This window comes from Streptomyces sp. NPDC085944, from assembly GCF_040686295.1.
In the GTDB taxonomy this organism is placed as follows: Bacteria; Actinomycetota; Actinomycetes; order Streptomycetales; family Streptomycetaceae; genus Streptomyces; species Streptomyces salinarius.
In genome coordinates, this window is sequence record NZ_JBFBJX010000001.1 from 621,218 (window position 1) to 734,786 (window position 113,569).

Annotated in this window: 105 protein-coding genes (1 of these 105 only partly in view); 60 read left to right on the forward strand and 45 right to left on the reverse strand. The window is 71.7% G+C overall.

Going from position 1 to position 113,569, the window contains the following annotated elements:
- Positions 1-1,017, forward strand: partial view of an AI-2E family transporter gene (locus AB0P07_RS03060; protein WP_365544224.1) — the 3' portion only. Its footprint begins 414 nt before the window's first position; 1,017 of the gene's 1,431 nt are visible here — the last part of the coding sequence; its start codon lies off the left edge, out of view; its stop codon occupies positions 1,015-1,017.
- Between the two features lie 100 nt (positions 1,018-1,117).
- On the opposite strand, the gene AB0P07_RS03065 is transcribed toward AB0P07_RS03060, so the two are convergent.
- Positions 1,118-1,654, reverse strand: coding sequence for an alkyl hydroperoxide reductase (locus tag AB0P07_RS03065; protein ID WP_365544227.1), 537 nt, complete (start codon positions 1,652-1,654; stop codon positions 1,118-1,120).
- A gap of 6 nt (positions 1,655-1,660) precedes the next feature.
- Complete coding sequence (locus tag AB0P07_RS03070; RefSeq protein ID WP_030145756.1) at positions 1,661-2,215, reverse strand: peroxiredoxin; 555 nt, start codon at positions 2,213-2,215, stop codon at positions 1,661-1,663.
- 137 nt (positions 2,216-2,352) lie between these two features.
- Here AB0P07_RS03070 and AB0P07_RS03075 point away from each other — a divergent pair, with 137 nt between their 5' ends.
- A complete protein-coding gene (locus AB0P07_RS03075; RefSeq protein ID WP_365544230.1) occupies positions 2,353-3,291 on the forward strand; it encodes a LysR substrate-binding domain-containing protein in 939 nt (312 codons plus the stop codon).
- A gap of 81 nt (positions 3,292-3,372) precedes the next feature.
- On the opposite strand, the gene AB0P07_RS03080 is transcribed toward AB0P07_RS03075, so the two are convergent.
- The 5 genes from AB0P07_RS03080 to AB0P07_RS03100 all read right to left on the reverse strand — a co-directional run bounded on the left by AB0P07_RS03080 (position 3,373) and on the right by AB0P07_RS03100 (position 8,361).
- On the reverse strand, positions 3,373-5,715 hold the full coding sequence (locus tag AB0P07_RS03080) for an ABC transporter permease (protein ID WP_365544233.1): 2,343 nt from the start codon (positions 5,713-5,715) through the stop codon (positions 3,373-3,375).
- The gene (locus AB0P07_RS03085) at positions 5,712-6,401 is read right to left on the reverse strand and encodes an ABC transporter ATP-binding protein (protein ID WP_365544236.1); all 690 of its coding nucleotides are present in this window, start codon (positions 6,399-6,401) and stop codon (positions 5,712-5,714) included. Before AB0P07_RS03085 ends, AB0P07_RS03080 begins: the two co-directional genes overlap by 4 nt.
- The gene (locus AB0P07_RS03090; RefSeq protein ID WP_333751838.1) at positions 6,398-6,922 is read right to left on the reverse strand and encodes a PadR family transcriptional regulator; all 525 of its coding nucleotides are present in this window, start codon (positions 6,920-6,922) and stop codon (positions 6,398-6,400) included. Before AB0P07_RS03090 ends, AB0P07_RS03085 begins: the two co-directional genes overlap by 4 nt.
- A 225-nt stretch (positions 6,923-7,147) precedes the next feature.
- Positions 7,148-7,426, reverse strand: coding sequence for a hypothetical protein (locus AB0P07_RS03095; protein ID WP_365544240.1), 279 nt, complete (start codon positions 7,424-7,426; stop codon positions 7,148-7,150).
- Positions 7,423-8,361: an SPFH domain-containing protein gene (locus tag AB0P07_RS03100; protein WP_365544243.1), complete on the reverse strand. Its 939-nt coding sequence runs from the start codon at positions 8,359-8,361 to the stop codon at positions 7,423-7,425. The genes AB0P07_RS03095 and AB0P07_RS03100 overlap by 4 nt, the downstream gene beginning before the upstream one ends.
- A gap of 259 nt (positions 8,362-8,620) precedes the next feature.
- Here AB0P07_RS03100 and AB0P07_RS03105 point away from each other — a divergent pair, with 259 nt between their 5' ends.
- On the forward strand, positions 8,621-10,945 hold the full coding sequence (locus AB0P07_RS03105; RefSeq protein WP_365544245.1) for a transglycosylase domain-containing protein: 2,325 nt from the start codon (positions 8,621-8,623) through the stop codon (positions 10,943-10,945).
- A 75-nt stretch (positions 10,946-11,020) separates the two neighbouring features.
- Here the strand turns inward: AB0P07_RS03105 and AB0P07_RS03110 are convergent, their stop codons facing one another.
- From AB0P07_RS03110 to AB0P07_RS03130, 5 genes are all read right to left on the reverse strand, one after another.
- A complete protein-coding gene (locus tag AB0P07_RS03110) occupies positions 11,021-13,279 on the reverse strand; it encodes a SpoIIE family protein phosphatase (RefSeq protein WP_365544247.1) in 2,259 nt (752 codons plus the stop codon).
- 297 nt (positions 13,280-13,576) lie between these two features.
- Entirely contained in the window at positions 13,577-14,290 is a 714-nt protein-coding gene (locus AB0P07_RS03115) for a DUF402 domain-containing protein (RefSeq protein ID WP_365544250.1), read from the reverse strand.
- Positions 14,291-14,378: 88 nt separating this feature from the next.
- Positions 14,379-15,764: a class II fumarate hydratase gene (locus AB0P07_RS03120; protein ID WP_365544253.1), complete on the reverse strand. Its 1,386-nt coding sequence runs from the start codon at positions 15,762-15,764 to the stop codon at positions 14,379-14,381.
- Between the two features lie 146 nt (positions 15,765-15,910).
- A complete protein-coding gene (locus AB0P07_RS03125) occupies positions 15,911-17,317 on the reverse strand; it encodes a M28 family peptidase (protein WP_365544256.1) in 1,407 nt (468 codons plus the stop codon).
- A 262-nt stretch (positions 17,318-17,579) separates the two neighbouring features.
- Positions 17,580-19,247 (reverse strand): fumarate hydratase, encoded by a 1,668-nt coding sequence (locus AB0P07_RS03130; RefSeq protein WP_365544259.1) that lies wholly within the window; start codon positions 19,245-19,247, stop codon positions 17,580-17,582.
- A 245-nt stretch (positions 19,248-19,492) separates the two neighbouring features.
- Between AB0P07_RS03130 and AB0P07_RS03135 the strand changes: the two genes are divergently transcribed.
- Positions 19,493-20,173 carry a DUF1707 domain-containing protein gene (locus tag AB0P07_RS03135; RefSeq protein WP_365544262.1) on the forward strand — a complete coding sequence of 227 codons (681 nt, stop codon included), beginning with the start codon at positions 19,493-19,495 and terminating at the stop codon, positions 20,171-20,173.
- A 105-nt stretch (positions 20,174-20,278) separates the two neighbouring features.
- Positions 20,279-20,656 (forward strand): WhiB family transcriptional regulator, encoded by a 378-nt coding sequence (locus tag AB0P07_RS03140; protein WP_365544265.1) that lies wholly within the window; start codon positions 20,279-20,281, stop codon positions 20,654-20,656.
- Between the two features lie 422 nt (positions 20,657-21,078).
- Here AB0P07_RS03140 and glpX read toward each other — a convergent pair whose 3' ends face one another.
- Positions 21,079-22,110 (reverse strand): class II fructose-bisphosphatase, encoded by a 1,032-nt coding sequence (gene glpX / locus AB0P07_RS03145; protein WP_102932289.1) that lies wholly within the window; start codon positions 22,108-22,110, stop codon positions 21,079-21,081.
- A 126-nt stretch (positions 22,111-22,236) separates the two neighbouring features.
- Between glpX and AB0P07_RS03150 the strand changes: the two genes are divergently transcribed.
- Positions 22,237-22,773 (forward strand): DUF4245 domain-containing protein, encoded by a 537-nt coding sequence (locus tag AB0P07_RS03150; protein ID WP_365544268.1) that lies wholly within the window; start codon positions 22,237-22,239, stop codon positions 22,771-22,773.
- Between the two features lie 98 nt (positions 22,774-22,871).
- Here the strand turns inward: AB0P07_RS03150 and AB0P07_RS03155 are convergent, their stop codons facing one another.
- Entirely contained in the window at positions 22,872-23,462 is a 591-nt protein-coding gene (locus tag AB0P07_RS03155; protein ID WP_061442745.1) for a malonic semialdehyde reductase, read from the reverse strand.
- A 214-nt stretch (positions 23,463-23,676) separates the two neighbouring features.
- On the opposite strand from AB0P07_RS03155, the gene AB0P07_RS03160 reads away from it, so the two are divergent.
- The 4 genes from AB0P07_RS03160 to AB0P07_RS03175 all read left to right on the forward strand — a co-directional run bounded on the left by AB0P07_RS03160 (position 23,677) and on the right by AB0P07_RS03175 (position 28,437).
- On the forward strand, positions 23,677-25,008 hold the full coding sequence (locus AB0P07_RS03160; protein WP_365544271.1) for a nucleotide sugar dehydrogenase: 1,332 nt from the start codon (positions 23,677-23,679) through the stop codon (positions 25,006-25,008).
- Between the two features lie 5 nt (positions 25,009-25,013).
- Positions 25,014-26,468: a glycosyltransferase family 2 protein gene (locus AB0P07_RS03165; RefSeq protein WP_365544543.1), complete on the forward strand. Its 1,455-nt coding sequence runs from the start codon at positions 25,014-25,016 to the stop codon at positions 26,466-26,468.
- A 100-nt stretch (positions 26,469-26,568) separates the two neighbouring features.
- Positions 26,569-28,110: a polysaccharide deacetylase family protein gene (locus AB0P07_RS03170; RefSeq protein ID WP_365544274.1), complete on the forward strand. Its 1,542-nt coding sequence runs from the start codon at positions 26,569-26,571 to the stop codon at positions 28,108-28,110.
- Positions 28,111-28,218: 108 nt separating this feature from the next.
- Complete coding sequence (locus tag AB0P07_RS03175; RefSeq protein WP_256109761.1) at positions 28,219-28,437, forward strand: DUF4287 domain-containing protein; 219 nt, start codon at positions 28,219-28,221, stop codon at positions 28,435-28,437.
- A gap of 91 nt (positions 28,438-28,528) precedes the next feature.
- On the opposite strand, the gene AB0P07_RS03180 is transcribed toward AB0P07_RS03175, so the two are convergent.
- From AB0P07_RS03180 to AB0P07_RS03190, 3 genes are all read right to left on the reverse strand, one after another.
- On the reverse strand, positions 28,529-28,783 hold the full coding sequence (locus AB0P07_RS03180) for an exodeoxyribonuclease VII small subunit (RefSeq protein ID WP_365544278.1): 255 nt from the start codon (positions 28,781-28,783) through the stop codon (positions 28,529-28,531).
- Between the two features lie 9 nt (positions 28,784-28,792).
- The gene (gene xseA, locus AB0P07_RS03185; RefSeq protein WP_134653614.1) at positions 28,793-30,001 is read right to left on the reverse strand and encodes an exodeoxyribonuclease VII large subunit; all 1,209 of its coding nucleotides are present in this window, start codon (positions 29,999-30,001) and stop codon (positions 28,793-28,795) included.
- 94 nt (positions 30,002-30,095) lie between these two features.
- Positions 30,096-31,493, reverse strand: coding sequence for an APC family permease (locus tag AB0P07_RS03190; protein ID WP_365544280.1), 1,398 nt, complete (start codon positions 31,491-31,493; stop codon positions 30,096-30,098).
- 104 nt (positions 31,494-31,597) lie between these two features.
- Here AB0P07_RS03190 and AB0P07_RS03195 point away from each other — a divergent pair, with 104 nt between their 5' ends.
- Both AB0P07_RS03195 and ppgK read left to right on the forward strand, forming a co-directional pair.
- Positions 31,598-32,623, forward strand: a complete 1,026-nt coding sequence (locus AB0P07_RS03195) for a 4-hydroxy-3-methylbut-2-enyl diphosphate reductase (protein ID WP_365544283.1) — start codon at positions 31,598-31,600, stop codon at positions 32,621-32,623.
- A gap of 29 nt (positions 32,624-32,652) precedes the next feature.
- Entirely contained in the window at positions 32,653-33,393 is a 741-nt protein-coding gene (gene ppgK, locus AB0P07_RS03200) for a polyphosphate--glucose phosphotransferase (RefSeq protein ID WP_365544286.1), read from the forward strand.
- A 36-nt stretch (positions 33,394-33,429) separates the two neighbouring features.
- On the opposite strand, the gene AB0P07_RS03205 is transcribed toward ppgK, so the two are convergent.
- Positions 33,430-34,032 (reverse strand): DUF6542 domain-containing protein, encoded by a 603-nt coding sequence (locus AB0P07_RS03205; RefSeq protein WP_365544289.1) that lies wholly within the window; start codon positions 34,030-34,032, stop codon positions 33,430-33,432.
- 176 nt (positions 34,033-34,208) lie between these two features.
- Between AB0P07_RS03205 and ychF the strand changes: the two genes are divergently transcribed.
- Positions 34,209-35,297 (forward strand): redox-regulated ATPase YchF, encoded by a 1,089-nt coding sequence (gene ychF / locus AB0P07_RS03210; RefSeq protein WP_365544292.1) that lies wholly within the window; start codon positions 34,209-34,211, stop codon positions 35,295-35,297.
- Positions 35,298-35,380: 83 nt separating this feature from the next.
- Here ychF and AB0P07_RS03215 read toward each other — a convergent pair whose 3' ends face one another.
- From AB0P07_RS03215 to AB0P07_RS03225, 3 genes are read right to left on the reverse strand one after another with little or no spacing between them, the layout of a single operon-like run.
- Positions 35,381-35,773: a twitching motility protein PilT gene (locus tag AB0P07_RS03215; RefSeq protein ID WP_365544295.1), complete on the reverse strand. Its 393-nt coding sequence runs from the start codon at positions 35,771-35,773 to the stop codon at positions 35,381-35,383.
- Positions 35,770-36,036 (reverse strand): hypothetical protein, encoded by a 267-nt coding sequence (locus tag AB0P07_RS03220; RefSeq protein ID WP_365544298.1) that lies wholly within the window; start codon positions 36,034-36,036, stop codon positions 35,770-35,772. The genes AB0P07_RS03215 and AB0P07_RS03220 overlap by 4 nt, the downstream gene beginning before the upstream one ends.
- A 2-nt stretch (positions 36,037-36,038) precedes the next feature.
- Complete coding sequence (locus AB0P07_RS03225) at positions 36,039-36,428, reverse strand: AAA family ATPase (protein WP_365544301.1); 390 nt, start codon at positions 36,426-36,428, stop codon at positions 36,039-36,041.
- 213 nt (positions 36,429-36,641) lie between these two features.
- Here AB0P07_RS03225 and AB0P07_RS03230 point away from each other — a divergent pair, with 213 nt between their 5' ends.
- Together AB0P07_RS03230 and AB0P07_RS03235 are read left to right on the forward strand one after the other, a co-directional pair.
- Positions 36,642-37,562, forward strand: a complete 921-nt coding sequence (locus tag AB0P07_RS03230; protein WP_365544303.1) for an MBL fold metallo-hydrolase — start codon at positions 36,642-36,644, stop codon at positions 37,560-37,562.
- A 100-nt stretch (positions 37,563-37,662) separates the two neighbouring features.
- Positions 37,663-39,162, forward strand: coding sequence for a carboxylesterase family protein (locus tag AB0P07_RS03235; RefSeq protein ID WP_365544306.1), 1,500 nt, complete (start codon positions 37,663-37,665; stop codon positions 39,160-39,162).
- A gap of 7 nt (positions 39,163-39,169) precedes the next feature.
- Here AB0P07_RS03235 and AB0P07_RS03240 read toward each other — a convergent pair whose 3' ends face one another.
- Positions 39,170-39,769, reverse strand: coding sequence for a TetR/AcrR family transcriptional regulator (locus AB0P07_RS03240; RefSeq protein ID WP_365544309.1), 600 nt, complete (start codon positions 39,767-39,769; stop codon positions 39,170-39,172).
- Between the two features lie 154 nt (positions 39,770-39,923).
- Between AB0P07_RS03240 and AB0P07_RS03245 the strand changes: the two genes are divergently transcribed.
- The 3 genes from AB0P07_RS03245 (at position 39,924) to AB0P07_RS03255 (ending at position 42,175) form a co-directional block, all read left to right on the forward strand.
- Positions 39,924-40,880: an NAD(P)-dependent alcohol dehydrogenase gene (locus tag AB0P07_RS03245; RefSeq protein ID WP_365544312.1), complete on the forward strand. Its 957-nt coding sequence runs from the start codon at positions 39,924-39,926 to the stop codon at positions 40,878-40,880.
- A 448-nt stretch (positions 40,881-41,328) separates the two neighbouring features.
- Complete coding sequence (locus tag AB0P07_RS03250; protein WP_365544315.1) at positions 41,329-41,952, forward strand: methyltransferase domain-containing protein; 624 nt, start codon at positions 41,329-41,331, stop codon at positions 41,950-41,952.
- A 40-nt stretch (positions 41,953-41,992) separates the two neighbouring features.
- Complete coding sequence (locus AB0P07_RS03255; protein WP_365544318.1) at positions 41,993-42,175, forward strand: hypothetical protein; 183 nt, start codon at positions 41,993-41,995, stop codon at positions 42,173-42,175.
- Between the two features lie 113 nt (positions 42,176-42,288).
- Here the strand turns inward: AB0P07_RS03255 and AB0P07_RS03260 are convergent, their stop codons facing one another.
- Positions 42,289-43,584 (reverse strand): M14 family zinc carboxypeptidase, encoded by a 1,296-nt coding sequence (locus AB0P07_RS03260; protein ID WP_365544321.1) that lies wholly within the window; start codon positions 43,582-43,584, stop codon positions 42,289-42,291.
- Positions 43,585-43,858: 274 nt separating this feature from the next.
- Between AB0P07_RS03260 and AB0P07_RS03265 the strand changes: the two genes are divergently transcribed.
- Together AB0P07_RS03265 and AB0P07_RS03270 are read left to right on the forward strand one after the other, a co-directional pair.
- Positions 43,859-45,112 (forward strand): ThiF family adenylyltransferase, encoded by a 1,254-nt coding sequence (locus AB0P07_RS03265; RefSeq protein ID WP_365544323.1) that lies wholly within the window; start codon positions 43,859-43,861, stop codon positions 45,110-45,112.
- A gap of 35 nt (positions 45,113-45,147) precedes the next feature.
- Positions 45,148-46,398 carry a hypothetical protein gene (locus tag AB0P07_RS03270; RefSeq protein ID WP_365544546.1) on the forward strand — a complete coding sequence of 417 codons (1,251 nt, stop codon included), beginning with the start codon at positions 45,148-45,150 and terminating at the stop codon, positions 46,396-46,398.
- A 31-nt stretch (positions 46,399-46,429) separates the two neighbouring features.
- Here AB0P07_RS03270 and AB0P07_RS03275 read toward each other — a convergent pair whose 3' ends face one another.
- Positions 46,430-46,918, reverse strand: a complete 489-nt coding sequence (locus tag AB0P07_RS03275; protein ID WP_365544326.1) for a DinB family protein — start codon at positions 46,916-46,918, stop codon at positions 46,430-46,432.
- 26 nt (positions 46,919-46,944) lie between these two features.
- The gene (locus tag AB0P07_RS03280) at positions 46,945-47,571 is read right to left on the reverse strand and encodes a class I SAM-dependent methyltransferase (RefSeq protein ID WP_365544329.1); all 627 of its coding nucleotides are present in this window, start codon (positions 47,569-47,571) and stop codon (positions 46,945-46,947) included.
- A gap of 113 nt (positions 47,572-47,684) precedes the next feature.
- Between AB0P07_RS03280 and AB0P07_RS03285 the strand changes: the two genes are divergently transcribed.
- The 8 genes from AB0P07_RS03285 (at position 47,685) to AB0P07_RS03320 (ending at position 56,479) form a co-directional block, all read left to right on the forward strand.
- The gene (locus tag AB0P07_RS03285; RefSeq protein ID WP_365544331.1) at positions 47,685-48,272 is read left to right on the forward strand and encodes an XRE family transcriptional regulator; all 588 of its coding nucleotides are present in this window, start codon (positions 47,685-47,687) and stop codon (positions 48,270-48,272) included.
- 381 nt (positions 48,273-48,653) lie between these two features.
- Positions 48,654-49,688, forward strand: a complete 1,035-nt coding sequence (locus AB0P07_RS03290) for a DUF4190 domain-containing protein (protein ID WP_365544333.1) — start codon at positions 48,654-48,656, stop codon at positions 49,686-49,688.
- Between the two features lie 147 nt (positions 49,689-49,835).
- Entirely contained in the window at positions 49,836-50,588 is a 753-nt protein-coding gene (locus AB0P07_RS03295; RefSeq protein ID WP_007444326.1) for a GntR family transcriptional regulator, read from the forward strand.
- A gap of 403 nt (positions 50,589-50,991) precedes the next feature.
- A complete protein-coding gene (locus tag AB0P07_RS03300; RefSeq protein WP_125628989.1) occupies positions 50,992-51,183 on the forward strand; it encodes an SPOR domain-containing protein in 192 nt (63 codons plus the stop codon).
- Positions 51,184-51,225: 42 nt separating this feature from the next.
- The gene (locus tag AB0P07_RS03305; RefSeq protein ID WP_365544337.1) at positions 51,226-51,660 is read left to right on the forward strand and encodes a (deoxy)nucleoside triphosphate pyrophosphohydrolase; all 435 of its coding nucleotides are present in this window, start codon (positions 51,226-51,228) and stop codon (positions 51,658-51,660) included.
- Between the two features lie 38 nt (positions 51,661-51,698).
- Positions 51,699-52,130 (forward strand): ATP-binding protein, encoded by a 432-nt coding sequence (locus AB0P07_RS03310; protein WP_365544340.1) that lies wholly within the window; start codon positions 51,699-51,701, stop codon positions 52,128-52,130.
- Between the two features lie 299 nt (positions 52,131-52,429).
- A complete protein-coding gene (locus AB0P07_RS03315) occupies positions 52,430-55,078 on the forward strand; it encodes a SpoIIE family protein phosphatase (RefSeq protein WP_365544343.1) in 2,649 nt (882 codons plus the stop codon).
- Positions 55,079-55,291: 213 nt separating this feature from the next.
- Entirely contained in the window at positions 55,292-56,479 is a 1,188-nt protein-coding gene (locus AB0P07_RS03320) for a glycoside hydrolase family 18 protein (protein WP_365544346.1), read from the forward strand.
- On the opposite strand, the gene AB0P07_RS03325 is transcribed toward AB0P07_RS03320, so the two are convergent.
- The 4 genes from AB0P07_RS03325 to AB0P07_RS03340 are packed head-to-tail and all read right to left on the reverse strand — an operon-like array spanning position 56,476 to position 60,353.
- The gene (locus AB0P07_RS03325) at positions 56,476-57,255 is read right to left on the reverse strand and encodes a succinate dehydrogenase/fumarate reductase iron-sulfur subunit (RefSeq protein ID WP_365544349.1); all 780 of its coding nucleotides are present in this window, start codon (positions 57,253-57,255) and stop codon (positions 56,476-56,478) included. The two genes, AB0P07_RS03320 and AB0P07_RS03325, sit on opposite strands and share 4 nt — an antisense overlap.
- Complete coding sequence (locus AB0P07_RS03330; protein ID WP_365544351.1) at positions 57,252-59,201, reverse strand: fumarate reductase/succinate dehydrogenase flavoprotein subunit; 1,950 nt, start codon at positions 59,199-59,201, stop codon at positions 57,252-57,254. The genes AB0P07_RS03325 and AB0P07_RS03330 overlap by 4 nt, the downstream gene beginning before the upstream one ends.
- On the reverse strand, positions 59,201-60,034 hold the full coding sequence (locus tag AB0P07_RS03335; protein ID WP_365544354.1) for a hypothetical protein: 834 nt from the start codon (positions 60,032-60,034) through the stop codon (positions 59,201-59,203). Before AB0P07_RS03335 ends, AB0P07_RS03330 begins: the two co-directional genes overlap by 1 nt.
- A 28-nt stretch (positions 60,035-60,062) precedes the next feature.
- A complete protein-coding gene (locus AB0P07_RS03340) occupies positions 60,063-60,353 on the reverse strand; it encodes a hypothetical protein (protein ID WP_061442720.1) in 291 nt (96 codons plus the stop codon).
- 326 nt (positions 60,354-60,679) lie between these two features.
- Between AB0P07_RS03340 and AB0P07_RS03345 the strand changes: the two genes are divergently transcribed.
- From AB0P07_RS03345 to AB0P07_RS03400, 12 genes are all read left to right on the forward strand, one after another.
- Positions 60,680-62,929, forward strand: a complete 2,250-nt coding sequence (locus AB0P07_RS03345; protein WP_365544358.1) for an ABC transporter family substrate-binding protein — start codon at positions 60,680-60,682, stop codon at positions 62,927-62,929.
- Between the two features lie 132 nt (positions 62,930-63,061).
- Complete coding sequence (gene typA / locus AB0P07_RS03350; protein ID WP_362350025.1) at positions 63,062-64,978, forward strand: translational GTPase TypA; 1,917 nt, start codon at positions 63,062-63,064, stop codon at positions 64,976-64,978.
- Between the two features lie 908 nt (positions 64,979-65,886).
- Positions 65,887-66,918, forward strand: a complete 1,032-nt coding sequence (locus tag AB0P07_RS03355) for an ABC transporter permease (RefSeq protein WP_365544362.1) — start codon at positions 65,887-65,889, stop codon at positions 66,916-66,918.
- 109 nt (positions 66,919-67,027) lie between these two features.
- The gene (locus AB0P07_RS03360; RefSeq protein ID WP_365544365.1) at positions 67,028-68,830 is read left to right on the forward strand and encodes an ABC transporter substrate-binding protein; all 1,803 of its coding nucleotides are present in this window, start codon (positions 67,028-67,030) and stop codon (positions 68,828-68,830) included.
- A 113-nt stretch (positions 68,831-68,943) separates the two neighbouring features.
- Positions 68,944-69,921, forward strand: coding sequence for an ABC transporter permease (locus AB0P07_RS03365; protein ID WP_365544368.1), 978 nt, complete (start codon positions 68,944-68,946; stop codon positions 69,919-69,921).
- Positions 69,922-69,932: 11 nt separating this feature from the next.
- Positions 69,933-70,994, forward strand: a complete 1,062-nt coding sequence (locus AB0P07_RS03370; RefSeq protein WP_365544371.1) for an ABC transporter ATP-binding protein — start codon at positions 69,933-69,935, stop codon at positions 70,992-70,994.
- 27 nt (positions 70,995-71,021) lie between these two features.
- Positions 71,022-72,167: a dipeptide ABC transporter ATP-binding protein gene (locus tag AB0P07_RS03375; protein WP_365544374.1), complete on the forward strand. Its 1,146-nt coding sequence runs from the start codon at positions 71,022-71,024 to the stop codon at positions 72,165-72,167.
- A gap of 200 nt (positions 72,168-72,367) precedes the next feature.
- Complete coding sequence (locus AB0P07_RS03380) at positions 72,368-74,002, forward strand: ABC transporter substrate-binding protein (RefSeq protein WP_365544376.1); 1,635 nt, start codon at positions 72,368-72,370, stop codon at positions 74,000-74,002.
- 13 nt (positions 74,003-74,015) lie between these two features.
- Entirely contained in the window at positions 74,016-74,939 is a 924-nt protein-coding gene (locus AB0P07_RS03385) for an ABC transporter permease (protein ID WP_087789635.1), read from the forward strand.
- Positions 74,932-75,912, forward strand: coding sequence for an ABC transporter permease (locus tag AB0P07_RS03390; RefSeq protein ID WP_365544380.1), 981 nt, complete (start codon positions 74,932-74,934; stop codon positions 75,910-75,912). Before AB0P07_RS03385 ends, AB0P07_RS03390 begins: the two co-directional genes overlap by 8 nt.
- An 8-nt stretch (positions 75,913-75,920) precedes the next feature.
- Positions 75,921-76,904 (forward strand): ABC transporter ATP-binding protein, encoded by a 984-nt coding sequence (locus AB0P07_RS03395; RefSeq protein ID WP_164414774.1) that lies wholly within the window; start codon positions 75,921-75,923, stop codon positions 76,902-76,904.
- Positions 76,897-78,105 carry a dipeptide ABC transporter ATP-binding protein gene (locus AB0P07_RS03400; protein ID WP_365544383.1) on the forward strand — a complete coding sequence of 403 codons (1,209 nt, stop codon included), beginning with the start codon at positions 76,897-76,899 and terminating at the stop codon, positions 78,103-78,105. Before AB0P07_RS03395 ends, AB0P07_RS03400 begins: the two co-directional genes overlap by 8 nt.
- A gap of 155 nt (positions 78,106-78,260) precedes the next feature.
- Here the strand turns inward: AB0P07_RS03400 and AB0P07_RS03405 are convergent, their stop codons facing one another.
- Complete coding sequence (locus AB0P07_RS03405; protein WP_365544386.1) at positions 78,261-80,384, reverse strand: prolyl oligopeptidase family serine peptidase; 2,124 nt, start codon at positions 80,382-80,384, stop codon at positions 78,261-78,263.
- Positions 80,385-80,571: 187 nt separating this feature from the next.
- On the opposite strand from AB0P07_RS03405, the gene AB0P07_RS03410 reads away from it, so the two are divergent.
- The gene (locus AB0P07_RS03410; protein ID WP_362280333.1) at positions 80,572-80,766 is read left to right on the forward strand and encodes a hypothetical protein; all 195 of its coding nucleotides are present in this window, start codon (positions 80,572-80,574) and stop codon (positions 80,764-80,766) included.
- Here AB0P07_RS03410 and AB0P07_RS03415 read toward each other — a convergent pair.
- Together AB0P07_RS03415 and AB0P07_RS03420 are read right to left on the reverse strand one after the other, a co-directional pair.
- Positions 80,756-80,953, reverse strand: a complete 198-nt coding sequence (locus AB0P07_RS03415; RefSeq protein WP_365544389.1) for a DUF397 domain-containing protein — start codon at positions 80,951-80,953, stop codon at positions 80,756-80,758. The genes AB0P07_RS03410 and AB0P07_RS03415 overlap by 11 nt on opposite strands.
- Complete coding sequence (locus AB0P07_RS03420; protein WP_365544392.1) at positions 80,950-81,813, reverse strand: helix-turn-helix transcriptional regulator; 864 nt, start codon at positions 81,811-81,813, stop codon at positions 80,950-80,952. The genes AB0P07_RS03415 and AB0P07_RS03420 overlap by 4 nt, the downstream gene beginning before the upstream one ends.
- Before the next feature lie 150 nt (positions 81,814-81,963).
- On the opposite strand from AB0P07_RS03420, the gene mshB reads away from it, so the two are divergent.
- From mshB to AB0P07_RS03435, 3 genes are all read left to right on the forward strand, one after another.
- Positions 81,964-82,851, forward strand: a complete 888-nt coding sequence (mshB, locus tag AB0P07_RS03425) for an N-acetyl-1-D-myo-inositol-2-amino-2-deoxy-alpha-D-glucopyranoside deacetylase (protein ID WP_365544395.1) — start codon at positions 81,964-81,966, stop codon at positions 82,849-82,851.
- Positions 82,848-83,270: a DUF6113 family protein gene (locus AB0P07_RS03430; RefSeq protein ID WP_365544397.1), complete on the forward strand. Its 423-nt coding sequence runs from the start codon at positions 82,848-82,850 to the stop codon at positions 83,268-83,270. The genes mshB and AB0P07_RS03430 overlap by 4 nt, the downstream gene beginning before the upstream one ends.
- Before the next feature lie 154 nt (positions 83,271-83,424).
- Positions 83,425-85,704 carry a hypothetical protein gene (locus AB0P07_RS03435; protein ID WP_365544400.1) on the forward strand — a complete coding sequence of 760 codons (2,280 nt, stop codon included), beginning with the start codon at positions 83,425-83,427 and terminating at the stop codon, positions 85,702-85,704.
- Between the two features lie 189 nt (positions 85,705-85,893).
- Here the strand turns inward: AB0P07_RS03435 and AB0P07_RS03440 are convergent, their stop codons facing one another.
- Positions 85,894-86,763 carry a transglutaminase-like domain-containing protein gene (locus AB0P07_RS03440; RefSeq protein ID WP_365544402.1) on the reverse strand — a complete coding sequence of 290 codons (870 nt, stop codon included), beginning with the start codon at positions 86,761-86,763 and terminating at the stop codon, positions 85,894-85,896.
- 66 nt (positions 86,764-86,829) lie between these two features.
- Entirely contained in the window at positions 86,830-87,846 is a 1,017-nt protein-coding gene (locus AB0P07_RS03445; RefSeq protein ID WP_365544405.1) for a GNAT family N-acetyltransferase, read from the reverse strand.
- Between the two features lie 140 nt (positions 87,847-87,986).
- Here AB0P07_RS03445 and fdxA point away from each other — a divergent pair, with 140 nt between their 5' ends.
- A complete protein-coding gene (gene fdxA / locus AB0P07_RS03450; protein ID WP_003973842.1) occupies positions 87,987-88,307 on the forward strand; it encodes a ferredoxin in 321 nt (106 codons plus the stop codon).
- A 119-nt stretch (positions 88,308-88,426) separates the two neighbouring features.
- Complete coding sequence (locus tag AB0P07_RS03455; protein ID WP_365544408.1) at positions 88,427-89,524, forward strand: bifunctional succinyldiaminopimelate transaminase/glutamate-prephenate aminotransferase; 1,098 nt, start codon at positions 88,427-88,429, stop codon at positions 89,522-89,524.
- A gap of 245 nt (positions 89,525-89,769) precedes the next feature.
- Here the strand turns inward: AB0P07_RS03455 and AB0P07_RS03460 are convergent, their stop codons facing one another.
- The gene (locus AB0P07_RS03460; RefSeq protein ID WP_102931443.1) at positions 89,770-90,201 is read right to left on the reverse strand and encodes an ATP-binding protein; all 432 of its coding nucleotides are present in this window, start codon (positions 90,199-90,201) and stop codon (positions 89,770-89,772) included.
- 330 nt (positions 90,202-90,531) lie between these two features.
- A complete protein-coding gene (locus tag AB0P07_RS03465) occupies positions 90,532-91,512 on the reverse strand; it encodes a heavy metal transporter (RefSeq protein ID WP_365544410.1) in 981 nt (326 codons plus the stop codon).
- An 83-nt stretch (positions 91,513-91,595) separates the two neighbouring features.
- On the opposite strand from AB0P07_RS03465, the gene dapE reads away from it, so the two are divergent.
- Positions 91,596-92,675: a succinyl-diaminopimelate desuccinylase gene (dapE, locus tag AB0P07_RS03470; RefSeq protein ID WP_365544413.1), complete on the forward strand. Its 1,080-nt coding sequence runs from the start codon at positions 91,596-91,598 to the stop codon at positions 92,673-92,675.
- A 117-nt stretch (positions 92,676-92,792) separates the two neighbouring features.
- Positions 92,793-93,551, forward strand: a complete 759-nt coding sequence (locus tag AB0P07_RS03475; RefSeq protein ID WP_365544416.1) for a TIGR00730 family Rossman fold protein — start codon at positions 92,793-92,795, stop codon at positions 93,549-93,551.
- Between the two features lie 38 nt (positions 93,552-93,589).
- Here the strand turns inward: AB0P07_RS03475 and folP are convergent, their stop codons facing one another.
- Positions 93,590-94,462 carry a dihydropteroate synthase gene (gene folP / locus AB0P07_RS03480; protein ID WP_365544549.1) on the reverse strand — a complete coding sequence of 291 codons (873 nt, stop codon included), beginning with the start codon at positions 94,460-94,462 and terminating at the stop codon, positions 93,590-93,592.
- 191 nt (positions 94,463-94,653) lie between these two features.
- Between folP and AB0P07_RS03485 the strand changes: the two genes are divergently transcribed.
- Positions 94,654-95,013, forward strand: a complete 360-nt coding sequence (locus AB0P07_RS03485; protein WP_108989523.1) for a DivIVA domain-containing protein — start codon at positions 94,654-94,656, stop codon at positions 95,011-95,013.
- Entirely contained in the window at positions 95,010-95,594 is a 585-nt protein-coding gene (locus AB0P07_RS03490) for a DNA-3-methyladenine glycosylase I (RefSeq protein ID WP_365544418.1), read from the forward strand. The genes AB0P07_RS03485 and AB0P07_RS03490 overlap by 4 nt, the downstream gene beginning before the upstream one ends.
- A 564-nt stretch (positions 95,595-96,158) precedes the next feature.
- On the opposite strand, the gene AB0P07_RS03495 is transcribed toward AB0P07_RS03490, so the two are convergent.
- Positions 96,159-96,962 carry an enoyl-CoA hydratase-related protein gene (locus AB0P07_RS03495; RefSeq protein ID WP_365544421.1) on the reverse strand — a complete coding sequence of 268 codons (804 nt, stop codon included), beginning with the start codon at positions 96,960-96,962 and terminating at the stop codon, positions 96,159-96,161.
- A gap of 61 nt (positions 96,963-97,023) precedes the next feature.
- On the opposite strand from AB0P07_RS03495, the gene AB0P07_RS03500 reads away from it, so the two are divergent.
- Together AB0P07_RS03500 and AB0P07_RS03505 are read left to right on the forward strand one after the other, a co-directional pair.
- On the forward strand, positions 97,024-97,188 hold the full coding sequence (locus AB0P07_RS03500; protein ID WP_365544424.1) for a hypothetical protein: 165 nt from the start codon (positions 97,024-97,026) through the stop codon (positions 97,186-97,188).
- 144 nt (positions 97,189-97,332) lie between these two features.
- Positions 97,333-97,500: a DUF3117 domain-containing protein gene (locus tag AB0P07_RS03505; protein WP_003966491.1), complete on the forward strand. Its 168-nt coding sequence runs from the start codon at positions 97,333-97,335 to the stop codon at positions 97,498-97,500.
- A gap of 116 nt (positions 97,501-97,616) precedes the next feature.
- On the opposite strand, the gene AB0P07_RS03510 is transcribed toward AB0P07_RS03505, so the two are convergent.
- Positions 97,617-98,315 (reverse strand): O-methyltransferase, encoded by a 699-nt coding sequence (locus AB0P07_RS03510; RefSeq protein ID WP_078884611.1) that lies wholly within the window; start codon positions 98,313-98,315, stop codon positions 97,617-97,619.
- Positions 98,316-98,616: 301 nt separating this feature from the next.
- Here AB0P07_RS03510 and sigE point away from each other — a divergent pair, with 301 nt between their 5' ends.
- From sigE to AB0P07_RS03535, 5 genes are all read left to right on the forward strand, one after another.
- On the forward strand, positions 98,617-99,285 hold the full coding sequence (sigE, locus tag AB0P07_RS03515; RefSeq protein WP_102931435.1) for an RNA polymerase sigma factor SigE: 669 nt from the start codon (positions 98,617-98,619) through the stop codon (positions 99,283-99,285).
- Positions 99,282-100,274 carry a zf-HC2 domain-containing protein gene (locus tag AB0P07_RS03520; RefSeq protein ID WP_365544427.1) on the forward strand — a complete coding sequence of 331 codons (993 nt, stop codon included), beginning with the start codon at positions 99,282-99,284 and terminating at the stop codon, positions 100,272-100,274. The genes sigE and AB0P07_RS03520 overlap by 4 nt, the downstream gene beginning before the upstream one ends.
- A 101-nt stretch (positions 100,275-100,375) precedes the next feature.
- Positions 100,376-102,583, forward strand: coding sequence for a trypsin-like peptidase domain-containing protein (locus AB0P07_RS03525; RefSeq protein ID WP_365544430.1), 2,208 nt, complete (start codon positions 100,376-100,378; stop codon positions 102,581-102,583).
- A gap of 147 nt (positions 102,584-102,730) precedes the next feature.
- A complete protein-coding gene (locus AB0P07_RS03530; RefSeq protein WP_365544433.1) occupies positions 102,731-103,192 on the forward strand; it encodes a sec-independent translocase in 462 nt (153 codons plus the stop codon).
- Between the two features lie 254 nt (positions 103,193-103,446).
- On the forward strand, positions 103,447-104,118 hold the full coding sequence (locus tag AB0P07_RS03535; RefSeq protein ID WP_365544436.1) for a hypothetical protein: 672 nt from the start codon (positions 103,447-103,449) through the stop codon (positions 104,116-104,118).
- A gap of 84 nt (positions 104,119-104,202) precedes the next feature.
- On the opposite strand, the gene AB0P07_RS03540 is transcribed toward AB0P07_RS03535, so the two are convergent.
- From AB0P07_RS03540 to AB0P07_RS03550, 3 genes are read right to left on the reverse strand one after another with little or no spacing between them, the layout of a single operon-like run.
- On the reverse strand, positions 104,203-105,336 hold the full coding sequence (locus AB0P07_RS03540; protein ID WP_031050039.1) for an Mrp/NBP35 family ATP-binding protein: 1,134 nt from the start codon (positions 105,334-105,336) through the stop codon (positions 104,203-104,205).
- A 44-nt stretch (positions 105,337-105,380) separates the two neighbouring features.
- On the reverse strand, positions 105,381-105,980 hold the full coding sequence (locus tag AB0P07_RS03545; RefSeq protein ID WP_365544440.1) for a DUF1003 domain-containing protein: 600 nt from the start codon (positions 105,978-105,980) through the stop codon (positions 105,381-105,383).
- Positions 105,970-107,271 carry a CBS domain-containing protein gene (locus AB0P07_RS03550; RefSeq protein WP_365544443.1) on the reverse strand — a complete coding sequence of 434 codons (1,302 nt, stop codon included), beginning with the start codon at positions 107,269-107,271 and terminating at the stop codon, positions 105,970-105,972. The genes AB0P07_RS03545 and AB0P07_RS03550 overlap by 11 nt, the downstream gene beginning before the upstream one ends.
- Before the next feature lie 321 nt (positions 107,272-107,592).
- Here AB0P07_RS03550 and AB0P07_RS03555 point away from each other — a divergent pair, with 321 nt between their 5' ends.
- Entirely contained in the window at positions 107,593-108,330 is a 738-nt protein-coding gene (locus tag AB0P07_RS03555) for a hypothetical protein (protein WP_167751856.1), read from the forward strand.
- A 28-nt stretch (positions 108,331-108,358) separates the two neighbouring features.
- Here the strand turns inward: AB0P07_RS03555 and AB0P07_RS03560 are convergent, their stop codons facing one another.
- Together AB0P07_RS03560 and AB0P07_RS03565 are read right to left on the reverse strand one after the other, a co-directional pair.
- Positions 108,359-108,871 carry a hypothetical protein gene (locus AB0P07_RS03560; RefSeq protein WP_365544446.1) on the reverse strand — a complete coding sequence of 171 codons (513 nt, stop codon included), beginning with the start codon at positions 108,869-108,871 and terminating at the stop codon, positions 108,359-108,361.
- Between the two features lie 33 nt (positions 108,872-108,904).
- Entirely contained in the window at positions 108,905-110,020 is a 1,116-nt protein-coding gene (locus AB0P07_RS03565) for a magnesium and cobalt transport protein CorA (protein WP_365544449.1), read from the reverse strand.
- Positions 110,021-110,542: 522 nt separating this feature from the next.
- On the opposite strand from AB0P07_RS03565, the gene AB0P07_RS03570 reads away from it, so the two are divergent.
- Positions 110,543-111,139, forward strand: coding sequence for a suppressor of fused domain protein (locus AB0P07_RS03570; RefSeq protein ID WP_365544451.1), 597 nt, complete (start codon positions 110,543-110,545; stop codon positions 111,137-111,139).
- Positions 111,140-111,362: 223 nt separating this feature from the next.
- On the opposite strand, the gene AB0P07_RS03575 is transcribed toward AB0P07_RS03570, so the two are convergent.
- Positions 111,363-112,586 carry an MFS transporter gene (locus AB0P07_RS03575; protein WP_365544454.1) on the reverse strand — a complete coding sequence of 408 codons (1,224 nt, stop codon included), beginning with the start codon at positions 112,584-112,586 and terminating at the stop codon, positions 111,363-111,365.
- A 152-nt stretch (positions 112,587-112,738) separates the two neighbouring features.
- Between AB0P07_RS03575 and AB0P07_RS03580 the strand changes: the two genes are divergently transcribed.
- Entirely contained in the window at positions 112,739-113,389 is a 651-nt protein-coding gene (locus AB0P07_RS03580; protein WP_102931374.1) for a DUF6758 family protein, read from the forward strand.
- Positions 113,390-113,569: the final 180 nt, after the last annotated feature.

Here is a 113,569-nt window from a genome sequence, read left to right on the forward strand (position 1 = left end):
GTTCCCAGGGGACCGGCCACCGCCCTGACGGCGGTGCTGGGCTTCGTGGTGATGGGACTGATCGGCTGGTTCGTCACCTGGCAGGTCATGGAGAACATCGACAACCTCTCCGACCAGGTCCAGGACGGCATCGACGAGCTGCGCAACTGGCTGCTGAACAGCCCCTTCCACGTCACCGACAAGCAGATCAACGAAATCGCCAAGAACCTGCGGGAAGCGGTCGGCGCCAACACCGACCAGATAACGTCGGCGGGACTCGAGGGTGTCACGGTCGTCGTCGAGGCGCTCACCGGCATCCTGCTGGCCGCCTTCTCCACGCTCTTCCTGCTCTACGACGGCAAGCGCATCTGGCAGTGGTCGCTGAAGCTGGTGCCCGCGGCCGCCCGGCCGGGCGTGGCCGGGGCCGGTCCGCGCGCCTGGCGCACGCTGACCGCCTACGTGCGCGGCACGGTGATCGTCGCGCTGATCGACGCCATCTTCATCGGCCTCGGCATCTACTTCCTGGACGTGCCGATGGCCGTCCCGCTGGCCGTGTTCATCTTCCTGTTCGCCTTCATCCCGCTCGTCGGCGCCGTGGTGTCGGGCGCCCTCGCGGTCGTCGTGGCGCTGGTGACCCAGGGCGTCTTCGCGGCGGTCATGACGCTCGTCGTGGTGCTGGCGGTGCAGCAGATCGAGGGGCACATCCTGCAGCCGTTCATCCTCGGGCGCGCGGTGCGGGTCCATCCGCTGGCGGTGGTCCTGTCGGTGGCCGCCGGCGGCATGGTGGCCGGCATCGGCGGCGCCGTGGTCGCCGTACCCCTGGTGGCGGTGACCAACACCGTCGTGGGCTATCTGCGGGCGTACTCCCGTGGGGCCGCCCTGCGGCAGAAACCGAAGCCGCACGGTGCCACGTCGAGTGACGCCGCCCCGGCGATCGGCCGGGCGCAGGATGCAGCGGAACCCCAGGGGCCTCAGGGGGCTCAGCGCTCCCAGGAGCCCCCGGAGAGCGGCCCGCCGGCGGGCACCTCCCCGGCGTAGCGCGGCGAAGCCCCCGGGGCGGCAACGCAACGGCACGCGAACGGGTCCCGCCCACCTCTCGGTGAGCGGGACCCGTTCGCATGCGGGTCGCGCGGGGCGACTACTGGTCGGCCAGGACCGCCTCGGCGTCCAGGGTGGCGCCGACGGCCTCGACCACGGCGGCGATCTTGAACGCCTCCTGGATCGTCTCGCGGTCCACGCCGGCCTTGCGGAGCACCTGCTCGTGCGAGTCCAGGCACATGCCGCAGCCGTTGATGGCGGACACCGCGAAGGACCACAGCTCGAAGTCGACCTTGTCGACGCCCGGGTTGCCGATGACGTTCATCCGCAGACCGGCGCGCAGGGTGCCGTACTCGTGGTCCGACAGCAGGTGCCGGGTGCGGTAGAAGACGTTGTTCATCGCCATGACGGCGGCGGCCGACTTGGCGGCCGAGTACGCCTCGGGCGTGAGGTTCGCCTTCGCCTCCGGCTCCAGCTCGCGCAGGACGATGGGGGAGCGCGAGGTGATGGCGGTCGCCAGCACGGTGCCCCACAGCTGCTGCGCCGGGAGGTCGGAGTTGCCGATGACCGAACCCAGGTTGAGCTTCAGGTCCTTGGCGTAGTCCGGTATGGCGGACTTCAGGGAGTCGAGGGACATGTCAGCTCACTCTCCCGACAGCAGCGCGACCGGGTCCAGGGTCTCGTCGCCCTTGCTCCAGTTGCACGGGCAGAGCTCGTCGGTCTGCAGGGCGTCGAGGACCCGCAGGACCTCCTTGGGGTTACGGCCGACGGAGCCGGCGGTGACCATCGTGAACTGGATCTCGTTGTTCTGGTCCACGATGAAGACCGCGCGCTGCGCGAAGCCGTCCTCGCCCTCGATGCCGAGGTCGCGCATGAGCTCGTGCTTCGAGTCGGCCATCATCGGGAACGGCAGGTCGGTCAGGTCCGGGTGGTCCTTGCGCCAGGCGTGGTGCACGAACTCGGAGTCGCCGGAGAAGCCGAGGATCTGGGCGTCACGGTCGGCGAACTCGTCGTTCAGCTTGCCGAAGGCGGCGATCTCGGTCGGGCACACGAAGGTGAAGTCCTTGGGCCACGCGAAGACGACCTTCCACTGACCCTCGTAGGTCTTGTGGTTGATCTGCTGGAACTCCTTGCCCTTCTCCAGCGAGACGCAGGCGGTCAGATCGAACTCGGGGAACTTGTCACCGACAGTGAGCACGCGCTCTCCAATAGTGCAGCGAAGAAACACCCATATTGCGAGTGTTTCCCATGGGTTGGACGGTGTTGATGCTGGCACAGGGTGCATTGATTAGGGAAATAGCTACACTCGGTCGGGTTGATCGGAGGTAGCTATTAGTGTCCGGTAAGAAGAGGCAGCCCAGCCTCGCCCAGCTGCGGGCTTTCGATGCGGTCGCCGAGCACCTGCATTTCCGCGACGCCGCCGCCGCGATCGGCATGAGCCAGCCGGCGCTCTCCGGAGCCGTCTCCGCCCTGGAGGAGGCACTGGGTGTCACTCTGTTGGAGCGTACGACGCGCAAGGTGCTGCTCTCGCCCGCGGGTGAACGGCTCGCGGTGCGGACCAAGGCGGTACTGGCGGAGGTCGGCGCACTCCTGGAGGAGGCGGAGGCGGTACGGGCGCCCTTCACCGGCGCGCTGCGGCTCGGCGTCATCCCGACCGTGGCGCCGTACCTGCTGCCCACGGTGCTGCGCCTGGTCCACGAGCGCTACCCCGACCTCGACCTCCAGGTCCACGAGGAACAGACGGCGAGCCTCCTGGAGGGCCTGACGACCGGGCGGCTCGACCTGCTGCTGCTCGCGGTGCCGCTCGGCGTCCCCGGCGTCACCGAACTGCCCCTCTTCGACGAGGACTTCGTCCTGGTCACGCCGCTCGACCACCGGCTCGGCGGCCGGGAGGGCCTCGATCGTTCGGTGCTGCGCGAGCTGAAGCTGCTGCTGCTCGACGAGGGGCACTGCCTGCGCGACCAGGCGCTCGACATCTGCCGGGAGGCGGGACGCGCGGGCGTCCCGGCCACGACCACGGCCGCCGGTCTGTCGACGCTGGTGCAGTTGGTGGCGGGCGGCCTCGGGGTGACGCTGCTGCCGCGCACCGCCGTCCGCGTGGAGACCTCCCGCTCCAGCCAGCTCCTCACCGCCTCCTTCACCGACCCGGCCCCCACCCGCCGCGTCGCCCTCGCCATGCGCACGGGCGCGGCCCGCTCGGCGGAGTACGAGGAACTGGCGGCGGCCCTGCGCGAGGCGATGGCCGACCTGCCGGTGCGGACGGTGCACGGCTGAGCGGCGGGACCGGGATGCGCGACTGAGCGGCCGCCCGGGGGCGGCCGCTCAGTCGCGTACGTCAGTCGCGCGCCGGCGCGGCTACTCCGTGCGCAGCCCTTCCGGCCGCATCAGCCGCAGCAGCGGCGGCAGGCTGCACAGCGTCACCACCAGGACGACCGCCGCGCCGATGCCGGTCATGGACAGGACGCCGGTCCAGTCGACGCGGACCGGGGTGCCCGTCATCTTCAGCAGCACCGTGCCCAGCGTCAGGCCCACGATCATGGAGAGCAGCAGCCCGAGCACGATGGGGATCGCCGTCTGCCACAGCACCGAGAGGCTGAGCGTACGGCGCCGGGTGCCGAAGGCGACCAGGGCCGACAGCAGCTTCTTCCGCTCGCGCAACTGCTCCAGCTGCGAGACGAGCAGACTGGCGCCGATCAGCGCCAGCACGCACGCCGCCCCCACGAACAGGCCGGTGCGGATGGCGTCGAAGCGGTCGGTGCGCTCCGTCGCCGTCCAGGTCCATGCGTTCGCCAGCGGGTCGATGGCCGCCGTGGTGTTCCGTACCAGGTCGTGCACGTCCGGCACCGACTCGTCCAGCTGGAGGTAGGCGTGCCCGTCCAGGGCCGGCGTGAAGGCGTCCGGCATCGCCGTCCGCGTCAGCAGGAAGCCGCCCCGGTCGGTGCCGGCCAGCAGACCGGTGCGCGGCTTCGCGGCCTTGACGTCCTCCGGCACCGTCCAGGGGATTTCGCGGCTCTTCGGACCGCCCTCGTAGGACGGGTCCACGTAGAGCTTCCGGCCCGGCGCGGCCAGCTTCGTCACGTCCTGCTCGCCGTCCCACTCGGCGCCGTGGACGACGAACACGTCCCCCTCGGAGCACGAGGACAGGGTGGCGATCTCCCGCAGTGCGGCGCAGTCGCCCACGGTCAGCATCGTGCCGTTGTCGGGGTCCTGGGGGCGGTCGCCCAGCCAGCCCTCGGAGTAGCCGAAGACCGCCTTCACGCCCTTCGTGTCACGGAACTTCTCGGCCGCCGGGTCCATGGGGACGCCGCTCGGCAGAACCGCCTCCATCTGTGCCCGTGACACGTCCTGCCCGGTCGACTTGGTGTAGTCGTCGTCCACGCCGGCGAACAGCATCTGCAGCGCGATCGCCCCGGCCACGGCCACCGCGATGCCGTTGACCATGCGGGCCGCCGTGCCGCTGCTCAACTGCAGCCTGCGCACGGCCAGTTGCCAAGCGACGCCGCCGGAGCCGAGCCGGGCGACGACGCTCTCGACGATCCACGGCAGCAGCGCGGTCACGCCCACCAGGAGCAGGACGACACCGCCGGTCACCAGGTACTGGTTGAAGTCGCCGTTGTCCCGGCCGTTGCCGATCATCGGGTAGAGCATCGCCAGTCCGGCCAGCGGCAGCAGCAGCCGCCACCACAGCCGGCGCCGGGCCGGGCGCCCGGCCCGCACCACGCCGAGCGGCTCGATGACCACCCCGCGCAGCGCGAACAGCGTCACCAGCACCGCCGCGGCCGGTACCGCCACCGCGACCAGCAGGGCCAGCAGCGGCGAGGGATTGAGATAGCTGGGGAACACGCTGATGCGGAACACCTCCGCATTGCCCGCGAGTTGCCGTCCGACCAGGAAGAAACCGGCGCCGAAGAGCAGCCCGAGGAACGCGCCGGCCATGGCCTCGCCCGCGGCGATGCGCCGGGTCATGCGGCTGTCGGAGCCCACCAGGCGCAGCGCCGCGAGCCGCCGGTCCCGCCGCTCGCCGCCGAACCGCACGGCCGCGGCGATGAACACCGCGACCGGCATCAGCAGCACCACGAAGACGACGAGGATCAGCAGGAGCAGCACCGGGTCGGACCGCTCCTCCCCGGGCTCCGGGTCGCCGAACCGGTCGATGCGTTCGATCCGGCCCGGAGTGATCTGTTCGGCGAGACCTTCCGCTCCCCGGTAGTAGGCGAGTTCGGCCGAGCCGATCAGCCCCTCCTCGGCGATCGTGCCGACGATCCGGTCCGGCAGCCGCTCGCGCAGCAGCGCGCCGGAATCCGACTCCAGCAGCTCCTTCAGGGCGGGGGAGACCACCATCTCGCCCACCGCCGGGAACTCCTCCACCCCGGGCGGCAGCGGTGCCCGCGGTCCCTCGGGCTCCAGGGCGCGGCCCCGGACGTCCTGGTCGCGGTAGGTGTCGTCGGCGCGGGCGGCCACGAGCGTGTCGTTCGCCTTCGGCATCGGCTCCAGGGCGAACGTGATGTCGGAACGCGCCGCCTCCCGTTCGTGCCGGACCGTGAGCGCGTTCGGGATCGCCGTCGTCAGCAGCAGCAGCGCCACGCCGAGCCCGACGCCGACGGCCGTCAGCACGGCCCGCGTCCAGCCCTCCCGGCCCCCGGTGAAGGCGAAGCGGACGCCCAGCATCAGGTCCGCGGCCCACTGACGCACGCTCATACGACCCGCTCCATGTCCCGGGACTTGCCGTCCCGTACGACGATCTCGCGGTCGGAGTAGGCGGCCACCCGTGCCTCGTGCGTGACCAGGACGACCGCGGCGTTGGTGGAGCGGGCGGCGTCCGTGAGCAGCTCCATCACGCGCTCCCCGTTCAGGGAGTCCAGCGCGCCGGTCGGCTCGTCCGCGAAGAGCACCCGCGGGTCGGTGACCAGCGAGCGCGCCACCGCGACCCGCTGCCCCTGGCCGCCGGAGACCTCGCCGGGCCGTTTCTTCCTGAGGTCGTCGACCTCCAGCCGCTCCATCCAGGTCAGCGCGGCCCGCTCGGCCTCCTTGCGGGACGTGCCGTTCAGGCGCAGCGGCAGGGCGACGTTCTCGACGCAGGTCAGCTCCGGCACCAGCTGGCCGAACTGGAACACGAACCCGAAGTCCGAGCGGCGCAGCGCACTGCGCTGGGCGTCGGACATGGCGGACAGCTCGCGCCCGTTGTACGTGATCGTCCCCGAGTCGGGCGTCACGATGCCGGCGAGGCAGTGCAGCAGCGTGGACTTGCCGGACCCGGAGGGGCCCATGACGGCGACGACCTCGCCGGGGTGGATGGAGAACTCGGCGCCGTCGAGCGCGAGGGTGGGGCCGTAGGCCTTGCGGAGCTGGTCCGCCGAGAGCAGGGAGCCTGCGGGGGGAGTCATCGGGTTACCGCCTCACGGAGCTTGTCGAGGCGCGCGGCGGTCAGTTCCAGCCAGCGCAGGTCGGCCTCGAGGTGGAAGAGGGCGTGGTCGCAGATGAGCTGGTCCGCGAGGTCGCCCTTGCGCTTGCGGTCCGTCAGGATGCGCATGCTGCGCAGGTGCTCGGAGCGCTGGGTGTCGAGGACGTCGGCGGCGTCGCGATGGGTGAGCAGCGCGAGGACGACCTTGGTGTACAGCGTCGACTGGAGGTACGGCTCGGGCTTCTCGGGCGTGGCGAGCCACCGCTGTACGTCGGTGATCCCCTCGTCGGTGATCGCGTACCGCTTGCGCTCGGGACCGCCGCCCGCCTCGATCCCGTCGACGACGACGAGGCCGTTCTTCAGCAGGCGGGACATGGTCGAGTAGACCTGGCCGTAGTGGAGCGGCCGGTCGTGACCGAACTTCTCGTCGAAGGCGCGCTTGAGGTCGTAACCGTGACGCGGCCCGGACTCCAGGAGCCCCAGGAGGGTGTGACCGATGGACATGCAGAGCACTCTACACACGGTGTATACGCACTATGTATACGCACGGTGCAGAGGTCGTGGCGGCGGGTGCGGGCGGGGTGCGGGAGTGCAGGTCGGGGCCGATTGTCACGGTTCCGCTACGGCGGGGGCCGCGCCCGGGACCGCACGGTGTTCGGCCACGAGGGCGGCCGCGCCCGGCGCCGACGACGTTCCGCTACGTCGCAGACCGGGTCCCGCGCCGTACGGTCAGGACGGTGGCGTGGTCCCCGGGCCGCCGCTCTTCGGCGGGCGGCCCCGGCGCGGCAGCGGTCCGGTGTCGCCGGGCAGCCGGCCGGCCTCCGCCAGTGCCCTGCGGAGCAGGAACTCGATCTGGGCGTTGGCCGAGCGCAGTTCGTCGCCCGCCCACCGGGCCAGCGCCTCGTACACCTGCGGGTCCAGCCGCAGCAGCACCTGCTTGCGCTGCTGCGGCCGGCGCTTCGGAGCCGGGCTCCGGGGCGCCTCGGAATCCTCGGACGGGGTCGTCACTGGTAGAGCGTCCCCGTGTTGAGGACCGGCTGGGCGGCGCGGTCCCCGCAGAGCACGACCATCAGGTTGGAGACCATCGCCGCCTTGCGTTCGTCGTCCAGCTCCACGATGTCCTGCTCGCTGATCCGGGCGAGCGCCGCCTCGACCATGCCGACCGCGCCGTCCACGATCTGGCGCCGCGCCGCGACCACCGCACCGGCCTGCTGTCGCTGGAGCATCGCCGAGGCGATCTCAGGCGCGTACGCGAGGTGCGTGAAGCGGGACTCGATGATCTGCACGCCGGCCGCCTCCACGCGCGCGTGCAGCTCGACGGCGAGCTTCTCGGTGATCTCCTCGGCGTTGCCGCGCAGCGACAGGCCGTCCTCGTCGTGGGCGTCGTACGGGTACTCGATGGCGATGTGCCGCACGGCCGCCTCGGTCTGGGTGGAGACGAACTCGACGTAGTCGTCCACCTCGAAGGTGGCCTGCGCGGTGTCCTCCACCCGCCACACCACGACCGCCGCCAGCTCGATGGGGTTGCCGTAGGCGTCGTTGACCTTCAGGACCGCCGTCTCGTGGTTGCGCACGCGCGTCGAGATCTTGGTGCGGGAGGTGAAGGGGTTGACCCAGCGCAGTCCGTCCTGCCGGATCGTCCCCCGGTACCGCCCGAAGAGCTGGACCACGCGGGCCTCGCCCGGCGCCACCATGTTCAGTCCGCACATCGCGAGGAAGGCCGCCAGGGCGATCAGGATGCCCCCGACGATCAGCACGGCCTTCCCGCCGGTCGCGTCGACCGCCGTGGCGGTGGCGATCAGAGAGACTCCGGCGAACAGTCCGACCAGCCCGAGCAGCAGCGCGAAGCCGCCGCCGATGCTGTGGGCCTGGGTCTCGCGGACGCGTGGTGCCGGCATCTCGGGCACATCGGCGGTGACCTGCGGGACATCGTGCGTGGACATGGGTGGTCCCCCGTTCTTTCGTGGCGTTCACTCTGCTTACCAAGTGATATCACTTTAATCGCACATCGCAACCCAGGACCCCTCTCGTACGTCGGTTCCTGTGGAGCGGGTGCTGATTCTCACGTCCGTACAAGGCTGGATCGGTTGCCCTTTGTCATATCTCCCGGTGTTAGCTTTCTGAGCTGACCTGAGCGACGAACCTGTGTGACACGTGAGCGAAGCGTGCCCACAGATGACCGAAGCGGAGCGGATCGGACCCATGGGGCGAGCGGAAGAGAGAAGAGCGCGACAGCGCGGTGGACGCCGCGCGGCGCCGAAACGCCGCCGTTCGTCGGGCGCGGGCGGTGCTGCGGGCGGCAAGAGCCGCATACGCCGGCTGTTCACCTGGAAGAAGATCCTCGGCACCTTCTTCGGCCTCTGCCTGCTCGGCATGGGCGCCTTCATCGTGCTGTACATGATGATCGACATCCCCGAGGGCAATCCCGAGGCGGAGCTGCAGAGCAACGTCTACAAGTACAGCGACGGCAGCATCATGGCCCGCACCGGCGAGCGCAACCGTGAGATCGTCGACCTCGCCAAGATCCCCAAGGACGTCCAGCGCACCTTCGTCGCCGCCGAGAACAAGACCTTCTACAACGACGCCGGCGTCGACCTCAAGGGCACCGCGCGCGGCGTGTTCAACACCCTCTCCGGCAAGGGCGCGCAGGGCGGTTCGACGATCACCCAGCAGTACGTCAAGAACTACTACCTGTCCCAGGAACAGACGGTCTCGCGCAAGCTCAAGGAGCTGGTCATCTCCCTGAAGCTGGACCGGGAGAAGTCCAAGGACTACATCCTGGCCGGCTACATCAACACCAGCTACTACGGCCGCGGCGCCTACGGCATCCAGGCCGCCGCCCAGGCCTACTACCGCGTCGACGCCGAGGACCTCACGGTCGAACAGGGCGCCTACCTCGCGGCCCTGCTCCAGGCGCCGAACCAGTACGACTGGGCGATCGCGAGCGAGACGGGCAGGAAGCTCGTCCAGGAGCGCTGGAACTACGTCCTGGACAACATGGTCGAGCAGAAGTGGCTGAACGCGGGCGACCGCAAGGGCATGACGTTCCCGAAGCCCGAGGAGCCCAAGGCCGCAGCCGGGATGGACGGCCAGACCGGATACCTGGTGGACGCGGCCAACTCGGCCCTCAAGGAGCAGCTCGTCGCCCAGGGTGCCGCCGAGGACATGGAGCAGGCCAAGGCCCTGGTGGACCTCGGCGGCTACACCGTCACCCTCAACATCGACAAGAAGAAGCAGGCCGCGCTGGAGAAGGCCGTCAAGGAGAAGCTCACCAGCAAGCTGGACCCCGACAAGCGCAAGGTCGACGCCAACGTGCAGGCCGGAGCCGTCTCGGTGGACCCGAAGACGGGTTCCGTCGTGGCGATGTACGGCGGCGTGGACTACCTGAAGCACTTCACGAACAACGCCACCCGAGTCGACTTCCAGCCCGCATCCACCTTCAAGCCGGTGATCCTCGCCGCCGCCGTGGACCAGGACGCCGAGACCCAGGACGGCGTGCCGATCACGGCCAACACCCTCTACGACGGTGACAGCAAGCGCCCCGTGATGGACGGCGACAAGGAGGTCGGCTTCGCCCCGCCCAACGAGGACGACGCGAACTACGGCGAGATCGACGTCCAGGAGGCGATGAACAAGTCCGTCAACTCGGTCTTCGCCCAGATGGGCACCGACGTCGGCATGACCGAGGTCATGAAGGTCGCGGGCGAACTCGGCATGCCGAAGGACCTGGAGCCCTACCCCGCGCAGACCCTGGGCAGTATGAGCGCCAGTCCCCTCCAGATGGCGGGCGTCTACGCCACGTTCGACCACCACGGCAAGAAGGTCACCCCGGCGGTCGTCAAGTCGGTCGAGCACAAGGACCGCACGGTCGAGATGCCCGACCCCATCGGCGAGCAGATCATCAGCCGGGAGGCCGCGGACACGGTGACCTCCGTCCTCACGGGCGTGGTCGACGACGGTACGGCCAAGAAGTCCGTGCGGAACAACCCGCTGCGCGACGGCCAGCAGGTGGCCGGCAAGACCGGTACGTCCGACAACAACAGGTCGGCCTGGTTCACCGGCTTCACCCCCAACCTGGTCACCTCCGTCGGCCTGTTCGGCGAGGACCCGAAGACCCACGACCACGTGCCCATGTACAGGGCGGCCGGGGTCGACTACCGCGTCAACGGCGGTGGCCCCCCGGCGGAGATCTGGGCCGCGTACACCTTCGGCGTCATGGAGAAGGTCACCAAGTTCGACCTGGAGACCAAGCAGGGCGCCGCGGTGAAGCCCAGCAAGTCGCCGACGACCTCCGAGTCGCCGAGCGAGTCGCCGTCCGAGGAGGAGACGACCCAGGCGCCGCCCCCGTCCGACGACCCGACGACCGAGGCACCTCCGTCGGACGACCCGACGACCGAGGAGCCGCCCGAGTCGCCGACGCAGTCGCCGTCGAACAGCGCGTCCAGCGGCGAGACACCGCCGGACGGTGGTGGTGGGTCCACCGAGTCGGGAGGTCCGCAGTCGCCGGGTGCGGACTGGTTGCCGTAGACCGTCGGCACTGCCACGGACAGGCGAAGGGGCGCCCGGTGCTCACCGGGCGCCCCTTCGCCTGTCCGTGGCACCTCAGCCGCGGTTCAGCTCGAACCACACCACCTTGCCGGTGCTCAGCCGGGTCGCCCCCCAGCGGCGGGCCAGCCGGTTCACCAGGTACAGCCCGCGTCCGCCCTCGTCGGTCGCCCGCGCCTGCCGCAGCCGGGGCAGCTGCGGCACGTCGTCGCCGACCTCGCAGCGCAGCACGTCCGTACGCAACAGCCGCAGGGTGACCGGCTTCGAGGCGTACCGCACCGCGTTGGTCACGACCTCGCTGACGAGCAGCTCCACGGCGTCCGTCAGGTCCTCCATCCCCCAGCGGGCGAGCGCTCGCCGGGCCAGGCGGCGGGCCTTGCCGGGGGCCGCGTCCTCCGGGTCCAGGAACCAGTACGACACGTCGCTGGGCGCGATGCCGTCGAAGCGGGCGGCGAGCAGCGCGATGTCGTCGTCCCGGTCGCCCGGGCCGAGCATGTCCAGCACCTCGTCGCACAGGGCTTCCAGGGGCGGCGGATGGTCGGGACCGGTCAGCTGCGCGGTCGCCGCCAGCCGTTCCCTCAGCTGCTCTATGCCGGTCCACACATCCCGCAACCGGGACTCGACCAGCCCGTCGGTGTACAGGAGCAGGGTCGCGCCGGCCGGGGCGTCCAGCTCCACGGCCTCGAAGTCCACGCCGCCCACGCCGATCGGGGCGCCGGCCGGGACGCGCAGCACCTCGGCCTCGCCGCCCAGGTGCAGCAGGACGGGCGGCGGGTGGCCGGCGTTGGCGACGGTGATGCGGTGCGCGACCGGGTCGTACACGGCGTACAGGCAGGTCGCCATGCGGTCGGTGCCCAGGCGCTGGGCCTGCTCGTCCAGGTGGTGCAGCACCTCCTGCGGAGGCAGGTCGAGCCCGGCCAGGGTCTGCGCGGTGGTCCGCAGCTGGCCCATGATGGCCGCCGACGTCATGGAGTGGCCCATCACGTCCCCGACGACCAGCGCGACCCGGCTGCCGGGCAGCGGGATGGCGTCGTACCAGTCGCCGCCCACCCGCGCGGTCTCGGCCGCCGGGAGGTAGCGGGAGGCCAGCCGGACGCCGGTGCAGCGCGGCAGGTTCTCCGGGAGCATCGTGCGCTGCAGCTCGTCGGCGATGTACGCCTCACGCCCGTACAGCACCGCCTTGTCGATGCCCAGCGCGCTGTGCGTGGCGAGTTGCGCGGCCACCAGCAGGTCGTCGGCCTCGAAGGCGATGCGCTCCGGGCCGCGCAGGAACAGCGCGGCGCCGATCACCCGGCGTCGGCCGCGCAACGGCGCGAGGATGGCCCGGCGGCCGTCGGGCAGGGCGAAGTCGCGCTCCTCTCCGAGCAGTTCGGGCAGTGCGGCGCAGGCGGACGGGGTGTCCGTGAAGACCGGGCGCACCCCGCGCAGCACCTCGGCCAGCGCGCTGCCCGGCCGTACCTCGCACAGCTCGGCACCGACCGTCTCCAGCTCCGAGGGCTCCGGCTGGGCCGCCGGCGGGAAACCGCCCTCGGTGTCCCGCTCGGCCGGTATGCGGTCGGTGCGCCGCAGCCGCAGCACCAGGGGACCGGTGGGGCGCTCGTCGCCGACCGGCAGCGGCTCGCGCAGATAGACGAGGATGGCGTCCGCGAACGTGGGCACGGTGGCCCGGCACAGCCCCATCACGATCTCGTCGAGGTCCATGCCCCGGGCGATCCGCCGGGTCGCGGCGCCCACGAACCGCAGCCGGTCCCCGTCCCGCCGCATGGGCGTGGGCTGCCCGGGCGCGGTGGGCTGCCCGGTCCGCCGGTCCGGCTCGGGCGCCCCGCCGCGCCGGCCCGCGGTGCCGGACGGCACCCCGGACGCCGACCGCACCGGACCGGCCTGCCGACCGCCGTCCGAGGCCGCCGCACCCGGGGCCACGTCACCCGGGGGCGCGTGACCCGAGTCCGTATCCCCTGAGGCCACGTCGCCCGAGGTCGCGGCGGATGCCGACGGCAGGTCGCCCGATCGCGCGCCGGCCGCCGTCCGCGCACCGTCGGGCTGCCCGCCGTCCGGCTGGACCGGGACACCCTCGGACCCGGGCCGCGGACGGTGCCCGTCGGCCTCGGCGGCCTGCTCGGCGCCCGGCTGGGAGTGCTCGAAGGTCCCCGGGGAGTCCGCGCCCGCGTCGGGCGGCGTCTGCCCGGCGTGCCCCTGGGCCGGTAACGCCGGCCCGGAGGGCCCCGGCGGTACGGGGGCACGCAGGAGCGCCCCGCGGGGATCCGTGGGGTCGGCGCCCGTCGAAGGGCGGCCGCAGGATGTCGGGTGCTCCGTCACGCGTGTCGAATCCATCCGTCCGGGACTGCGCGCGGCGCGTGCAGTTCGTCCCGCAGAAATCCCGATACCCGCAATCCGGGCCCAAGGAACGGGATTCCCGCGTGGTCAGAGGCAGTTCCTGTGCCACCGGCGGACCGTCTGCGGCCCGTCGGCGTGTTGCCTTCGTACCCCTCGCTCACGTCCTGCCGCCCCTCGGTGACGATCGGTCAGGCCCAGTGCACACTGTGCCGGTTGCCGCTGCCGCGGTCATTGCGGAGGACGATCCTACGTTTGCTGCCGGGGGGCACATCAAGGGTCTCATGAGGACGCGTGCGCGGGCGTGCGATCCCAGTCCCCCGGCAGGGAAGGTACCGGCCACGCCGGATCGGGCCGCCAGTCCTCCCAGCCGTCGGCGAACGGTGACCCCCAGGCACGGATCCCCGCGACCGCGGCCCGGCCCGCCCGGCGCACCCGCTCGGCCTGCGCCGGGTCCATCAGCCGGTCCCGCCGGGCCTGCGCGAACTCGTCCTCGTCCCGCCAGTGCCAGCTGCGGTCCGGGTGGACGGAGATGTCCAGAAAGTGGTCCTCGGAGTCGACCCCGCCCTCCCAACGGGTGCGCGGTTCCTCCAGGTTCACGTACCAGTTCTTGAACCGCCAGCCCGGATCCCAGAACAGCCACACCGACCAGGCCTCGCCCGGCCGCGCCAGCTTCAGCACCCCCGTGCCGAACCACCGGTCGCGCTGCACGGTGCGCGGCTTGGTGTAGCGCGAGGACAGCGGTTCCAGGTGCACGGGCGTGCCGTCCGCGAGGACCGGCTTCACACACTCGGTGCCGGGTGCCAGCCACACGGCGAGCAGTTCGGCGTCGTCCCGTACGACGGTGACGGGGCGCGCGATGTGCACGCGCGGGCCGCCGTTCTCCCGGTACCGCCACAGGATGTGACTGCCGGGCGCCCAGTAGTCCGCCGGGCCCGCCGGGCCGTCCGTTCCCGGCCCCGTCGTCGCCGCGCTCACCGCTTCACCGTCTGCCATGGACAGATATTAGGTGCCGTGGCCAATCGACGCGTCGAAGATCGCGAGAGCGCACGCCCGCGTGCGCCCCCGCGGTCGTCGGCACTTCTCACGGACGGGCCATCCGCAGCACGTCGAGCGCCTCGTCCAGCTGCTCGCCGGTCAGGTCGCCGCGTTCGACGTACCCGCCCTCCAGCACCACCTGACGGATCGTCTTCCGCTCCGCCAGCGCCCTCTTGGCGACCTTGGCGGCCTCCTCGTACCCGATGTGCTTGTTGAGCGGCGTGACGACGGAGGGGGACGACTCGGCGTACTCGCGGGCCCGCTCCCGGTGCGCGACGATCCCGTCCACGGTCCGGTCGGCGAGCAGCCGGGAGACGTTGGCCAGCAGCCGCACCGACTCCAGCACGTTCTTGGCGATGACCGGCAGCATGACGTTCAGCTCGAAGTTGCCGGCCGCGCCCGCCGCGGCGACCGTCGCGTCGTTGCCGGTGACCTGGGCGGCGACCATGAGGACCGCCTCGGGGACCACCGGGTTGACCTTGCCGGGCATGATGGACGAGCCCGGCTGGAGGTCGGGGAGCGCGATCTCGGCGAGCCCGGTGCGCGGCCCGGACGCCATCCAGCGCAGGTCGTTGGCGATCTTCGTCAGTCCGACGCCGATGGTCCGCAGCTGCCCGCTGGTCTCGACGATGCCGTCCCGGGCGCCCTGCGCCTCGAAGTGGTCGCGCGCCTCGGTCAGCGGCAGGCCGGTTGCGCGGGCCACCTCTTCGATGACGGCGGCGGAGAAGCCGGGCGGGGTGTTGATGCCGGTGCCCACCGCGGTGCCGCCCAGCGGCAGCTCGGCGAGCCGGGGGAGTGACGCCTCCAGCCGCTCGATGCCGTACCGCACCTGCGCCGCGTACCCGCCGAACTCCTGGCCCAGCGTGACGGGTGTGGCGTCCATGAGGTGCGTACGCCCGGACTTCACCACGTCGGCGAACTCCTCCGCCTTGCGCTCCAGGGCGCCGGCGAGGTGGTCGAGGGCCGGGATCAGGTCACGGGTGACGGCGGCGGTGGCGGCGATGTGGATCGAGGACGGGAAGACGTCGTTGGAGGACTGGGAGGCGTTGACGTGGTCGTTGGGGTGCACGTCGCGGCCGAGCCGCTCGGTGGCCAGGGTGGCGAGGACCTCGTTGGTGTTCATGTTGGACGAGGTCCCGGACCCGGTCTGGAACACGTCCACGGGGAAGTGCTCGTCCCACGTCCCCTCGGCGACCTCCGCGGCCGCCTCCCGGATCGCGCCGGCGACGTCCTGGTCGAGCACGCCCAGCTCGGCGTTGACCTTCGCCGCCGCGCCCTTGATCCGCGCGAGCGCCTCGATGTGCGCGCGTTCGATGCGCTGCCCGGACACGGGGAAGTTCTCGACGGCACGCTGGGTCTGCGCGCGCCACTTGGCGTGGGCGGGGACGCGGACCTCGCCCATGGAGTCGTGCTCGATGCGGTAGTCGCTCATAACGGGTACAGCGTGCGGGGCGGGACGGATGTTCCTGGACCGGGCCGAACGGGTGCCGGGTCCGCGGCGCCGCCGGGAGACGGATGGGAGCGGGCCGGAACGCGGCTCGGAGACGGCCGACCCACGGATGGGCCGGCCGTCGCGGGTCAACCTTCCTGCAGGCTCACGTCGTCCAGGACGAAGCTGGTCTGCAGACTGCCGTCCTCGCTGCCGGTGAAACTCAGGGACACCTGCCGGCCGGCGTACGCGCCGAGGTCGACCGTGCGCTGCACATAGCCGCTCCGGGCGTCGGCGTTGGACAGCGTGGCGAGCGTGGTGCCGTCGGCCTTCACCCTGAAGGTGTCGTACGCCGTCGACCCCGACTCGTCGGTGTCGATGTGCAGCCAGTACGTCAGCCGGGTGCACCCGGCCGGTACGGTCACCGTCTGGCCGACCGACTCGGTGTGCGTGGAACCGTAACCGGCGAGCCACGAGAAGCGGGTCCCGGAGTGCGCCGCCTGGCCCGCATGGGCGCCGATCGTGCCGGTGTCCCCGGTCCACGGCGAACTGCCGTTCTCGAAACCGCCGTTCGCGACCGGATCGGTGTCGCAGCCGCCGCCCCCGTCGTCGCCGGTGCCCACGGCGCGCTGCCAGATGGTGTACGCGATGCCGTCCGAGGCCCGGTCCAGGCCGGTGGTGTTGATGTTGTCGAGGTTGTCGCACGACCGGTGGTAGCACGGGTCGTACGAGGACCCGGCGGTGCCGCCCCATTTGGCGGCCTGCGCGGAGGTCTTGCGGGCACTGGCGCCCATCGCGTAGCCGGAGGTCGGGATGCCGTACCGCTCGAAGGAGTAGTCGTCGCTGCGCCCGGCGCCCTCGGTGTTCTCCTCGGGCTGCAGGCCCAGCGAGTCCCAGTACGCCTTCATCGGCGCGGCGGCGGCCGAGGTGACGTGGTTGACGAAGTAGCCGCCGTTGGTGGAGGCGACCATGTCGAAGTTGTAGTACGCCGTGATGGCGGACCGCTGCGCCGAGGAGAGCGAACGGACGTAGAAGTCCGAGCCGTTGAGGCCCTGTTCCTCGTCGGTCCACCAGGCGAAGCGGACCCGGCCCTTCATCGTCGGGTTCTGCTGCGCCAGGGTCAGGGCGTTCTCCAGGAGGGCGGCCGAGCCCGAGCCGTTGTCGTTCATGCCGGGGCCCGCCGAGACGCTGTCGAGGTGGGCGCCGAACATGGACACGTTGCCCGCGTCGCCGTGCGGCCACTCGGCGATCAGGTTGGGCCCGGCGCCGCTGCTGCAGCCGGAGGTGCACGGCTGCTCGGTGACGCTGTATCCGGCCGCCTGCAGCTTGCCCTTCACGTAGGCGACGGAGTCGCGGTATCCCTGGCCGGTCGAGCGGCGGGTGCCGCCGTTGCGTCCGGCTATGGAGTTCAGCTCGGTCAGGTGCGCCTTCACCTTCGTCACGTCGATGTCGGGTGACTGGGCGGTGGGCGCGGAGTCGGCGGCGACGGCGGGGAGTGTGCCGAGGCCCAGCACGATGGCGAGGGACAGGCTCGCCACGGCGAATCTTCGTTTCACCTTGGTCCTCCGGGGGGTGGCTGAGGGGTGGCCACGCATGGCATGTCCATGCAGGAGCGGCGAAAGACTCACAGCGGGAGGAGGGACAGTCAATGGAACGGACGCCCGGGAGGGCAGGTTGTCCGAAAACAGAACGTGCTGTTCGCTCTGCGGACGGCGGACGAGGGTCGGAGCAGCCCACGGAGGGCGCGGGGCGGAGGGCACACGAAAGGCCGGCCCGGACGGATCCGGACCGGCCTGCTTCCGTGACGCGTGACGCCGGTTACGCGAGCCCCGGCCCCCGTACGGGGATCGTCGTGAAGGTCGGCGCGGGCGCCGGGTCCTGGAAGAAGTCGTTGCCCTTGTCGTCCACCACGATGAACGCCGGGAAGTCCTCGACCTCGATCTTCCAGACCGCCTCCATGCCGAGTTCCTCGTACTCGACGACCTCGACCTTCTTGATGCAGTCCTGCGCGAGCCGCGCCGCCGGACCGCCGATCGAGCCCAGGTAGAAGCCGCCGTGCGTGTCGCACGCGTCGGTGACCTGCTTGCTCCGGTTGCCCTTGGCCAGCATCACCTTCGAGCCGCCCGCCGCCTGGAACTGCTCGACGTAGGAGTCCATGCGCCCGGCGGTGGTCGGACCGAAGGACCCGGAGGCGTACCCCTCGGGCGTCTTGGCCGGACCCGCGTAGTACACCGGGTGGTCCTTCAGGTACTGCGGCATCTCCTCGCCCGCGTCCAGCCGCTCCTTGATCTTGGCGTGCGCGATGTCGCGGGCCACGACCAGCGGGCCGGTCAGCGACAGCCGGGTCTTGACCGGGTGCTTCGTCAGCTCTGCCAGGATGTCGTCCATGGGCTGGTTCAGATCGACCTTGACGACGTCACCGTCGGCGTCGAGGTGCTCGTCCGTGGTCTCCGGCAGGAACCGCGCCGGGTCGGTCTCCAGCTGCTCCAGGAAGACGCCCTCGGCGGTGATCTTCGCGACCGCCTGCCGGTCGGCGGAGCAGGACACGGCGATGGCGACCGGGCAGGACGCCCCGTGCCGGGGCAGGCGCACCACGCGCACGTCGTGGCAGAAGTACTTGCCGCCGAACTGCGCGCCGATGCCGATCTTCTGGGTCAGCTCGAAGACCTTCTCCTCCAGCTCCTTGTCCCGGAAGCCGTGCCCCAGCTCCGAGCCCTCGGCCGGGATCTCGTCCAGGTAGTGCGCGGAGGCGTACTTGGCGGTCTTCAACGCGTACTCGGCGGACGTGCCGCCGACGACGATCGCCAGGTGGTACGGCGGGCAGGCGGCCGTGCCCAGTGAGCGGATCTTCTCCTCCAGGAACCTCATCATGGAGGACTCGTTCAGGACGGCCTTCGTCTCCTGGTAGAGGAAGGACTTGTTGGCCGAGCCGCCGCCCTTCGCCATGAACAGGAACTTGTAGGCGCCGCCGTCGGTGGCGTACAGCTCGATCTGGGCCGGGAGGTTGGAGCCGGTGTTCTTCTCCTCCCACATGGTGAGCGGAGCCATCTGGGAGTAGCGCAGGTTCAGGTTCTTGTAGGCGTCGTGGATGCCCCGGCTCAGGGCCTCCTCGTCGCCACCCGCGGTGAGCACGTGCTGGCCGCGCTTGCCCATGACGATCGCCGTGCCGGTGTCCTGGCACATGGGCAGCACGCCCGCCGCCGCGATGTTCGCGTTCTTCAGCAGGTCCAGGGCGACGAACTTGTCGTTGCCGGAAGCCTCCGGGTCGTCGATGATGCGGCGCAGCTGCGCGAGATGGGCCGGGCGCAGGTAGTGCTGGATGTCGTGGACGGCCTCCTCGGCCAGCTTGCGTAGCGCCTCCGGCTCCACCTTGAGGAAGGTCCGCCCGTCGGCCTCGAAGGTGGACACGCCCTCGGCGGTCACCAGCCGGTACGGAGTGGTGTCCTCGCCCTGGGGGAGCAGATCGGTGTACGCGAACTCAGGCATCTCGCCCATTCCTCACTAGACATCACGCGCGGCTGGACTTCGCTGGATCTCCGGCGGATCCCTCGGCGCTCGTCCCAGCAACGACGGCTGGCCTCCATTGGCAGCGCCAACCAGCGTAGAACCTGCCCGGGTCGCCGAGCCTGTGAGGTAAGGCTCAGTTGGCCGTTTCCGGGGGTGACGGCAGGGTGCGACAAGGTTGTCCACAGGGCTGGTCGCGATCTATCGCGTTTCGGTACGCTACGGCCGTGGACCTTCAGAAGCACGCCCCCGCCGCACCGCGTACCTCCGAGCTGCGCGCCTCGGACGCCGACCGCGACCGCGTGGCCGACATGCTGCGCGAAGCCCTCGCCGAGGGCCGGCTCACCGCCGACGAGCACGCGGAGCGCGTCGAGGGCGTGCTGGCCGCCAAGACCGTCGGCGAGCTGGACGTCTTCGTGCGGGACCTGCCCGCCGCCCACCGCGGCCGGGACACCGCCGCACCGGCCCCCCACCGCCCCACCGCCGGTGCCATCCCGGCCGAGCCCGACGAGAACGTGGTGGCGGTCTTCAGCAGCGCCGTCCGCAAGGGCCGCTGGCGGGCCAACCGCCGCGTCCACGCCTACGCGGTCTTCGGCAGCGTCGAGATAGACCTCAGCGAGGCGGTCTTCGAGTACCAGCAGGTCGTCATCAAGGCGTTCTCGGTCTTCGGCAGCGTCGACGTGCGCGTCCCGGAGAACGTCTCGGTGCGCGGCGCGGGCGGCAGCGTCCTCGGCAGCTTCGAGGTCCACACCCACGACTCCGACGAGGCCGAGGCTCCCGTGGTCTACGTGGACGGCTGGTCCGTGCTCGGCAGCGTCGAGGTGCGGCCCAAGCGGGGCAAGATCGTCGCGGACATCCTGGACCGGGTGCACCGCCGGGTCGAGAAGGGCTTGCGCAAGCACCTGTAGTACGACCCCGGCAGCGGTTGGGAACCCAGTGCATAGGCACGCCTACAACGGGTAAGCCTTGACGCATCGTCTCTCGCTAGCGAAGCCGTCGTCAGGAGTAGACCCGTGCTGCAACCGCCGCATTCGTCCCTGCAGGTAGCTGCCGTTCCGGCCCAGCGGGTGCCCGTGCGGGACAGGGACCAAGACGCTCCCTGGCACACCGAGGCGGTGTGCCGGCGCGACGAGGCCGGACTGTTCTTCGCCCCCTCCAAGGAACCGACCGCCGCCCGGCTCTCCCGGGAAGAGGCCGCCAAGCGCGTCTGCGCGCGCTGCCCGGTCATGGTCGAGTGCCGCGAGCACGCTCTCCTGCAACCCGAGCCCTACGGCGTCTGGGGCGGCCTCACCGCCGCCGAACGCCGCGTCGTCCTGGCCCGGCGCCGCCGCCGCGACGTGGAACTCAAGAACGCCGCCCGCGCGACGGGCCGCATAGCCGCGGCCGGCTGAAGCCCCGGACAAGCGAAAGGGCGCCCTCTCCGCACAGAGGGTGCCCTTTCAACACGGAAAACGCTTCAGGCCAGGCCCCACGGCACTTCCTGCCCCGAGCGCGACCGGCGGTCACTTTCCGGCGCCGGGGACGGCAGCCCACCCAGGGGCGCGGGGCTGTGCCCGACCTGCGGCTCCGCCGCGCGGGCGCGACCGGGGGGTCACTTTTCCGCGCCGGGCATGGCAGCCCACCCCAGGGGCGCGGGGCTGTATCCGACCTGCGGCTCCGCCGCGCGGGCGCGACCGGGGGGGTCACTTTTCCGCGCCGGGCATGGCAGCCCACCCCAGGGGCGCGGGGAACTGCGCGACCAGCCACAACGGCGCCGCACCCGCCACCCAACAGGCGCCCCCAACTCAATGGGCGCCCGGCACAACCGACGGAGTCACTTCGCCCGGTCGAAATCAATCGCGCTGTACGCCCGCAGCTTGCTCAGCCGGTGCTCGGAGTCGATCCGCCGCACCGTCCCCGACTTGGACCGCATCACGATCGAGTCGGTCGTGGCCGTCTCCGACCGGTACCGCACCCCGCGCAGCAGTTCGCCGTCGGTGATGCCGGTGGCGACGAAGAAGACATTGTCCCCGGAGACCAGGTCGTCGGTGGTCAGCACCCGGTCCAGGTCGTGCCCGGCGTCCACGGCCCGCTGCCGCTCCTCGTCGTCCTTGGGCCACAGCTTGCCCTGGATGGTGCCGCCCAGGCACTTCACGGCGCAGGCCGAGATGATGCCCTCCGGCGTGCCCCCGATGCCGAGCAGCAGGTCGATGCCGGTGCCCTCGCGCAGGGCCAGGATGGAGCCCGCCACGTCGCCGTCGGAGATCAGCTTGATCCGGGCGCCCGTCTCCCGGACCTCCTTGATGAGCCCCTTGTGCCGGGGCCGGTCGAGGATGACGACGGTGACGTCCTCGGGCGTGCGGCGCTTGGCCTTGGCGATCCGGCGGATGTTCACCGACACGGGCGCGTTGATGTCGACGAAGTCGGCGGCCTCGGGGCCCGTGACCAGCTTGTCCATGTAGAAGACCGCGGACGGGTCGAACATGGATCCGCGCTCGGCGGCGGCCAGCACGGCGATCGCGTTGGTCATGCCGTTGGCGGTCAGCGTGGTGCCGTCGATCGGGTCGACGGCGATGTCGACCTCCGCCCCGGTGCCGTCGCCGACCCGCTCCCCGTTGAAGAGCATCGGCGCCTCGTCCTTCTCGCCCTCGCCGATGACGACGACGCCGTTCATCGAGACGGTGTGGACGAGGGTGCGCATGGCGCGCACCGCGGCACCGTCGGCGCCGTTCTTGTCACCGCGCCCTACCCAGCGGCCGGCGGCCATCGCCGCGGCCTCGGTGACCCGCACGAGTTCCATGGCGAGGTTGCGGTCGGGAGCCTCCGAGGGGACGTCCAGCTCGGAGGGCAGATGATGCTCGGTCATCGGAACGCACCTTTCTGATACGACGACGGCCGGATGAGGGTGTGGCCACGACTCTATCGTCAGTCCGACAAAATGAGCAGGGGACCCCACGTATGAGCACATGGGGGACCTGCGACGATAGGACGCGTGGCAGGTACGAAAGGCAAGCAGAAGACGGCCCGGGACATGGTGCTCTCCCTGGGGGTCATCCTTCTCGCGGGACTGGTCATGTGGCTCTTCATCCCGCACGACGACGACGGCGGGCCGGACATCAGGCGGGTGGACTACACGGTCGAGCTGACCACCGCGCGCCGCGCCGCACCGTATCCGGTGGCGGCGCCCGAGGGGCTGGCCAAGGAGTGGAAGCCGACCTCCGTGCGCTACCGCGGCGCCGAGGACAATGCCTGGCACCTGGGCTACCACGCCCCCGACGGGGAGTACGTGGCGGTCGAGCAGTCGACGGGCAAGCCGGCCGAGTTCATCGAGGAGGCCAGCCAGGGCGGGCGGAAGACCGGGACCACCGAGGAGATCGGCGGCCGGACGTGGACCCGTTACACCGGTGGCCGGTACGAGGCACTGGTGCTGCAGGACACCGACGGCGTCAAGGGCGCGACGACGGTCGTGGCCGGCACCGGGTCGTTCGAGCAACTGGGCAGGATGGCGGCGGCGCTGAAGCTGGCCTGATCCCGCGCCGTGCCCGCACGGTCTTTTTGCCGGAGCCCTCGCACGTACGACGAAGCCCCCGGTGGCGCGCACTGGGGGCTTCGTGACGCTCGTCGGTCTCAGACCGTGGTGACGACCTGGTCGTAGGCCAGGCGCGGGGAGCGCGGGAACCAGGCGTCCGGGCCGGGACGGCCGATGTTGACGACCATCAGCGGGGTGTGGTCGTCGTCCAGGAACTCCTTGCGGACGCCCTCGAAGTCGAGGCCCGTCATCGGGCCGGCGGCCAGCCCGGCGGCGCGGACGCCGACGATGAAGTACGCGGCCTGCATGGCGGCGTTCAGGGCGGCGGCGCCCTCACGCACCGGGCGCTCGCTGAAGAACGCGTCCTTGGCCTGCGGGAAGTGCGGGAAGAGCTGCGGCAGCTCCTCGTGGAACTCGTTGTCCGCCGACAGGATCGCGACCAGCGGGGCGGCGGCCGTCTTGGGCTGGTTGCCCTCGGCCATGTGCTTCACCAGGCGCTCGCGGGCCTCGGGGGAGCGGACCAGCGTGATGCGCAGCGGCGACTGGTTGAAGGCGGTCGGGCCGTACTTGACCAGGTCGTAGATCGCCTGCACCTGCTCGTCGGTCACCGGCTCGTCGGTGAAGGTGTTCGCGGTGCGGGCCTCGCGGAACAGCAGGTCCTGGGCGGCGGGGTCAAGAACGAGAGACATACGTGATCTTCCTTGCGGGGTGTGTCGGCTCCGCGTGACGTGGGGGACGGAGCCGTTGACGAGGACGACCCTACGCCAAGAAAGTTCAAGTTTCAACCAAAGTCCACGATGGTGATCCACTCCACGCCGCCGCCCGAGTGAAGCGGCCCTGGCGTGTACGAAGGCGCGTGTGTCGCACGCGCGGGGCCGTTGCGGGCTACGTCTATATGACGATGTGAAATTCACGTCAGACAGCTCGGACATCGATGTATCCGCACTCACCGTCGCGGTCGTCGGACTCGGCTACGTGGGACTCCCCACCGCGCTCGCCCTCTGCGACGCGGGCGCCACCGTCGTCGGCGTCGACAGCAGCCCGGACCGGCTGCGGGACGTCGCACGCGGCGCCGTGGACCTGCTTCCGCTGCACCACGCGCAACTCGCCTGCGCCTCGGCGGGCGACCGCTTCCGGCTCACCTCGGACGCCACCGCGGTGGGCGCCGTCGACGCCGTCGTCGTCTGTGTGCCGACCCCCGTCGACGCGCGGCGCGAGCCCGACCTCGGCGCGCTGTCCGCCGCCTGCGCCTCCGTGGTGGAACACGCCGTGCCCGGCCAGCTGATCGTGCTCACCTCCACCAGCTACGTGGGCACCACCCGGGACCTCCTGATCGAACCGCTGCGGGCCAGGGGCCTCACCCCCGACGAGGACGTCTACGTCGCCTTCGCCCCCGAACGGATCGACCCGGGCAACGAGCGCCACACCCCCGAACGCACCCCGCGCCTGGTCGGCGGTGCCGGACCGCGCAGCAGCCGCACCGCCGCGGGCCTGCTGGCCCCGACGGCCTCCGCCGTCCGGACGGTCCCCGACCCCGAGACCGCCGAGATGGCCAAGCTCTGGGAGAACACCTACCGCGCCGTGAACATCGCCCTGGCCAACGAGCTCGCCGACGCCTGTCACTCCCTCGGTCTGGCGCCGGTCCCGGTGATCGAGGCGGCGGCCACCAAACCGTACGGCTTCATGCCCTTCTACCCGGGTCCCGGCGTCGGCGGCCACTGCATCCCCTGCGATCCGCACTACCTGCTCTGGCAGCTGGGCAGGGCCCGGCAGCAGGCGCCGCTGGTCGCCACCGCCCTCGCGGCCAACAGCAACCGGCCCGCGCGGATCACCGAACGCGCCCTCAACCTGCTCGCGGACTCCGCCGTCCCCACCCGCGACGCCCGCGTCCTGCTGATCGGCGTCGCCTACAAGGAGGGCGTGGCGGACGTCCGCGAGAGCCCCGCCCTGGAGATCCTCGCCGGACTCGCCCGGGCCGGCGCGCACGTCGCCTACTGCGACCCCCTGGTGCCCTCGCTCCGGGTCGGCACGGACCTGCTGCACCACGTACCGGACCCGCATACCGGACCCTGGGACCTGGTGGTCCTGCACACCGTCCATCCCGTGCACGACCTGACCTGGCTGTGCACCGCCGACGCCCCACCCGTCCTGGACACCCGCCAGCGCGGCCTCCTCACGAAGGCGGCGGCGCGGGCCGGCACCGGCGTCCCTCCCGCGGCCGGAGCCACCGCGTGACCGCCCTGCGACCCGGGCCCGGGCCGGCCGCGCCGATCCGCTCCGGCGTCCGCCAACGGCTCGGCACCCGCCTCGACGCCCTGGACCCCGGCGTCCGCCGCGACGTCGTACGACTGCTCACCCTCCTCGCCCTGCTGCCCCTGCTCCTCCTGCTGGCCCGGAGCGTGGTGCGCCTGCCGCACGCCTTCGATCCGCTCGCGCTCTACGGCCTGGCCGTCCTGGCCGGCACCGTCTGCCTCCTCCACCTCGCCCACAGCCGCTACGACGACCCCGCCGTACGCCCGCTGCGCAGCCGCCCGCGCCACGCCGGGGCCTTCCCGGCCCTGCCCGCGCAGCCCCGGGTGAGCTTCCTGCTGGCCGTGCGCAACGAACGTGCGCACATCGAGGCCTGTGTGCGGTCCATGGCCGCCGTGGACTACCCCGACCTCCAGCTCGTGGTGGTCGACGACGCCTCCGACGACGGCACCCCGGACGTACTGGAACGCCTCGCCGGGGAACTGCCGCTCACGCTGATCCGGCTGGAGGAGAACCTCGGAAAGAAAGGCGCGCTGGTCCGGGCCTGCGCCGTCGCCGACGGGGACGTGCTGCTGTTCACCGACTCCGACTGCGTCGTCGCGCCGGACGCCGTACGGCACTGCGTCACCGCCCTGGTCCGCCACCCGGAACTGGGCGCCGTCAGCGGACACTGCCGGGCGCTCAACGCCGACGCCGGTCTGCTGGCCCGGATCCAGGACATCTGGTACGAGGGGCAGTTCCGGATCAGCAAGGCCGCCGAGGCCGCCTTCGGCTCGGTGACCTGCGTCTCCGGACCGCTCGCCGCCTTCCGCCGCGAGGCGATCTACAACTACCTGCCCGCCTGGGCCGAGGACCGCTTCCTCGGCGCCCCCTTCCGTTTCGCCACCGACCGCCAGCTCACCGGCTACGTCCTGGGCCAGGCCTGGCACGGCCGTGCCCTCAAGGACCGGCACGCCGACTCCCCCTTCGTCCGCGAGCACGACTATCCCGAACTGCGCTGGGAGGTCGGCTACACGCGGTCGGCCCGCGTGTGGACCAGGGTGCCGTCCCGCCCCGGCTCCTTCCTGCGCCAGCAGATCCGCTGGAAGAAGAGCTTCATCAGGAACCTCTTCTTCACCGGCCGCTTCATGTGGCGCCGGGGCCCGGCCGCCGCCGCGCTCTACTACGGGCACGCCCTGTGGGTGGTCGCGGCGCCCGCCCTGGTGGTACGGCACCTGCTGTGGGCCCCGCTGCACCTGGCCGGCCTGCTGACCCTGCTGTACCTGGGCGGGGTCGTCCTCAAGGGCTGCGTCTGGGGTCTGGCCTACCGGCTCGACCATCCCGGAGACCGCGCCTGGCGCTGCCGCCCCCTGATGAGCCTGCTGTCCTGCTGCGTACTGGCCTGGCTGCTGCCGTACGCCCTGCTCACGCTGCGCCGCGGCGTCTGGTCGAGGAGTACCTCATGAGAATCCTGCTGCGCGGGCTGGGCCGCTCGCTCGCCGTCGGCCTCACCTGCGCCGCCGTCGTCCTGGTCTACCTGTTCGTCATCACCCGGGGACGGTGGACGTGAGACGCGACGGACCTCACGGAAACCGGTCCCGCCGGACCGGAAAGGGCCGGCTCCTGCTGCGCACCGCCCTCGGACTGCTCGCGGTGGCCGTCGTCGCCCTGCCGTTCACCGTCGCCTGGCAGTACGACACCCTCCGGCGCACGGTGGCCGCACAGGCCGCGCCGCCCGCGTCCGCGGGCGCGGGCGCGGACGCCAAGGCGGCGCCTGCCGGGAGCGCGCCGGTCGTTCTCGCCTACCACGACATCGGCCCCGACGGCCGCAGCCGTTACACCGTCTCCCTCAAGAACTTCGACGCACAGCTGCGCGCGCTGCGCGACGCGGGTTACCGCACCCTGTCCACGGAGGAGTTCACCGACTTCCTCCGCAGCGGCCGCACCCCGGGCCCGCGCACCGTCTACCTCACCTTCGACGACGGCACACACGGACTGTGGACGCACGCCGACCCGGTCCTGGCCAGGTACGGGATGAAGGCGGCCGCCTATCTGATCACCGGCCAGGTGGGCACCCACCGGCCGTACTACCTCTCCTGGGCCGAGATCGAGCGGATGGCGCGGTCCAGGCGCTGGGACTTCCAGGCGCACACCCACCTCAGCCACGAACGCGCCGCGGTGGACGCGGCGGGACACGAGCGGTCGGCGTTCACCAACCGGCTGTGGCGGGCGGACGAGGGACGCGTGGAGACCTCCGGCGAGTACCGGCGCCGGATCGCGGCGGACCTCGGCCGCTCGGTCCGTGACCTCGTGGCCCACGACCTGCCCCGCCCCCGGCTCTTCGCCTACCCCTTCTCGGAACGGCTGGACGAGTCCAACCTGGGCGCGGACGACGCCGAGGCCCTGCGCTCCCTGCTGCGGAAGCGTTTCGCCGCCACGCTCACCAACAGCGCGGCGCGCCCGCTGCCCGCCGGGCCGCGCGCGGCCGCCGCCGGACAGGTCCAGCGCCTGGAGATCACCCGGGACACCAGCCCCGCCGGTCTCCTGCACGAACTGGCCCGATGGGCCCCGGTGGCACCGGAGGACGCGGACCGGCCGCTGGCCCGGCAGGCGCACTGGGAGACCACCGGCGACACCGGGCCGGCCGGACCCGGCGTCCTCACCGGAGCCAGCCGCCCCCCGGCCGGCACCGACTACGTCTCGGCCGACTACCGACCGCTGGCCACCGCCGACTGGACCCACTACCGCCTGCGCGCCGGTGCCGACGGCCTGCACGGCACCTCCAACAGCGTCGGCATCACCGTTCGGGCGGGCAGCGAGCACCCGGTGACGCTCACCGTCGGCCGCAACACGGCGAGTCTCACCTCGGGCGGGCCGCAGGGCACCGGCGAGCGGCGGACCTGCCGGCTCGAGCCGTCCGCCACCCACCGGATCACCGTCTCCGTCACCCCCCGGCAGGTGCGGATGAGCGTCGACGGCGACCCCTGCACGGCGGTCCGCGCGGGCCGGTGGCGGGTGGCGGAGGGCGCTGGAGGCTTCTCGCTCGGCGTGCGCAACGACGGGCCGGAGCAGCAGTGGCCCCGCTTCACCTCACTGAAGGTCGAGTGACGCGCATCACGGACGGGTGGCGATCATTTCGCGCGGCTGCCGCCGTCCTACAGGACACATCGTCACTCGTACCTGGTCCTCGTACCCGTACACAGGGAGCACATCGCCATGACCGCCACCGTGAAGGGCCCCGCCTCCTACTTCCCGTCCATCGAGAAGAAGTACGGCCGCCCGGTCGCGGAGTGGAAGGACCTCATTCGGTCCTCGCCGCTCACCAAGCACATGGAACTGGTCACCTGGCTCAAGACCGAGCACGGCCTCGGCCACGGCCACGCCAACGCCCTCGTCGCCCACACACTGGCCGAGGACACGGCGAAGGAGGGCTGACGGAAGACGGGGTGCCGGAGGACGGGCTGACGGAGGAAGGCGTGCCGGGGGGAGGCGTGCCAGGGGCCCGGAAGAGGGCCGGAGGCGGCGGCTAGGAGGCCGCGTCCTCGTCCTCCGGGCTCGCCTCCTCCTCGGCCAGGGCCGCGTCCAGGCGGGCCCGGGCGCCGTCCAGCCGGCGCCTGCAGACCTTCGCCAGCTCCTCGCCCCGCTCCCACAGGGCGAGGGACTCCTCCAGCGTCGTACCGCCGGCCTCCAGCCGCCTGACGACCTCGATCAGCTCGTCCCGCGCCTGCTCGTACCCGAGCGCCTCGGACATCGCCGTCGGCTGCTCCACCTCGCTGGTCATCCACCCACCCTATGCGTCGACTCGTACGGAGAAATCGCCCTCGGACACCCGGGCGCGCAGCGTCTCGCCGGGCTCCACCTCGCCGGGGTCGCGGACCGCGTGGCCGTCGGCCCGCTGCAGTACGGCGTACCCGCGCTTGAGGGTCGCGGCGGGGGAGAGGGCCACCACGCGCGCGTGCGTGTGCGTCAGCTCGGAGTCGGCCCGGTCGAGGTGGTGGCGCAGGGCACGGCGGCCCCGCTCCAGCAGGGCCGTCACCTGCTCGGCCCGCTCCTCGATCATCCGGTGCGGATCCTGTATCGACGGGCGAGCCAGCGCGTGCGCCAGCCCCCGCTCCTCACGGTCGACGAACGCCGCCACACACCGCCGGGCGCGGTCGCGCAGCAGCCGTACCCGCTCGTACTCCTCGCCGACGTCCGGCACCACCTTCTTGGCGGCGTCGGTCGGGGTCGAGGCGCGCAGGTCGGCGACCAGGTCGAGCAGCGGGCTGTCCGGCTCGTGGCCGATCGCCGAGACGACCGGCGTACGGCAGGCGGCGACCGCCCGCACCAGCTGCTCGTCGGAGAACGGCAGCAGATCCTCCACGCTGCCGCCGCCCCGAGCGACGACGATCACGTCCACGTCGTCCAGCGCGTCCAGCTCCTTCACCGCCTGCACCACCTGCGGCACCGCGTGCACGCCCTGCACCGGGACGTTGCGCACCTCGAAGCGGACGGCGGGCCAGCGGTGCCGGGCGTTCTCCAGCACGTCCCGCTCCGCCGCCGACGCCCGCCCGCACACCAGGCCGATCAGCTGCGGCAGGAACGGCAGCGGCTTCTTGCGCTCCGGCGCGAACAGCCCCTCACGCGCGAGCGCCTTCTTCAGCTGCTCCAGCCGGGCCAGCAGCTCCCCGACGCCCACCGGCTTGATCTCGGCCGCCCGCAGGGACAGCTGCCCGCGCGGCGCATACCACTCCGGCTTGGCGTGCACGACCACCCGCGCACCCTCGCCCACCACGTCCGCCACGGCGTCGAACACCTGCCGGTAGCAGGTGACGCTCACGGAGATGTCGTACGACGGGTCGCGCAGCGTCAGGAACACCACACCGGCGCCCGGCCGCCGCGACAGCTGCGTGATCTGCCCCTCGACCCACACCGCGCCGAGCCGGTCGATCCAGCCCCCGATCAGCCGGGACACCTCGCCCACGGGCAGCGGGCTTTCGGGAGTCGAGTTGGCAGCCATGCGCCCGAGCGTAGCGGCCGGGTCCGACAATCAGTCCCTTCGCGTCCGCCCCCGGCCCCGCCCCCCGGCCATCTGTGGCCCGGCGGCTCCTGTGTCACACCCCCGCCGCCTCCGCGTCCCTGCGCCCCCTCCACTGCACCGCCAGCACCACCAGACCCACCGCCAGCCAGATCGCCCCGACCACCTGCGCGGTCCCGGACGCCTCCACGATCACCGCGACTGTGATCGCCGCGCCCAGCACCGGCACCAGCAGATGCCGCCACCAGCTCACCGCACCGCCCCCGCCGCGCCGGACCACGAACCAGCCCACCACGCTCGCGTGCAGCAGCGTGAACGCGGTCAGCGCGCCGACGTCGACCACCGAGACCAGGTGGTCGAGCCCGTCGTCCCGGCGCGCCGCCCACACCGCCGCCGCCATCGTGATCACGGCCGACACCAGCAGAGCCACCCGCGGCACCCCGGAGTCCGTCCGCGACAGCACCCCCGGCAGCCGCCGGTCGCGGCCCATCGCGAACAGCAGCCGCCCGGCCGCCGCCTGCCCGGCCAGCGCCGCGAACGCCGCGCCGATCGCCTTGCTCACCGCCACCAGGTCGTGCAGCCAGGTGCCCACCGACGCGTCCACGGCGTCGTAGAACGCCGACCCCTGACGCTCCGGCTCCGCCGCCAGTTGCGCCGACGACACCGGCTCGAGCAGGGCAACCAGGTACGTCTGCGCCACGAACAGCACACCGGCCAGCGCCAGACAGAACAGCAGCGCCCGCGCGACCTTCGCCGAACCGCCGGTGACCTCCTCCGCGAAGGTGGCGATCGCGTCGAAGCCCAGGTACGACAGCACCGCCACCGACACCGCCCCGACCACCGCCGACAGCGCGAACGCCCCCTGCGTGCCGTCCCCGGACAGCGGCGAGAGCCAGTCGCGGTCGGCCCCGTCCTGCGCCAGCACCACGATCGCCGCGGCCACGAAGACGACCAGTACGACGATCTCCATGGCGAGCACCAGGAAGCCCACCCGGGCCGCCGTCCGCACCCCCCACAGGTTCAGCAGCGTCGTCACGACCACCGCGATCGCCGTCCACACCCACCGCGACACCTCGGGGACCAGCGCCTCCATCGCGATGCCGGAGAACAGGTACGCCACCGCCGGGATGAGGACGTAGTCCAGCATCGCCATCCACCCGGCGACGAACCCGGCCCCGTTTCCGAGCCCCGCGCGCGCGTACGCGAACACCGAGCCCGCCTGGGGGACCACCCGCACCATCTGCGCGTAGCTGAATGCGGTGAACGCCATCGCGACCGTGGCGACGACGTAGACGAGGGCCACCGCACCGTGCGACTTGGCGTCCAGCGTGCCGAACACACCGACCGGCGCCATGGGCGCGATGAACAGCAGCCCGTAGACGACCAGGTCCCTGAAGCCCAGACTGCGCCTCAGCTGGTGTTCCGTACCGGCCCCCGGGGCGGCCGTCGTACCGTTCTGTCCGTTCTGCGACATCGTTCCTCCGCCGGCGCCTCGGACTCCGTCTCCAAACGTTCCCGCCAGTCTCCCCGGCAACGCCGCACCGCCGCGATCTTTGACCCGCCGAACGCGGCCTTACGATGGGTGCCATGACTGCTTCGCCTGGCCGCCGTGTCCTGCTCGCCGCCCCCCGTGGCTACTGCGCGGGTGTGGACCGCGCCGTGATCGCCGTCGAGAAAGCCCTGGAGCAGTACGGGGCTCCGGTGTACGTCCGGCACGAGATCGTCCACAACAAGTACGTCGTACAGACCCTGGAGAAGAAGGGCGCGGTCTTCGTCGAGCGGACGGAGGAGGTCCCCCCGGGGAACATCGTGATGTTCTCCGCGCACGGCGTGGCCCCCGTCGTCCACGAGGAGGCCGAGCGCGGCAAGCTCGCCACCATCGACGCCACCTGCCCGCTCGTCACCAAGGTCCACAAGGAAGCGGTCCGCTTCGCGAACGACGACTACGACATCCTGCTGATCGGCCACGAGGGCCACGAGGAGGTCATCGGCACCTCCGGCGAGGCCCCGGACCACATCCAGCTCGTCGACGGCCCCGAGGACGCGGCGAAGGTCGAGGTCCGCGACCCGTCGAAGGTCGTCTGGCTCTCCCAGACCACGCTCTCCGTCGACGAGACCATGGAGACCGTCGACGCGCTCAAGGACAAGTTCCCGCAGCTGATCTCCCCGCCGAGCGACGACATCTGCTACGCCACGCAGAACCGTCAGCTCGCGGTCAAGCAGATGGGCGCCGAGGCCGAGCTGGTGATCGTCGTCGGCTCCCGCAACTCCTCCAACTCCAAGCGTCTCGTCGAGGTCGCCAAGCAGGCCGGCTCCCGCGAGGCGTACCTGGTGGACTTCGCCGACGAGATCGACGAGGCCTGGCTGGAGGGCGTCACCACGGTCGGCGTCACCTCCGGAGCGTCCGTCCCGGACGTCCTGGTCGAGCAGGTGTTGGAGTGGCTCTCGCAGCGCGGCTTCGAGGACGTGGAGATCGTCAAGGCCGCCGAGGAGTCGATCACCTTCTCCCTGCCCAAGGAGCTCCGCCGCGACCTGCGCGAGGAGGCGGCGTCCCTGGTGGCGGAGCGGGGCGGCTCCGGCGCCGCGGGTACCGCGGGAGCGTGACGGTCAGTCGTCCGTCGTAACGTAGGGCCATGCAGATCTTCGGCGTGGACATCGGCGGATCCGGGATCAAGGGCGCCCCTGTGGACCTCGACAGGGGCGACCTCGCCCAGGAGCGCTGCAAGGTGCTGACCCCGCACCCGGCTGTCCCGGACGGCGTGGCCGACGGGGTCAAGGAGGTCGTGGAGCACTTCGGCTGGACCGGCCCGGTCGGGCTCACCTTTCCGGGCGTGGTGACGGGCGGCGCGACGGTGCGGACCGCTGCCAACGTCGACGCCGGCTGGGTCGACACCGACGCCCGTGCCCTGTTCAGCGAGCGGCTGGGCGGGCTGGACGTCACGGTGGTCAATGACGCGGACGCGGCGGGCGTCGCCGAGATGCACTTCGGGGCCGGGCGCGGTCGCAAGGGCACGGTCGTCCTGCTCACCTTCGGCACCGGCATCGGCAGCGCGGTGTTCACCGACGGCGTCCTCGTCCCCAACACGGAGCTCGGCCATCTGGAGCTGGACGGTCACGATGCGGAGAAGCGCGCCTCCAGCAAGGTCAAGGAGGACCACGACATGTCGTGGGAGCACTGGGCCCACCGCGTCCAGAAGTACCTCGCGCACGTCGAGATGCTCTTCTCGCCGGAGCTGTTCATCATCGGCGGCGGCGTCAGCCGCAAATCCCACAAGTTCCTGCCCCGCATCGAGGGCGTCCGGGCGGAGATCGTCCCCGCTCAGCTGCAGAACAACGCGGGGATCGTGGGCGCGGCGATGCACGCGGCGGGCTGAGCGCAGGCCCGGGTCGGCGGGTGAGCGCGGGCAGGCTCAGGCCGGGGGCCGGTTCCGGGCGGCGGCCCGGCGCCGCACCAGCCGGATCCGGCGGACGATCACGGCCGACCCGGCGACCAGCGTCCCGCCGTAGAGCCATCCGGCCTCCGTGGCCAGGGCGGTCACGAGCCCCATCAGCCGCCCGCCGAGACCGTCCCCGCTCTCGGCCACGGGGACCAGCCCCACGGCGAAGGCGATCGGCACGACCACGGGCGCGGTCAGCAGGTCGCCCCGGCGCACCCAGAGCGCGGTGAGCAGGCTCACCGGCACGAACAACACGCCGTACACGGTCAGGGACGCCCCGAACAGCAGCTCGTCCAGGAACCCCAGCAAGGTCATCACGGCCGCGCAGAACAGACCGCTGCCCAGCCCCGTCAGCCGCGGATTGGGCATCCCGCGCACGGCACGCACCACCCGGGCCACCGGCGAACCGGGCGGCCCCGAAGCCGGCCGCACCGGTGCCGGCCGACGGCGCACCGGCCGCCCGGCCCGCCCCGCCGGAGGCCGTGCGGCAGCGGCACCGCCCCGTCCCTGGGCGGGCAGCGGTGCCCGGTTTCGTCGCGGTCCGTACTGCGCAGGTCGCGTCCTGTATTGCTCCACTGGACCAACTTAGGTCGGTTTATGTGCCGAATAGCCCGACAGACACGCCGTCTGGTCTGCCTTGGCCAAGCGTTCGACTCCCCGCGGGTCCGGTACGGCACACCCCGTAGACTGGTGGATCGGCCCATGCCTGGCCTGCCCCACCCCTCCGCATCTCACGTACGGGAAGTCGCAACGTGTCGCTCACGATCGGAATCGTCGGTCTGCCGAATGTCGGCAAGTCGACCCTGTTCAACGCCCTGACCAAGAACGACGTGCTCGCGGCCAACTACCCGTTCGCCACGATCGAGCCCAACGTCGGCGTCGTGGGCGTCCCGGACCCCCGGCTGGCGAAACTGGCCGAGATCTTCTCCTCCGAGAAGATCCTCCCGGCCACGGTCGACTTCGTCGACATCGCGGGCATCGTGCGCGGCGCGAGCGAGGGCGAGGGCCTGGGCAACAAGTTCCTGGCCAACATCCGCGAGTCCGACGCGATCTGCCAGGTCATCCGCGCCTTCAAGGACGAGAACGTCGTGCACGTCGACGGCGAGGTCTCGCCGAAGGACGACATCGAGACGATCAACACCGAGCTGATCCTCGCCGACCTCCAGACCATCGAGAAGGTCCTCCCGCGCCTCCAGAAGGAGTCGCGCATCAAGAAGGACATCGCGCCCAAGGTCAAGGCCGTCGAGGAGGCCAAGGAGATCCTGGAGAAGGGCGACACCCTTTTCTCCCAGGGCATCCTCCAGGGCACCGAGCGCGCGGAGCTCCTCCACGACCTGCACCTCCTCACGACGAAGCCCTTCCTCTACGTCTTCAACGTCGACGAGGACGAGCTGACCGACGACGACTTCAAGGACGAGCAGCGCGCCCTGGTCGCCCCCGCCGAGGCGATCTTCCTCAACGCCAAGCTGGAGGCGGACCTCGCCGAGCTGGACGAGGACGAGGCCCTCGAACTCCTCCAGTCCGTCGGCCAGGACGAGCCCGGCCTCGCCACCCTCGCCCACGTCGGCTTCCGCACCCTGGGCCTGCAGACCTACCTGACGGCCGGCCCCAAGGAATCCCGCGCCTGGACCATCAAGAAGGGCGCCACCGCCCCCGAGGCCGCCGGTGTCATCCACACCGACTTCCAGAAGGGCTTCATCAAGGCGGAGGTCATCTCCTTCGACGACCTGGTCGCCACGGGCTCGGTCGCAGAGGCCCGCGCCAAGGGCAAGGCCCGCATGGAGGGCAAGGACTACGTGATGCAGGACGGGGACGTGGTGGAGTTCCGCTTCAACGTGTGACCGTATCGCCAGAGGCGGCCTGACCTGCGAGAACGCCGGTCAGGTCGTCTTGCTGTCCGCGGGAGTCCGCAGACCTTCGGAGGTCAGACAGTGCGGATGACGGGAGCCGGCTTGACGCCCTGGGCGTCGATGAGGGCGCGGATGTCGTACGGGTCGGAGGTCCAGATGATCGCCCCGAGACTGGCAGCCATGACGACGACGGTGGCGTCGACGATGTCCGCGGTGCCGGCCTTGCCGCAGAGAATGCCCGCGGCCTTGGCGGTTTCGAAGCCCACGGATGCGACATGGCACCCCGCGAGGAACTTGCCGAGCCTGACCTGCCGGCGGGAGTCCCGCCAGGCCTGGCTGACGACCACGGAAGGCACGTGGATGTCCCTGCCGTCTTCGAGAGCCAGGCTGTGGCGAGCCCACATGCGCCGGTCGTCGTTGTCGATGGCGATCAGCGCACCGGCGTCGTACAGGTAGGGGATGTTCACGCGGTCGATGCCCCCGTGCCGCTGAGGTACTCGGCATCGGCGTCGGCCATCTCGGCGCGGGCGTGGGCGAGCTCCTCCGGCGTGAAGGCGCCGTGTTCCGCCTGCCACTCCTGGATCACCGCCCGCCCGGCCCGCAGCCGCAACTCCCGTTCGGCTGCTCCGGCGACAAGCCTGGAGAGCGGGATGCCCTCCTCCTCGGCTGCGCCGGCCAGGGCGTCCACCAGGGATTCGTCGAGAGTGATCGTCACCTTCTTGGTAGCCATACTTACACCATAGTCCGGTATGGCGGAGGTGGGGCGAGTCTCGGGCGGTGGGGGTTGCCCTCGTGGGTCCGGCCGAGGAGCCGCCGCGTCGTGGAGCTCGCCCTTGTTTCGGCGCTCCAAGGCTGTACTGGGCAGCGCACCACTGCGGACTCGCTGCCGACCGCTCGCAGCACCCGGTGGCCGGCTGCCCCGCGCGTCCGCCGTACGGCGAGGTCGAGCAGGGTGCTCTTGCCGACACCCGGTTCGCCCTCGACGACCAGCACCGCGCTGCGGGTCCGGCCGGCGGCGACGCGCCGCATGAGGTCCGCGGTCTCGGTCTCCCGGCCCAGCACGGTCGGACCGAGGTCGTAGGCCGGAATCCGGCCCGCTCGAGTGCTTCCACCGTTCGCCACAGCTGCTCCAGGAACTGGCATTTCTCCGACAGCAGCGGGACGGTGCCGCAGCCGTGGGGCGGCGGCGACGGGGCCGCCCGACACCTGTTCCGTACGGCACGGGCCGGCCCAGTACGCCGGCCCGCCGCAGCCAGGTGCAGTCACCTGACGCATACCGCCGCCCCGGCACCGCGACGCACCCTTGCGGAAGAACTGATCGAACTGGAGCGCACCATGGACACCATCACCCTGGGCGACGTCACCGTGACCCGGGTCCGGGAGTACTACGGTCCCGTCGACCTGACGCCCGAGGCGTTCGTCCCGGACAGCCCGGCTCAGGCGTGGGACACGCACCGTTCCTGGCTGGTGCCGGACTTCCTGGACGCCGAGACCCGCATCGTCAACACCGCGATCCAGACCTGGGTCCTGCGCAGCGAGGGCCGGACCATCCTGGTCGACACCGGCGTCGGCAACCACAAGGACCGGCCGTACGCACCGGTGTGGAGCCGCCTGGACACCGACTTCCTGGGCAATCTCGCCCGTGCCGGGGTGCGCCCCGAGGACGTCGACATCGTGATCAACACCCACCTGCACGTCGACCACGTCGGCTGGAACACCTACCTCGACGGGCGGACCTGGGTTCCGACCTTCCCCAATGCCACCTACCTGATGGCCAAGGCGGACTTCGACTACTGGAACCCGGCCAACGAGATCAAGACCCTGCTCGGCCGCGGCAACCAGAACGTCTTCGAGGACAGCGTCGCCCCCGTGCACGAGGCCGGTCTCACCCTGCTGTGGGAGGACAGCCACCGGATCGACGCGAACCTGCGCCTCGACCTCGCACCCGGGCACACCCCCGGCTCGTCCGTGCTGCGGCTGGAGTCCGGCTCCGACCGGGCCCTGTTCGTGGGCGACCTGATGCACAGCCCGATCCAGATCCACGAACCCGACGCCAACAGCTGCTTCTGCGAGGACCCCGCCGAAGCCCGCGCCACCCGCCACAAGCTCCTGGGCGCGGCGGTCGACAGCAACGCCCTCGTCTTCCCCGCGCACCTCGGCGGCCACGGTGCCGCCGAAGTCGTGCGTGCGGGGGACAAGTTCGCGATCAAGGGCTGGGCGCCCTTCGCCAAGTACACCGAGGCCGAGCAGGCGTGACGCCCGCGCAAGGCAGGGCGAGACGAGCACGCGAGACGGGCACGCGACGCAAACACGCGACACGGACTCGCAAGACGCACCAGTGAGAAAGACACGCGGCATGAACCAGCACCCCGGACCCGTCGTCACCACCGCGCAGGGCGCCGTCCGCGGCCTGCGCCAGGGCGACACCCGCACCTTCCTGAACATCCCGTACGCCGCCCCGCCACGCGGCACGGGCAGGTTCTCCCCGCCGCAGCCGCACGAGCCGTGGGACGGCGTACGGGACGCGACCGTCCCGGGACCCAACGCCCCGCAGGCCGCGCGCAGGCTCGGCGACATCGACATGACCCCCTACTTCGGCACCGGCTGGAGCCGCGGCGAGGACTACCTCACCGTCAACGTCTTCGCGCCCGCCGCCGGAGGTGACGCAGGTGACGCCCTGCCGGTCATGGTGTTCGTCCACGGCGGCGGTTTCGTCGCCGGATCGACGCGGGCCGCCCTGTACGACGGTTCCGCGTTCGCCCGTGACGGGGTCGTCCTCGTCACCCTCAACTACCGGCTCGGGATCGCCGGGTTCCTCGACGTCCCCGGGGCGCCCGCCAACCGCGGTCTGCTCGACGTCGTCGCCGCGCTGCGCTGGGTCCGGGAGAACATCTCCGCCTTCGGTGGCGACCCGCGCAACGTCACCCTCTTCGGCCAGTCGGCCGGGGCGACCATCGTCGGGGGCGTCCTCGCCACCCCCGAGGCCGCCGGGCTGTTCCGCCGGGCGATCGTGCAGAGCGGCAGCGGCCTGGGCGCGTTCACGCCCGAGCAGGCCGCCCGGGTCACCCGCGCAGCGGCCGGGGCCCTGGGCATCGAGCCCCACGTGGACGCCTTCGGCGGCATCCCGGACGAGCGGCTCGTCGAGGCGGCGGCCGGGCTGACGGGCATCGACCTGCGGACCGCGACCCACGGCGACCCGCTGATCGGCCTCAGCCCCTTCAGCCTGGTCCTGGACACCCAGCCCGCCGCGTCCGTCGCCGCCGGTCGCGCCGCCGACGTCGACCTGCTCATCGGCACCAACGCCGAGGAGGGCAACCTCTACCTGGTCCCGGTGGGCAAGTACGCCACCTCGACCGCCGCCGACGTCGACGAGGCCGCCGCACGCTCGCACCCCGATCCCGCGCGGCTCGTCGAGACCTACCGCGCGGCTCGTCCCGGGGCGTCCTTCGCGGAACTGCGCTCCGCCATCACGGGCGACGCCCTGTTCGGCGCGGGCAGCCGCGCTCTGGCCGACGCCCATGCCGCCCATCCGCGGTCCGCCACCTACGCCTACCGGTTCGCCTGGCGCTCCCGCGCCCTGGACGGAGAACTGGGCGCCACCCACGGGGTCGAACTGCCCTTCGTGTTCGACCTCGCGGACCGGCCGGAGCTCCACGGCACGGGCGCCCTGCTCGGCCCCGACGAGGCCCCCGCGGACCTCGCCGGCCGCGTCCACGAGACCTGGATCCGGTTCGCCCGAACCGGCGACCCCGGCTGGGACCCGTACGACACCGACCGGCGGGCCACGATGTGCATCGACGCCGAGTGGACGCGGGTCGACGACCCCCGGGGCCGGGAACGGCGGGCCTGGAGCTGAACGCGGGTCAGCCGTGGGGGCCGTGTCCGGGTACGCCCAGGCCCTCGACGGCGATGCCCATGAGCCGGGTGGCGTGCTGCGCGGCGTCCGGGGTGTGCTCGGCCGCGAGGGACACCGCGTTGGCGAGGGAGACCAGTTCGACGACGGTCACGTCGTCGCGGACGGTTCCGTCGTGCTGGGCGCGGGCCAGGAGGTCGCCGCCCGCGTCCATCAGCAGTTGCTCGCAGCGCGAGTCCGGCGAAGACGACTCGGTCGTGCCCGTTGCCCGCAGCAGGGCACGGGCGGCGCCGCGCGTCACGGCGCCGAAGACCGCCAGGGACGTCAGCCATCTCGCCAGGGCGGTCGCGGGCGGGTACGCGCGCGCCAGGGACCGGGCCTCGCCGCAGAGCTGCGCCACGCGCTCCTGGAAGACGGCCTGGAGCAGGCCCCACCGGGACGGGAAGTGGCGGTGCAGCGTGGCGGAGCCGACGCCGGCCCGCCGTGCGATCTCCTCCAGCGAGGCGTCGGCTCCGCGCCGGGCGACTTCGGCCGCGGCGGCCTCGAGGATCCGATCGTAGTTGCGGCGTGCGTCCGCGCGTTTGGGCGGGCCCGGATTCTCCCTGCTCACGCTTGTGGTCTCCTTCCTCGCCGGCAAAGCGGGGTGCCACCCCATTCTCGCACCGTCGTCGGGGTCCGCCGTTTGACAACAAGTGGGGGGTGCCCCCATATTCAAAAAACGGAGGAGTACCCCGTTTCTGTCCACGACACCAGGAGACGAAGGCATGCGCGCCGTACAGTTCGACCGATTTGGCCCGCCCGACGTTCTGCGTGTCGACGACGTCCCCGCGCCCCGGCCGGGCCCCGGCGAAGTCCTCGTCGACGTGCACGCCGCGAGCGTGGACGCCGGCGAGACCGCCTTCAGGGCGGGCAAGATGCGCCGCGTGACCCGCGCCCGTTTCCCGCGCGGTCTGGGCAGCGACTTCGCCGGCCGGGTCGCGGCCGTCGGCGGCGGCGTACGCGCCTGGGGCGTCGGAGACGCGGTGTGGGGCCTCATGCCGCACCTCACCTTCGGCGCCATCGCCGACCACGTCGCCGTGCCCGAGCAGCGGCTCGCCCGCGCTCCGGAGAACCTGAGCCCGGTCGAGGCCGCCGCCCTGCCGGTGGTGGGCACCACGGCGATGACGGCCCTGATCGGCAAGGCGCGACTCCGGCCCGGGGAAAGGCTCCTGGTCCGCGGCGCCACCGGCGGCGTCGGCAGCGTCGCGGTGCAACTGGGCAAGGCACTCGGCGCGCACGTGACGGCCCTCGCCGGCGCCCGCAACCTCGACTGGATCACCCGGCTCGGCGCGGACGAGGCCGTGGACTACCGCACGACCCGGCCCGAGGACCTCGACCGCTTCGACGTGATCGTCGACGTCGTCGGCACCGACCTGGGTGCCTACCAGGCGCGGCTGGCCCCCAAAGGGCGCCTGGTCGCACTCGCCTTCGACTCGGACCGCGTCGTCTCCTCCATGCTCGGCACCGTCCTGCGGGCGGCCGTCGCTCCCCGGCGCGTCAAGATGTTCAGCAACAACCCGTCGGCCGACCGGATCGCCGACCTCACCCGGGCCGTCGAGGCGGGAACGATCCGGCCGGTGATCGACACCGTCTTCCCCGTGCACGACATCGCGGCGGTCCATCGGCGGCTCGAGTCCGGCGGTGTCCGCGGCAAGTACGTCATCGACATGCGGCTTGCCTAGGCCCCCGGGCGCTCGATCGCCTCGCAGTCGCCCCGGAATGCGGCGAGCTTCTGGACGAAGACGAAGGCCTCCATCTACGTGGCCGTTGCGGAACACCATGGAGTTCCGGTGCGACGCCTGGTGTGGTGTCAACCTGTGTGCCGAATGAGTCCTCGATCCCGCGATGCGGTGACGCGGCGCGGCGGCGAGCACGGTGTCTACGGCGTACTTGTGGCCGTGAAGGCGATGGGTGCGAAGGAGGGCGGCACGGCAACGGGGAAACCGCAGGTCCGGGCACTGTGCGAGGTTCCGCCGCAGCTCTCACCGACTGACCGCCAAGGCGCCCACGACTCGTCCGAGCGTCACCTGTGCTCAAAGGCTCTACTGCCCTGGTGCGCAGACCGCTCGCGCCGGGTACCCGGCAAAAAGGTTCGCCCGGCGGCGAACAAGGGCGCTAGCGTCCTCGGCTGTGGCTGCAGAGAACCCCAAGGACTTGGTGCGACGCGGGTATGACGCGCTTTCGCTGCGTTACGACGAGGCGTACCAGTCCGATACGAAATACCCCTCGTGGATCGCGAGCCTGAACGCGCGCCTCGTGGGCGGCAGCAGGGTGCTGGACCTGGGCTGTGGCAACGGAGTACCGGTCGTGCGTGACCTCGTGAGGGCGGGACACCACGTCACCGGCATCGACATCAGCGAGGTGCAGATCCGTCGGGCTCAGGAACTCGTGCCCGACGCCGACTTCAGCACGGCCGACGCCACGGCGGTGGACTTCCCGGATGCTTCTTTTGATGCTGTGGTGTCCCTCTACGCCTTGATCCATATCCCGCTGGAGGAACAGCTTCCGTTGCTGGGGAAAATCGCGTCGTGGCTGCGGCCCGGTGGCTGGTTTCTCTGCAGCACTGGTCAGCATGAGTGGACTGGAGTGGACGAGAACTGGCTGGACAGCGGCGTGGCCATGTGGTGGAGCCACGCGGATGCCGACACCAACCGAGCCTGGCTCACCCGGTCGGGCCTGACGGTTGAGCAAGAGGAGTTCGTCCCCGACGGGGACAGCGGGCATGCGCTGTTCTGGGCACGACGTCCGCTGTGACGCAGGGGGGACCGTGTGTTCCCCCGCCGAGTGCCTCCGTGTGACGTGGAAGAACGCGAAGGCGTGGGAACAGCGCAACGTCAGTCACGAGGGCACCACCTACCGCTGCGAGTGGCACGGCAAGCGACGGTGGGACCGTGACCGGGTGCACTTCTCCCTGCCGATCCCGGAGCACGACGATCGCGCTCTGGTCGGGATCTTCGTGGGGCACCTGGCGACCTGAAGGCGGACGGTGGCCCGGCTGTGGTCCGCGTCTACGGCAGTGGCCCGATGGAATTGCCGGAGGCTGCTGCGCCGCAGGCGCCCAACGAACTCCGAACGGGGCGCAGGGCCACCTCAGCGCCCCAGCGCGCACTCCGCCGCCGCCAGCGCCGTGTGGGTCTGGAGTTCCACCTGGGCGTGCACGGGGACCGGGCGCAAATGCAGGGACTGCTCGAACTCCGTGCACCAGGTGGTGAAGAGGCCGTCGAGTTCGTGGTGGAGGGCGGCGGCCGCCGGGTCGTCGGCCGCGTCCAGGAGGCGTAGCAGGAGGCCCGCTGCGCGCAGTGGCTGGCGGCGGGCGACGACCTCCAGGGTGCTGATTCCGGCCGTCGTCGGTGCGGGGGAGCCGGGGACCGATCCGGCCTGGTCGGCGAGGGGTTGCCAGGCGTCGGCTACCAGGTCGTACAGGTCGTCGGCCATCCACTCCAGTACGCGTCTGGGCGGGCTGTGCTCGGCCGGGGGCAGCAAGTCGCGGGCCTTGTCGAAGACGGCGGTCACCTGACGGCCGCCCTCGCGTACCAGCGCGGAGAGGTCGCGCAGGGCGCGGGCGGGGGCCGGGTGCGGGGTCCGGTCGTCGGCCGGGGCGGTGGCCCACAGGGGAACCTCGACGATCGCCGTGACGCCGCCGTACCGCTGGGGTGCGCACCAGGTGGACAGGCCGATGTTCTCGGACCCGGCCGCCAGGCGGGCGGTGCTGTCCGGTGGCGGCAGGACGTGGATGCCGGGGGCCGGGTTCTCCCAGTACAGGGCGTCGTAGGTGCCGTGCTGGACCGGGATGCCCAGGGCCGAGGCGGAGGCCGCGTAGGGGGCGGCGAGGCCGGGGAGGTCGCCGGTCAGCTGGACCCAGGTGCCGCCCGCGTCGACGTTGTGCAGGGAGCACTGGAGGACCGGACGGAGTTCGTCGATCACCGCGAACAGGGCGCGGCTTTCGGGCAGTCGCCGTCCGACGATCGGCGCCCACTCCGGCTGTTCCGCCGCGACCGGGCGGAAGGCGGCGCGGTAGTAGCGGGCCAGAGTGGGGTCGGGGCCGGCCGTGGCCGCCTCGATGCCCTCGCTGAGCGCGGCGCCGTCCGGGTCGAGGCACAGGACGATGTCCCAGGTGACGGTGTCGGGGTCGGTCGCCGGGGAGCGCCGCTCGCCGGCTGCGACCCGCTGCGCCAGCGCCAGCGCCGTCGCACCGCCCACCGGTTCGTCCGGGTGCGGCCGGGCCACCACCAGGACGTGGCGCGGCCCGTGTCCCACCGACAGCATCAGCAGCGGCCGGCCCGCCCGGGACGTGCCGATACGGCGCAGGCGGCCGGCCCCGGGGAACCGGGAGACCAGCCGTCGCGCCGCCACGGTGACTTCCGCGACCGTGGGGTAGCGGTGCATCGGTCGCGTCCGGTCAGGAGCCGCCGTTGCCGCCGCTGTCGCCGGTGGTCTCCTTCTTGTCCAGCGGACGGATCTCGATCTTGTTCGCCATGTCGTCCCCTTCCGGTGGTGACCAGGGTGATGACCGCGGTGCCGTTGTGCGGTGGTGCCGTTGCGGTCGTCGTGCTGTGGCCTGCGGGGCACCTTGTGCTCTTGTCAGCGTTCGCTCACCCGGTCACTGTTGTCAATGTCCTTTGTTGCCCGCGTAGTTGGGGATGGCGAGGTTGGCGCGAAAATGACGGTGCACGTGATGCGGCTGCCCCGGATCAAGCCGGAGCACCGCGCCTACCGGACCGTGGACGGCCACGTGCGGATCGGCAGCGTCGTCCACGGCATCGGAGCCGAGGTGCGGGACGCCGACGGCTGGGTCTGGACCCTCGTGCAGGCCATGGACGGGACGCGGAGCGCCCCGGACGTCGTCGCCGAGGTGTCCCGACGCCATCCGGAACTGCGGCTGCCGGCCCCGGACATCGCCCAGGCGATGACGGACCTCACCGACGCCGGATACGTCGAGGACGCCGGCGCCGAGCCGCCCCCCGAACTGTCCGAGCGGGAACGCGAGCGGTACAGCAGGGGCATGACCCTGCTGCGCTGGATGGACCTGCGGCCCAGGAGCAGCGCCTGGGAGCCGCAACTGCTGCTGCGCCGGGCGAGGGTTCTGCTGATCGGGGTCGGCGGCACCGGCTCGGCCGCCGCCCGGGACCTGGTGGCGTCCGGCGTGGGGCGGCTGCACTGCGTCGAACCGGACGTGGTCGAACGGTCCAACCTCAACCGGCAGACGCTCTTCCACGAGGGCGACCTCGGCAAGCCCAAGCTCGACGCGGCGCTCACCGCCCTGCGCGCGCTGAACCCGGACACCGAGGTCACCGGCGAGCGGCGCGAGGGGCGCACTCCGGCGGACCTCGAAGACCTGCTGACCGGCGCCGGCAGCCGAAGCAGCGGCACCAACAGCCCAAGCAGCCCCGACAGCCCGGCCCGCGCGCCCGGTTACGACGCACTGCTGCTCGCCGCCGACCGTCCCGCCGCGATCCGCCGGTGGGCCAACCAGGCCTGCCTGTCCACGGGTACGCCGTGGGCCGAAGCGGGCTATCGCGGGCCATTGGTCAGCGTCGGCGTCTTCACGCCCGGCCGGGGCGCGTGCTGGCAGTGCCTGCGCGACGCCGAGGTCGAACGGCGCGACCTGCGGCTGGCACCGGGAGAGGACGAGGACGTGGCTTCGCCCCGCATGCCGTGGAACCCGGCCAACGCCGTGACCGCAGGCCTGTCCGGCGGGCTGCTGGCGCACGCCGCCCTGATGCTGCTGTGCGGCGTCCCGCCCGTCGAACCCGGTTGCCGGTTCGGCCTCAACCTCATGATGCCGGGCGACCCGGTCGTGCAACGCGCACAGCGGCGCCCCGACTGCCCGGCCTGCGGTCGGGCGGAGCGCGACCCGGTACCGGACCCGGTACCGGCGGCGCGTGCCGGCTCCGGCGACCGGGGCCCCTCGTGACGGACACCGCCGCCGACGACGGACCGGGGCCCCTCGTGACGGACACCACCGCCGACGACCCTCCCCGGATCGGGCCGACGACCGGCGTCGTCCTGCACGACCTGGCGGTACGACCCGACCGCGACGAGTGGATCGTCGGCCGCATGGCCACCCGCACCTTCGTCGCACTCCCGGCGGCCGGGGCACGCGCGGTGGAACTCCTGCGCGAGGGGCGGAGCGTGACGCGCACCGAAGAGACGCTGCGTGCGGAGACCGGGGAGGAGTTCGACATCGCGGACTTCGTCGGGGACCTGACCGCGCTGGGTTTCGTGGCGCGGATCGGCGACCGTCCGGTCCCGGACGCCGAACCGCCCCGGGCGTCACTGCCGTGGCTGCGCCCCCGCCACGTCCGCCTCGCCCTGCACCCGGTGCTCCCGCTGCTCGTCGGAGCACTGCTCATGGCCGCCCTCGTCGTCCTGGTGCGCCGCCCCGACCTGCTGCCCGGCTACCGCGACCTGCTGTGGAGCCGCCACGGCAGCGTGGTCCTGCTGAGCGGGGCGGCGGTCGGCTGGGCGCTGCTGCTGGCCCACGAACTGGCGCACCTGGTCACCGCCCGGGCGGCGGGCGTGCCGGGGAAGATGCGACTGGGCACCCGGCTGCAGTTCCTCGTCATGCAGACCGACATCAGCGGCATCGAACTCGCCTCCCGCCGCCACCGGCTGACGGCCTACCTGGCCGGTATCGCCCTCAACCTGTCCGTCGCGTCGTCCCTCGTCCTGGTCCTCGCCGCGACGGAGACCGGGACGACCGCACACCGCCTGCTCGCCGCGGCCCTGCTCCTCGCCCTGCTGCCGCTGCCCTTCCAGTGCCTGGTCTTCACCCGCACCGACCTCTACTTCGTCCTCCAGGACCTCACCGGCTGCCGGGACCTGTACGGCGACGGCCTGGCGTACGCGCGGTACAGGTTCCGGCGCGCCGTGCGGCCGGTGCGCCGTGGTCCTCGTGCCGAGGCGGCGCGGGAGGACCCCAGCGCCCGGCTGCCCGCGCACGAGCGGCGGGCCGTCCGGATCTACAGCGTCGTCCTCGTGGTGGGTACGGCGGCCTGTCTGACGTTCATGGCCGCGGTCACCCTGCCCGTCGACCTCGCCCTCCTCGTGCAGGCCATGCGCGGCCTGGGACCGGAACACGGCCTGGCCGGCAACGCCGACGCGGTGACGGTGCTGGTGGTCCTCGGCGGCGTCAACGTCCTCTGGCTGGTCACCTGGTGGCGCAACCGCCGCTCACGCCGGTCCGCGAGCGCGGACTGAAGGCTGGGCACGGTACGGGGGACGGCGCGGGTCACCGCCCCGTCGTGCCGTCGATCAGCTCGCGGAGGATGTCCGCGTGACCGGCGTGCCGACCGGTCTCCTCGATCATGTGGGTGAGGGCCCAGCGGACGCTCGGGGCGGGGCGGCCCGGACGGGGCCGGGGGAGCGGGGCGCCGAGGTCGGTGCAGGTGTCGAGGACGCGGTTCGCGTCGTCGACGGCCTCGCGGTAGCGGGCGACGACCTCGGCCACGCCGTCCTGGGGCGCGGCACGGAACGTCGCCGGCCAGCTCCGCACCTCCTCCCCGAGGAAGACGGCCCGTTCGACGTGGGTCAGGTGGGTGAGCAGCCCGAGCAACTGGGTGCCGGACGGCACCGCGGCCGTGCGGACCTGTGGCTCCGGAGCACCCTCGACCTTGCCGGCGATCGAGGTCCGCAGATAGTCGAGGAACCCGCGCAGGGTCTCGGCCTCGTCGTTCCCGGTGCGGGGTGGCGGCGTGTCCCGGCGGTGGGTGGTGGACATGCTGATCTCCTTGTGGACGTGCGCCCTCAGCCCGCGCGCCGGACGAGCAGGACGTGGTCGACGACCTCGGCGGTACGCCCGCCCGGGCCGGTCGCCGTCCGGCGGGCGGCCTCGGCCCGTTCCACCCGCCACGTCGCCGGGTCGAGACCGAGACCCGCCGCCACCTCCCGCGGGGCCGGGTACCGGACGTCGGGGTCCTGGTCCCACGACCACGGCGCGGTCGAGCCGTGGTCGACGACCAGCAGCCGCCCGCCCGGGCGCAGCGCGTGCGCGGCCGCACGCAGGACCGCGGCCCGGTCCAGGTCGAACGGCGTGTGCAGGTAGTGCGCGCAGACCAGGTCGAACCGGCCCTCGGGGAACGACGCGCGCAGATCGAGCCGTAGGGCGTCCACGCGGTCGCCGAGGCCGTGGGCGCGGGCGTGCCCCGCGAGCCGTTCGGCCGCCACGCCGGAGACGTCCGCGGCCGTGACCCGCCAGCCCCGCCGGGCGAGCCACAGCGCGTCGCCGCCGCTGCCGGACCCCAGGTCCAGCGCGTCGCTGGGAGACAGGTCGCAGACCGTCTCGACGAGACGGACGTTCGGGCGCGGGGCGTCGGACGCCGGGCGGGCCGCGTACACGCCGTCCCAGAACGTGACCGCGTCGGTGGCGCTCATCGGAACTCCTTCGGTCGGGCCCGGCCGGTCGGCCGGGAGCAACGGACGCGGCCAGTCTTGGCAGCAGTCGCCGGATCCGGCACGGAAACTTGCGGTTGTGGCAAGGTGGCCCGATGGACGCCGGACCGGACGACGTGGACGACGTTCTGGACGCGGTGGGCCCCCGCCTGCGCGCGCTGCGCCGCGAGCGCGGTATCACCCTCGCCCACCTCTCGGCGGCGACCGGAGTGTCGGAGAGCACCCTGTCCCGGCTGGAGAGCGGACGGCGCAGGGCGACCCTGGAGCTGCTGCTGCCGCTCGCCCGGATCTACGACGTCCCCCTGGACGACCTCGTCGGCGCCCCGCGCACGGGCGACCCGCGCATCCACCTGAAGCCGGTCAGGCGCTTCGGGATGGTCTTCGTCCCGCTCTCCCGGCGGCCGGGCGGCACCCAGGCCTTCAAGATGATCATCCCGAGCCGTCCGGCACCCCTCGAACCGACCCCGCAGACCCACGAGGGCTCCGAGTGGCTGTACGTGCTCAGCGGCCGGCTGCGGTTGCTGGTCGGCGAGCGCGACCTGACGCTGACGCCCGGTGAGGCGGCCGAGTTCGACACGTCCCTGCCGCACTGGCTGGGCAGCGCCGACGGCGGCGCCGTGGAACTGCTCGTGCTGTTCGGTCTGCAAGGAGTGCGCGCACACGTGCGCGACCGTGGCGACTGAGGGCCCGTTCAGCCCCCGGCTGTCGCCCGGCGGCAGGCCCGCGCGTAGTCCCGGCGTCCGGGAGACCCCGCCGGGAGGTCGCCTTCGGCGGTGTCCACCTGGTCAACGCGGCGCTCGGACGGCTGTGGAAGCAGTGTCGGCACCCGACGCGACCGCACCCGGCAGGACCGCACCCGGCAGGACCGTGCCCGTGCACGACCCCCACGTCGCGACCGCGTCTACGATGCGCGAGGCCGCACTCGCCGCCGCGCCACCCTCGTGAACAGGAGCAGGCCACCCGTGTCGATACCGCCTCCGCCGGGTCCGCAAGGGCCGTACCCCCAGGGCCCGTACGCTCCGCAGTGGGGCCACCCGCCCGGGCCGTACCCCCGGCGGGCACCCGTGAACGGGCTCGCCGTCGCCGCGTTCGTGCTCGGGGTCCTGTGCTTCGTGCCGGCGGTCGGGCTCGTGCTGGGGCTGATCGCGCTGGCCGGAATCCGGGGGCGCGGCGAACGGGGCAAGGGATTCGCGGTGGCCGGATGTGTGCTGTCCTCCGTCGGGCTGGCCCTGTGGGTGCTGACGCTCTCCACGGGCGCCGCCGCCGACTTCTGGGACGGCGTCCGCGACGCCGCACGCGGCGAGGGAACCGCCTACGCCCTCGAGAGGGGCCAGTGCTTCACCACGCCGGGCGGCTCGCTGGAGGGGGTGACGTACGACGTCGACGTGGTGCCCTGCGAAGGCGCGCACGACGGCGAGGTGTTCGCCGTGTTCGACATGCCGGGCAGCGGCTCGTACCCCGGCGACCACGCGGTCACCGCGGCGGCCGACGCGCGGTGCTACGGCCTCGTGGACGGGTACGTCATGGACCCCTGGGCCCTGCCCGCCGATGTCGACGTGTACTACCTGACGCCGACCGCGCGCAGCTGGCTGTCGGGCGACCGGGAGGTCACCTGCCTGTTCGGCAGCACGGACGAAGGGGCGGGCCTGACGGGTTCGCTGCGCAACGACGGGACGACGCTCGACGCACACCAGCTCGCGTACCTGGAGGCGGCCCGCGTCCTGGACGCGGCCCTGGAGTCGACGCCGGAGAACGAGTACTTCGAGGACGAGCCGATCGCACAGCAGTCCTGGGCGGGCCGGGTGGAGAACGCGCTCACCGAGGAGATCGGGATGCTGGGCGCGCACTCCTGGCCGTCCGCGAGCGAGCGGCAGGTCACCGAGCTGGTCGCAGACCTGGAGGCGGCACGCGAGGAGTTCGCCGCGGCGGAGGTGGCCTCCGAGGCGGACGCGTTCTACGAGCACCTCTACCAGGGCTACGCGCTCATCGACGGCGACACCACGGTCACCGCCCGCGAGTCCCTCGGCCTCGACTCCACGCCGCCGGAGTACGAGGAGAGCGGTGACGGCGGAGGAGAGAGCCCCGGCAAGGAGGTGTGACAGCGGCCATAGCGGGGAGAAAGTGCCTGCGCAAAGCCCTCGGGCGACACAAGTCATCACTTCGAGTGATTCTCTGGCCTTTGCTTGCCCGGCCGAACCTACGGTTGCCACGCTGTTGCTGTCTGTACAACCTGATGGGAGCGGCCAGTGACATTCGGTGAGCAGCCGGCGTATCTGCGTGTCGCGGGTGATCTCCGCAAGAAGATCGCCGACGGCCTGCTGCCGCCCCATACCCGCCTCCCGTCCCAGGCGCGGATCCGCGAGGAGTACGGCGTCTCGGACACCGTCGCCCTGGAGGCCCGCAAGGTGCTGATGGCCGAGGGCCTCGTCGAGGGCCGCTCCGGCTCCGGCACCTATGTGCGCGAGCGGCCCGTCCCGAGACGCGTCGCCCGCTCCGGGTACCGGCCGGCCGGTGGCGCCACACCCTTCAGACAGGAGCAGGCCGACGCCGACGCGCGCGGCACCTGGGAATCGCGCAGCGAGCAGGCCGAGGCGAGCGGCGCCGTGGCCGAGCGGCTCGGCATCAAGCCCGGAGACCGGGTGATGTGTACCCGGTACGTCTTCCGGGAGGCCGGTGAGGCCGTCATGCTCTCCACCTCCTGGGAGCCGCTGGACCTGACCGGGCGCACGCCGGTGATGCTGCCCGAGGAGGGGCCGCTCGGCGGCATGGGCGTCGTCGAGCGGATGGCCGCCATCGACGTCGTCGTGGACAACGTCACCGAGGAGGTCGGCGCCCGCCCCGGCCTCGCCGAGGAGTTGCTCGCCCTGGGAGGTGTACCGGGACACGTGGTGCTGGTCGTCCAGCGCACGTTCTACGCCTCGGGGCGCGCGGTGGAGACGGCCGACGTGGTCGTCCCGGCCGACCGGTACCGGGTGGCGTACCACCTGCCCGTCAGGTAGTTCGTCAAGTAGCGCATCGGGCCCGGGAGTTCGCCCGTCCCCGCCGTGTGAGATGGCGCACGCCCGTCGTGCGCCTCCCGCGCCCCTTTCCTCCCTGCGCACACCTGCTCGCACATCCGTCGCTCCCGGGGTGCCCTTCGCACGGCGCCGGAATCCGGCCGTTCCCGCAGGTCCCTCGGTCCGACTCCGGTATGCCTGTGACCGGAGGCATCGGTGTGCGGAGACGGCGCGTTCCGCATCGTGCGCCCCCTGCGTTCTGGCTGGTTGCGTACCTCTTTGTGCAAAGTCGTATTCGCTCCGTGAAGGTTGGGCGTAGGCTCGGGCATATGCGGATTGCGGTTTCCTTGGCGGGCGGGGCGCGGCGGGTGCCGTGGACGGCGGGAACGGGAGGCGGAGGGGCGCGATGAACGACAGCACGATCACTCTTCCCTGGCTGGTCTTCCGGCAGGACGACAACGGCAATCGCTACCGCGTGGGCAGGTACGCGACCCGGGCCGAGGCCCAGAAGATCGCGGACACCCTCGACGGTCGCGGACACAAGCAGCTCTACTGGGTGGAGCGGCTCGGCGCGGCCGGCACGGGCGCGGCGGACTGATCCACCGGGGCCCCCGGCCGGAGAGGCCGTAGGCTCCGGCGCATGACGGAACGGATCGTGGTGGGCGCCGCCCTGGTCGACGAGGGGCGCCTGCTCGCCGCCCGCCGCAGCGCACCCGCAGAACTGGCCGGACGGTGGGAGTTGCCCGGCGGCAAGGTCGAGGCCGGTGAGACGCCCGAGGCGGCGCTCGTGCGCGAACTGCGCGAGGAACTCGGGGTGACGGCCGAGACCGGTGAGCGTGTCCCGGGGCAGTGGCCCCTCAGGGCGCCGTTCGTGCTCCAGGTGTGGACCGCCCGCCTGCTCCCCGGATCCGCCGCCCCCGAACCTCTCGAGGACCACGACGCCCTGCGCTGGCTGACCCCCGCCCAGGTCTGGGACGTGCCGTGGCTGGAGCAGGACGTACCGGCCGTCGAGCGGGTGCTCGCACACCTGCGGCTCCGGACGAGGGACGCGACGGGCGGTACCGCGCCCGGATAAAGGGTATGTGCCCATTAACCCCATGAAAAGGGACACCGGTGGGGTTGTCGGCCGGGGAAGTGATCGGCGTGAGCGACAACGAGGGTGACTGCGCCGAGTGGGTCTTCCCCGCGGCGCCGGACGCGGTGCGGACCGCCCGCTCCCTGGTCCGGCACACCCTGCGCGAGTGGGAACTCGACAGCGTCGTGGACATCGCCGCCCTGCTCGTCAGCGAGCTGGTCACCAACGCCCTGCGGCACGCCGCCGGACCCATCGGCGTCCGCGTGGTGCGCGGGCCTGCCGGGGTCACAGGAATCCTGCTGGTGGAGGTGTCCGACCCGCTGCCCGACCCGCCCCGCGAGCGCGTCGCCCACCCCGACGACGAGGACGGCCGGGGTCTGCAGCTGGTGGCCTCCGTCACGCGGCGCTGGGGCACCCGCCCCGGTGAGGCGGGCAAGACGGTGTGGTTCGAACTCGCCCTGCCGCACTGACGCGACCGCTTCGTGACGCACCGTTGCCATCGCGTCGACCTATGTCCTATATGGGTCGGATGCTCCCATTGCCCGGTCCCGCCACCGGTTCAGGCCGGTGGCAGTTGTGGAACTGCGTGATTCGATGCCGTGTCCGCTGGTTAGAAGACTGGAAGTGTTGTCACGGTCCGGACCGAAAACCATCGGGACCGTGCTGTGATCGTGAACACCGTGTCGTGCGGCGCCGTAGTGCTGGATACTGCGGGCAGCCGCCTCCGGTGACCGGTGCCGGACGCGGTGAGCTGGAGGGGACGGTTCGCGTGAGCGAGATACCAGCGAGGGCCGAGACGCCCACGGAGTCCACGGAGCCCGAGGGCCCGTCGCACCAGGCGCCACTCGGTGACGCGGTGTGGCAGAGCAGCCCGCCCGGCTCCATCTACGACTACATCAAGGTCGCCTCCTTCTCCATCGGCCCCGACGGGCTCGTCGACCAATGGAGCCTGCGCGCGGAGCAACTGCTCGGTATCCGGGCGGAAGACGCCGTGGGCACCGACCCGATCGAGACCTTCATCGACCCCGACCTGCGCGAGCGCGGCCAGCGCAAGATGACCGAGATCCTCGACGGCCGGGAGTGGACCGGCGTGGTCCCCTTCCGGACGCCGGACGGCTTCCGGACGCCCGACGGCTTCCGGACGCCGGACGACGGCACCGCGCCCGGGCCGCGTGCGGGCGGACGGCGCGGACAGCGCGGGCTGGCCGAGGTGTACGTCATGCCGACGCGCACCGAGGACGGGGAGAAGGCCGCCGTCTGCATCGTCGTCGACGTCCGCGTCCTGCGCAGCATCGAGACCGACCTCGCCGCCTCGCAGGCCATATTCGGCCAGTCTCCCTTCGGGTTCCTGCTGATCGACCCGGATCTGACGGTGCGCCGCGCCAACCAGCGGTTCGCCTCCATCTTCGGCGGCACCCCCGACGACCACCGCGGCAAGGGCGTCCACGACTATCTGCCGCGCGCCGAGGCCGACCGGGTCTCCGCGACCCTGCGCCGGGTCCTCGAGACCGGCGAGTCCATCACGGACATGCACGTCACGGGCTTCTTGCCGGGTTCGGAGGAACACCGCCACTGGTCCGTCAACCTCTACCGCGTGCACAGCGGTTCCGGCCGGCCCATCGGCGTGGCCTGGCTCGGCACCGACATCACCGCCCGCCGCCAGGCCGCCCGCGAGGCCGCCGCCGCCCGACGCAACCTCGCCCTCCTCAACGAGGCCGGCGCCCGCATCGGCAACTCCCTCGACCTGGAGACCACCGCCCGCGAACTCCTCGACGTCGTCGTCCCCGGCTTCTGCGACCTGGCCACCGTCGACCTCTACCAGGGCCTGCTGGTCGGCGACGAGACCCCGCCCGGCCTCGCCGACGGCAGCGCGGAACTGCGCCGCGTCGCCTTCTCCAGCGCTGTGTCCGACGCCCCGTTCCTCGGCACGGGCGAGCGGGTCAAGCTCGGCGCCGTCCACCACTACCCGTTCAACTCGCCGTGCGCGGACGCCCTGCGCACCGCCCGGCCGCGCAGCGTCCCCGCCGAGGACGGCGGCCTCGTGCAGTCCACGCTCGCCGTGCCGATGGTCGCCCACGACACGGTCGTCGGACTCGTCCAGTTCGCCCGCACCAAGGGCAGCGAGCCGTTCGGCGACCGGGACCGCGACCTCGCCGTGGAACTGGCCGCGCGCGCCGCCGTCTGCATCGACAACGCCCGCCTGTACCGGCGCGAGCACGAACGCGCGCTGATCCTGCAGCGCTCCCTGCTCCCGCCCGGCGACCCCGAGGCCTCCGGCCTCGACATCGCCTGCCGCTACCTGCCCGGCAACGCGGCCACCGGCCGGGCCAGCGAGGTCGGCGGCGACTGGTTCGACGTGATCGAACTACCCGGGCACCGCACCGCGCTGGTCGTCGGCGACGTGATGGGCCGCGGCCTGCGCGCCGCCGTCGCGATGGGCGAACTGCGCACCGCCGTACGCACCCTGGCCCAGCTCGACCTCGAACCGGCGGAGGTGCTCGGCCACCTGGACGAGATCGCCCGCGGCCTCGGCGCGCCGGGAGGCGTCCAGCAGGCCACCCGGGCCGCCCGCCGCCCCCGCGAGGCCGACCTCTCCGAGGTCTACCTGGCGACCTGCGTGTACGCCGTCTACGACTCGGTGACCCGGCGCTGCACCTTCGCCAACGCCGGCCACCTGCCACCGGTCCTGGTCGAGCCCGGCGAGTCCGCGCTGATGCTGGACGTGCCGCCCGGCCTGCCGCTCGGCGTCGGCGGGGAGCCCTTCGAGGAGGTGGAGGTCGAACTGCCCGAGGGCGCCCTGCTCGCCCTCTACACCGACGGCCTGGTCGAGAGCCGCGACCACCCCCTCGACGAGGGGCTCCAAGCCTTCGTGGGTGCCCTGACCGACCCCGCCCAGCCCCTGGAGGACGTCTGCGACCAGGTCCTCGCCACCCTCGACAGCCACCACGGCGAGGACGACATCGCGTTGCTGATGGCTCGCGTCCAGGGACTGCCCAGCGACTCCGTCGGCGACTGGACCCTGCCGCGCGAGCCGCGCAGCGTCGGCCGCGCCCGCGAGTACGCCCGCGCCCAGCTGCTCGCATGGGACATGGAGCCGCTGGTCGACACGACGGAACTGCTCGTCAGCGAACTCGTCACCAACGCGCTGCGCTACGGCGAGGGCGAGATCAGGCTCCGCCTCCTCCTCGACCGCACCCTGGTCTGCGAGGTCTGGGACTCCGGCCTGGTCCAGCCGCGCCGGCGCCGGGCCCGCGACACCGACGAGGGCGGCCGCGGCCTGCAACTGGTCGGCCTGCTCAGCGCGGCCTGGGGCTCACGCCGTACGCCGCACGGCAAGACGGTCTGGTTCGAGCTGCCCCTGCCCGGCGCCGACACCCAGCTCACCGACCCGGCGGAGGCCCTGCTGAGCCTGTTCTGACCCGGCCCGGAGTCGTACGGGTCCGGGTCCGCCGGGTACGGCGCACATGCCCGTACCCGGCCAGCAACAGGGCCGCCCCGGCCGTGACCAGGGGCGGCACCAGATCGGGGGAGATCATCCCCGCACACCCCCGACCGCAACCGGAACACCGGTTCGAGTCGTCCCCGCAGGCAACACGCTCGCAGCGTAGGCACGATTTCCGGCCACCGCGAGTTGGGGGCCGGACCACAGGGAGGGGACACGGTGGAGGACACGGAACCGAGAAAACCCGAACCGGCAGCCGCCGACGGCGAGGACGGGCCACCTGGGCCACCCGCACCCGACAGCAGCACGGGTGGTACGGGTGGGAACAGGGATGCCGAAGGCGAAGCCGAGGCGTCCCGACGAACGCGCCGCCGCACCGGCATCCGCATCCGCCGAACGGTGCTCGCCATCGTCCTCGTCCTCCTGGTCCCCCTCCTCACCGCCGAGACCGCCCTCCGCGTCAACTACATGGGCGACCCGGCCGACGGCACCCACACCCGCAACCGCGACGCGATGTGGCTCGGCCACGCCTGGGTCGACGGCCGCAAGAAGGACGCGGACCTCAAGGCGCTGGCCCGGGAACTGAAGACCACCGGAATCCGCGACCTGTACGTCCACACCGGCCCCATGGAACACGACGGCACCCTGCCGAAATCCCGCTATCCCAGGGCCCGCTGGCTGGTGGACGGCGTGCACCGCCAGATGCCCGGCATCCGCGTCCAGGCCTTCCTCGGCGACGTCCTCGCCACCGAAAGCCCCGACGGCATGCGTCTGGAGAAGGCCGAAACCCGCGCCGCCGTCGTCGACTCGGCCCGCCAGGTCCTGGACGTGGGCTACGACGGAGTCCATCTCGACCTGGAGCCGCTGCACTCCGGCGACCGGAACTACCTCTCCCTCCTGGACGACATCCGCGCCGTCACCCGCGCCCGCGACGCGCAGCTCTCCGTCGCCGCCCACCAGATCGACCCGCTGCCGGGCTTCCACTCCTTCTGGGGCACGGTCGCCGGACACCCCAAGTGGTGGTCGCAGAAGTTCTTCGGCCAGGTCGCCCGCCGCGTCGACCAGATCGCCGTCATGTCGTACGACACCATGCAGCCCCTGGAGAGCCTGTACGGCGGCTACGTCGCCCAGCAGACCTCGCTGGCCCTGGAGGTCACCCCGCCGACGACCCACCTCCTGATGGGCCTGCCCTTCTACCACGAGAACCGCTTCGGCCACTGGAACCACGCGGAGACCGTCGCCGCCGCCGTCCGCGGCGTCCGTCTCGGCCTGTCCCGCACGGACGCCGACCGGGAGCGGTTCGGCGTCGCGGCGTACATCGACTTCGCGGCGACGGAGGAGGACTGGACGTCGTACCGGGACGGGTGGGTGCGCTAGGACCCGTCCCGGGACCGGCGCCCGATCTTCGACCCCAGCCACACCAGCGGGTCGTACTTGCGGTCGACGGCCCGCTCCTTCAGGGGGATCAGCGCGTTGTCCGTGATCCGGATCCCCTCGGGGCACACCTCCGTGCAGCACTTGGTGATGTTGCAGTAGCCGAGGCCGTGGTCGTCCTGGGCGGTGCGCGAGCGGTCCGGGCCGCTGTCACCGGCGCCGTCCAGCGGGTGCATGTCCAGCTCGGCGACGCGCATGAGGAAGCGCGGGCCCGCGAAGGCGGGCTTGTTCTCCTCGTGGTCCCGCACGACATGGCAGGTGTCCTGGCACAGGAAGCACTCGATGCACTTGCGGAACTCCTGCGAGCGGTCCACGTCCTCCTGCATCATCCGGTACTCGCCCGGCCCGAGGTCGGCGGGCGGCACGAAGGCCGGGACCTCGCGGGCCTTGGTGTAGTTGAACCCGACGTCCGTCACCAGGTCCCGGATCACCGGGAAGGCGCGCAGCGGAGTGACGGTGATCGTCTCCTCGCGGGTGAAGACGGACATGCGGGTCATGCACAGCAGCCGCGGCCGCCCGTTGATCTCCGCCGAGCACGAACCGCACTTGCCCGCCTTGCAGTTCCAGCGCACCGCGAGGTCGGGGGCCTGGGTGGCCTGGAGGCGGTGGATGATGTCCAGGACCACCTCGCCGTCGTTCACCTCGACCGTGAAGTCCTCGAGGCCGCCGCCCTCCACGTCACCGCGCCACACCTTGAAGCGGGCCTCGTAGCCGCTCATTCGGACAGGCCCTCCAGTTCCTCGTCGGCGAGGTACTTCACCAGCTCCTCCTTCTCGAAGAGGGCGAGCAGGTCGGGCCGGATCGGCTCGGTGGTCTGCCGCTCCAGCGCGATCCGGCCGCGCTCCGGGTCCGTCGCCGCGAGTCCGCCCGACGGGTCGGCCAGCGAGCAGACCAGATTGGCCGGGCGCCAGCGCCGGTCCATCGACGGATGGTCCTCGCGGGTGTGCCCGCCGCGCGACTCGGTGCGCTCCAGCGCGGCCCGCGCCACGCACTCGCTGACCAGCAGCATGTTGCGCAGGTCCAGGGCCAGGTGCCAGCCCGGGTTGAACTGCCGGTGCCCCTCCACCCCGGCCCGGCGGGCCCGGGTCCGCAGCTCGGCCAGCTTCTCCAGGGCCTGCTTCATCTCCGCCTCGCGGCGAATGATGCCGACCAGGTCGTTCATGGTCTGCTGGAGTTCCTGGTGCAGGGTGTACGGGTTCTCCGGCGGGCCGTCGGCGGGCTCGTGCGCCTCGGCGGAGAACGGCCGCAGCGCCTCCGCGGCGGCGGCGTCGACCTGCGCGTCGTCGACCCGGGCGCGGGTGCCCTCGTGCGTCTGCCCCGCCGCGTACTCGGCCGCGTACCGGCCCGCCCGGCGGCCGAACACCAGCAGGTCGGAGAGCGAGTTGCCGCCCAGCCGGTTGGAGCCGTGCATCCCGCCGGCCACCTCACCGGCCGCGAACAGCCCCGGTACTCCGCGGGCGGCGGCGGTGTCGGAGTCGACGGCGATCCCGCCCATCACGTAGTGGCAGGTGGGCCCGACCTCCATCGCCTCCGCCGTGATGTCCACGTCCGCCAGCTCCTTGAACTGGTGGTACATGGAGGGCAGTCGGCGCCGGATCACGTCGGCGGACATCCGGGTTGACACGTCCAGGAAGACCCCGCCGTGCGGGGAGCCGCGGCCCTCCTTCACCTCGGCGTTGATGGCGCGGGCGACCTCGTCGCGGGGCAGCAGCTCGGGCGGGCGCCGGTTGTGGTCCGGATCGTCGTACCAGCGGTCGCCCTCCTCCTCCGACTCGGCGTACTTCTCCTTGAAGACGTCGGGGATGTAGTCGAACATGAACCGCTCGCCCTCGGAGTTGCGCAGCACCCCGCCGTCGCCGCGCACCGACTCGGTGACGAGGATGCCCTTGACCGAGGGCGGCCAGACCATGCCGGTCGGGTGGAACTGCACGAACTCCATGTTGAGCAGCGGCGCCCCGGCCAGCAGCGCCAGGGCGTGGCCGTCGCCCGTGTACTCCCACGAGTTCGACGTCACCTTGAACGACTTGCCGATGCCGCCGGTGGCGATCACCACCGAGGGTGCCTGGAGGACGAAGAAGCGGCCGGTCTCGCGCTCGTAACCGAAGACCCCGCAGACCTTGCGGTCCTCCTTGAGCACGCGGGTGACCGTGCACTCCTGGAAGACCTTCAGCCGGGACTCGTGGTCCCCGGTCTCGCGGAAGTCCTCCTGCTGCAGCGAGACGATCTTCTGCTGGAGGGTGCGGATCAGCTCCAGGCCCGTACGGTCGCCGACGTGGGCGAGGCGCGGGTATTCGTGACCGCCGAAGTTGCGCTGCGAGATCCGGCCGTCCTTCGTACGGTCGAACAGCGCGCCCCAGGTCTCCAGCTCCCACACCCGCTGCGGGGCCTCCTGGGCGTGCAGCTCGGCCATCCGCCACTGGTTGAGGAACTTGCCGCCGCGCATGGTGTCGCGGAAGTGGACCTGCCAGTTGTCGCCGGAGTTGACGTTGCCCATGGAGGCGGCGATGCCGCCCTCGGCCATCACGGTGTGCGCCTTGCCGAACAGCGACTTGCAGATCACGGCCGTACGGGCGCCCCGCTCGCGGGCCTCGACGGCGGCGCGCAGCCCGGCGCCGCCCGCGCCCACCACGACGACGTCCCACTCCTGCCGGTCGACCACGGACATCAGAACAACCTCGGATCGTCGAAGACACCGGACGCGACGAGATACACGTAGAAGTCGGCGAGCGCCACGCTCACCAGCGACGCCCAGGCGAGCTGCATGTGCCGGGCGTTGAGCCGGCCGACCAGCTGCCACATCCGGTAGCGCACGGGGTGCCGCGAGAAGTGCTTGAGCCTGCCGCCGACGATGTGCCGGCAGGAGTGGCAGGAGAGGGTGTAGGCCCAGATCAGCGCGATGTTGGCCAGGAACACCAGTGTGCCGAGTCCCATGTGCCCCCACGCGTAGTGCTCGTCGCGGAAGGCGAGCACGGTGTCGTAGGTGAGGATGCCCGCGACCAGGAGCGCCGCGTAGAAGAAGTACCGGTGGACGTTCTGCAGGATCAGCGGGAAGCGGGTCTCGCCGGTGTACTTCCGGTGCGGCTCGGCCACCGCGCAGGCCGGCGGGGACGCCCAGAAGCCCCGGTAGTAGGCCTTGCGGTAGTAGTAGCAGGTCAGGCGGAAGCCGAGCGGGAAGATCAGGATGATGATCGCGGGGGAGATGCCCCACCAGGTGCCGAAGATCTCCCAGTTGGGCCCCGAGCGCATCGGCTCGCAGTTCTCCGCCAGACAGGGGGAGTAGAAGGGCGAGACATAGGGGGCCGCGTAGTAGTCGGCGTTCGCGAAGGCCCGCCAGGTCGAGTAGACGACGAAGGCCAGCAGGCCCGCCGCGGTGGCGGCCGGTGCCAGCCACCAGCGGTCGGTGCGCAGGTGCGGGGCGCGGATGGCGGCGCGCGTCGGGGTGTGCACGCCGCGGCGCGTACGGGGGGCGGTGGCTGGGGGTTCCGTACCAGTGGCCACTGGGCGACTCCGGTCGGTCGGGTCGGGATCAGGGGGCGCGGCGGTCGCGGGCGCCGAGGCCCTCGTCGTCCGAGTCCGTCCACAGCGAGCCGTCGTACGGAGTGTCGGGGATCGGTACGAGGTCCGGACGCTTCGGCGCGTCCGGCGCGGCAGCCGCCGCCCGCAGCAGCGCGAGGCTCTCGCGCAGGTGGTCGGCGTCGGTGCGGACCCGGCGGACCTCCAGGCCGCCGCTGCCCAGCTGCTGCTCCAGCCGGGTCACCGTCCGGGCCAGTTCGTCGAGGCTGCGCTGCACGGATGACAGATCGTCGTGCACGGACAAGACGTGACCTCACTTCCGTCGGACACGGCAGACAGTCGCCGGGCCGGGCTCGGGGGCGACGCGCATGCGCCTGAGAGTGTCGCGCGTCACACCGGCCGCTGGGAAGGCATGTGCACCGATTGGCCGGGGCGTGTCGGTGGAAGGCGGGCGGGGTTGAGCCGCACGGGTGAGCTTGTGCACCGTCGTCGCCGTGTCTCCCGGCCTCGCCGAACCGTTTCCCCTTCAGTGGCCGCATCCCCGTCCGCATACAAATGATCAACTTCAATACCGCACATACGGCAAATGCGGCACCACGCAGCAAACGCGGCCTTCCGGAGGTAGCAGAGATGTCCCACGTCGGCGTCGGACCGCGCGCGGTCATGCGTTCGGTCGCCTTCCTCACCGCGGGTGTCCTCGCGGTCCCCGCGCTGGCCGGCTGCACCTCCGAGGACGCGGCCGGCAAGCCGCTCGCCGCACAGGACGTCGCCGCCGTGACCCGCGCCTCCGTCTCCGACGGCGGCACCCTGCGCTGGGCCGTGGACTCCGTGCCGGACACGCTGAACACCTTCCAGTCGGACGCCGACGCCACCACGACCCGCGTCGCCCAGGCCGTGCTGCCCTCGATGTACCGGATGGACGAGAAGGGCAGCCCGGTGCGCAACCCCGACTACCTGGAGTCGGCCGACGTCGTCGACACCGAGCCCAAGCAGGTCGTCGTCTACAAACTGAACCAGCAGGCCGTCTGGAGCGACGGACGGGAGATCGGCGCCGCGGACTTCGCCGCCCAGTGGCGCGCCCTGTCCGGCAAGGACAGCGCCTACTGGACCGCCCGCAACGCCGGCTACGACCGGATCGAGAAGATCGAGCGCGGCGCCGACGACCTCGAGGTCAAGGTCACCTTCAGCCGGCCCTACGCCGACTGGAAGGCCCTGTTCTCGCCGCTGTACCCGAAGGACGTCATGGGCACCCCCGATGCCTTCAACGACGGCGCGCGGCGGTCGCTCAAGGTCACCGCCGGGCCCTTCACGGTCAAGAAGGTCGACACCAAGGCCGACCAGGTCGTCCTCACCGGCAACCCGCGCTGGTGGGGCGCGCCGGCGAAGCTGGACAAGATCGTGCTGCGCGCCGTACCCCGCGACGAGCGCGTCTCCGAACTCGTCGCCGGCAAGCTCGACCTCGCCGAGATCGACCCGGAGACCGCCGACGAGGTCACCCTGGCCGCGGCGCCCCGGGACCCGGCCACCGGCACCCCGCTGATGGGCCCGCAGGGCTCCCCGGCCGCGAGCGCCCAGGGCAGGTCCGCCGCCGAGGCGCTGCGCTCCTGGGCCGTAGCCAACGGCTCCGACGAGGAGGCCGCGGAAGAGGAGATCCTCGCCCGCGAGGAGCGGCGCGAGGCCGAGGCGAAGGCCGTGCGCCGGCAGAAGGCGCTGAGCGGCTTCGAGGTCCGCAAGTCGCTGGAACCCGCCTACACCCAGCTCGCCCTCAACGGCTCCGGCGGCCCCCTCGCCGACGAGCGTGTCCGCAGGGCCGTGGCCCGCGCCCTGGACCGCGAGAAGCTGGCCGAGACGGTGCTGAGGCCGCTCGGCCTGCCCGCCGAGCCCGTCGGCAGCCACCTCGCCCTGTCCGGCCAGCCCGCCTACGCCGACGGCAGCGGCGCGCTGGGCGAGCAGAACGCCAAGGAGGCCCGGGCCCTGCTCGCGGACGCCGGGTGGGTGCGCGGCGGCCCGGTGAAGAAGGACGGCGAGAAGGCGGCCGGCGCCGAGAAGGACGAGAAGGACGAGAAGGACGAGGGCAAGGAGAAGAAGACCGAGGGCGACGACGACGGCACGTACATCGTCGGCGAGAACGACAAGAACGCGGACGACAAGAACGCGGACGACAAGAGCGACGGCGGCACCGACCGGGAAAGTGGCGAGAAGCACAGCAGCGGCAAGAACACCGCCCAGGGCGGCGCCCCCGGCGCCTACGCGCCCAAGGGCACCGCGGCCCCGGCCGGCTCGGTGGCGGCCCCGCTCGCCAAGGACGGCAAGGCGCTCACCCTGCGCTTCGTACTCCCCTCGGGCCCCGGCTCGAAGACCCTGCGCACCGTGGCCGACCGCATCACGGACATGCTGAAGGAGATCGGCATCGGCACCGAGATCACCAAGGTGCCGGACGAGAGCTACTTCAAGGACCACGTCGCCGCCGGCGAGTACGACCTGGCGCTCTACTCCTGGCCCGCCTCCGCCTTCCCGGCCACCGACGCCCGCCCCATCTACGCCAAGCCCGTCCCGGCCGCCGACGGCTCCCTGAACGTCGCGCAGAACTACACCCGGGTCGGCACCGACCAGGTCGACCAGCTCTTCGACCGGGCCATGACCACCCTGGACCAGAAGGAGGCGCGGGACCTGCTGCGCAAGGCGGACTCGCGGATCTGGGCGGCCGCCGGCTCCATCCCGCTCTACCAGCGCCCCCAGCTGACGGTGGCCCGCAAGAACCTGGCCAACGCGGGAGCCTTCGGCTTCGAGACGCCGGTCTACGAGGACATGGGCTTCCTCGAGAAGGGCGCCCAGGGCTCCCGTCCCTCCGCCCCGTCCACGTCGTCTTCCTCGTCCTGAACCCTCCCGGCAAGCCGCAGTCTCCGGAGCCCCGTACCATTGGGTGAGGCCGTGGCATGTACCGCCCGGCAGGCCCGCGTGACACGGACGTCCGCGAGGGCCGTCATCACACCCTCCGGGAGTACGCCTCATATGACCGCGTCCACCACGCGTCACGACATCCGCAACGTCGCCATCGTTGCCCACGTCGACCACGGCAAGACCACGATCGTCGACGGAATGCTCAAGCAGGCCGGTGCCTTCGCGGCGCACCAGCTCGACTCCGTCGACGACCGCATGATGGACTCGAACGACCTGGAGCGTGAGAAGGGCATCACGATCCTCGCCAAGAACACCGCGGTGAAGTACCACCCGAAGGACGGCGGGGACCCGATCACGATCAACATCATCGACACCCCCGGCCACGCCGACTTCGGCGGCGAGGTCGAGCGCGGTCTGTCGATGGTCGACGGTGTCGTGCTGCTCGTGGACGCCTCCGAGGGTCCGCTGCCGCAGACCCGCTTCGTGCTGCGCAAGGCGCTCGCCCAGCGGCTGCCGATCATCCTGTGCATCAACAAGACGGACCGTCCGGACGCCCGGATCGACGAGGTCGTCAACGAGACCTACGACCTCTTCCTCGACCTGGACGCCGACGAGGAGCAGATCGAGTTCCCGATCGTCTACGCCTGCGGCCGCGACGGCGTCGCCTCCCTCACCAAGCCCGAGGACGGCACGGTCCCCGCCGACTCCACCAGCCTGGAGCCGTTCTTCTCGACGATCCTGGACTACATCCCGGCGCCGACCTACGACGCCGAGGCCCCGCTCCAGGCGCACGTCACCAACCTGGACGCCGACAACTTCCTCGGCCGCATCGCGCTGCTGCGCGTGCACCAGGGCGAGCTGAAGAAGGGCCAGACCGTCGCCTGGATGAAGCGCGACGGCTCCGTGCAGAACGTGCGGATCTCCGAGCTGATGATGACCGAGGCGCTCACCCGCAAGCCCGCCGAGAAGGCCGGCCCCGGTGACATCTGCGCGGTCGCCGGCATCCCCGACATCATGATCGGCGAGACCCTGGCCGACCAGGAGAACCCGGTCCCGCTGCCGCTGATCACGGTGGACGAGCCCGCGATCTCCATGGTGATCGGCACCAACACCTCCCCGCTGGTCGGCCGCGGCGCCACCGGCAAGGGCGCGGACAACAAGGCGGCCGTCAAGGACCGCAAGGTCACCGCCCGACAGGTCAAGGACCGCCTGGACCGCGAGCTGATCGGCAACGTCTCGCTCCGCGTCCTGGACACCGACCGCCCGGACGCCTGGGAGGTGCAGGGCCGCGGTGAGCTGGCGCTGGCCATCCTGGTCGAGCAGATGCGCCGCGAGGGCTTCGAGCTGACCATCGGCAAGCCGCAGGTCGTCACCAAGGAGGTCGAGGGCAAGACGTACGAGCCCGTCGAGCGCATGACGATCGACGTGCCCGAGGAGCACATGGGCGCGGTCACGCAGCTCATGGGCGTCCGCAAGGGCCGGATGGACAACATGTCCAACCACGGCTCGGGCTGGGTCCGCATGGAGTTCGTGGTGCCCTCGCGCGGTCTGATCGGATTCCGGACGGAGTTCCTCACCCAGACCCGCGGCACCGGCATCGCCCACTCCATCCACGAGGGCCACGAGCCCTGGTTCGGCACCCTGACGACCCGTAACAACGGCTCGCTGGTCGCCGACCGCTCCGGCGCCGTCACCGCGTTCGCGATGACGAACCTCCAGGAGCGCGGCGTGCTCTTCACCGAGCCCGGCACCGAGGTGTACGAGGGCATGATCGTCGGCGAGAACTCCCGCGCCGACGACATGGACGTCAACATCACCAAGGAGAAGAAGCTCACCAACATGCGGTCGTCCACGGCCGACGTGACCGAGTCGATCGTCCCGCCGCGCAAGCTCTCGCTGGAGCAGTCGCTGGAGTTCTGCCGCGACGACGAGTGCGTCGAGGTGACCCCGGAGGCCGTTCGCATCCGCAAGGTGAACCTGGACGCCCGCGAGCGCGCCCGCGCCGCGAGCCGCGCCAAGCACGGCTGACCGCGCGCCTCACGGCACCGTACGACGAACGGCACCGCCCACCACGCGAGTCGTGGTGGGCGGTGCCGTTCGTCGTACGGCCGGCGCAGGTGTAGGGAAAACCCTCGATTTCCCGGTGGGCCGGTCCAGGGCGGGCGGGACCGCACTAACCTGCGCGGGAACACTCCGCCCGGGGTGCCGGCGGACAGCCGCATCCGGGAGCCCGATGGCCGGATCGGACGGGCGGGTCCGGGCGCAGGACATACCTGCGGGTCAGCTTGCACCTCGGCACACGCTACGCGCAATCAATTTCTGTCGCGCACACGTCCGCTATACGGACAGTCACCTCCGTTAGATGTGTAACAAGTCCGTTTCGCAGCGATCTCGCACCAAACCCTTTGTCCGGATTTTGAAAGATCTGGCCCCTATCTGTGATCGAACCGAGACCTCGAACCTGTGGTTCGTTCCCCGGAGGATGGCAGATAGTTAGGCGCGTAGAGCTCGGATAAACGGGTCACGCGCTGACGGGGCGCAGGCTCGCGAGCGTGAGGGCGCACGGCGATCCCATCATCAGTCGATGGCTGGAACGTGTCGCGTGCTCCTCTTTGCGGTGAACCAGCGGATTCATGAGGAGGAACCCATGCGAGGTGCCACAAGCGCCATATGGGTCGTGTCGTCCCCGATGGCAGGTGTAGGCCCCGCGGGTGCGTTCAGTGCCGTCCGGATCGACGCGGCAGCGGCCCGACGTCGCGAACTTCCTTGACGTCGTGCGCCGCCGGTCGGTAGCCCGACCGTGAGCCAGGGTTCTCCCGGGGCGGTGTCGCCCCTCCGTCGTTGTTCCCCTCGCGCGCTGCGCAAGACGTACGCCGTGCGAAGGCCGTCGGCTCCGTGCACGCCCGACGACCTCCAACCTGTGAAATGGACGAATCATGACGAGTCCAATCGAGATTGAGGGTGCAGAAGCCTCTTCCGTCTTGGACAAAGAGAGCGCGCCGCAGGGTGACGCCCCGAAGCCCAAGGAGCCGGAAGGGCGCAAGCCCAGCCAGTTGATGTGGGCGCGCTTCAAGCGCGACCGGGCCGGTGTGATCTCCGCCTGCATCGTCCTGTTCTTCTTCGTGATCGCCGCGGCGGCCCCGCTGATCTCGAAGCTGTACGGCAAGGACCCGTACACGCTGTACGGTCAGGAGAACCCCGACCTCCTGGACATGTTCACCATGCCCGCCGCGCCCTTCGGCGGCATCGACGGCGACTTCTGGTTCGGCATCGAGCCGGGCCTGGGCCGTGACGTGTTCACCCAGCTGCTGTACGGCATGCGCAACTCGATGGCCACCGCGCTGGCGGCGACCATCATCATGACGGTGCTGGGCGTCCTGATCGGCCTCGCCGGCGGCTACTTCGGCGGGAAGATCGACTACTGGCTCGGCCGGATCACCGACTTCTTCATGGCCCTGCCCAGCCAGCTGTTCTTCGTCGCCGCGATGCCCGTCATCACCACCGTGTTCGTGGCTCCCGACAAGGAGACACCGACCTACGTGCGTGCCTCCGCGATCATCATCGTGCTCTCGTTCCTGGGCTGGATGAGCATGGCCCGCATCGTCCGCGGTGCCACGATGTCCCTGCGCGACCGGGAGTTCATCGAGGCGGCACGTATCTCCGGGGCCTCGCCCTGGCGCATCCTCCGCAAGGAACTGCTGCCCAACATCGTCACTCCGACGCTGGTGCAGGCGACGCTGACGCTGCCGAGCACCATCCTCAGCATCGCGTTCCTGTCCTTCGTGGGTGTCGGATACGTCGAACCCACGCCGGACTGGGGTCGGATGTTCGCCATCGGCGCCGACATCGTCGAGCAGGACCCGTACTACATGCTCTTCCCCGGAGTGGCCATGGTGGTCTTCATGGTGGCCTTCAACCTCCTCGGCGACTCGGTCCGGGACGCCTTCGACCCCAAGGGAAACCGCTGAGGCCCGGGGAACCCCCCACATCCTCGCCCGGCCGGTTCGGCGCCGCTCAGCCCGGTCCCGGCCACGTACCAGCAGTGCTCACTACTCACAGGCAGGTGGATTCGTCCTCATGAGCATTCTCCGTAACCGCACCGCGACGGCCGCGATAGTCGCAGTCGCCGCCGGCGCCCTGACCCTCACCGCCTGCGGTGGTGGCGACAGCAACGGCTCCGCCAAGGACAACAGCAAGAAGAAGGAAGACGCCAAGTCGCAGTCGAAGCCGGTCCAGATCGGCGATGCGCAGGCGTCCACCGGTCCGGCTCCCGAGGTCCCGGGCGCCAAGCCCGGCGGCACCGCGATCGTCTACCAGGAGGCGGACTTCTCCCACCTGGACCCGGGGCAGATCTACGTCTCGGACGGCAAGCTGCTCAGCCGTCTCATCTTCCGCGGTCTGACCCAGTACGACGAGGACGAGAACGGCAACCTGACCGTCGTGGGCGACCTCGCCACCGACGCGGGCAAGGCGTCCGACGGCGGCAAGACCTGGACGTACACCCTCAAGGACAACCTGAAGGACGCCAACGGCAACCCGATCAACTCGGCCGACATCCGCCACACGGTCGAGCGCCTGTACTCCAACTTCATCACCGACGGTCCGACGTACCTGCAGCAGTGGCTGTCCGGCGACGGCACCACCTACCGCGACGCGTACGCCGGCCCGGACAAGGGCAAGCACCTGCCCAACAACGTCCTGGAGACGCCGGACGACAAGACGATTGTCTTCCACTTCAAGACGGCCCGCCCCGACCTCCCGCAGATGCTGACCATGCCCGGTTACAGCGTCGTCCCGGAGGAGACGGACACCAAGGAGAAGTACGACTCCGCCCCCGTCGCCGTCGGTCCTTACAAGATCGCCGAGTTCAAGCCCGGCAAGTCCATGAAGCTGGTCAAGAACACGCAGTGGGACCCCAAGTCCGACTCGGTGCGCCACCAGTACGTCGACGGGTTCAACATCTCGATGAACCACGACGACGAGGACCAGACCAAGACCCTTCTCGCCGACCAGGGCGAGGCCAAGAACGCCATGATGTTCACGGGTCAGGTCGCCACGACGCAGCTGCAGAAGGTCGTCGGCGACAAGGACGTGATGAAGAACCGCACGATCCAGGGCTACGCCCCGTACGTGTGGCAGCTCAACTTCAACCTGGACCGGGTCAAGGACAAGAAGCTCCGTGACGCGATCACCCTGGCGCTGCCCTCCGACGCCGTCTTCAAGGCCGACGGCGGTGCCTACGGCGGTGAGGTCGCCAACTCGCTGATGTCGCCGACGACCCCGGGCTACGACGAGAAGTTCGACCCGTTCAACCGGCTCAAGAAGCCGAACGGCGACATCGAAGCCGCCAAGAAGCTGATCAAGGAGGGCGGCTTCGAGGGCAAGAGCCTCGTCTACGCCTACGGCAACACGCCGACCCGCCAGAAGCAGGCCGTCCTGATCGCCGACGCCCTCGAGAAGATCGGTCTGGACATCCAGAAGAAGGAGATCGACTCCGCCACCTGGTACGAGCAGGTCGGCAAGGTCAAGAACGGCTACGACCTGTACATGACCGGTTGGGGCCAGGACTGGCCGTCCGCCTCCACGGTCATCCCGCCGGTGTACGACGGCACGCAGATCCAGGACGGCGCGTCGAACTACTCGCACATCAACGACGACCACGTCAACTCGGAGATCAAGCGCATCCAGCAGATCACCGACACGGCCGAGGCCACCAAGGCGTGGGCCGAGCTGAACGAGTACATCTCCAAGGAAGTCAACCCGGCCGCCCCGATCTACTACACCAAGGTCTTCCAGATCTTCGGTTCGAACATCGGCGGCATCCGCTACAGCTCGGACTCGAGCTACGTGGACGTGACCCGGATCTTCCTCAAGAAGTAGTCCGTACGGTCGGGAATCCGGTGGTGGCGCGCGGCGGAGCGCCCACCACCGGGCCCGGTACCCCTCCAGACCTCCCCATCCGACTGCCGCAGTCCTGAGAGCAGCTGTCTGCCATGCTTCAATTCCTCATTCGCCGGTCCTTCGGCGCGGTACTGATCCTGGTGTTGATCAGCGCCTTCACCTTCTTCATGTTCTTCGCGATCCCGCAGGACCCGGCGCTGCTGGCCTGTGGCAAGAACTGCACTCCGGACGCGCTGGAGATCATTCACAAGAACCTGGGTCTCGACAAGCCGGTCACCGTCCAGTACTGGAACTTCCTGGTCGGTATCTTCGCCGGCCGCGACTTCGCCGTGGGCCACTGCAGCGCCCCCTGCTTCGGCGTCTCCTTCGCGAACGACCAGAACGTCTGGGACACCATCCTCGACCGCTTCCCGGTGACCGTCTCACTGACCGTCGGGAGCCTGCTGGTCTTCCTCACGATCGGCCTCGGCGCCGGTCTGCTGGCCGCCAAGAAGCGCGGCACCTGGGTCGACAAGGTGTTCAGCTCCGGGTCGCTGGTCATCAGCTCCCTGCAGATCTACTTCCTCGGCCCGCTCGTGGTGCTGTGGTTCGTGTACAGCACCGGTTGGCTCGAGAAGCCGAAGTACGTGCCGTTCTCCGAGGACCTCGGCGGATGGTTCATGGGACTGCTGATCCCCTGGGTCGTCATGGCGACCATCTTCACCGCCAACTACACGCGTATGAGCCGGTCGTCGATGATCGAGCAACTGCAGGAAGAACACGTGAGAGCAGCCCGTGCCAAGGGCATGTCGGGCAACTACACGTTCTTCCGGTACGCGTGGCGCGGATCGCTCGTCCCCGTCGTCACCATCCTCGGCATGGACCTGTCCGCCCTCATGGGCGGTGGCATGGTCACCGAGATGACGTTCGGCCTGGCCGGTATCGGCCGGCTGGCCCTGGATTCCGTCCGTGACAAGGACCTGCCGATGCTGATGGGCGTCATGCTGGTCAGTGCCGCGCTCATCATCGTCTTCAACCTGATCGTGGACGCCGTGTACGCCGTCATCGACCCGCGCGTGCGCCTGTCCTAGGAGAACCCACCGTGACCACTCAGACCAAGCCCGAAGCGGCCCCGGCCGCCGCCGCGGGGGACGCGTTTCTCTCGGTGCGCGACCTCAAGGTCCACTTCTCCACCGAGGGCGGCGTCGTCAAGGCGGTGGACGGGCTCTCCTTCGACCTGCAGCGGGGCAAGACCCTCGGCATCGTGGGCGAGTCCGGCTCCGGCAAGTCGGTGACCAACCTGGCCGTCCTCGGCCTGCACGACCGCCGCAAGACCGCGATCGAGGGATCGATCACCCTGGACGGTCAGGAGCTGACCGACGCCGGCGAGAAGCAGCTCGAGAAGCTGCGTGGCAAGAAGATGGCGATGATCTTCCAGGACGCGCTGACCGCGCTGTCTCCGTACTACACGGTCGGCCGCCAGATCGCGGAGCCGTTCATGAAGCACAACGGCGCGTCCAAGAAGGACGCCCGGGTGCGCGCCATCGACCTGCTGCAGAAGGTCGGCATCCCGCACCCGCAGCAGCGGGTCGACGACTACCCGCACCAGTTCTCCGGCGGTATGCGCCAGCGCGCCATGATCGCCATGGCCCTCGCCTGCGACCCGGACCTGCTCATCGCGGACGAGCCCACGACGGCACTCGACGTGACCGTGCAGGCGCAGATCCTCGACCTGCTCAAGGACCTCCAGCAGGAGTTCGGCTCCGCGATCATCATGATCACCCACGACCTGGGCGTGGTCGGCAACATGGCCGACGACATCATGGTCATGTACGCGGGCCGGGCCGTGGAGCGGGGAACGGTGCGCGAGGTGCTCAAGACCCCGCAGCACCCGTACACCTGGGGCCTGCTCAGCTCGATGCCGAACCTCACCTCCGACGTCGACGAGCCGCTGATGCCGATCCCCGGATCGCCGCCCTCCCTGATGAACCCGCCCTCCGGGTGCGCGTTCCACCCGCGGTGCGGCTTCACCGACCTGGTGTCGGGCGGCCGTTGCTCGGGTGAGCGTCCCGTGCTCCCGGGCGGTCGGGCGGCCGCCTGTCACCTGACGGGTGACCAGCGGCAGCAGGTGTTCATCGACAAGATTCAGCCCCGGCTGGGCTGAGCGGAAACCGGCGACTGGGGCATCACCATGAGCGACAACAGCAAGACCACCACAGCGGTGGCCGACAGCTTCCCGCAGCAGCGGGACGGCGAGACCGCACCGCTCCTCAAGGTCAGCGGGCTGGCGAAGCACTTCCCCATCAAGGGCGGCTTCCCGATCAAGCGCACCGTCGGCCACGTCAAGGCCGTCGACGGCGTCGACTTCGAGGTCTACCCGGGCGAGAGCCTCGGCCTCGTCGGCGAGTCCGGCTGCGGCAAGTCGACCACCGGCCGGCTGCTGACCCGTCTGTACGAGCCCACCCAGGGCACGATCGAGTACAAGGGCCAGGACATCAGCCGCGCCAACCGGCGGCAGCTGGCGCCCATCCGGTCCGAGATCCAGATGATCTTCCAGGACCCGTACGCCTCGCTGAACCCGCGGCAGACGGTCGGCACGATCATCTCCGGCCCGATGGAGATCAACGGGATCAACCCGCCCGGCGGCAGGGAGAAGCGCGTCCGGGAGCTCCTGGAGATCGTCGGCCTCAACCCGGAGCACTACAACCGCTTCCCGCACGAGTTCTCCGGTGGCCAGCGACAGCGCATCGGTGTGGCCCGCGCCGTCGCTCTGGAGCCGAAGCTCATCGTGGCCGACGAACCGGTCTCGGCGCTCGACGTGTCGATCCAGGCCCAGGTGGTGAACCTGCTGCAGGAGGTGCAGCGGGAGATGGGGATCGCGTTCGTCTTCATCGCCCATGACCTGGCCGTCGTCCGGCACTTCTCGCAGCGCGTCGCGGTGATGTACCTGGGCAAGATCGTGGAGATCGCCGACCGCGACTCGCTCTACAACCGCCCCCGTCACCCGTACACGCACGCTCTGCTGTCGGCCGTGCCCGAGGCGGACCTCGACGCGGACAAAAGGGAGCGGATCCGCCTCGAGGGCGATGTGCCCTCGCCGATCTCGCCGCCCTCCGGCTGCCGGTTCCGCACCCGGTGCTGGAAGGCGCAGGACAAGTGCGCCACCGAGGAGCCGCCGCTCGTGCAGCTCTCCGGGAACCGCGAGGGTCACCTGACGGCCTGCCACTTCCCTGAGGAAGGCTCCACGGAGGCCAGGGCCGGGGACATCGTCATGGACCCGGGCCTGAAGGGCATGGAGGACGACGCCGACGGGGGTGCGGCGCTCTCCAAGAACTGATCGGAAGAGGACGGCAGGAAAAGGGCGGCGACGGGAGGAAGGCTCCCGCCGCCGCCCTTCCGCATGCGGGCACGCCCCCGCACCCGTCCGGAGGACACCCGCAACCCGTATGGACCGTACGGGTGTGCGCCACCGAGTACTCCCCCTGAAGCTGGCCCGGAAGCGACCAGCAGACGAGTCAGAGCACGAGGAGGCACTCCATGCGCGGAGCCACGCACGCCAAATGGGCCGCTTGCGCGGCGGCGGTAGTCCTCGCGGCGACGGCCTGCGGCGGCGGGGGCGGCGACGGCGGCAGCGGCGGGGACGGCGGAGGGGTGCTCAGCTCCTCCTGGGGCGACCCCCAGAACCCGCTGGAGCCGGCCAACACCAACGAGGTGCAGGGCGGCAAGGTCCTCGACATGATCTTCCGGAATCTGAAGAAGTACGACCCCGACACCGGCGAGGCACAGAACATGCTCGCCGAGAAGATCGAGACCTCCGACTCGCAGAACTACACCGTCACGGTCAAGGACGGCTGGACCTTCAACAACGGCGAGAAGGTCACCGCCCAGTCCTTCGTGGACGCCTGGAACTACGGCGCGAGCCTGAAGAACAACCAGCGCAACGCCTACTTCTTCGCCTACATCGACGGCTACGACAAGGTGCACCCCGAGAGCGGCTCGCAGAGTGCCGACACGCTCTCCGGGCTGAAGGTGACCGGCCCCCTCACCTTCACCGTCAAGCTCAACCAGAAGTTCTCCAGCTTCCCCGACACCCTCGGCTACAACGCCTTCGCGCCGCTGCCCAAGGCGTTCTTCGACGACCACGACGCCTGGCTGAAGAAGCCGATCGGCAACGGCCCCTACCAGGTCGACAACTACGCCCGCGGCTCGCAGATGTCCCTGCGCAAGTGGGACGACTACCCCGGCCCGGACAAGGCGCAGAACGGCGGCGTGGACCTCAAGGTCTACACCGACAACAACACCGCCTACACCGATCTGATCGCGGGCAACCTCGACCTCGTCGACGACGTGCCCGCCTCCCAGCTCAAGAACGTCAAGAACGACCTCGGCGACCGGTACATCAACACCCCCGCCGGCATCATCCAGACCCTCGCCTTCCCGTTCTACGACAACGACTGGAACAAGTCGGGCTCCGAGAAGGTCCGCAAGGGCCTGTCCATGGCCATCGACCGCAAGCAGATCACCGACACGATCTTCCAGCAGACCCGCACCCCGGCCACCGACTGGACCTCGCCGGTCCTCGGCAAGGACGGCGGCTACAAGCCGGGCCTGTGCGGCGACGCCTGCGAGTACAACCCGGAAGAGGCCAAGAAGCTGGTCAAGGAGGGCGGCGGACTCCCCGGCGGCCAGGTCAAGATCACGTACAACGCCGACACCGGCTCCCACAAGCAGTGGGTCGACGCGGTCTGCAACTCCATCAACAACGCCCTGGACAACGACCGCGCCTGCGCCGGGAACCCGGTCGGCACCTTCGCCGACTTCCGCAACCAGATCACCGACCAGAAGATGAGCGGTCCCTTCCGCGCCGGCTGGCAGATGGACTACCCGCTCATCCAGAACTTCCTCCAGCCGCTTTATTACACCAACGCCTCCTCCAACGACGGCAAGTGGTCCAACCAGAAGTTCGACGACCTGGTCGACAAGGCCAACGGCCAGACCGACACCGCCGCGGCCGTCCAGACCTTCCAGCAGGCCGAGGAGGTCGTCCGGGACAACATGGCCGCCATCCCGCTCTGGTACCAGAACGGCAGCGCCGGCTACTCCGACCGGCTCTCCGACGTCAAGCTCAACCCGTTCAGCGTCCCGGTCTACAACGAGATCAAGGTCGGCTGAGGGGGCGGGCTCCATGGGACGCTACGTCGTCCGGCGGCTGCTCCAGATGATCCCGGTCTTCATCGGGGCCACGCTGCTGATCTTCCTGATGGTCAACGTGATGGGCGACCCCATCGCGGGGCTGTGCGGCGACCGGGAGTGCGACCCGGCGACGGCCGCGCAGCTGCGGCACGAGTTCGGCCTCGACCAGCCCGTGTGGCAGCAGTACGCCACCTACATGGGCAACGTCTTCACCGGCGACTTCGGCACCGCCTTCAACGGCCAGCCGGTCACCGAGCTGATGGGCACGGCGTTCCCGGTCACCATCCGGCTGACCATCGTCGCGATCCTCTTCGAGATCGTCGTCGGCATCATCCTCGGCGTCGTCACCGGCCTGCGCCGCGGCCGCCCCGTCGACACCGGGGTGCTGCTGCTGACCCTCGTCGTCATCTCCGTGCCCACCTTCGTCACCGGTCTGCTGCTCCAGCTGCTGCTCGGCGTCAAGTGGGGCTGGATCGACCCGGCCGTCTCGTCCGAGGCGGCCTTCGGCGAGCTGATCGTCCCCGGTCTGGTCCTCGCCTCGGTCTCGCTGGCCTACGTCACCCGGCTGACCCGCACCTCCATCGCGGAGAACCGGCGCTCCGACTACGTCCGCACCGCCATCGCCAAGGGGCTGCCCCGCCACCGGGTCATCACCCGGCACCTGCTGCGCAACTCCCTCATCCCCGTCGTCACCTTCATCGGCACCGACATCGGCGCCCTGATGGGCGGCGCCATCGTCACCGAGCGGATCTTCAACATCCACGGCGTCGGCTACCAGCTCTACCAGGGCATCCTGCGCCAGAACACCCAGACCGTGGTCGGCTTCGTCACCGTCCTGGTCCTCGTCTTCCTCGTCGCCAACCTCGTCGTCGACCTCCTGTACGCCGTACTCGACCCGAGGATCCGCTATGCCTGATCAGGAGCCCTACGAGCCCGAGCGCGCCATCGCCGGCACCGGAATGGGCGGCACGATGGACCTCGGCGCGAGCGAGGCGGTCACGCTGGAGCAGCCGCCGGGGCCGGACGGCGCGGACCCGCGGGAAAAGCCCCGCAGCCTGTGGTCCGACGCCTGGCACGACCTGCGCCGCAACCCCGTCTTCATCATCTCGGCCCTGGTGATCCTGTTCTTGATCGTCATCTCCGTCTGGCCGTCCCTGATCGCCTCCGGCAACCCTCTCAAGTGCGACCTGGCCAAGGCCCAGGAGGGCTCCCAGCCCGGCCATCCCTTCGGCTTCAACGGCCAGGGCTGCGACGTCTACACCCGCACCGTCTACGGCGCCCGCACCTCGGTGGCGGTCGGCATCCTCGCCACGCTCGGCGTCGCGTTGCTCGGCAGCGTCCTCGGCGGCCTCGCCGGGTTCTTCGGCGGCGGCGGGGACGCGGTCCTGTCCCGGATCACCGACATCTTCTTCGCGATCCCGGTCGTCCTGGGCGGTCTCGTGCTGCTCTCCGTCATCACCAGCAACACCATCTGGCCGGTCATCGGCTTCATCGTGCTGCTGGGCTGGCCGCAGATCTCCCGCATCGCCCGCGGCTCCGTCATCACGGCCAAGCAGAACGACTACGTCCAGGCGGCCCGCGCCCTGGGCGCCTCCAACTCCCGCCTCCTGCTGCGGCACATCGCGCCCAACGCCGTGGCCCCCGTCATCGTCGTGGCGACCATCGCGCTCGGCACCTACATCTCCCTGGAGGCGACCCTGTCCTTCCTCGGCGTCGGTCTCAAGCCGCCCAGCGTCTCCTGGGGCATCGACATCTCCTCCGCCGCCCCCTACGTGCGCAACGCCCCGCACGCCCTGCTCTGGCCCTCCGGAGCCCTCGCCATCACCGTCCTCGCGTTCATCATGCTCGGCGACGCGGTGCGCGACGCCCTCGACCCGAAGCTGAGGTGAGCCGCCGCATGCTGCTCGAAGTGCGCGACCTGCACGTGGAGTTCCACACCCGCGACGGCGTCGCCAAGGCCGTCAACGGCGTCAGCTACGGCGTGGACGCGGGCGAGACCCTCGCGGTGCTCGGCGAGTCCGGCTCCGGCAAGTCCGTCACCGCCCAGACGATCATGGGCATCCTCGACATCCCGCCCGGCAGGGTCACCGCGGGGGAGATCCTCTTCGAGGGCAGGGACCTGCTGAAGCTGAAGGAGGAGGAACGCCGGAAGGTCCGCGGCGCCGAGATGGCGATGATCTTCCAGGACGCGCTGTCCTCGCTGAACCCCGTCCTGACCGTCGGCGCCCAGCTCGCCGAGATGTTCACCGTGCACCGCGGCATGTCCCGCAAGGACGCCCATGCCAAGGCCGTCGAGCTGATGGACCGGGTGCGCATCCCGGCCGCCCGGGAGCGGGTGAAGCAGTACCCGCACCAGTTCTCCGGCGGCATGCGCCAGCGCATCATGATCGCGATGGCGATGGCCCTGGAACCCAAGCTGATCATCGCCGACGAACCGACCACCGCTCTCGACGTCACCGTCCAGGCCCAGGTCATGGACCTGCTCGCGGAGCTCCAGCGCGAGCTGCACATGGGGCTCATCCTCATCACCCACGACCTCGGTGTGGTCGCCGACGTCGCCGACAAGATCGCGGTCATGTACGCGGGCCGCATCGTGGAGACGGCCCCGGTCCACGACATCTACAAGGCGCCCGCCCACCCGTACACCCGCGGCCTCCTGGAATCCATCCCGCGCCTCGACCAGAAGGGCCAGGAGCTCTACGCCATCAAGGGCCTGCCGCCCAACCTCACCCGCATCCCGCCCGGCTGCGCCTTCCACCCCCGTTGCCCGATGGCCCAGGACGTCTGCCGCACCGACGTACCGCCCCTGTACGACGTGACGGAGTCCGACGCCGAGCGGGGCAGCGCCTGCCACTTCTGGAGGGAGTGCCTGCATGGCTGAGACCACCGAGCCGATCCTCGAAGTCCGCGGCCTGGTCAAGCACTACCCGCTGACCTCCGGCATCCTCTTCAAGAAGCAGGTCGGCGCGGTCAAGGCCGTCGACGGGGTGGACTTCGAGCTGGCCCGCGGCGAGACCCTCGGCATCGTCGGCGAGTCCGGCTGCGGCAAGTCCACGGTCGCCAAGATGCTGGTCAACCTGGAACGGCCGACGGCCGGTGAGATCCGCTACAAGGGCGAGGACATCACCCGCCTGTCGGGCAAGGCCCTGAAGTCCGTACGCCGGAACATCCAGATGGTCTTCCAGGACCCGTACACCTCCCTCAACCCCCGCATGACGGTGGGCGACATCATCGGCGAGGCGTACGACATCCACCCCGAGGTGGCCCCGAAGGGCGACCGGCGGGGGCGGGTCCAGGACCTGCTGGACGTGGTCGGCCTGAACCCGGAGTACATCAACCGCTACCCCCATCAGTTCTCCGGCGGCCAGCGCCAGCGCATCGGCATCGCGCGGGGGCTGGCGCTGCGCCCGGAGATCATCGTCGCCGACGAGCCGGTCTCGGCCCTCGACGTGTCCGTGCAGGCCCAGGTGATCAACCTGATGGGCCGCCTCCAGGACGAGTTCGACCTGTCCTACATCTTCATCGCCCACGACCTGTCGATCGTCCGGCACATCTCGGACCGGGTCGGCGTGATGTACCTGGGCCGCATCGTGGAGACGGGCCGGGACGCGGAGATCTACGACCACCCGACCCACCCCTACACCCAGGCGCTGCTGTCCGCCGTCCCGGTGCCCGACCCGGAGGCCCGGGAGCACCGCGAGCGGATCATCCTGGCCGGCGACGTCCCGTCCCCGACGAACATCCCCTCCGGCTGCCGCTTCCGCACCCGCTGCTGGAAGGCGCGGGAGCGGTGTGCGCTAGAGGTGCCGGCCCTGGCCGTCCCCGCCGAGTTCCGGGGCGTTGCCGGACCCGCGGCCCACGACTCGGCGTGCCACTTCGCGGAGGAGAAGCGGGTGGTGCCGCCGGAGGAGACGGGGACACCCGGACCGTCGGGACCGTCCGGAGCGAACGGACCGCACGGAGCGAACGGACCGCACGGAGCGAACGGACCGCACGGAGCGAACGGACCGCACGGAGCGAACGGACCGCACGGAGCGAACGGACCGCACGGTTCGCACCGGGAGGACGTCGACGGCGGCTGACGGGCAGCGGGCCGGGGCGACATGGCGTTCCCCCGGCCCGCTTACGGCACCCGCACGGCCGTACGTCGACCAGCGTCACGCGGACGTGTACCGGGACGGCGTCCGTGGCGTTGCCCGCGTATTAAGGATGGCGGCGGACGGGTGACGTCGGCGCGCTACGCCGGTGCGGGCAACGACCGCTTCAGGAAGTCCACCTGGAGCAGCAACAGGTTCTCGGCGACCGACTCCTGCGGGGTCATGTGCGTGACGCCGGACAGCGGCAGCACCTCGTGCGGCCGCCCGGCCGCCAGCAGGGCCGACGACAGGCGCAGCGAGTGGGCGACCACCACGTTGTCGTCCGCCAGCCCGTGGATGACCAGCATGGGCCGGTGCGGCTCGGCGGCGTCGACCAGCCCGGCGTCGTCGATCACCGAGTTGCGGCGGTAGACGTCGGGCTGCTCGCCGGGGTCGCCGAGGTACCGCTCCTGGTAGTGGGTGTCGTAGAGCCTGAGGTCGGTGACCGGGGCGCCGACCACGGCGGCGTGGAAGACGTCCGGCCGGCGCAGCGCCGCGAGGGCGGCCAGGTAGCCGCCGAAGGACCACCCCCGGATGGCGACGCGGTCCAGGTCCAGCGGAAAGTCGGCGGCTAGGGCGTGCAGCGCGTCCACCTGGTCCTGGAGCACGACGGCGGCCAGGTCGTCCTTGACGGCCTTCTCCCAGGCGGGGGAGCGCCCCGGAGTGCCCCGCCCGTCGGCGACGACCACGGCGAACCCCTGGTCGGCGAACCACTGGGAGGTGAGGTGGGCGTTGTGCGCGGCGACGACGCGCTGGCCGTGCGGGCCACCGTAGGGGTCGAGGAGGACGGGGAGGGGGGCGTCACCGTGGTAGTCCGTTGGCATAAGCACGGCGCACGGGACACGCCGTGCGCCCCCCTGAGTGAGGGTCACGCGCGGGGACAAACCGGGGTCTTCCGCATACGAGGCGACGGTGGCCGCCGGCTTCCCGTCCCGCAGCACCTGGACCCGCGCCCCGGGCCGGTCGAGGGTGGCGGACACGAGGACGGTCACGCCCCCCGCGCGCACCGCCGAGTGCACGCCGGGCTCCTGCGACAGGCGCTCCACGCCGAGTTCGTTCACCCGGTACACGTGCACCTCGCCGATCTCCGCCTCGGCCGCCTCCTCGCCCGCCGAAGCGGAGACCAGCACGTCGTCGGCGCCGACGTCCAGCACCGCCCGCAGATGCAACTGGGGCCCGGTGAGCGGTCGTTCACCTACCGCCAGCACCCGTGCACCGCCCTCGTCGGCGATCCGCACCAGCTGCCCCGAGGGGCTCCAGCAGGGCACACCGGGGAAGAGTTCCAGCCAAGTTGGATCTTCGTCGGCGTGCACCATCCGGGTCGTGCCGGACTCGGTGTCCACCGCCAGGTAGAGCTGGCTGCGCTGGTCGCGCGCCTGTACGAGAAGCAGTGGTGCACCCGCCGCTGACCAGTGCACTCGCGCCAGATACGGATACCGGGCCCGGTCCCAGAGAACCTCCGTGCGCCCCCCGTCGAGATCGACGACGAACAGCCGTACGTCCGCGTTCGGGGTGCCCGCCGCCGGATACGGCACGTGGTGTGGATCACGTTCGGGGTGGGCCGGGTCGGAGATCCACCAGCGTTGCACCGGCGTGTCGTCCACGCGTGCCACCAGCAGCCGGTCCGAGTCCGGGCTCCACCAGAAGCCCCGGCTGCGGGACATCTCCTCGGCCGCGATGAACTCGGCGAGCCCGTACGTGACGCCCTCGCCGTCCGCCTCGGCCAGCGCCCTGTCGCCGTCCCCCTCGGCGCCCACGACGCGCAGGGCACCCCCGGCGACGTAGGCGACGTGCCGGCCGTCGGGTGAGGGGCGGGGATCGATCACCGGCCCGGGGACGGACAGTTCGCGCGCGGTGCCGACCCTCAGCTCGGCCGCGAAAAGCCGCCCCGACAGGGCGAAGGAGGCCAGTTCGACCGCGGCGTCGGTGGCGTAGCCGACGATCCCGGCGCCGCCCTCGCGGCTGCGCTCACGCCGGGCCCGTTCCTCGGGCGACAGCCGCTCCTGGGCGCCGCCGAGCAGGGCGCGCGGGTCGGCGGCGACGCGCTCCCCGCCCTTCTCGACGTCCAGGATCCACAGGGCGTTGGCCCGGTCCGTACCGGTGCCGGAGCGCAGGAAGGCGACCCGTGAACCATCGGGTGCCACGGTGAACGAACGCGGCGCGCCGAGCGTGAACCGCTGGGTGCGGGCGTGCCGTTTGGGGAAGGAGTCGGACTCGGTCGTCATGCCATGACCATATTGGCCATGCGCCCCCTTGTGCGGCCGTGCGCCGAGAGATGCGCGCGCACGGATAGTTATGATCACTAGCGCATAGTGGGTATCAACCAGGTACCCCCTGCGTGGATTTATCTGCCCCGAGCACCGACTGCGACCGACCCCCCCATGTCCCTGGGCCCATTGGAGGTGAGCCGCCGTGGCACTCTCGATTTCGGCGGTTGTGCTGCTGGCGATCATCGTCTTCCTGCTCGTCAAGAAGTCAGGCTTGAAGGCGGGGCATGCGGTGGTGTGCATGCTCCTCGGCTTCTACCTGGCCTCCTCGACGATCGCTCCGACGATCAGCGAGCTGACGACGAACCTTGCAGGGATGATCGGAAGCATCAACTTCTGACCGTGCCGGCCACGAAGCGGACCCAGGCCTCCGGCGCCAGCGCGAGCCGGGGGCCGGTGTCCGGCAGGCTCTTCGAGTCGCGCACGTGGACGGTGCCGGGTTCGAGGGCGACCTCGACGCAGGAGTCGCCCTCGCTGCTGCTGCTGTAGCTGCTCTTGAACCACGCCAGGCCGGTGTTGCGGATCATGTCTCCCCCAGCAGTCGCTCGATGAAGCCGATGGACTCACGCGGAGTCAGGGCCTGCGCCCGGATGATGCCATACCGCAACTCCAGGATACGTAGCTGCCTGGGCTCGGACACCGGCCGGCCGTGGGCCACCACCGGTGAACGCCCCACCCTGGAGCCGTCCTCGAAGGTCAGCACCTCGATACCGCCGGCCAGCCCGGCGTGCTCCTCAAGGTCCATCGGCATCACCTGCAACTCGACGTTCCTCGACTGCGCCACCTCAAGCAGGTGTTCGAGCTGGCGGCGCAGGTTCGCCCTTCCGCCCAGTGGGCGCCTGAGCGACCACTCCTCCAGGACGAAGCTCAACTCGGGTGCCGGGTCCCGTTCGAAGACGCCCTTGCGCGCCACGCGTGCGGCGATGAACCGCTCCACCTCGTCCGCCGAGTAGGAAGGGCGCCGCATCAGGAGCAGTCCGCGCGCGTACTCCGGCGTCTGCAGCAGCCCGTGGACGTTCAGCGGGTCGTACAACTGCATCGCCACCGCCCGCGCCTCCATCTGCGCGAGATCCCGCACCTTCTTCGGATACCGGACCTTCTTCACGTCCTCCTTCATCGCCGCGACGATCCCGCCGGCGGCCAGCACCTCGTCCGCCCGGTCCAGGTACTCGGGGCGCGGGATCCGCCTGCCGCCCTCGACCTTGTACACGAGGTCCTCCCCGTACCCGATCGCCACCGCGAAGTCGGGAGCCCGCATCCCCGCCGCCTCCCGGCGCAGCCGGAGCTGCCGGCCCACCGTGGCGATCACGGCCAGCGCCCAGTCGTCGTCCGGGTCCACCTCCCACCCCGGCTCGTCGACCTGGTCCGTTCCGGCGTCCACCGACATGTCGCACCCCTCCTCGCTCCCGCGTCGCACGGCCGTGCCCTGCCCGGAACAACGCCGCCGACCGTGCCGACGGCACTGGACAAGGCCTGGACAGTTCCGTACGGCCCGTGCGGGCGTGAGGACGGAGTCCGGGCCTCATAGGGTGGGGGCATGACGGATCTCCCCGGCCGGCGTCTGCTGCTGGTGCACGCGCACCCGGACGACGAGTCGATCAACAACGGCGTCACCATGGCCCGGTACGCGGCCGAGGGCGCGCACGTGACGCTGGTGACCTGCACCCTCGGTGAGCGGGGCGAGGTCATTCCGCCCGAGCTCGCCCAGCTGTCCGGCGCCGCCCTGGGCGGGCACCGCAGGGGTGAGCTGGCGGACGCGATGCGCGCGCTCGGCGTCGACGACTTCCGGCTGCTCGGTGGGCCGGGGCGGTTCGCCGACTCCGGGATGATGGGGCTGCCGGACAACGACGACCCCGGCTGCCTGTGGCAGGCCGACGTCGACGCGGCCGCCGCCCTGCTCGTGGACGTCATCCGCGAGGTGCGCCCCCAGGTGCTCGTCACCTACGACCCGAACGGCGGCTACGGCCACCCCGACCACATCCAGGCCCACCGCGTCGCCATGCGCGCGGTGGAACTGGCGGCCGAGGCCGGGTGCCCCGTCGCCAAGGTCTACTGGAACCGCGTGCCGCGCTCCCACCTCGAGAACGCCTTCGCCCGGCTCCGGGACGAGCTGCCCGGACTGCCGTTCGACAAGGTGGCCGAGGTCGAGGACGTACCGGGCGTCGTCGACGACGCGCTGGTCACCACCGAGATCCGCGGCGACGGCACCCCGTACGCCGCCGCCAAGGCCGCCGCGATGCGCGCGCACGCCACCCAGATCACGGTCGCCGAACCGTACTTCGTCCTCTCCAACGACCTGGCCCAGCCCCTCCTCACCACCGAGTACTACGAACTGGTGCGCGGCGAGCGGGCCGCCGGCGGCGGACGCGAGAGCGACCTGTTCGCCGGGATCACCGCGACCCAGGAGAGCGAGGTGGCCCCGTGAGCAGCCGCAACGAGCCCGCGGGTTCCGTACTCGCGCAGCCGCTGCGCCCGCCCTCGCCCGGCCGGGCCCTCCTGTACGTGGGGCTCTTCGTGCTCGGCGCCGTCATCGGTGCCGCGGGCGCGCTGCTCCAGCCGGCCTGGTTCCCGGGCGGGCTGCTGCTCGCCCTGGCAGCCGAGGCGGGACTGTGCCTCGGGGCGGGCCGTGCCGTCGGGCGCCGGGGCGGGGCCGTCGCACCCGCCCTCGGCTGGGCCCTCGCCGCGGTGCTGCTCACCGCCAGCCGGCCGGAGGGCGACTTCCTCTTCGCCGCCGGTGTCGGGTCCTACCTCTTCCTGCTCGGCGGGATCGCCGTCGCTGTGATCTGCGCCACCCTCGCGCCGGTGCGGCAACCGGACGGCGACTCCGCCCGACTTCGCAAGTGACGTACCGCTTCGCCGTGCACGGGCGTGCGGGTCCCGTGTGGGTTTCCCCGGCGGTCACGGGATACGCGTGAGAAGTGGCCAGTATGGTGGTGCGCGCCGCCGAGCCGCCCGCTGATGGCGTGACGGGCGGCGGAGCCAATCGGGAGAACCTGCCTTGAGTCGTGAAACTGACAGTTCGTCCTCCGGGCCGCACGGGCGCGGCGGAGCCGCATACCCCTCGGGCACCCCGCCCTACGGGACACCCACGGCTTCCGACACCGGTACGGACGCGGGCCGTTCGGCCACGCGACCGGAGGAGCGCAAGACCGAGACGACGCTGACGACCCGGATCCGGATCAACATCCCCGGGTCGCGGCCCATCCCGCCGGTCGTCGTGCGCAAGCCCGTCACGGACGGCGAGGGCGCCGCAGCCGACGGCGCGGAGGCCACCACGACGGGTGAGCGGCCCGCACCTTCAGCGAGCGCCGCCGCGCCCGCGGGCGGCGCTCCCCAGGCCCCCGCCGAGCCCGCTCCGTCCGCCCAGCCCGCCGAGGAGAAGCCGACCAGCGACTGGTTCGCGCCCCGCAAGTCGGGTCAGGGCAAGGGCGCTCAGGGCGGCGGTTCCACCAACGGGGCCGGTCTGCCGGGCGGTTCGCCGGCGCCCGCCGCCGGTCCGGGTGCGCCGGGCAATCGGGGTACGGGTCCCGCGGGTGCTTCCGGTGCCGGTGCGCGACCGGGCGGCGGGAGTGGCCGTCCCGGTGGCGTCGTCGGCTCCATGAGCGCACCCGGCGCCACCCGCTCCGGTGCGACCGGCGGGCCCGTGGCGCCCGGCCACGGCGGCGGCACCGGTTCCTTCGACGTGACCGAGGCGCTGGCGGCCGGCCCGCTGGGCGGCAACGGCAACGGCAACGGTCCCAGGCCGGGCGCCGGGAGCGAACCAGGCCGCGACGACCTGCCCGATTTCGCGGGGGAGCGCGGCACCGACCCGGGCCCCGGCGCCCCCGGCGGGCAGCACAACGGCCTGAACGGACAGTCCCCGTACGGCGTCGGCCCCCAGGGCCCCGCCGGTCCGACGAGCGGCCCGGCCACCGGCGACAGCCGGCTGACGCCGCCCCCGGCAGGCGACCTCGGCAGCCCCGGGGCCCCGGGCGGGCAGCGCGAGGCCGCCCCGAACGGCCTGCGCGGCCCGGGGAGCCCCGGCGGTCCCGGCGGTCCGGGCGGCCCGGGTGGCCCCGGCAGGCCGACGGGCCCCGACGCCACCCGCCCCGGCCCCGGCGGCGGACTCAGCGACGACACCGCGATCCTCACCCCGCAGCGGCCGGCTCCCCCCGGCATGGGCAACCCGGACAACGTCTCCGGCAACACCGTCACCAGCGGCATCCCCGTCGTACCGGGCGGGCGCGACGAGCCGTTCCGGACCGCGCCCGGCGACGGACCGCTCCCGCACACGCCGCCCAAGCTGCCCGAGCCGGTCTCCGCGCCCCCGGCGAGCTCCGCCAAGCCCGCCAAGAAGAAGGGGCGCAAGAAGCTCCCGCTCCTCGTCGGCGGCCTGGTCGTCGTCGCCGGTGTCACCTACGGCGCCGGCCTGCTCATGAACCGCTCCGAGGTGCCCAAGGGCACCACCGTGCTCGGCGTCGACATCGGCGGCGGCACCCGCGACGACGCCGTGGAGAAGCTGGACAAGGCCCTCGGTGCCCGCGCGGCCAAGCCGCTCAAGCTCACCGTGGGCGGTGACACCGTCTCGCTCAAGCCCGACCAGGCGGGGCTCCAGCTCGACACGCAGGCCACGGCCAGCGACGCGGCGACGAGCGACTACAACCCGATGTCCGTGATCGGCTCCCTCTTCGGCCAGAAGCGGGTCGTCGAACCGGTCATGCCCGTCGACGAGGAGAAGCTGCACGCCGCCCTGGAGAACGCCGCCGGCGGGGCCGGTTCGGTGACCGAGGGCACGATCAAGTTCGAGTCCGGCAAGGCCGTCCCCGTGTACGGCAAGCCCGGCAAGGGCATAGACGTCGCCAAGTCGACCGAGGCCGTGCAGGCGGCGTACCGCACCCAGGTGGAGACGGGCACCGCCACCGGGGTGAACGTGCCGACGACCACCAAGCAGCCCACGGTCTCCAAGGCCGAGGTCGACCGGATGATGAAGGAGTTCGCCGAGCCGGCGATGTCGGCCCGCGTGACCGTGCAGACGGACCCGGCCCACTCGATTCCGCTCAGCCCCGAGAAGTCGCTGTGGAAGTTCCTGAGGGTCACGGCCGTCGACGGCAAGCTGGTCGACAAGCCCGACCTGAACGCCCTCAAGGAGCTCTACGGCCAGACCTTCGACGGTGTGCTCATCACCCGCGCCAACGGTGACAAGACGCCCGTCACCCCGCAGGACGTCTACGGCGCCATGCGCCAGGCCCTGAAGAGCAAGACCGACCGGGTGGCGGTCATCGACACCAACCCGAGCTGACGTCACGCCACGACAGGAATGCGGCACGACTGCGGGCAGTCGTGCCGCTGGGGCGCTGGGGGTTCCCCGCTCGAGCGAAGCCGAGAGTGGGGGCAGGGCGGGCGCCGGGGGTACCTCCCAGGCCGTTCAGGCACTGGGGAGGCGCCCTGTCGGCGCGGGCAAGCGCCCCCACCCGCACCCCGCCGACGGTCAGTTCAGCATCGCCCGAGCCGCCCGCGCCTCCCCCCGCAGCTCCGCCGCGACCGCCTCGTCCACCGCCGACACCACCTCGGCGTACGCCTCCAACTCCCCGGCCCCCGCCAGGAACTCCCCCCGCTGCACCAGCAACCGCGCCCGCTCGTAACGCAACCGAGCCGCATGCGCCGGCAACAGCAGCGCCAGGTCGATCGCCCACAGCCCCACCGCCGACTGCTCCGGCCGCCCCGCCGCCCACGCCCGGATGTTGTTCAGCACCCGGGACACCACCTCCAACGGCGCGGCGGGTTCCAGCATCGAAGGCCGCAACTCCGCCCCCGTCGCCCCGGCGACCAGCACCTCCGCGTCCTTCCCGGTGAGCAGCCGCCCTCCGTCGAACGGATCGACGAGAACCCGTTCCCCAGCCGCGTGCTCCGGCCCGAGTCCGACCACGAAGTGCCCCGGCAGCGCGACCCCGTACACCGGTGCCCCCGCCCGCCGGGCCACCTCAAGCCACACCACCGACAGCAGGATCGGCAGCCCGCGCCGCCGCCGCAGCACCTCGTGCAGCAACGACGACTCCAGCCGCTGGTAGTCCGCGGCGACCCCGTGGAAGCCGTACCGCTCGCCGAGCAGGTCCCGCAGCGCCTCGGCCCAGGCCCGCGGCGTACCCGGCCGGAACGGCAGCTCCCCGGCCAGCCGGTCCAGCTCCACCTGCGCGGCGTCCAGTCCCGCCTCGTCCAGCGCCCCGTCCGCCTCCGCGCCCACCAGCAGGCACAGCGTGGCCAGGTCGGGCCGCTCGGACCGCGCCTCCTCGGCGAACCGCCGCCGTACTTCGGCCGAACGTTCCGGCGACGGGGGCCGGAGGGGATGAGGATGAGGCATGGCCGGCTCGTGCCCTTTCACTGTGCTGTCGAGACGAGGTGGAGCGAGGTGGGCAGGGACGGTCGGCTACCGGTCCGTCGCGGTGTTCCCGGGCTCCCGGTAGTGGTGGTAGGCGTGGTGCGCGGCGAAGCCCGTCCCGGCGTACAGCGCCCTGGCCCCGGCATTGTCCGTCTCCACCTGGAGCCACGCCGCCGACGCGCCCTCGTCCAGCGCCCGCCGGGCCAGCGCGGCCATCACGGCGGTCGCCAGTCCCCGGCGCCGCCGCGCGGGATCGACCTCGACGGCCGCGAAGGACGCCCAGCGCCCGTCCACGACACACCGTCCGATCGCCGCCGGGGCACCCGTCGGGTCCGCACCGGACACCTTGGCGAACCACACCGAGGGCCCTGCGCCCAGCACCCGCAGGGCCACGTCGCTCACACCCTTGCGCTGGTACCGGGCCAGCCACGCCTCGTCCGCCTCCCGGGACAGGACCACACCGGCGCCCTCGGCGAGGTCGGCGACCGGTGCGAGCCCGCCGGTCCACACCTCCGCCGTCACCTCCCGCACCCAGCCCCGCCGCTCCAGCTCCGCGCACAGCGGCTCCTGCGTGCCGGCGGCGCCGGTGGCGGTCTGCACGTACGCGGGCAGCCCGCGCTCGCCGTACCAGCGCCTTACGGCCGTCAGCGCCTCGTCGAGCGGCAGCCCCGGATCGCCGAGCGGGAGCGCGGAGTTGGCCCGCCGGGTGAAGCCGCCGGCCGCCCGCAGCTCCCACCCGCCGAGCCGCTCGCTCTCCACCGGGGGCCAGGCCCGCGCGGCGACCCGCGCCAGCTCCTCGTAGGACGCGGCGGGCCCGCGCCGGCGGGCGGGCGCGGCCGGCACGACCTTCCCGGCGACGAGGTCGGACTCGGCGACACGGACACTTTCGCCACTCTTTCGTGTGATCAGCAGCACACCATCGGTCCATGATGTGAGAACACCGACCGTGTCGGTGAACCTCTCACCTGCGACACCAGTGTCGCTCAAGCGCCGTACGGAGACTCGTTTGCCCACGTCAGCAGCGGTGATACGGACCTCAAGTCGCCCTGCGGCAGAGATTTCCACGGGTCTGTCCACCCCTCCTGTTCGGATCATGCCCAGGAACGGAGATACTAGGGGCGGGCATCGACGACGCCGCGCTCCCGCGCGCCAGGCGGCGGAGCCTACGGAGGCCCGCCAGCGCCCTATCGAGGAGGAACGACAGCGTGACCTACGTCATCGCGCAGCCTTGTGTCGACGTGAAGGACAAGGCGTGCATCGAGGAGTGCCCGGTCGACTGCATCTACGAGGGCCAGCGGTCCTTGTACATCCACCCGGACGAATGCGTCGACTGTGGTGCCTGTGAGCCGGTCTGCCCGGTCGAGGCGATCTTCTACGAGGACGACACTCCCGAGGAGTGGAAGGACTACTACAAGGCGAACGTCGAGTTCTTCGACGAGCTCGGCTCGCCCGGCGGCGCCAGCAAGCTGGGGCTGATCGAGCGCGACCACCCGTTCGTCGCCGCGCTGCCGCCGCAGAACCAGTAGGAGCGGCCCGCACACGCGCCGCCTCGGTCCCGTACGGCCCGGTCCCCCGATCGGCCGCACGGGACCGAGGCGTTTGCCGCAGCCCCGGGCGCCGACGAGCAGAGGGAGAGCAACCCACCGTGTCCGCAGTCTCCGACCGACTTCCCACCTTCCCCTGGGACCAGCTGGAGCCGTACAAGAAGACGGCGACGGCCCACCCCGGCGGCATCGTCGACCTCTCGGTCGGTACCCCGGTCGACCCGGTGCCCGAGCTGATCCAGAAGGCCCTGGTCGACGCGGCGGACTCCCCGGGCTACCCGACCGTCTGGGGCACCCCGGCACTGCGCGACGCGATCACCGGCTGGGTCGAGCGCCGGCTCGGCGCCCGCGACGTCACCCACCGCCACGTGCTTCCCGTCGTCGGGTCCAAGGAACTGGTCGCCTGGCTCCCGACCCAGCTGGGCCTGGGCCCCGGCGACCGGGTGGCCTTCCCGCGCCTGGCCTACCCGACGTACGAGGTCGGCGCCCGCCTGGCCCGCGCGGAGTACGAGGCGTACGAGGACCCGACCGAGCTGGACCCCGCGGGCCTGAAGCTCCTCTGGCTCAACTCCCCGTCCAACCCGACCGGCAAGGTCCTCTCCCAGGCCGACCTGACCCGGATCGTGGCCTGGGCCCGCGAGCACGGCGTGCTCCTCGTCTCCGACGAGTGCTACCTGGAGCTGGGCTGGGAGGCCGACCCGGTCTCGGTCCTCCACCCGGACGTCAACGGCGGCTCGTACGACGGCCTGGTCGCCGTCCACTCCCTCTCCAAGCGCTCCAACCTCGCCGGCTACCGCGCGGCCTTCCTCGCCGGCGACCCGGCCGTCCTGGGCCCGCTCCTGGAGATCCGCAAGCACGGCGGCATGATGACCTCGGCGCCGACCCAGGCGGCCGTGGTGGCGGCCCTCGGCGACGACGAGCACGTCCGCGTCCAGCGTGAGCGCTACGCGGCCCGCCGCACCGTCCTGCGCGAGGCCCTGCTCGGCCACGGCTTCCGCATCGAGCACAGCGAGGCCAGCCTCTACCTCTGGGCCACCCGCGACGAGTCCTGCTGGACCACGGTCGCCCACCTGGCCGACCGAGGCATCCTGGTGGCCCCGGGCGGCTTCTACGGCCCGGCAGGCGAAAACTTCGTCCGCGTAGCCCTGACAGCCACAGACGAACGCATCCAAACAGCGGCGGACCGCCTGAAGCGCTGACCTGGCTGCGGGGCAGTCGTTCCGGCCCGCCCGCCCCGGCTGGGCACTCGCTCCGCCCCGGCTGTGGGCACTCGCTCCGCAGGGCGATGGGGGCACCTCCCACGCCTTCGAGGCAATGGGGGAGGGTGGGCACAGCCCCCATCGCCGGGCCACGGCCAAGACACGCCCGCTGAACCGACGTAGGCAAGCAGAACGCCGGGGCCTGGGAACCTCAGACCCCGGCGCCGCGCCGCTCAAGCCCGGCGCTAGCCGACCGGCAGACCCTGAACCGGCAGCCCGCCCTTGCCCAGCGCGTCCGTCGGCAGCCCACCCTGCGTCGCGGTCGACGCCGTGTCACCCACGATGTCCCCGGCGGCACCCGCCGCGCCCCCCGCGGCGTCCTGCGCGGCCGGCGTGGCCTTCTTGACGGCCGATCCACCGGTCTTGCCCGCGGCCGGCACGGCCTTCTTGACGGCCTTGCCGCCGGTGTCGCCCGCGGTTTCGGTGACGTTCTGGGCCGCGGAGGCGGCGGTGTTGCCGACGTTCGCCCCGTCCAGGGCGGTCAGTCCCCCGAGGTTCGGGGTGGCCGGCAGTTCGGGAGCCGCGCTGGCGGAGCCGGCCGCACCGACCCCGGCAGCCGCTCCCGCAGCGACGAGCAGCGCGGCACGGGCGATCCGGCGGGTCAGGGGGAGGGACATGATGCTCCTTCGACGGAAGTCAACGATGGGGAATCCGACCGTGCCCGGGAACGATCGGAGAGTGATCGACCGGGCTCGGACGCAGTGACTACCGCTCGAGAGCCACGAAGGTTGCGGCGGCCCGGCGTAAAGAGTTGGTAATGCGTCGCATTATCAGGTGCACAGAAAAACGGGCAAAAGGGCGCCGGTCGGAAAGTCTGCTGAATCCTTACGGCCCTTGATTTTCCTGGGCCCCGACGCCTCCGGGGGTGAGGGTGTGCAAACCCGTGGCCCGCGTCGACCTCGCGCCGACGCGGGTCACTCGCGAAGGTGACGGCTCGTACGGGCGCGCTACCAGCCGGACGTGATCCGCACCGGTCCGGCCGCCCGCTCCGCGCCCTCGGTGCCTTCGCCGCCCGCCGGCGCCCACTTGCTGTCGGTGTTGCCCGCGGTCCACTCCCGGCCCGCGTAGGTGACCCGCTGGATGTGCAGCGAGGAGGCGTTGGCCACCGCCCAGTGCGCCACCTGCCAGCCGCGCCGCTCGGTCTCCCGCTGTCCGCCCGCACCGGCGCCTCCGGTCACGGGCACCGTGACCGTCCGCTCGTCGGAGGCGCCCGCGGAACGGGCGGCGCCCGTGTCGGCGCCGCTGCCGTCGGACACCTCCGCGCCGGCCGGTTCGAGCACGGCGTGCCCGAACTCCCGCACCAGCGCCGCGCGGACCGCGTCCGGCCCCTTGCGAGGGGTCGAGCCGGGGCGCCCGTCGCAGGTCAGCGTCGCTGCGGACCGCCCGGTGAGCGCGGCGGCGAGCAGCTCGGCGTCCGGTTCGTGCTTGGCGTACGCGTCCGGGAAGCCGCTGCGCTGCACGCGCTGGGCGGCGACGGTCAGCGGCAGCTCCTGATAGTCCGCCACCTTGACCAGGTGGTCGTAGAACTCGCCCGCCGCGTAGGCGGGGTCCAGGATCTCCTCCGGCGTGCCCCAGCCCCACGAGGGCCGCTGCTGGAACAGGCCGAGCGAGTCCTTGTCGCCGTAGTCCAGGTTGCGCAGCGCCGACTCCTGCAGCGCGGTCGCCAGGGCGATCGTCACGGCCCGCTCCGGCAGCCCCCGAGCGGTGCCCACGGCGGTGATCGTGGCCGCGTTCACGGCCTGCTCCGGCGTGAACTCGTAGGTCGTACGGCCGTCCTTGCCGGAGGCCACCTTGCAGCCCGGAGCGCCCGCGCCTCCGGTGACGTACTGCACCGCCAGATAACCGGCGACCGCGAGGAGGGCGATGGAGGCGGCGCCCGAACGGGCGAGGCGGCCACGGCGTTTGCGGGGTGGGGACGGCTGAAGCACGCGTACAAGGTACTGGAGGGTAGGGTCCGGTGTCCCCCGGGTACGGACACTGCCCGAATGGGCCGGGCGCTAGGGTCGGGGCCATGGCCGATACCCCGCTTGACCTCACGCTGGACGCCGCGGAGCTTACCGCGCGGCTCGTCGACTTCCCGTCCGAGAGCGGAACCGAGGAGCCGCTGGCGGACGCGATCGAGAGCGCCCTGCGGGCCCTGCCCCACCTGTCGGTCGAGCGGTACGGCAACAACGTCGTCGCCCGTACGGAGCTGGGCCGCGCGGAGCGCGTGATCCTGGCCGGCCACATCGACACCGTGCCGATCGCCGGCAACGTCCCCTCCCGGCTGGACGAGGACGGGGTCCTGTGGGGCTGCGGGACCTGCGACATGAAGGCGGGCGTCGCGGTCCAGCTGCGCATCGCGGCCACCGTCCCCGCCCCCAACCGCGACCTGACCTTCGTCTTCTACGACAACGAGGAGGTCGCCGCCGAGCTGAACGGCCTCAAGCACGTCGCCGAGGCGCACCCCGAGTGGCTGGAGGGCGACTTCGCGGTACTCCTCGAACCCTCCGACGGCCAGGTGGAGGGCGGCTGCCAGGGCACCCTGCGGGTGCTGCTCAAGACGTCCGGGGAGCGGGCGCACTCGGCGCGCTCCTGGATGGGCTCCAACGCCGTCCACGCCGCCGCCCCGATCCTCGCGCGCCTGGCGGAGTACGAGCCCCGGTACCCGGTGATCGACGGCCTGGAGTACCGCGAGGGCCTCAACGCGGTCGGCATCACCGGTGGGGTGGCGGGCAACGTCATCCCCGACGAGTGCGTGGTCACCGTCAACTTCCGCTACGCCCCCGACCGCAGCCCAAAGGACGCCCTCGCCCACGTGCGCGAGGTCTTCGCGGACTGCGGGGTGACGGACTTCGTGGTCGACGACCACAGCGGCGCGGCCCTGCCCGGACTGTCCCACCCGGCCGCGGCGGCCTTCATCGAGGCGGTGGGCGGCACCCCGCAGCCCAAGTACGGCTGGACGGACGTCTCCCGCTTCTCGGCGCTCGGCGTGCCGGCGGTCAACTACGGCCCCGGCAACCCGCACTTGGCGCACAAGCGCGACGAGCGGGTCGAGGTGGCGAAGATCCTCGCGGGCGAGGAGCGCCTGCGCTCCTGGCTGACGGCATGATCCACGGCGGTCGCGACGGGTTTGGGTCGCAGCGTGGCGGACATGCTGAGGTCCCTCGCACGTAACCCGCGTAGAACTACGCTGAGGTGGAAGAACCTGCAACCGGAGGGAGCGCGCATGGCTACTGGCAACCCCGAGGGCAAGAAGCGGCCACCGGAGGAGCAGCGCATGGGCCCCGTCCTCCGGCGGCGGGACCAGGTGCAGAAGAGCACCACGGACCAGCGCCTGCTGGACGAGCGTGCCCCGACGGACTGGGTCCACACCGACCCCTGGCGAGTGCTGCGCATCCAGTCCGAGTTCATCGAGGGCTTCGGCACCCTGGCCGAACTGCCGCCCGCCATCAGCGTCTTCGGCTCCGCCCGCACGGCGGCGGACTCACCGGAGTACGAGGCGGGCGTGCGGCTGGGCCGCGGCCTGGTGGAGGCCGGCTTCGCCGTCATCACCGGCGGTGGGCCCGGCGCCATGGAGGCGGCCAACAAGGGAGCCCTGGAGTCGAAGGGCATTTCGGTCGGCCTGGGCATCGAACTGCCCTTCGAGCAGGGGCTCAACCCCTACGTCGACATCGGCCTGAACTTCCGCTACTTCTTCGTCCGCAAGATGATGTTCGTGAAGTACGCGCAGGGCTTCGTCGTCCTGCCCGGCGGTCTCGGCACCCTGGACGAGCTGTTCGAGGCACTCACCCTGGTGCAGACCCAGAAGGTGACCCGCTTCCCCATCGTCCTGTTCGGCTCCGAGTACTGGGGCGGCCTGGTCGACTGGCTCCGGGGCACCCTGGTCGCCCAGGGCAAGGCCGCCGAGAAGGACCTCCTTCTCTTCCACGTCACGGACGACGTGGACGAGGCGGTGGCCCTGGTCTCCAAGGAAGCGGGCCGCTAGGGCCCGCCACGGGCGGGGGCGAGGGCTGGGGCGAGGTCCTACGCCAGCCCCCGCCGGGCCACCGCGGGCTCCCGGTGCCCGGCGATCGTCGCCACCATGTCCAGGACCTGCCGGGTCTCCGCCACCTCGTGCACCCGGTACACCCGCGCCCCCAGCCACGCCGACACCGCCGTCGTCGCCAGCGTGCCGATCACCCGCTCCTTCACGGGCCGGTCCAGCGTCTCCCCGACGAAGTCCTTGTTCGACAGGGACACCAGCACCGGCCACCCCGTCTCCACCATCTCCCCGAGCCGCCGCGTCGCCTCCAGGCTGTGCCGCGTGTTCTTCCCGAAGTCGTGCCCGGGGTCGATCAGCACCGACTCCCGCGGCACCCCGAGCCCGACCGCCCGCTCGGCCAGCCCCAGCGTCACCTGCAGGATGTCGGCCACGACGTCGTCGTACGTCACCCGGTGCGGCCGCGTCCGCGGCTCCGCGCCGCCCGCGTGCGTGCACACCAGCCCCACCCCGTACCGGGCCGCGACCTCCGCGAGCTTCGGGTCGACGCCGCCCCACGCGTCGTTCAGCAGGTCCGCCCCGGCCTCGCAGACGGCCTCGCCGACCTCGTGCCGCCAGGTGTCCACGCTGATCACGACGTCCGGGAAGCGCCGCCGCACCTCCGCGACGAAGCCCACCGTCCGCCGCGCCTCCTCAGCGGCCGACACCTCGTCCCCGGGGCCGGCCTTCACCCCGCCGATGTCGACGATCGCGGCGCCCTCGGCCACCGCCTGCTCCACGCGCGCGAGGGCGGGCTCGTCGCGGAAGGTCGCCCCCTGGTCGTAGAAGGAGTCGGGGGTCCGGTTCACGATCGCCATGATCACCGGCTCGTGCGCCGTGAACTCACGCCTGCCCAGCCTGAGCGTCCCCTGTGACATCTTCTCGTCCATACCCGTTCTCTCGTCCCGCTCTCGGCCTCGGGGCGCGGTCCTTCGACGGCCGCGGCCCCGACTGTCAGACTCGCATGGCACGATCGGACCCGACACAACCGACTCCGACCCGACCGACTCCACCGACTCGACCGACTCCGACTCGGTGCGGACTCCGACCCGACCATGGGGGCCCAGCGATGGTCATGTTCCTGTTCCTCGTCATCGCGCTGGCCGTCGTCGTGGCCGCGGTGACGCTCGCCGTGGTGGGCGGCGGCGACAGCGGGCCGCTGCCCGAGGCCGCGCCCGAGCGGGTACGGGACGCGCTGCCCCCGGACCGCCCGGTGGGTCGCGGCGACGTGGAGCGGTTGCGCTTCCCGCTCGTCGTCCGCGGCTACCGCATGGCGGACGTCGACGACGCCCTCGGCCGCCTCGGCGCCGAGCTGGCCGAGCGGGACGCCCGGATCGCCGACCTGGAGTCCGCGCTGGCGGGCGCCCGGGCCGCCGCCGCCCACCGCCACGTCGTCATGGACAAGCCGGCCCCGGAGGACCAGCAATGAGCGCCGGGGAGGCCGTCGCGGGCCCGGACGGCGCTCTGCGCTGCCCCTGGGCGCTGTCCACCGAGGACTACGTCACGTACCACGACGAGGAGTGGGGCCGCCCGGTCCACGGCGACGACGCCCTGTACGAGCGGCTCAGCCTGGAGGCCTTCCAGTCCGGCCTGTCCTGGATCACCATCCTGCGCCGCCGCCCCGGCTTCCGCAGCGCCTTCGCCGGCTTCGAGATCGCCAAGGTCGCCGCCTTCACCGACGCCGACCGCGAGCGCCTGCTCGCCGACGCCGGCATCATCCGCAACCGCGCCAAGATCGACGCGACCCTCGCCAACGCGCGCGTGCTGGCCGGCTGGGCCGCCGGGGACCTGGACGAGCTGATCTGGTCGCACGCCCCGGACCCGGCCGGGCGGCCGGTACCGGAGACCCTCGCCGACGTCCCGGCCGTCACCCCGGAATCGACGGCGCTGTCCAAGGCCCTGAAGAAACGGGGCCTGCGCTTCGTCGGCCCGACGACGGCGTACGCGCTGATGCAGGCGTGCGGACTGGTCGACGACCACCTGGCGAGATGCGTGGCCCGCCACGCCTGAACCGCCGGCCGCCCGCCTCCGGTCGTACGCCGTCGGCGGCTGCCTGCTCGGCCTGGTGGGCGTGCGTGCCCCGCCCGGTTGCCCGCCTCCAGCCGTGCCTCGCCGGTCGTACGCGGTCGGCGGCTGTCTGCCCGGCACGGTTGTCCGCCCCTGCCACGTATGTCTGCTACCCGCCCGGGCCCGGGGCCGTAGGCCCGTACCGGCGGGCGTACCCGGCCCGGTCGCCCGCAACCGCCGGTCCGCCGCCGCCGTCGGCGGCTGCCTGCTCGGCCTGGTGGGCGTGCGTGCCCCGCCCGGTCGGCCGCCTCCAGCCGTGCCTCGCCGGTCGTGCGCGGTCGGCGGCTGTCTGCCCGGCCCGGTTGTCCGCCCCTGCCCCGTAGGCCTGCTACCCGCCCGGGCCCGGGGCCGTAGGCCCGCACCGGCGGGCGTACCCCGCGTGGCCGCCTGCCTCCAGCCGTGCCCCGCCGCCAGCGCCCTGCCCGGCCCGGTCGCCCGCCCTCGCCTGGCGCGTGCTCCACGCGCTGCGCCGCAGGCGCCGTCACCGGGCGTCCGCCGGCCCGACGCCTACCGGCCCAGGTACTTCGGCTTGGCCTTCTCCACGAACGCCCGCACCGCGATCGCGTGGTCCTCCGAGGACCCCGCCCGCGACTGCAGCTCGTCCTCCTTGTCGAGCGTCTCGGAGAGGGAGTGCGTCAGCCCGTACGCCACCGCCTCCTTCATCGCCGCGTACGCCACCGTCGGACCCTCGGCCAGCGCCCGCGCCGTCTTCTCGGCCTCGGCGCGCAGGTCGGCGGCGGGGACGACCCGGCCGGCGATGCCCAGCTCGTAGGCCTCCTGCGCCTTGATGGTGCGCGGGAAGAGCAGCAGGTCGGCGGCGCGCCCGGGACCGACGACGCGCGGCAGCGTCCAGGAGATGCCGGAGTCCGCGGTGAGCGCCACGCCCGCGAACGACGTGTTGAACGACGCCGTGTCCGCGACGATCCGGTAGTCCGCCGCGAGGGCGAAACCGAGGCCCGCCCCTGCCGCCACGCCGTTCACCGCCGCGACCACCGGCTTCTCGGCCCCGGCGAGCGCCCGCACGATCGGGTTGTAGTGCTCGCCCACCGTGCTCATCGTCTGGCCCGAGCCGGTCTCCCGGTCGGCGGCCAGCAGCCCGATGTGCTCCTTGAGGTCCTGGCCGACGCAGAACGCCCGCTCGCCGGCCGCGGTGAGCAGCACCGCCCGTACGGCGTTGTCCGCCGCCGCGGAGCGCACCGCCTCCCGGAGCGCGACCTTGGTCTCGATGTTCAGCGCGTTCATCGCCTCGGGGCGGTTCAGCGTGATCGTCGCGAGCCCGTCGCTCACCTCGTAGAGCACGGTGTCGGCCATGGAGATCCCCTCCGCGTAGTGGCATGCAGTGGTCTGTGTCTGGCTTGTGTCCGGAGACAGCATGACCGAGATCACCGGGAACGGATCGCCCGGGCGATGTGACCTGCGTCAAAGAATTCCGGTCCGTATCCATTCGGCGGAAGTGGGTGAGGGCGCGCAGTATCGCAGTCACATCGCCGAATTGGGTGGTTTTGCTCGCACGCGTTGTCCAAGCGATGCCGACTGATGTTGGTCATCGGGTCCTGGGATGCGGGATAATGGCTGGGAAGCAATGTGTTCGATGCCGGTGTCGCGCGTCCAAGCCGGATTGCGCGTGCCCTCAGGGGCCGTCGGCGGTGACGGTGAGCTGGTATCAGGAAGGGGAACGAGCATGGCGGCCATGAAGCCGCGGACGGGCGACGGCCCGCTCGAGGTGACCAAGGAGGGGCGGGGCATCGTCATGCGCGTTCCGCTCGAAGGCGGCGGGCGGCTCGTCGTCGAGCTGACCCCCGATGAGGCCGACGCGCTCGGCGACGCCCTCAAGAAGGTCGTCGGCTGACGCGCGAGCGACCATACCCGTTCAGTCGCCCCGGTACCGCACCTGGTGCCGGGGTGATTGTTTTGTGCCGGCATTCTCCGGGGCCCCGGGCATTCCCCGGCGCTCCGCGCAATTCCTCAGCGCTTCACGGCGCACAGCAGGCCGTCGCCCACCGGCAGCAGGGACGGCACCAGTTCCTGGCTCTCCCGCACCGCGCGCAGCAGTTCCCGTACCCGCAGCACCTCGGTGGGCTGCGGTCCCGAGTCGATCGTGCGGCCGGCGCCGAAGACGCCCTCGAAGGCGACGAGACCCCCGGGACGCAGCAGGCGCAACGATTCAGCGAGGTAGTCCAGGTACTCCAGGCGGTCGCCGTCACAGAAGACGAGGTCGTACCCGGCGTCCGCGAGCCGGGGCAGCACGTCCAGGGCGCGGCCGGGGATGAACCGGGCCCGGTTGCTGGCGAAGCCCGCGGCCCGGAAGGCCTGGCGGGCGAACTGCTGGTGCTCCGGCTCCGGATCGACCGTGGTCAGTACGCCGTCCGGTCGCATGCCGTGCAGCAGATGGATTCCTGAGACGCCGCAGCCGGTGCCGATCTCGGCGACCGCCTTGGCGTCCACGGCGGCGGCGAGCAACCCAAGGGCGGAGCCCGTGCCCGGGGTCACCGAGCGCAGGCCCGCCTCGCGGGCCCGGTCGCGTGCCCAGAGCAGCGCGTCGTCCTCGGCGACATAGGCGTCGGCGAACGCCCAGCTCGTCTGCCGGTTGCCGGTAATGACCCTCTCCTGTCCCCGTCGTTGCCTCGGCGTGACTGTATCCGTTGGCGTCGGGAACCCGCAGATGGGACCAGTCGTTTGAAGGGGCAAGCAGGAGACGGGCGAAGAGACGACCGAGCGGCCGGGGCCGCGACGGGGGAGGGCGGCGATGGACCAGAGCGCCGGGCACGTGGCGACGCGGCCGGACGAGCCGTACCGGCCCAGATCAAATTCTCGTAAAACCGCTTATCCGGAGCTAACGGGCGAGGTGGCTATGGTAGGGGCTCCACTGGACACCACCAGAGCCGACAGGGGAGGTGCGGCCGCACCCGCGGATCGGGGCGGAGTGCTGAGGCGCTTCCTCGGATCGGCAGGCAGGCCGAAATCCGTGAACGACACCGCTGCTGACCACCGCCACGCCGACGGTCCCACGGGACACGGCCAGACCGCGACCTTCGCAGGCGACGCGGACGGGCCTGCGTGGACTCCGCCCTCCTGGGAGGAGATCGTCAGCACCCACAGTGGCCGGGTCTACCGCCTCGCCTACCGCCTCACGGGCAACCAGCACGACGCCGAGGACCTCACCCAGGAGGTCTTCGTCCGTGTCTTCCGGTCCCTGTCGACCTACACGCCGGGCACCTTCGAGGGCTGGCTGCACCGCATCACCACCAACCTCTTCCTCGACATGGTCCGCCGCAAGCAGCGCATCCGGTTCGACGCGCTCGGCGACGACGCGGCCGAGCGGCTGCCCAGCAGGGAGCCCACCCCGCAGCAGCTCTTCCACGACGCCCACTTCGACGCGGACGTCCAGCAGGCCCTGGACACGCTCGCGCCCGAGTTCCGTGCCGCCGTCGTCCTGTGCGACATCGAGGGGCTGTCCTACGAGGAGATCGCCGCGACCCTCGGCGTCAAGCTCGGCACGGTCCGCTCGCGCATCCACCGCGGCCGTTCCCAGCTCCGCAAGGCGCTCGCGCACCGTTCGCCGAAGGCGCGCGCCGACCGTCGCTCGTTCGCGACCGGCGTTCCCGCACTGGGAGGAGGGGGCACGAGCGCGTGAGTGGATCACGGCCTCAGTCCGAGGGACACCTCGCAGAGCAGCATCTGGGAGACCGACTCTCCGCCCTGGTGGACGGAGAGCTCGGTCATGACGCGCGTGAGCGCGTGCTGGCGCACGTGGCGACCTGCCCGAAGTGCAAGGCGGAGGTCGACGCGCAGCGCCGGTTGAAGAACGTGTTCGCCGAAGCGGCCCCGCCGGCCCCGTCCGAGAGCTTCCTGGCCCGCCTCCAGGGGCTCCCCGGTGGCGGTGGCACGGACGGCGGCTCGCCGTTCGCCGGGCTGCCCGGTGGCTTCGGCGCCTCCGCGAGTTCCTCCGGCGTCTTCGGCACGCGGCGGGGCGAGCGGTTCGAGTTCGACTACGTCCCGGCCGGGTCGCACGCCCCCGTCCTGCCGGCCTCCTCCCAGGGGCGGGGCGGCTTCCGGATCCACGACGTGGGCAGGCAGGAGTCCGAGCGCTCGGCCTCGCGCGGTCTGCGGTTCGCCTTCGTCGCCGCAGGAGCGGTGTCGCTGGCCGCGATCGCACTCGGCGGCGTCACCCTCGGTACCCCGGACACCACCACCGAGGCCCGCGGCTCGGGCAGCGGCAGCAACGTGACGCCGATGCGCACCCCGGGCTCGGCGGCGGCCACCGGCTCCGAGAGCCAGCGCCGCCGCACGGGCGGCCCCCTGCTCGGGCAGGGGCAGCGGGCCCTGGGCGACACCCCCGTCGCGCCCACCAAGGCCGCCGCGCCGCTGCTGCCCGGGATGCCCGCCCCCGCCGGAGGCGACGCGCGGCAGCAGGCGGTGCGGGCACTGACCACTCCGGTGACCGCCGGCGCCGCCGCCGTGTCTCCGCTGATACGTCCACTGGAGGCGGTCCCGCCGCTCTCCCTGAGCTCGTGGTCGGTGGCCGACGAGGTCAGGCCGCCGAGCCTGCTCGCCGCGCCCGACCCCGTGCCCTCCCCCTACCCGGCGGCTTCCCCCGCCGTGTCCTATCCTCCGGTTCGCTGAAGGGATCTGCGCGCCGGTCCGCGAACCTGATTGAATCCGGGGTGGCGCCAGAGCCCCGGGCCCTGGGAGCCGACGATCTGCGGCCGGCTGCGGGGGAGAACATGAACGAGGGGAAGCCCACGAAAGCGAAGTGGTGGAGTCGCCCCCGCGCGTCCGAAGACGCACCCGACGGCGACTTCGAACTGGAACGCCCCCGCCCGGCCGGCCCCGAGGGAACGGCCGCGGGGGCGGCCCCCGACGAGCGGGACGCCGAGGCCGGCGACTTCGAGCTGGAACGCCCGGGGCCGCCCCGTGCGACCGACGCGGGGGACTACGAGCTGGACCGGCCCCGGCCCGACCGGAACGAACCGACGGACGTCCCGCCACGTCCACGCACCGACCGCGACCGCGACCGCGATGCCGTCGCCGGCACGGCTGCGGAGGCGGGCCCGCGTCGACCGGGCGGCCTCGTCGCCGATCCGCCGGTGGACGCGGGTGTGCACCGGCAGGCGGACGTCGACGCCCAGCCCGCCGCGCACGCCGATCGGGCCCGGCGGCTGGACCCTGACGCCCGGCCGGTGGTGGACACGGGCTCGCAGGTACCCGCGGAGAGCGGCCCCGCGTCGGGCGCCGACGGAGTGCCGGCCGCCGAGCGTCCCAAGCCGCTGCACGAACCCGACCCGTACAGCACCCCGCCGTACGGTGAGCCGGGCCCCTGGGCCCCCGCTCCGCCGGTCCAGCACCCGGCGGCCACTCCGGCGCACGGCACGGTCACACCGGCCCCGCACACACCGGCCCCGCACACACCGGCCCCGCACACACCGGCCCCGCACACACCGGCCCGGCACACACCGGCCCCCCACGCACCGGGCGTGCCCGCACCGGCCGTGCCCGCACCACCCGCGCCGTCTCCGCCTCCGGGCGCGGCGCCCGACCCGGCGTTCGCGGAGGCCCCGCGTCCCATATCCCGTCCGGGGCACCCGGCGGCCTCTGCCCCGGCGTACGACACGGCGTCCCACGCCGGAGCCCCGCCCACCGAGACGCCCGCCACCCCGACGCCCTCGGACCCGGCGCCGGTGACCGACCCCTGGCCCGGGCCGGCGACCTCGGCGCCCGGGGCCGAACCCGGCGCCGACCCGTGGGGGCGTTACGACCCCTGGGCCGCCTCCGCCGCCCGGCTCCACGAAGCGGCCGGCCAGACGCCGAAGCGGCCACGCCGACGGACGGCCAGGACGCTGGTCGGCGGGGCCCTGCTCATCGCCCTGGTCTCCGGCGGCCTGGGCGGCGCCGTGGGCGCGTACCTGGAACGCAACGGCGGCGTGGGCACGGTGGAGCTGCCGCAGGCCGCGCCCGAGGCGGCGGAGCGGGCTCCGGACAGCGTCGCGGGCATCGCCGCGCGGGCCCTGCCCAGCGTGGTGACCCTGCACGTGAGCGGCAGCGAGGCGGCCGGCACCGGCACCGGGTTCGTCCTCGACGACCGCGGCCACATCCTCACCAACAACCACGTCGTGGAGCCCGCCGGCTCCGGCGGCGAGATAACCGTGACCTTCAACAGCGGCGACACCGCCGAGGCCACGGTCGTCGGCCGGGACAGCGGGTACGACCTCGCCGTGGTGAAGGTCAAGGGCGTCAGCGGCCTCACCCCGATGCCCCTCGGCAACTCCGACAACGTACGGGTCGGCGACCCCGTCGTCGCCATCGGCGCCCCCTTCGACCTGGCCGGCACGGTCACCTCCGGCATCATCAGCGCGAAGGAACGGCCCATCACCGCCGGCGGCGAGGAGGGCGACGGCAGCGACGTCTCCTACGTCGACGCCCTGCAGACCGACGCGCCCATCAACCCCGGCAACTCCGGCGGCCCCCTCCTGGACGGCCAGGGCCGGGCCATCGGCATCAACTCCGCCATCCGCTCCGCCGACAGCGGCAGCGCCGAGTCGGACGGCGGCCAGGCCGGTTCCATAGGCCTCGGCTTCGCCATCCCCATCAACCAGGGCAAGCGCGTCGCCGAGGAACTGATCAACACCGGCAAGGCCACCCACCCGGTCATCGGCATCACCCTCGACATGGGCTACGCCGGTGACGGCGCCCGCGTCGGCGCCAAGGGCAGCGAGGGGGGAGCGGCCGTCACCCCGGGCGGTCCCGGCGCCAAGGCCGGCATCAAGCCGGGGGACGTCATCACCGCGGTCGACGGACAGCGCGTGCACTCCGGCGAGGAACTCATCGTCAAGACCCGCGCCCACCGCCCCGGCGACCGCCTGGAACTGACCCTGGAACGCGACGGCGAGGAGACGAAGGTCTCACTGGTGCTCGGCTCGGCCGGCGGCGACTGACCGTCCCGCAGGTCCCGACAAGGCGCCAGGAAGGCAAACAATTCGGAAAGCGGTCACGTACACCCGCTCGGGGCCCACGGGACGGTACCGGTCGGACGGGGTCGGCGGGTACCGTGGTGGCGGCCCGGACATTCCAAGGAGCTTCAGGTGTTCAATGACATAGGCGCACTAGAGCTGGTGACGCTCGTCGTCCTCGCCGTGCTCGTCTTCGGTCCGGACAAGCTCCCCAAGGTCATCCAGGACGTGACGCGCACCATCCGGAAGATCCGGGAGTTCTCGGACAGCGCCAAGCAGGACATCCGCCAGGAACTGGGCCCCGAGTTCAAGGACTTCGAGTTCGAGGACCTGAACCCCAAGACGTTCATCCGCAAGCAGCTGGACAACGACGAGCTGGGGCTCAAGGAGATCCGCAACGGCTTCGACCTGAAGAAGGAGATGGCCGAGGTCGCGGACGCGGTCCACAGCCGTGACACGGAGGCCTCGTCCTCCGGTTCGTCGTCCTCCGGCTCCGGCAGCGGCCGTATCGACATGTCGAAGAAGCCCGAGACGCCCGCCAAGCTCGACAAGCCCGCCGACGACCGCCCGCCCTTCGACGTGGACGCCACCTGATCCACCCCTCCACGTCCTGCCGTGCGCGCACCCGGCCTCCGCGTCCGGCCCGCACACCGCGAACGTGACGTGTCTCATACTCCGGACGGGGCGCACAGGCCCTGAAGGCGACGCCCGCGCGGCCCACGCGCCGGGCGATTCCCCGGCTGCCGCCAGTGGTGTGGCTATGCTGCCCGAGTTGTTGTGCGGACCGGACGAGTACGCCCGAAGGGGGGCGGGCACGGTCCGACGAGAGCGAGGAGGCGTCCGGGCACATGGAGACGACGAGTCGGGCAGTCGCGCAGACGTCGGCCGCGGAGGGCGGACCACAGTCCTCCGCGGGCCGGCAGACGGTCGACGGCTACCTGCGTGCGCCCTTCCCGTGGTACGGCCTCGACGAGGCCTTCACGGGACCGCGCCGGCTGATGCAGATCGGTACGGCGGCCGACGGGGCGGTGGAACACGGTTCGATCGGGCACGGCGACGAGCCGTCGGTACGCAACGAGCACGTGGCGGGCGACGAGCAGGACGCCAAGGAGAAGTTCGCGGTCGTCGTGACCGTCGCGGCCAACCCCGACCGGCGCAGCGCCGACGGCACCGGCCTGCTGGAGGCCACCTCGGTGTCCACGGCGGCCTGGCTCGCCGGCGTGGGGCTGCTGTCCTTCACCTGGCCCGGCCAGATGGACCACTCGCTGCGTGACGACTGGCTGGAGCAGCAGACCGAGACCGCGTGGGTCCTCGCGGACGACCTCGACGGGGAGGACTGGACGACGCTCTCCCTCCCGGTGGACGGCGTGCCGACGCCCTTCCACTACCGGGAGTCCGAGTTCGGCTGGGTGCTGGCCGGCTCCACCGACCAGGGCGTCCACCTCGGCGCTTACGGTCGGGGCATGAGCGCCTACGGGCTGGCCTTCGCCGTCGTCAAGGACATCGCCGCGTACGCCTGACCGGGGCCCGCCCCACGGCCGTACGTACGAGGAGGGGCGCCGTCCCGGCGGACAGCGCCCCGTTCCCGTCACTCGTACGGGAGGTCAGAACTTGTTCTTCGGCGTGATTCCCAGCGACAGCCCCGACAGACCCCGCTGACGGCCCCCGAGCTTGCCCGCGATCGAGCGCAGGGCCGCGCCCGCCGGGGAGTCCGGGTCGGACAGGACGACGGGCCTGCCCTCGTCGCCGCCCTCGCGCAGCCGGACGTCGATCGGGATGGCGCCGAGGACCGGCACCGACGCACCGGTCGTGCGGGTCAGGCCGTCGGCGACCATCTGCCCGCCGCCGGTGCCGAAGACGTCGACCATCTCGCCGCAGTGCGGGCAGGGCAGCCCGGACATGTTCTCCACGACGCCGACGATCTTCTGGTGGGTCTGCACCGCGATGGCGCCGGCCCGCTCCGCCACCTCGGCCGCGGCCTGCTGAGGAGTCGTCACCACCAGGATCTCGGCGTTCGGCACCAGCTGCGCCACCGAGATCGCGATGTCACCGGTGCCGGGCGGCAGGTCGAGCAGCAGCACGTCCAGGTCGCCCCAGTACACGTCGGCCAGGAACTGCTGGAGCGCGCGGTGCAGCATCGGGCCGCGCCAGACCACCGGCGCGTTGCCCGGGGTGAACATGCCGATCGAGATGACCTTCACGCCGTTGGCCGAAGGCGGCATGATCATGTTCTCGACCTGGGTGGGACGCCCGTCGGCGCCCAGCATGCGCGGCACGGAGTGGCCGTAGATGTCGGCGTCCACGACACCGACCTTCAGGCCGTCGGCCGCCATCGAGGCGGCCAGGTTCACCGTGACCGACGACTTGCCGACGCCGCCCTTGCCGGACGCCACCGCGTACACCCGGGTCAGGCTGCCCGGCTTGGCGAAGGGCACCTCGCGCTCGGTCTGACCGCCGCGCAGGGCGGAGGCCAGCTCCTTGCGCTGCTCGTCGCTCATCACGTCCAGCTCGACGTCGACGCGCGTGACGCCCTCGACCCGCGACACCGCGTCGCTCACGCGCTGCGTGATGGTGTCCCGCATGGGACAGCCGGAGACCGTCAGGTACACGGCGACCGCGACCGCTCCGTCCGCGCCGATCTCCACCGACTTGACCATCCCCAGCTCGGTGATGGGCCGGTTGATCTCGGGGTCGTTCACCGTCGCCAGTGCTTCGCGCACCGCGTCTTCCGTAGCCATAGACACGATGGTACGGCGCCGCCCACCGGGCGCGGAAAGCCCCGTCAGCGGTCGTGTACGTCACGCCCCGCGGACCGATCTGCCGGGAATACCCCGCGCTCCGGGTGATGGCCGTTCTGCCGCTCCTCCAGGTCCTTGACCAGGTCGTGCAGCTCGGAGCGGATCCAGTCCCGCGTGGCGACCTCGCCGAGCCCGATGCGCAGGGCGGCGATCTCCCGGGTCAGGTACTCGGTGTCGGCGATCGACCGCTCGTTCTGCTTGCGGTCCTGCTCCAGATTGACCCGGTCCCGGTCGTCCTGCCGGTTCTGCGCGAGCAGGATCAGCGGGGCCGCGTAGGAGGCCTGCAGCGACAGCATCAGCGTCAGGAAGATGAAGGGGTACTCGTCGAAGCGCAGGCCGCTCGGCGCGGACACGTTCCACACCACCCACAGGATGATGACGACCGTCATCCAGACGATGAACCGCCCGGTGCCCAGGAAGCGCGCGACGCGCTCCGACAGCCGACCGAAGGACTCAGGGTCCCACTCGGGCAGCAGTCTGCGGCGCGGCGGGCGGGGCTGGTCGAGGCGGGCCCGGGCCCGGGAGGACGCCGTCGCACCCGACGCGGCGCGCTCCCGGGTCGTCGTCTCGCGCTCAGGCACCACCGGCGCCCACCTCCCCCGTCGCCCCGGCCGAGTCGTCCAGGTGGTACTCGGTCTCCCGCCAGTCGTCGGGCAGCATGTGGTCCAGTACGTCGTCCACGGTGACCGCGCCCAGCAGCGCCCCCGAGTCGTCGACCACGGGCGCCGCGACCATGTCGTACGCCGCGAAGAACCCGGCGACCACCGGCAGCGCGGCGTCCGGCTCCAGGGGCTGCAGGTCGTCGTCGAGGATCGAGCCGACCAGCGTGTACGGGGGGTCCCGCAGCAGGCGCTGGAAGTGGACCGTGCCGAGGTACTTGCCGGTCGGGGTCTCCTCGGGCGGGCGGCAGACATAGACCTGGGCGGCGTGCGCCGGGGACAGGTCGGGGTTGCGGATGCGGGCCAGCGCGTCGGCGACGGTCGCGTCGGGCCGCAGCACGATCGGCTCCGTCGTCATCAGACCGCCGGCCGTGTGCTCCTCGTACGCCATCAGACGCCGCATGTCGGCCGCGTCGTCGGGCTGCATCAGGCTCAGCAGCCGTTCCTTGTCCGCCTCGGGCAGCTCACCGAGCAGGTCGGCGGCGTCGTCGGGGTCCATGGCCTCCAGGACGTCGGCTGCGCGCTCCTCCTTGAGCTTGCCGAGGATCTCGATCTGGTCGTCCTCCGGCAGTTCCTCCAGCACGTCGGCCAGCCGGTCGTCGTCGAGGGCGGCGGCGACCTCGGCGCGGCGCTTGGCGGACAGGTGGTGCAGGACGTTGGCGAGGTCGGCGGGGCGCAGCTGCTCGAAGGTGGCCAGCAGGTTCTCGGCGCCCTGCCCCTGCTCCTCGACGGAGAAGCCGGTGACGGCGGACCACTCCACGGTGAGGGTCTCGCCCTTGTTGCGCCGGAAGGCACCGCCCTTCCTGCCCTTGCGGACGAAGACCTTGTCGATCTCCCAGTCCCGGCGGGCGGGCAGCTGCTGCACCGACAGGTCCAGCACCGTGACCTCCTCACCCGTCTCGGTGAGCGTGACCCGCCGGTCGAGCAGCTCGCCGAAGACGAGGCGCTCGGTGGGGCGCTGTTCGAAACGCCGGACGTTGAGGACGCCGGTGGTGATCACCTGGCCGGACTCGATGCCGGTGACCCGGGTCATGGGGAGGAAGATCCGACGGCGGGTGGTGAGTTCGACGACCAGCCCGAGGACGCGCGGGGGCTTGCGGCCGACGCGGAGCATGACGACCAGATCCCGCACGCGTCCCACCTGGTCACCGGCCGGGTCGAAGACGGCGATGCCGGAGAGGTGGGAGACGAAGATCCGGGGGGCGCCCGCTGCCATGGCCGCGGCCTCCTTTCCGCACGCTCAGTGGAGCCGAGCGAGAGTTCGTGCAGGTCGAGGGAGTCGAGTGGGACTGCGTGCAGGTCGAGGGAGTCGAGTGTGTGCGTGAACGCTGATTCGTACGGTGTCTCTTTTCCGAATTGCCCGCTCGGACGCGCTTCAGGCTAGCCCGTCCCGATCGGCCTCGCCCCGGCGGCCGGTCCGGACGGACTGGCTCCGTTCGCCCCGCAGGGCCCCGGTACGCTGCGGCCCAGGTTCCGTCGGCTCGCCTCCGATGCCCGTCGGACTCGTGTCAGCCCTGTCAGAAAGGCAGTTCCACCTGTGTCTGTGACTCCCCGGCGCCGAATCCGCAGGGCTGCCTGGCTGGGCGCGGTGTGCGCCCTGGCCGTGACGGGAGCCGGACTGACGGGATGCGGCAGCGAGGACCCCGACGCGGGCACCAACGGCCTCGGGAAGCTCCCGGCGGACAAGATCCACGCGAAGGCCACCACGGCCGCCGAGGCCGCCGAGACCGTACGGCTGCACGGCACCGTGGACGCCGGCGGCAGCAGGTACACCCTCGACATGCGACTGAAGGCCGACGGGGGCACCGGGTCGGTCGCCGCCGAGGGGACGACGTTCGGACTGCTGCGCGTCGGCGAGCAGCTCTTCCTCAAGGCCGACGCCAAGTTCTGGAGCCACGACGACGGCGACGCCAAGGCGGCCGACAAGCTGGCCGGCAAGTACGTGAAGGTGCCGCAGAGCGACCCCGTGTACAAGAAGTTCAGCGGCTTCACGGACAAGGACGTCCTCCTCGACGGGCTGCTGACCCTGCACGGCACGGTGAAGACGGACGGCCGCCACGAGCAGGCGGGCGTGCGCACCATCCGGATCACCGGCGACGACGGGGCGGGCGGCTCGCTGGACGTCTCGCTGGAGGGCAAGCCCTACCCGCTGCGGCTGGTGCGGGCGGGCAGCGCGGGCACGATCGGCTTCTCGGACTGGAACGAGGACTTCGCGCTGGAGCAGCCGGCGAAGGACGACACCCTCGACTACGGCAAGCAGCTGCCGTCGTCCTGAAGGGCCGGCCTCGGGACTCCGGGCGCCGTCAGCGTCGCCTGCGGCGCTTCAGCAGGAGCCGCGGCAGCCCCGCCGGCACCGGCAGCCGGGTCGTCGCCGGACTCGGCAGCGGTGCCTCGGCCAGCGACGCGTCGGGCAGCGGCGCCGTGGACCCGGTCGGCTCCAGGCGCAGCACCCGGCACTCGCGGGCCCAGCGGTCGGTCATCGCCTCGCCGTCCGGGGCGTTCAGCCGCTTGCCCTTGAGGTCGCCGACCGCCGCCTGCCACGCCTCGGAACCGGTCGGCAGCTCGACGACGCGCGCGGCCCAGGAGACCAGCCGGCCGCCCTTGTCCTTGCTGCGCACGGTCACCTCGGCCGCGGCCCCGTCGGCCAGCCCCGGCAGCGGCTGCTCGCCCGGCCCGTCGCCGACGACGCAGGCCGCGCCCTCGTGCCAGACGTGCCACAGCGCCCGTGCGGGCGCCCCGGGGCCCGTGACCCAGATGAGGCCGGACTTCTTCGTGGCCTCCTCGACGAGGGCCTTCTCCAGCAGCTCGCTTGTCATGCGGTCAGCCTATCCAGGGGCCCGCGGCCGGGCTCAGAGCCAGCCGTTGCGCTTGAGCGTGCGATGGATGCCCAGACAGAGGCCGACCGTGATCGACAGGACCAGCGGGTAGCCGAACTTCCAGTGGGTCTCCGGCATGTAGTCGAAGTTCATGCCGTAGACCCCGCACACCATCGTCGGCACGGCGATGATCGCGGCCCAGGAGGTGATCTTGCGCATGTCCTCGTTCTGCGCGACGGACGCCTGGGCGAGGTTGGCCTGGAGAATGGAGTTCAGCAGTTCGTCGAAGCCGATGACCTGCTCCTGGACCCGTGCCACGTGGTCGGCGACGTCCCGGAAGTACTTCTGGATCTCCGGGTCGACCAGTCGCATCGGCCGCTCGCTGAGCAGCTGCATGGGGCGCAGCAGTGGCGCCACCGCCCGCTTGAACTCCAGCACCTCGCGCTTGAGTTGGTAGATCCGGCTGGCGTCCGTGCCGCGCGGGGTGCCCTTGCGGCCCGGCGAGAACACCTCGGTCTCGACCTCGTCGATGTCGTCCTGCACCGCGTCGGCGACCGCGATGTAGCCGTCGACGACGTGGTCGGCGATGGCGTGCAGCACCGCCGAGGGGCCCTTGAGCAGCAACTCGGGGTCCTCCTGGAGCCGGCACCGCAGGGCGCGCAGCGAGCCCTGGCCGCCGTGCCGGACGGTGATGAAGAAGTCCCGCCCGGTGAAGCACATGACCTCGCCGGTCTCGACGACCTCGCTGTTGGCGGTGAGCTGGTCGTGGTCGACGTAGTGGACGGTCTTGAAGACCGTGAACAGGGAGTCGTCGTAGCGCTCCAGCTTGGGCCGCTGGTGGGCCTGGACGGCGTCCTCCACGGCCAGCGGGTGCAGCCCGAACTCCCGGGCGATGCCGGCGAACTCGGCCTCGGTGGGCTCGTGCAGGCCGATCCACACGAAGCCGCCGTCGCGGCGCACCTGGCGCATCGCCGTGTGCGGGGTCAGCGGCACGTCGGTCTCGACGCGGGTGCCGTCGCGGTAGACGGCGCAGTCGACGACGGCGGAGGCGGTCGCCGGGTCACGGGTGGTGTCGTAGACGCCGCCGTCCTTGCGCAGGGAGACGCGGGACGGGCGGACCGCGGCGCGCAGGTCACGGATCATCGACATGGCAGGCTCCTTCGCGGTGGGCAGCGAAGGAGGCCGGTGACGGATGGAACCACCCGGAATGAGGACGTCCTGACCACGCGTGCTCGGCGCGTCCACAAAGCGGGGGGCACCGCACCGTCGCGGTGGCCGGCTTCGCTGCTGATTCAGCGGCTGATCCGGACCGACGGCGGACCGACGGCCGGGTCAGGCAAAACGAGACGAAGTGCTCTTCCGTCTGAGGGCGCGCGTGCGAAAAGCGGCGACGGGAAGAAAACCGGCGAGGCTGCGTCAGCGGCCGGAAGAGCGGGTGGTACTGCACGGTCGACTTCGGTCCATGCCAGCCCCACCTCCTCCGGCCGGTCCCTCGTGAGGGACGATCCATTCCCCTTGTTTAGAGGGGTTCCCCGTAGGGGAGATTCCACAGCGTCGGGGACTTGATCGCGACGCACTGCCTGCTGCCCCGAACCGCTGGCCCAGAGTAGCAGTCGCCCGACGTGTCAAGGCGCCGCTTTGCCTCTTCGCGACGAGTTCTATGCTCGCCGCATGGCTGATGTTCTTCCTCTGGTCGAGGCCCGGTTGCACAGTGCGCTGGGCGAGCCGGACGCGCGCGCGGCGGTCACCTTCCTCGGCACCGACCGCATCGAGGTGCTGCGCTTCCCCGCCGCCGGCCAGGAGGGCGACGTCGTCCGCTACGCCACCCTCGGCATGTCGGCCCAGCCCATGGCCGACCCCACGGCCGTGCTCGCCGACCCGGTCAAGGGCCCCCGAGCCGAGCTGGTGCTCTCCGTGCGGGCCGGGACGGCCGACACCGACAAGGTGCTGCGCCCCCTCGCCGTACTGGCCGCGTCGCCGCAGGTCGAGGGCGTGATCGTGGCGCCGGGCGCCTCGCTGGACGTCGGTGAGCCGCTGTGGCCCGGGGCCCCGTTCACCTCGGTCCTGGTCGCCGAGCCGGGTGGCCTGGTCGAGGACCTGGAGCTGGACGCCCCGCTGGACCCCGTCCGATTCCTGCCGCTGCTGCCGATGACGCCCAACGAGGCCGCCTGGAAGCGCGTGCACGGCGCGCCGGCCCTCCAGGAGCGCTGGCTGAACCACGGAACGGACCTGCGAGATCCGTCGCGCAGGTCCGTTCCCCTGGACTGATCCGGCCGGGTGACGCAACTCACGGGTTCCGCCTCGTGAGTTGGTGAAGCCCGGCAGCCGGCGAAGGCGGGCGGTCGGTGAAGGCGGGCGGTCGGTGAAGGCGGTCAGTCGGCGAAGGCGGTCAGTCGGCGAAGGCGGGCGGTCGGTGAAGGCGGTCAGTCGGCGAAGGCGGGCAGTCGGCGAAGGCGGCCGGTTGATGGAGGCGGCCGGTTGACGGAGGCGGTCAGTCGGCGAAGACCGCGACCGAGTCCTCGGTGGCGTGCAGGGGCTCCAGCTCCTCCGCCTCGTGCGTGAGCGCGCGACGCCGTACGACCACCACGACCGCCCCCAGCACGGCGGTCACCGCCGCCACCACGAACGGGATGTGGGCGTCGGTCCACTCCTCGATCTTCGGCGCGAAGTAGGGCGCGGCGGCCGCGGCGAACCAGCGTACGAAGTTGTAGCCCGCGCTCGCCACCGGACGCGGCGCGTCCGAGACCCCGAGGGCCAGCTCGGTGTAGACGGTGTTGTTCACGCCGATGAACGCGCCGGACAGGATCGTGCAGACGATCGCCGCGGTGTGGTTGCCGTAGCCGAGGACGAGCACGTCGGCCGCGAGCAGCACCAGCGAGCCGCCGAGCACCTTGAGCGAACCGAAGCGCCTCTGCATGCGCGGCGCCACCAGCACCGAGAAGACGGCCAGCAGCACACCCCAGGCGAAGAACACGGCACCGGACTTGTACGGCGTCATGTCCAGCACGAAGGGGGTGAAGGCCAGCACGGTGAAGAACGTGTAGTTGTAGAAGAACGCCGAGACCGCCGCGGAGGCGAGCCCGCCGTGGCCCAGGGCCCGGATCGGGTCGAGCAGCGAGGTCTTGCGGGCCGGCTTCGGCTGTTCCTTCAGGAACACCGAGATGCACAGGAAGCCGATCGCCATCAGGAAGGCCGTGCCGAAGAACGGGTAGCGCCAGCTGGCGTCGCCGAGCAGCGCTCCCAGCAGCGGACCGCAGGCCATGCCGAGGCCGAGGGCGGACTCGTAGAGCAGGATCGCGGCGGCGCTGCCGCCGGCCGCCGCGCCGACGATCACCGCCAGGGCGGTCGAGACGAACAGGGCGTTGCCCAGTCCCCAGCCGGCCCGGTAGCCGACGAGCTGGCCGACGGTGTCGGAGGTGCCGGCGAGGCCCGCGAAGACCACGACGAAGGCCAGGCCGAGCAGCAGGGTCTTGCGGCCGCCGATGCGGCTGGAGACGAAGCCGGTGACCAGCATGGCCAGGGCCGTGATGAGGAAGTACGAGGTGAACAGGAGCGAGACCTGCCCGGCGCTCGCGTCCAGGCCCTTGGCGATGGACGGGAGGATCGGGTCCACGAGGCCGATGCCCATGAAGGCCACGACCGACGCTCCCGCCGTCGCCCACACGGCCTTGGGCTGCCGCAGGATGCCGCCCGCACCCGCGTCGAAGGGATCCATTGCTTGCTCTCCAATGCCGACGAGATGGCCGTCAAGTGGTTGGCTTATACATATAGTATGTTAGCCGTGCTAATTAATGCAACACGCACCTAGTTCTGCGGACGGGTGATCGTCCTTGACGTGGGCGGACGAGGGTAGGACCGTGGGGCTCTATGAGGGGCGAACCCAGTTGCCCGAAGTGTGGTGGCCGGGTCAGGGCGCCCGGCCTCTTCGCCGATTCCTGGCAGTGCGATCTGCACGGCACGGTGCACCCGGTCCAGCCCGTACTCCCGCCCAGCGTCGAGGCGCTCGGCGTCGTGGTGCACCGCACTCAGGTCCCGGTCTGGATGCCCTGGCCGCTGCCGGTCGGCTGGCTGTTCACCGGCGTGGCCTGTGCGGGCGACGACCGCAGCGGGGGCAGGGCGACCGCCGTGGCCTGTTCCGGACCCGGCCCGCTGGGTGGCATCGGTGAGCTGATCCTGGTCGCCGAGGAGCTCGGCGTCGGTCTCGGCGCGCGGTACGCGGGCCTGGACGCCCCGGACCCCGGCCCGTACATGGAGGTGGAGAAGCCGCCCCAGGCCAAGGTCCTGGCCGCGGGCCGGCCCACCCCGCTGTGGCACGTCTCCGGCGGTCCCGTCGACCGCGCCGTCTTCGCCGGGGAGGCCCTCGGGATGTGGCTGTGGGCCGTCGTGTGGCCCGAGCGGTCGGGGCTGCTGATGTACGAGGAGCTGGTGCTGACCGACCTGCGGGACGCGGGCGCCGAGGTGGACCTGGTGCCGTGCGGGGCGCTGTCGCCGCGGCTGATCGAGCCGACGGTGCCGTAGCGCTGTCGCGGTGCCGTGGGGGCTTTCGTCGTGGCGTAGCGATGCCGCGGTGGCGCGAGTTCGGTGGTGCCCCAGCGCTGGCGTGAGCGCTTCCTGGTGTCGTGGGGTCTCCGTGGTGCCGTGGCGCTTCCGTGGGGGCGGTGGGAGGGCGTGCGGGAGCGGGCGGGCGTGGGCGAGCAG

Bases quoted from the DNA above. Each gene is read 5' to 3' on its own strand.
- AB0P07_RS03065 (WP_365544227.1), bottom strand. From the start codon at position 1,654: ATGTCCCTCGACTCCCTGAAGTCCGCCATACCGGACTACGCCAAGGAC.
- AB0P07_RS03080 (WP_365544233.1), bottom strand. From the start codon at position 5,715: ATGAGCGTGCGTCAGTGGGCCGCGGACCTGATGCTGGGCGTCCGCTTC.
- AB0P07_RS03085 (WP_365544236.1), bottom strand. From the start codon at position 6,401: ATGACTCCCCCCGCAGGCTCCCTGCTCTCGGCGGACCAGCTCCGCAAG.
- AB0P07_RS03090 (WP_333751838.1), bottom strand. From the start codon at position 6,922: ATGTCCATCGGTCACACCCTCCTGGGGCTCCTGGAGTCCGGGCCGCGT.
- AB0P07_RS03100 (WP_365544243.1), bottom strand. From the start codon at position 8,361: ATGTCCACGCACGATGTCCCGCAGGTCACCGCCGATGTGCCCGAGATG.
- AB0P07_RS03105 (WP_365544245.1), top strand. From the start codon at position 8,621: ATGGGGCGAGCGGAAGAGAGAAGAGCGCGACAGCGCGGTGGACGCCGC.
- AB0P07_RS03115 (WP_365544250.1), bottom strand. From the start codon at position 14,290: ATGGCAGACGGTGAAGCGGTGAGCGCGGCGACGACGGGGCCGGGAACG.
- AB0P07_RS03120 (WP_365544253.1), bottom strand. From the start codon at position 15,764: ATGAGCGACTACCGCATCGAGCACGACTCCATGGGCGAGGTCCGCGTC.
- AB0P07_RS03130 (WP_365544259.1), bottom strand. From the start codon at position 19,247: ATGCCTGAGTTCGCGTACACCGATCTGCTCCCCCAGGGCGAGGACACC.
- glpX (WP_102932289.1), bottom strand. From the start codon at position 22,110: ATGACCGAGCATCATCTGCCCTCCGAGCTGGACGTCCCCTCGGAGGCT.
- AB0P07_RS03155 (WP_061442745.1), bottom strand. From the start codon at position 23,462: ATGTCTCTCGTTCTTGACCCCGCCGCCCAGGACCTGCTGTTCCGCGAG.
- AB0P07_RS03175 (WP_256109761.1), top strand. From the start codon at position 28,219: ATGACCGCCACCGTGAAGGGCCCCGCCTCCTACTTCCCGTCCATCGAG.
- AB0P07_RS03180 (WP_365544278.1), bottom strand. From the start codon at position 28,783: ATGACCAGCGAGGTGGAGCAGCCGACGGCGATGTCCGAGGCGCTCGGG.
- xseA (WP_134653614.1), bottom strand. From the start codon at position 30,001: ATGGCTGCCAACTCGACTCCCGAAAGCCCGCTGCCCGTGGGCGAGGTG.
- AB0P07_RS03190 (WP_365544280.1), bottom strand. From the start codon at position 31,493: ATGTCGCAGAACGGACAGAACGGTACGACGGCCGCCCCGGGGGCCGGT.
- AB0P07_RS03195 (WP_365544283.1), top strand. From the start codon at position 31,598: ATGGGTGCCATGACTGCTTCGCCTGGCCGCCGTGTCCTGCTCGCCGCC.
- ppgK (WP_365544286.1), top strand. From the start codon at position 32,653: ATGCAGATCTTCGGCGTGGACATCGGCGGATCCGGGATCAAGGGCGCC.
- AB0P07_RS03220 (WP_365544298.1), bottom strand. From the start codon at position 36,036: ATGGCTACCAAGAAGGTGACGATCACTCTCGACGAATCCCTGGTGGAC.
- AB0P07_RS03230 (WP_365544303.1), top strand. From the start codon at position 36,642: ATGGACACCATCACCCTGGGCGACGTCACCGTGACCCGGGTCCGGGAG.
- AB0P07_RS03235 (WP_365544306.1), top strand. From the start codon at position 37,663: ATGAACCAGCACCCCGGACCCGTCGTCACCACCGCGCAGGGCGCCGTC.
- AB0P07_RS03245 (WP_365544312.1), top strand. From the start codon at position 39,924: ATGCGCGCCGTACAGTTCGACCGATTTGGCCCGCCCGACGTTCTGCGT.
- AB0P07_RS03260 (WP_365544321.1), bottom strand. From the start codon at position 43,584: ATGCACCGCTACCCCACGGTCGCGGAAGTCACCGTGGCGGCGCGACGG.
- AB0P07_RS03265 (WP_365544323.1), top strand. From the start codon at position 43,859: ATGACGGTGCACGTGATGCGGCTGCCCCGGATCAAGCCGGAGCACCGC.
- AB0P07_RS03275 (WP_365544326.1), bottom strand. From the start codon at position 46,918: ATGTCCACCACCCACCGCCGGGACACGCCGCCACCCCGCACCGGGAAC.
- AB0P07_RS03280 (WP_365544329.1), bottom strand. From the start codon at position 47,571: ATGAGCGCCACCGACGCGGTCACGTTCTGGGACGGCGTGTACGCGGCC.
- AB0P07_RS03285 (WP_365544331.1), top strand. From the start codon at position 47,685: ATGGACGCCGGACCGGACGACGTGGACGACGTTCTGGACGCGGTGGGC.
- AB0P07_RS03300 (WP_125628989.1), top strand. From the start codon at position 50,992: ATGAACGACAGCACGATCACTCTTCCCTGGCTGGTCTTCCGGCAGGAC.
- AB0P07_RS03305 (WP_365544337.1), top strand. From the start codon at position 51,226: ATGACGGAACGGATCGTGGTGGGCGCCGCCCTGGTCGACGAGGGGCGC.
- AB0P07_RS03325 (WP_365544349.1), bottom strand. From the start codon at position 57,255: ATGAGCGGCTACGAGGCCCGCTTCAAGGTGTGGCGCGGTGACGTGGAG.
- AB0P07_RS03330 (WP_365544351.1), bottom strand. From the start codon at position 59,201: ATGTCCGTGGTCGACCGGCAGGAGTGGGACGTCGTCGTGGTGGGCGCG.
- AB0P07_RS03345 (WP_365544358.1), top strand. From the start codon at position 60,680: ATGTCCCACGTCGGCGTCGGACCGCGCGCGGTCATGCGTTCGGTCGCC.
- typA (WP_362350025.1), top strand. From the start codon at position 63,062: ATGACCGCGTCCACCACGCGTCACGACATCCGCAACGTCGCCATCGTT.
- AB0P07_RS03355 (WP_365544362.1), top strand. From the start codon at position 65,887: ATGACGAGTCCAATCGAGATTGAGGGTGCAGAAGCCTCTTCCGTCTTG.
- AB0P07_RS03360 (WP_365544365.1), top strand. From the start codon at position 67,028: ATGAGCATTCTCCGTAACCGCACCGCGACGGCCGCGATAGTCGCAGTC.
- AB0P07_RS03365 (WP_365544368.1), top strand. From the start codon at position 68,944: ATGCTTCAATTCCTCATTCGCCGGTCCTTCGGCGCGGTACTGATCCTG.
- AB0P07_RS03375 (WP_365544374.1), top strand. From the start codon at position 71,022: ATGAGCGACAACAGCAAGACCACCACAGCGGTGGCCGACAGCTTCCCG.
- AB0P07_RS03380 (WP_365544376.1), top strand. From the start codon at position 72,368: ATGCGCGGAGCCACGCACGCCAAATGGGCCGCTTGCGCGGCGGCGGTA.
- AB0P07_RS03385 (WP_087789635.1), top strand. From the start codon at position 74,016: ATGGGACGCTACGTCGTCCGGCGGCTGCTCCAGATGATCCCGGTCTTC.
- AB0P07_RS03390 (WP_365544380.1), top strand. From the start codon at position 74,932: ATGCCTGATCAGGAGCCCTACGAGCCCGAGCGCGCCATCGCCGGCACC.
- AB0P07_RS03395 (WP_164414774.1), top strand. From the start codon at position 75,921: ATGCTGCTCGAAGTGCGCGACCTGCACGTGGAGTTCCACACCCGCGAC.
- AB0P07_RS03400 (WP_365544383.1), top strand. From the start codon at position 76,897: ATGGCTGAGACCACCGAGCCGATCCTCGAAGTCCGCGGCCTGGTCAAG.
- AB0P07_RS03405 (WP_365544386.1), bottom strand. From the start codon at position 80,384: ATGACGACCGAGTCCGACTCCTTCCCCAAACGGCACGCCCGCACCCAG.
- AB0P07_RS03415 (WP_365544389.1), bottom strand. From the start codon at position 80,953: ATGATCCGCAACACCGGCCTGGCGTGGTTCAAGAGCAGCTACAGCAGC.
- AB0P07_RS03420 (WP_365544392.1), bottom strand. From the start codon at position 81,813: ATGTCGGTGGACGCCGGAACGGACCAGGTCGACGAGCCGGGGTGGGAG.
- mshB (WP_365544395.1), top strand. From the start codon at position 81,964: ATGACGGATCTCCCCGGCCGGCGTCTGCTGCTGGTGCACGCGCACCCG.
- AB0P07_RS03440 (WP_365544402.1), bottom strand. From the start codon at position 86,763: ATGCCTCATCCTCATCCCCTCCGGCCCCCGTCGCCGGAACGTTCGGCC.
- AB0P07_RS03460 (WP_102931443.1), bottom strand. From the start codon at position 90,201: ATGTCCCTCCCCCTGACCCGCCGGATCGCCCGTGCCGCGCTGCTCGTC.
- dapE (WP_365544413.1), top strand. From the start codon at position 91,596: ATGGCCGATACCCCGCTTGACCTCACGCTGGACGCCGCGGAGCTTACC.
- AB0P07_RS03475 (WP_365544416.1), top strand. From the start codon at position 92,793: ATGGCTACTGGCAACCCCGAGGGCAAGAAGCGGCCACCGGAGGAGCAG.
- folP (WP_365544549.1), bottom strand. From the start codon at position 94,462: ATGTCACAGGGGACGCTCAGGCTGGGCAGGCGTGAGTTCACGGCGCAC.
- AB0P07_RS03485 (WP_108989523.1), top strand. From the start codon at position 94,654: ATGGTCATGTTCCTGTTCCTCGTCATCGCGCTGGCCGTCGTCGTGGCC.
- AB0P07_RS03490 (WP_365544418.1), top strand. From the start codon at position 95,010: ATGAGCGCCGGGGAGGCCGTCGCGGGCCCGGACGGCGCTCTGCGCTGC.
- AB0P07_RS03495 (WP_365544421.1), bottom strand. From the start codon at position 96,962: ATGGCCGACACCGTGCTCTACGAGGTGAGCGACGGGCTCGCGACGATC.
- AB0P07_RS03500 (WP_365544424.1), top strand. From the start codon at position 97,024: ATGACCGAGATCACCGGGAACGGATCGCCCGGGCGATGTGACCTGCGT.
- AB0P07_RS03505 (WP_003966491.1), top strand. From the start codon at position 97,333: ATGGCGGCCATGAAGCCGCGGACGGGCGACGGCCCGCTCGAGGTGACC.
- AB0P07_RS03525 (WP_365544430.1), top strand. From the start codon at position 100,376: ATGAACGAGGGGAAGCCCACGAAAGCGAAGTGGTGGAGTCGCCCCCGC.
- AB0P07_RS03535 (WP_365544436.1), top strand. From the start codon at position 103,447: ATGGAGACGACGAGTCGGGCAGTCGCGCAGACGTCGGCCGCGGAGGGC.
- AB0P07_RS03540 (WP_031050039.1), bottom strand. From the start codon at position 105,336: ATGGCTACGGAAGACGCGGTGCGCGAAGCACTGGCGACGGTGAACGAC.
- AB0P07_RS03550 (WP_365544443.1), bottom strand. From the start codon at position 107,271: ATGGCAGCGGGCGCCCCCCGGATCTTCGTCTCCCACCTCTCCGGCATC.
- AB0P07_RS03560 (WP_365544446.1), bottom strand. From the start codon at position 108,871: ATGACAAGCGAGCTGCTGGAGAAGGCCCTCGTCGAGGAGGCCACGAAG.
- AB0P07_RS03565 (WP_365544449.1), bottom strand. From the start codon at position 110,020: ATGTCGATGATCCGTGACCTGCGCGCCGCGGTCCGCCCGTCCCGCGTC.
- AB0P07_RS03570 (WP_365544451.1), top strand. From the start codon at position 110,543: ATGGCTGATGTTCTTCCTCTGGTCGAGGCCCGGTTGCACAGTGCGCTG.
- AB0P07_RS03575 (WP_365544454.1), bottom strand. From the start codon at position 112,586: ATGGATCCCTTCGACGCGGGTGCGGGCGGCATCCTGCGGCAGCCCAAG.
- AB0P07_RS03580 (WP_102931374.1), top strand. From the start codon at position 112,739: ATGAGGGGCGAACCCAGTTGCCCGAAGTGTGGTGGCCGGGTCAGGGCG.